At 57.0% G+C, this 106,141-nt stretch carries 117 protein-coding genes and 9 pseudogenes; 72 read left to right on the forward strand and 54 right to left on the reverse strand.

Annotation, left to right across the window (positions count from 1 at the left end; genetic code table 11):
* Nucleotides 1-603 precede the first annotated feature (603 nt).
* Nucleotides 604-1,518, reverse strand: coding sequence for a LysR family transcriptional regulator (locus tag MRBLMR1_RS10555; protein WP_183828899.1), 915 nt, complete (start codon nt 1,516-1,518; stop codon nt 604-606).
* A 99-nt stretch (nt 1,519-1,617) separates the two neighbouring features.
* Between MRBLMR1_RS10555 and MRBLMR1_RS10560 the strand changes: the two genes are divergently transcribed.
* The 7 genes from MRBLMR1_RS10560 to MRBLMR1_RS10590 all read left to right on the forward strand — a co-directional run bounded on the left by MRBLMR1_RS10560 (nt 1,618) and on the right by MRBLMR1_RS10590 (nt 6,621).
* Nucleotides 1,618-2,514, forward strand: coding sequence for a pirin family protein (locus tag MRBLMR1_RS10560; RefSeq protein WP_500064512.1), 897 nt, complete (start codon nt 1,618-1,620; stop codon nt 2,512-2,514).
* 27 nt (nt 2,515-2,541) lie between these two features.
* Nucleotides 2,542-3,138: an NADPH-dependent F420 reductase gene (locus MRBLMR1_RS10565; RefSeq protein WP_183688066.1), complete on the forward strand. Its 597-nt coding sequence runs from the start codon at nt 2,542-2,544 to the stop codon at nt 3,136-3,138.
* Nucleotides 3,139-3,288: 150 nt separating this feature from the next.
* Nucleotides 3,289-3,897: an NAD(P)H:quinone oxidoreductase gene (gene wrbA, locus MRBLMR1_RS10570; RefSeq protein ID WP_500064514.1), complete on the forward strand. Its 609-nt coding sequence runs from the start codon at nt 3,289-3,291 to the stop codon at nt 3,895-3,897.
* Between the two features lie 73 nt (nt 3,898-3,970).
* Nucleotides 3,971-4,744, forward strand: a complete 774-nt coding sequence (locus tag MRBLMR1_RS10575; RefSeq protein ID WP_404946534.1) for an SDR family NAD(P)-dependent oxidoreductase — start codon at nt 3,971-3,973, stop codon at nt 4,742-4,744.
* Between the two features lie 78 nt (nt 4,745-4,822).
* Nucleotides 4,823-5,215: an ester cyclase gene (locus MRBLMR1_RS10580; protein ID WP_500064516.1), complete on the forward strand. Its 393-nt coding sequence runs from the start codon at nt 4,823-4,825 to the stop codon at nt 5,213-5,215.
* An 11-nt stretch (nt 5,216-5,226) separates the two neighbouring features.
* Nucleotides 5,227-6,003 carry an SDR family oxidoreductase gene (locus MRBLMR1_RS10585; protein ID WP_062579293.1) on the forward strand — a complete coding sequence of 259 codons (777 nt, stop codon included), beginning with the start codon at nt 5,227-5,229 and terminating at the stop codon, nt 6,001-6,003.
* 183 nt (nt 6,004-6,186) lie between these two features.
* Nucleotides 6,187-6,621: a DoxX family protein gene (locus MRBLMR1_RS10590; protein WP_183688076.1), complete on the forward strand. Its 435-nt coding sequence runs from the start codon at nt 6,187-6,189 to the stop codon at nt 6,619-6,621.
* A 56-nt stretch (nt 6,622-6,677) separates the two neighbouring features.
* On the opposite strand, the gene MRBLMR1_RS10595 is transcribed toward MRBLMR1_RS10590, so the two are convergent.
* From MRBLMR1_RS10595 to MRBLMR1_RS10640, 10 genes are all read right to left on the reverse strand, one after another.
* Nucleotides 6,678-7,346 (reverse strand): SDR family NAD(P)-dependent oxidoreductase, encoded by a 669-nt coding sequence (locus MRBLMR1_RS10595; RefSeq protein WP_500064519.1) that lies wholly within the window; start codon nt 7,344-7,346, stop codon nt 6,678-6,680.
* A gap of 175 nt (nt 7,347-7,521) precedes the next feature.
* On the reverse strand, nt 7,522-8,361 hold the full coding sequence (locus MRBLMR1_RS10600; RefSeq protein ID WP_500064521.1) for an oxidoreductase: 840 nt from the start codon (nt 8,359-8,361) through the stop codon (nt 7,522-7,524).
* A gap of 20 nt (nt 8,362-8,381) precedes the next feature.
* Nucleotides 8,382-8,684, reverse strand: a complete 303-nt coding sequence (locus MRBLMR1_RS10605) for a putative quinol monooxygenase (RefSeq protein WP_500064523.1) — start codon at nt 8,682-8,684, stop codon at nt 8,382-8,384.
* 100 nt (nt 8,685-8,784) lie between these two features.
* Nucleotides 8,785-9,069 (reverse strand): DUF1330 domain-containing protein, encoded by a 285-nt coding sequence (locus MRBLMR1_RS10610; RefSeq protein ID WP_500064525.1) that lies wholly within the window; start codon nt 9,067-9,069, stop codon nt 8,785-8,787.
* A 52-nt stretch (nt 9,070-9,121) separates the two neighbouring features.
* Nucleotides 9,122-9,670 (reverse strand): flavin reductase family protein, encoded by a 549-nt coding sequence (locus MRBLMR1_RS10615; RefSeq protein ID WP_500064527.1) that lies wholly within the window; start codon nt 9,668-9,670, stop codon nt 9,122-9,124.
* A 57-nt stretch (nt 9,671-9,727) separates the two neighbouring features.
* Entirely contained in the window at nt 9,728-10,477 is a 750-nt protein-coding gene (locus tag MRBLMR1_RS10620; RefSeq protein ID WP_500064529.1) for an SDR family oxidoreductase, read from the reverse strand.
* Between the two features lie 145 nt (nt 10,478-10,622).
* The gene (locus MRBLMR1_RS10625) at nt 10,623-11,627 is read right to left on the reverse strand and encodes an AraC family transcriptional regulator (protein ID WP_183688086.1); all 1,005 of its coding nucleotides are present in this window, start codon (nt 11,625-11,627) and stop codon (nt 10,623-10,625) included.
* A 47-nt stretch (nt 11,628-11,674) separates the two neighbouring features.
* Nucleotides 11,675-11,947, reverse strand: a complete 273-nt coding sequence (locus MRBLMR1_RS10630; RefSeq protein ID WP_500064532.1) for a hypothetical protein — start codon at nt 11,945-11,947, stop codon at nt 11,675-11,677.
* Between the two features lie 64 nt (nt 11,948-12,011).
* Entirely contained in the window at nt 12,012-12,263 is a 252-nt protein-coding gene (locus tag MRBLMR1_RS10635) for an Atu4866 domain-containing protein (RefSeq protein ID WP_500064535.1), read from the reverse strand.
* Nucleotides 12,260-12,829: a hypothetical protein gene (locus MRBLMR1_RS10640; RefSeq protein WP_206827431.1), complete on the reverse strand. Its 570-nt coding sequence runs from the start codon at nt 12,827-12,829 to the stop codon at nt 12,260-12,262. The genes MRBLMR1_RS10635 and MRBLMR1_RS10640 overlap by 4 nt, the downstream gene beginning before the upstream one ends.
* 140 nt (nt 12,830-12,969) lie before the next feature.
* Between MRBLMR1_RS10640 and MRBLMR1_RS10645 the strand changes: the two genes are divergently transcribed.
* The gene (locus MRBLMR1_RS10645; protein ID WP_500064538.1) at nt 12,970-13,869 is read left to right on the forward strand and encodes a LysR family transcriptional regulator; all 900 of its coding nucleotides are present in this window, start codon (nt 12,970-12,972) and stop codon (nt 13,867-13,869) included.
* A 550-nt stretch (nt 13,870-14,419) separates the two neighbouring features.
* On the opposite strand, the gene MRBLMR1_RS10650 is transcribed toward MRBLMR1_RS10645, so the two are convergent.
* Nucleotides 14,420-15,034, reverse strand: a complete 615-nt coding sequence (locus MRBLMR1_RS10650; protein ID WP_500064541.1) for an alpha/beta hydrolase — start codon at nt 15,032-15,034, stop codon at nt 14,420-14,422.
* 243 nt (nt 15,035-15,277) lie between these two features.
* On the opposite strand from MRBLMR1_RS10650, the gene MRBLMR1_RS10655 reads away from it, so the two are divergent.
* From MRBLMR1_RS10655 to MRBLMR1_RS10665, 3 genes and pseudogenes are all read left to right on the forward strand, one after another.
* Nucleotides 15,278-15,832, forward strand: a complete 555-nt coding sequence (locus MRBLMR1_RS10655; RefSeq protein ID WP_500064543.1) for a hypothetical protein — start codon at nt 15,278-15,280, stop codon at nt 15,830-15,832.
* A 174-nt stretch (nt 15,833-16,006) separates the two neighbouring features.
* Nucleotides 16,007-16,285: a GNAT family N-acetyltransferase gene (locus MRBLMR1_RS10660; RefSeq protein WP_404946547.1), complete on the forward strand. Its 279-nt coding sequence runs from the start codon at nt 16,007-16,009 to the stop codon at nt 16,283-16,285.
* Nucleotides 16,252-16,446 (forward strand): annotated as a pseudogene (locus MRBLMR1_RS10665) (nucleotidyl transferase AbiEii/AbiGii toxin family protein); the annotation flags it as partial. The gene MRBLMR1_RS10660 and the pseudogene MRBLMR1_RS10665, both read left to right, overlap by 34 nt.
* A 460-nt stretch (nt 16,447-16,906) precedes the next feature.
* Here the strand turns inward: MRBLMR1_RS10665 and MRBLMR1_RS10670 are convergent.
* The 3 genes from MRBLMR1_RS10670 to MRBLMR1_RS10680 are packed head-to-tail and all read right to left on the reverse strand — an operon-like array spanning nt 16,907 to nt 18,936.
* Nucleotides 16,907-17,773 carry a type 1 glutamine amidotransferase domain-containing protein gene (locus tag MRBLMR1_RS10670; protein WP_500064545.1) on the reverse strand — a complete coding sequence of 289 codons (867 nt, stop codon included), beginning with the start codon at nt 17,771-17,773 and terminating at the stop codon, nt 16,907-16,909.
* Nucleotides 17,774-17,827: 54 nt separating this feature from the next.
* A complete protein-coding gene (locus tag MRBLMR1_RS10675) occupies nt 17,828-18,130 on the reverse strand; it encodes a putative quinol monooxygenase (protein ID WP_183688098.1) in 303 nt (100 codons plus the stop codon).
* Between the two features lie 14 nt (nt 18,131-18,144).
* Nucleotides 18,145-18,936, reverse strand: coding sequence for an SDR family NAD(P)-dependent oxidoreductase (locus MRBLMR1_RS10680; protein WP_183688100.1), 792 nt, complete (start codon nt 18,934-18,936; stop codon nt 18,145-18,147).
* 97 nt (nt 18,937-19,033) lie between these two features.
* Here MRBLMR1_RS10680 and MRBLMR1_RS10685 point away from each other — a divergent pair, with 97 nt between their 5' ends.
* Entirely contained in the window at nt 19,034-19,954 is a 921-nt protein-coding gene (locus MRBLMR1_RS10685) for a LysR family transcriptional regulator (RefSeq protein ID WP_500064549.1), read from the forward strand.
* Between the two features lie 62 nt (nt 19,955-20,016).
* Here the strand turns inward: MRBLMR1_RS10685 and MRBLMR1_RS10690 are convergent, their stop codons facing one another.
* Together MRBLMR1_RS10690 and MRBLMR1_RS10695 are read right to left on the reverse strand one after the other, a co-directional pair.
* Nucleotides 20,017-20,808 (reverse strand): aldolase, encoded by a 792-nt coding sequence (locus MRBLMR1_RS10690; RefSeq protein WP_500064551.1) that lies wholly within the window; start codon nt 20,806-20,808, stop codon nt 20,017-20,019.
* Between the two features lie 9 nt (nt 20,809-20,817).
* Complete coding sequence (locus tag MRBLMR1_RS10695) at nt 20,818-21,525, reverse strand: haloacid dehalogenase type II (RefSeq protein ID WP_183688106.1); 708 nt, start codon at nt 21,523-21,525, stop codon at nt 20,818-20,820.
* 87 nt (nt 21,526-21,612) lie between these two features.
* On the opposite strand from MRBLMR1_RS10695, the gene MRBLMR1_RS10700 reads away from it, so the two are divergent.
* Together MRBLMR1_RS10700 and MRBLMR1_RS10705 are read left to right on the forward strand one after the other, a co-directional pair.
* Entirely contained in the window at nt 21,613-22,470 is an 858-nt protein-coding gene (locus MRBLMR1_RS10700; protein WP_500064553.1) for a LysR substrate-binding domain-containing protein, read from the forward strand.
* 98 nt (nt 22,471-22,568) lie between these two features.
* A complete protein-coding gene (locus MRBLMR1_RS10705; protein WP_183688111.1) occupies nt 22,569-23,435 on the forward strand; it encodes an SDR family oxidoreductase in 867 nt (288 codons plus the stop codon).
* A 154-nt stretch (nt 23,436-23,589) separates the two neighbouring features.
* Here the strand turns inward: MRBLMR1_RS10705 and MRBLMR1_RS10710 are convergent, their stop codons facing one another.
* A complete protein-coding gene (locus MRBLMR1_RS10710) occupies nt 23,590-23,796 on the reverse strand; it encodes a hypothetical protein (protein WP_500064555.1) in 207 nt (68 codons plus the stop codon).
* 144 nt (nt 23,797-23,940) lie between these two features.
* Entirely contained in the window at nt 23,941-24,750 is an 810-nt protein-coding gene (locus MRBLMR1_RS10715) for an alcohol dehydrogenase catalytic domain-containing protein (protein ID WP_500064557.1), read from the reverse strand.
* A gap of 410 nt (nt 24,751-25,160) precedes the next feature.
* Here MRBLMR1_RS10715 and MRBLMR1_RS10720 point away from each other — a divergent pair, with 410 nt between their 5' ends.
* Nucleotides 25,161-25,397, forward strand: a complete 237-nt coding sequence (locus MRBLMR1_RS10720; protein WP_206827419.1) for a hypothetical protein — start codon at nt 25,161-25,163, stop codon at nt 25,395-25,397.
* A gap of 299 nt (nt 25,398-25,696) precedes the next feature.
* On the opposite strand, the gene MRBLMR1_RS10725 is transcribed toward MRBLMR1_RS10720, so the two are convergent.
* Nucleotides 25,697-26,980, reverse strand: coding sequence for a sensor domain-containing diguanylate cyclase (locus MRBLMR1_RS10725; protein ID WP_206827418.1), 1,284 nt, complete (start codon nt 26,978-26,980; stop codon nt 25,697-25,699).
* Between the two features lie 216 nt (nt 26,981-27,196).
* Here MRBLMR1_RS10725 and MRBLMR1_RS10730 point away from each other — a divergent pair, with 216 nt between their 5' ends.
* From MRBLMR1_RS10730 to MRBLMR1_RS10745, 4 genes are all read left to right on the forward strand, one after another.
* Complete coding sequence (locus tag MRBLMR1_RS10730; protein WP_148148672.1) at nt 27,197-27,415, forward strand: hypothetical protein; 219 nt, start codon at nt 27,197-27,199, stop codon at nt 27,413-27,415.
* Between the two features lie 513 nt (nt 27,416-27,928).
* Nucleotides 27,929-28,474 carry a TetR/AcrR family transcriptional regulator gene (locus MRBLMR1_RS10735; RefSeq protein WP_500064560.1) on the forward strand — a complete coding sequence of 182 codons (546 nt, stop codon included), beginning with the start codon at nt 27,929-27,931 and terminating at the stop codon, nt 28,472-28,474.
* Complete coding sequence (locus MRBLMR1_RS10740; protein ID WP_500064562.1) at nt 28,471-29,658, forward strand: MFS transporter; 1,188 nt, start codon at nt 28,471-28,473, stop codon at nt 29,656-29,658. The genes MRBLMR1_RS10735 and MRBLMR1_RS10740 overlap by 4 nt, the downstream gene beginning before the upstream one ends.
* Before the next feature lie 324 nt (nt 29,659-29,982).
* A complete protein-coding gene (locus MRBLMR1_RS10745) occupies nt 29,983-30,303 on the forward strand; it encodes an EAL domain-containing protein (RefSeq protein ID WP_206827415.1) in 321 nt (106 codons plus the stop codon).
* A gap of 146 nt (nt 30,304-30,449) precedes the next feature.
* On the opposite strand, the gene MRBLMR1_RS10750 is transcribed toward MRBLMR1_RS10745, so the two are convergent.
* The 5 genes from MRBLMR1_RS10750 to MRBLMR1_RS10770 all read right to left on the reverse strand — a co-directional run bounded on the left by MRBLMR1_RS10750 (nt 30,450) and on the right by MRBLMR1_RS10770 (nt 35,093).
* The gene (locus MRBLMR1_RS10750) at nt 30,450-30,935 is read right to left on the reverse strand and encodes a hypothetical protein (protein ID WP_500064666.1); all 486 of its coding nucleotides are present in this window, start codon (nt 30,933-30,935) and stop codon (nt 30,450-30,452) included.
* 114 nt (nt 30,936-31,049) lie between these two features.
* On the reverse strand, nt 31,050-32,033 hold the full coding sequence (locus MRBLMR1_RS10755; RefSeq protein ID WP_500064564.1) for an aldo/keto reductase: 984 nt from the start codon (nt 32,031-32,033) through the stop codon (nt 31,050-31,052).
* 63 nt (nt 32,034-32,096) lie between these two features.
* Nucleotides 32,097-32,852, reverse strand: a complete 756-nt coding sequence (locus MRBLMR1_RS10760; protein ID WP_148148676.1) for an SDR family NAD(P)-dependent oxidoreductase — start codon at nt 32,850-32,852, stop codon at nt 32,097-32,099.
* A gap of 128 nt (nt 32,853-32,980) precedes the next feature.
* Nucleotides 32,981-34,411, reverse strand: coding sequence for an MFS transporter (locus MRBLMR1_RS10765; RefSeq protein ID WP_500064567.1), 1,431 nt, complete (start codon nt 34,409-34,411; stop codon nt 32,981-32,983).
* 70 nt (nt 34,412-34,481) lie between these two features.
* On the reverse strand, nt 34,482-35,093 hold the full coding sequence (locus MRBLMR1_RS10770; RefSeq protein ID WP_500064569.1) for a TetR/AcrR family transcriptional regulator: 612 nt from the start codon (nt 35,091-35,093) through the stop codon (nt 34,482-34,484).
* A 126-nt stretch (nt 35,094-35,219) separates the two neighbouring features.
* Here MRBLMR1_RS10770 and MRBLMR1_RS10775 point away from each other — a divergent pair, with 126 nt between their 5' ends.
* Nucleotides 35,220-35,609: a RidA family protein gene (locus MRBLMR1_RS10775; protein ID WP_148148678.1), complete on the forward strand. Its 390-nt coding sequence runs from the start codon at nt 35,220-35,222 to the stop codon at nt 35,607-35,609.
* A 398-nt stretch (nt 35,610-36,007) separates the two neighbouring features.
* Nucleotides 36,008-37,150, forward strand: a complete 1,143-nt coding sequence (locus MRBLMR1_RS10780; protein WP_500064571.1) for a Fic family protein — start codon at nt 36,008-36,010, stop codon at nt 37,148-37,150.
* 342 nt (nt 37,151-37,492) lie between these two features.
* Here MRBLMR1_RS10780 and htpG read toward each other — a convergent pair whose 3' ends face one another.
* Entirely contained in the window at nt 37,493-39,385 is a 1,893-nt protein-coding gene (gene htpG, locus MRBLMR1_RS10785; protein WP_500064573.1) for a molecular chaperone HtpG, read from the reverse strand.
* Nucleotides 39,386-39,767: 382 nt separating this feature from the next.
* On the opposite strand from htpG, the gene MRBLMR1_RS10790 reads away from it, so the two are divergent.
* Both MRBLMR1_RS10790 and MRBLMR1_RS10795 read left to right on the forward strand, forming a co-directional pair.
* The gene (locus tag MRBLMR1_RS10790; RefSeq protein ID WP_148144983.1) at nt 39,768-39,995 is read left to right on the forward strand and encodes a hypothetical protein; all 228 of its coding nucleotides are present in this window, start codon (nt 39,768-39,770) and stop codon (nt 39,993-39,995) included.
* 77 nt (nt 39,996-40,072) lie between these two features.
* Nucleotides 40,073-40,258 carry a hypothetical protein gene (locus MRBLMR1_RS10795; protein ID WP_148144982.1) on the forward strand — a complete coding sequence of 62 codons (186 nt, stop codon included), beginning with the start codon at nt 40,073-40,075 and terminating at the stop codon, nt 40,256-40,258.
* A 143-nt stretch (nt 40,259-40,401) separates the two neighbouring features.
* Here the strand turns inward: MRBLMR1_RS10795 and MRBLMR1_RS10800 are convergent, their stop codons facing one another.
* The 4 genes and pseudogenes from MRBLMR1_RS10800 to MRBLMR1_RS10815 all read right to left on the reverse strand — a co-directional run bounded on the left by MRBLMR1_RS10800 (nt 40,402) and on the right by MRBLMR1_RS10815 (nt 43,193).
* Complete coding sequence (locus MRBLMR1_RS10800; RefSeq protein WP_500064574.1) at nt 40,402-40,800, reverse strand: hypothetical protein; 399 nt, start codon at nt 40,798-40,800, stop codon at nt 40,402-40,404.
* 235 nt (nt 40,801-41,035) lie between these two features.
* Nucleotides 41,036-41,203: a hypothetical protein gene (locus MRBLMR1_RS10805; protein WP_500064575.1), complete on the reverse strand. Its 168-nt coding sequence runs from the start codon at nt 41,201-41,203 to the stop codon at nt 41,036-41,038.
* Between the two features lie 1,079 nt (nt 41,204-42,282).
* Nucleotides 42,283-42,399 (reverse strand): annotated as a pseudogene (locus MRBLMR1_RS10810) (DUF1214 domain-containing protein); the annotation flags it as partial.
* 182 nt (nt 42,400-42,581) lie between these two features.
* Nucleotides 42,582-43,193: a TetR/AcrR family transcriptional regulator gene (locus tag MRBLMR1_RS10815; protein WP_500064576.1), complete on the reverse strand. Its 612-nt coding sequence runs from the start codon at nt 43,191-43,193 to the stop codon at nt 42,582-42,584.
* 92 nt (nt 43,194-43,285) lie between these two features.
* Here MRBLMR1_RS10815 and MRBLMR1_RS10820 point away from each other — a divergent pair, with 92 nt between their 5' ends.
* From MRBLMR1_RS10820 to MRBLMR1_RS10830, 3 genes and pseudogenes are all read left to right on the forward strand, one after another.
* A complete protein-coding gene (locus MRBLMR1_RS10820) occupies nt 43,286-44,293 on the forward strand; it encodes an NAD(P)-dependent oxidoreductase (RefSeq protein WP_500064577.1) in 1,008 nt (335 codons plus the stop codon).
* 445 nt (nt 44,294-44,738) lie between these two features.
* Nucleotides 44,739-45,238, forward strand: a pseudogene (locus tag MRBLMR1_RS10825) (YciE/YciF ferroxidase family protein).
* 64 nt (nt 45,239-45,302) lie between these two features.
* On the forward strand, nt 45,303-45,482 hold the full coding sequence (locus MRBLMR1_RS10830) for a DUF2934 domain-containing protein (RefSeq protein WP_206827388.1): 180 nt from the start codon (nt 45,303-45,305) through the stop codon (nt 45,480-45,482).
* Nucleotides 45,483-45,513: 31 nt separating this feature from the next.
* On the opposite strand, the gene MRBLMR1_RS10835 is transcribed toward MRBLMR1_RS10830, so the two are convergent.
* Nucleotides 45,514-46,095 (reverse strand): cysteine hydrolase family protein, encoded by a 582-nt coding sequence (locus MRBLMR1_RS10835; RefSeq protein ID WP_206827386.1) that lies wholly within the window; start codon nt 46,093-46,095, stop codon nt 45,514-45,516.
* Between the two features lie 76 nt (nt 46,096-46,171).
* Nucleotides 46,172-46,684 carry a ferritin-like domain-containing protein gene (locus tag MRBLMR1_RS10840; RefSeq protein ID WP_206827384.1) on the reverse strand — a complete coding sequence of 171 codons (513 nt, stop codon included), beginning with the start codon at nt 46,682-46,684 and terminating at the stop codon, nt 46,172-46,174.
* 585 nt (nt 46,685-47,269) lie between these two features.
* On the opposite strand from MRBLMR1_RS10840, the gene MRBLMR1_RS10845 reads away from it, so the two are divergent.
* Nucleotides 47,270-47,764, forward strand: coding sequence for a sigma-70 family RNA polymerase sigma factor (locus tag MRBLMR1_RS10845; protein ID WP_206827382.1), 495 nt, complete (start codon nt 47,270-47,272; stop codon nt 47,762-47,764).
* 257 nt (nt 47,765-48,021) lie between these two features.
* Here MRBLMR1_RS10845 and MRBLMR1_RS10850 read toward each other — a convergent pair whose 3' ends face one another.
* On the reverse strand, nt 48,022-48,258 hold the full coding sequence (locus MRBLMR1_RS10850) for a DUF6894 family protein (RefSeq protein ID WP_500064580.1): 237 nt from the start codon (nt 48,256-48,258) through the stop codon (nt 48,022-48,024).
* A 141-nt stretch (nt 48,259-48,399) separates the two neighbouring features.
* Here MRBLMR1_RS10850 and MRBLMR1_RS10855 point away from each other — a divergent pair, with 141 nt between their 5' ends.
* The gene (locus MRBLMR1_RS10855) at nt 48,400-49,107 is read left to right on the forward strand and encodes a Crp/Fnr family transcriptional regulator (RefSeq protein ID WP_206827378.1); all 708 of its coding nucleotides are present in this window, start codon (nt 48,400-48,402) and stop codon (nt 49,105-49,107) included.
* A gap of 212 nt (nt 49,108-49,319) precedes the next feature.
* Here the strand turns inward: MRBLMR1_RS10855 and MRBLMR1_RS10860 are convergent, their stop codons facing one another.
* Together MRBLMR1_RS10860 and MRBLMR1_RS10865 are read right to left on the reverse strand one after the other, a co-directional pair.
* Nucleotides 49,320-49,799 carry a DUF3833 family protein gene (locus MRBLMR1_RS10860; protein ID WP_206827376.1) on the reverse strand — a complete coding sequence of 160 codons (480 nt, stop codon included), beginning with the start codon at nt 49,797-49,799 and terminating at the stop codon, nt 49,320-49,322.
* 248 nt (nt 49,800-50,047) lie between these two features.
* Nucleotides 50,048-50,575, reverse strand: a complete 528-nt coding sequence (locus MRBLMR1_RS10865; RefSeq protein WP_404946210.1) for a DUF4142 domain-containing protein — start codon at nt 50,573-50,575, stop codon at nt 50,048-50,050.
* A 600-nt stretch (nt 50,576-51,175) separates the two neighbouring features.
* Between MRBLMR1_RS10865 and MRBLMR1_RS10870 the strand changes: the two genes are divergently transcribed.
* From MRBLMR1_RS10870 to MRBLMR1_RS10895, 6 genes and pseudogenes are all read left to right on the forward strand, one after another.
* Nucleotides 51,176-52,792: a putative bifunctional diguanylate cyclase/phosphodiesterase gene (locus tag MRBLMR1_RS10870; protein ID WP_500064585.1), complete on the forward strand. Its 1,617-nt coding sequence runs from the start codon at nt 51,176-51,178 to the stop codon at nt 52,790-52,792.
* A gap of 14 nt (nt 52,793-52,806) precedes the next feature.
* Nucleotides 52,807-53,244, forward strand: a complete 438-nt coding sequence (locus MRBLMR1_RS10875) for a BLUF domain-containing protein (protein WP_148144977.1) — start codon at nt 52,807-52,809, stop codon at nt 53,242-53,244.
* Between the two features lie 501 nt (nt 53,245-53,745).
* Nucleotides 53,746-55,230: an alpha-amylase gene (gene amyA / locus MRBLMR1_RS10880; RefSeq protein ID WP_404946207.1), complete on the forward strand. Its 1,485-nt coding sequence runs from the start codon at nt 53,746-53,748 to the stop codon at nt 55,228-55,230.
* Nucleotides 55,231-55,279: 49 nt separating this feature from the next.
* A pseudogene (gene malQ / locus MRBLMR1_RS10885) lies at nt 55,280-57,112 on the forward strand (4-alpha-glucanotransferase); the annotation flags it as partial.
* Nucleotides 57,113-57,851: 739 nt separating this feature from the next.
* A complete protein-coding gene (locus tag MRBLMR1_RS10890; RefSeq protein ID WP_500064589.1) occupies nt 57,852-60,995 on the forward strand; it encodes a DEAD/DEAH box helicase in 3,144 nt (1,047 codons plus the stop codon).
* Nucleotides 60,996-61,341: 346 nt separating this feature from the next.
* Nucleotides 61,342-63,540, forward strand: a complete 2,199-nt coding sequence (locus tag MRBLMR1_RS10895; protein ID WP_500064591.1) for a putative bifunctional diguanylate cyclase/phosphodiesterase — start codon at nt 61,342-61,344, stop codon at nt 63,538-63,540.
* A 212-nt stretch (nt 63,541-63,752) separates the two neighbouring features.
* Here MRBLMR1_RS10895 and MRBLMR1_RS10900 read toward each other — a convergent pair.
* Nucleotides 63,753-63,974 (reverse strand): annotated as a pseudogene (locus tag MRBLMR1_RS10900) (transposase); the annotation flags it as partial.
* A gap of 379 nt (nt 63,975-64,353) precedes the next feature.
* On the opposite strand from MRBLMR1_RS10900, the gene MRBLMR1_RS10905 reads away from it, so the two are divergent.
* The 6 genes from MRBLMR1_RS10905 (at nt 64,354) to MRBLMR1_RS10930 (ending at nt 70,256) form a co-directional block, all read left to right on the forward strand.
* Nucleotides 64,354-64,476, forward strand: coding sequence for a hypothetical protein (locus MRBLMR1_RS10905; protein WP_500064592.1), 123 nt, complete (start codon nt 64,354-64,356; stop codon nt 64,474-64,476).
* A gap of 191 nt (nt 64,477-64,667) precedes the next feature.
* Nucleotides 64,668-65,975, forward strand: a complete 1,308-nt coding sequence (locus tag MRBLMR1_RS10910; RefSeq protein ID WP_500064595.1) for an HlyD family secretion protein — start codon at nt 64,668-64,670, stop codon at nt 65,973-65,975.
* Nucleotides 65,972-68,107, forward strand: a complete 2,136-nt coding sequence (locus MRBLMR1_RS10915; protein ID WP_500064597.1) for a peptidase domain-containing ABC transporter — start codon at nt 65,972-65,974, stop codon at nt 68,105-68,107. Before MRBLMR1_RS10910 ends, MRBLMR1_RS10915 begins: the two co-directional genes overlap by 4 nt.
* Before the next feature lie 147 nt (nt 68,108-68,254).
* Entirely contained in the window at nt 68,255-68,452 is a 198-nt protein-coding gene (locus MRBLMR1_RS10920) for a hypothetical protein (protein WP_148144970.1), read from the forward strand.
* 102 nt (nt 68,453-68,554) lie between these two features.
* Entirely contained in the window at nt 68,555-69,457 is a 903-nt protein-coding gene (locus MRBLMR1_RS10925; protein ID WP_148144969.1) for an ATP-grasp domain-containing protein, read from the forward strand.
* Nucleotides 69,458-69,635: 178 nt separating this feature from the next.
* Complete coding sequence (locus MRBLMR1_RS10930) at nt 69,636-70,256, forward strand: response regulator transcription factor (RefSeq protein WP_210298164.1); 621 nt, start codon at nt 69,636-69,638, stop codon at nt 70,254-70,256.
* 18 nt (nt 70,257-70,274) lie between these two features.
* On the opposite strand, the gene MRBLMR1_RS10935 is transcribed toward MRBLMR1_RS10930, so the two are convergent.
* Together MRBLMR1_RS10935 and MRBLMR1_RS10940 are read right to left on the reverse strand one after the other, a co-directional pair.
* A complete protein-coding gene (locus tag MRBLMR1_RS10935; RefSeq protein WP_500064604.1) occupies nt 70,275-71,900 on the reverse strand; it encodes a hybrid sensor histidine kinase/response regulator in 1,626 nt (541 codons plus the stop codon).
* 267 nt (nt 71,901-72,167) lie between these two features.
* Complete coding sequence (locus MRBLMR1_RS10940) at nt 72,168-72,416, reverse strand: hypothetical protein (RefSeq protein ID WP_148144968.1); 249 nt, start codon at nt 72,414-72,416, stop codon at nt 72,168-72,170.
* 525 nt (nt 72,417-72,941) lie between these two features.
* Here MRBLMR1_RS10940 and MRBLMR1_RS10945 point away from each other — a divergent pair.
* On the forward strand, nt 72,942-73,445 hold the full coding sequence (locus MRBLMR1_RS10945) for a hypothetical protein (protein WP_500064607.1): 504 nt from the start codon (nt 72,942-72,944) through the stop codon (nt 73,443-73,445).
* 178 nt (nt 73,446-73,623) lie between these two features.
* Nucleotides 73,624-74,247, forward strand: coding sequence for a plasmid pRiA4b ORF-3 family protein (locus tag MRBLMR1_RS10950; RefSeq protein ID WP_500064609.1), 624 nt, complete (start codon nt 73,624-73,626; stop codon nt 74,245-74,247).
* A 339-nt stretch (nt 74,248-74,586) separates the two neighbouring features.
* Here MRBLMR1_RS10950 and MRBLMR1_RS10955 read toward each other — a convergent pair whose 3' ends face one another.
* A complete protein-coding gene (locus MRBLMR1_RS10955) occupies nt 74,587-75,255 on the reverse strand; it encodes a GntR family transcriptional regulator (RefSeq protein WP_148144965.1) in 669 nt (222 codons plus the stop codon).
* A gap of 240 nt (nt 75,256-75,495) precedes the next feature.
* On the opposite strand from MRBLMR1_RS10955, the gene MRBLMR1_RS10960 reads away from it, so the two are divergent.
* Genes MRBLMR1_RS10960 through MRBLMR1_RS10995 form a run of 8 tightly spaced genes read left to right on the forward strand, consistent with a single transcriptional unit; the run spans nt 75,496 to nt 81,709 of the window.
* Nucleotides 75,496-75,975 (forward strand): ureidoglycolate lyase, encoded by a 480-nt coding sequence (locus tag MRBLMR1_RS10960; protein WP_183688265.1) that lies wholly within the window; start codon nt 75,496-75,498, stop codon nt 75,973-75,975.
* Nucleotides 75,975-76,889: a polysaccharide deacetylase family protein gene (locus tag MRBLMR1_RS10965; RefSeq protein ID WP_148144963.1), complete on the forward strand. Its 915-nt coding sequence runs from the start codon at nt 75,975-75,977 to the stop codon at nt 76,887-76,889. Before MRBLMR1_RS10960 ends, MRBLMR1_RS10965 begins: the two co-directional genes overlap by 1 nt.
* 24 nt (nt 76,890-76,913) lie before the next feature.
* The gene (locus tag MRBLMR1_RS10970; protein WP_500064613.1) at nt 76,914-77,756 is read left to right on the forward strand and encodes a substrate-binding periplasmic protein; all 843 of its coding nucleotides are present in this window, start codon (nt 76,914-76,916) and stop codon (nt 77,754-77,756) included.
* A gap of 55 nt (nt 77,757-77,811) precedes the next feature.
* Nucleotides 77,812-78,477, forward strand: a complete 666-nt coding sequence (locus MRBLMR1_RS10975) for an amino acid ABC transporter permease (RefSeq protein ID WP_148144962.1) — start codon at nt 77,812-77,814, stop codon at nt 78,475-78,477.
* A gap of 12 nt (nt 78,478-78,489) precedes the next feature.
* Nucleotides 78,490-79,164: an amino acid ABC transporter permease gene (locus MRBLMR1_RS10980; protein WP_500064615.1), complete on the forward strand. Its 675-nt coding sequence runs from the start codon at nt 78,490-78,492 to the stop codon at nt 79,162-79,164.
* A 4-nt stretch (nt 79,165-79,168) separates the two neighbouring features.
* Entirely contained in the window at nt 79,169-80,164 is a 996-nt protein-coding gene (locus MRBLMR1_RS10985) for an NAD-dependent epimerase/dehydratase family protein (protein ID WP_500064617.1), read from the forward strand.
* A complete protein-coding gene (locus MRBLMR1_RS10990) occupies nt 80,161-80,916 on the forward strand; it encodes an amino acid ABC transporter ATP-binding protein (protein ID WP_500064619.1) in 756 nt (251 codons plus the stop codon). Before MRBLMR1_RS10985 ends, MRBLMR1_RS10990 begins: the two co-directional genes overlap by 4 nt.
* A 10-nt stretch (nt 80,917-80,926) precedes the next feature.
* Nucleotides 80,927-81,709 carry an SDR family NAD(P)-dependent oxidoreductase gene (locus tag MRBLMR1_RS10995; protein ID WP_500064622.1) on the forward strand — a complete coding sequence of 261 codons (783 nt, stop codon included), beginning with the start codon at nt 80,927-80,929 and terminating at the stop codon, nt 81,707-81,709.
* 14 nt (nt 81,710-81,723) lie between these two features.
* Here MRBLMR1_RS10995 and MRBLMR1_RS11000 read toward each other — a convergent pair whose 3' ends face one another.
* Nucleotides 81,724-82,584: a LysR substrate-binding domain-containing protein gene (locus MRBLMR1_RS11000; protein ID WP_500064624.1), complete on the reverse strand. Its 861-nt coding sequence runs from the start codon at nt 82,582-82,584 to the stop codon at nt 81,724-81,726.
* Between the two features lie 92 nt (nt 82,585-82,676).
* On the opposite strand from MRBLMR1_RS11000, the gene MRBLMR1_RS11005 reads away from it, so the two are divergent.
* Complete coding sequence (locus MRBLMR1_RS11005; protein ID WP_500064626.1) at nt 82,677-83,093, forward strand: VOC family protein; 417 nt, start codon at nt 82,677-82,679, stop codon at nt 83,091-83,093.
* 440 nt (nt 83,094-83,533) lie between these two features.
* Here MRBLMR1_RS11005 and MRBLMR1_RS11010 read toward each other — a convergent pair whose 3' ends face one another.
* Nucleotides 83,534-84,112 carry a nucleotidyl transferase AbiEii/AbiGii toxin family protein gene (locus MRBLMR1_RS11010; RefSeq protein WP_500064629.1) on the reverse strand — a complete coding sequence of 193 codons (579 nt, stop codon included), beginning with the start codon at nt 84,110-84,112 and terminating at the stop codon, nt 83,534-83,536.
* Nucleotides 84,113-84,123: 11 nt separating this feature from the next.
* Nucleotides 84,124-84,387, reverse strand: a complete 264-nt coding sequence (locus MRBLMR1_RS11015; RefSeq protein WP_500064668.1) for a hypothetical protein — start codon at nt 84,385-84,387, stop codon at nt 84,124-84,126.
* Between the two features lie 149 nt (nt 84,388-84,536).
* On the opposite strand from MRBLMR1_RS11015, the gene MRBLMR1_RS11020 reads away from it, so the two are divergent.
* Nucleotides 84,537-84,776 carry an IS1096 element passenger TnpR family protein gene (locus MRBLMR1_RS11020; RefSeq protein ID WP_183688250.1) on the forward strand — a complete coding sequence of 80 codons (240 nt, stop codon included), beginning with the start codon at nt 84,537-84,539 and terminating at the stop codon, nt 84,774-84,776.
* Between the two features lie 122 nt (nt 84,777-84,898).
* Nucleotides 84,899-85,930: an IS110 family RNA-guided transposase gene (locus MRBLMR1_RS11025; protein WP_336377190.1), complete on the forward strand. Its 1,032-nt coding sequence runs from the start codon at nt 84,899-84,901 to the stop codon at nt 85,928-85,930.
* Between the two features lie 460 nt (nt 85,931-86,390).
* Here the strand turns inward: MRBLMR1_RS11025 and MRBLMR1_RS11030 are convergent, their stop codons facing one another.
* Nucleotides 86,391-87,209 carry an MFS transporter gene (locus MRBLMR1_RS11030; RefSeq protein WP_500064633.1) on the reverse strand — a complete coding sequence of 273 codons (819 nt, stop codon included), beginning with the start codon at nt 87,207-87,209 and terminating at the stop codon, nt 86,391-86,393.
* A 33-nt stretch (nt 87,210-87,242) separates the two neighbouring features.
* Between MRBLMR1_RS11030 and MRBLMR1_RS11035 the strand changes: the two genes are divergently transcribed.
* Nucleotides 87,243-87,500, forward strand: a complete 258-nt coding sequence (locus MRBLMR1_RS11035) for a hypothetical protein (protein ID WP_500064635.1) — start codon at nt 87,243-87,245, stop codon at nt 87,498-87,500.
* A 331-nt stretch (nt 87,501-87,831) separates the two neighbouring features.
* Here MRBLMR1_RS11035 and MRBLMR1_RS11040 read toward each other — a convergent pair whose 3' ends face one another.
* A complete protein-coding gene (locus tag MRBLMR1_RS11040) occupies nt 87,832-88,320 on the reverse strand; it encodes a hypothetical protein (RefSeq protein WP_500064637.1) in 489 nt (162 codons plus the stop codon).
* 315 nt (nt 88,321-88,635) lie between these two features.
* Between MRBLMR1_RS11040 and MRBLMR1_RS11045 the strand changes: the two genes are divergently transcribed.
* Both MRBLMR1_RS11045 and xth read left to right on the forward strand, forming a co-directional pair.
* On the forward strand, nt 88,636-89,079 hold the full coding sequence (locus MRBLMR1_RS11045; RefSeq protein WP_500064639.1) for a PPC domain-containing DNA-binding protein: 444 nt from the start codon (nt 88,636-88,638) through the stop codon (nt 89,077-89,079).
* A gap of 11 nt (nt 89,080-89,090) precedes the next feature.
* Nucleotides 89,091-89,807 (forward strand): annotated as a pseudogene (gene xth / locus MRBLMR1_RS11050) (exodeoxyribonuclease III); the annotation flags it as partial.
* An 83-nt stretch (nt 89,808-89,890) separates the two neighbouring features.
* Here xth and MRBLMR1_RS11055 read toward each other — a convergent pair.
* Complete coding sequence (locus MRBLMR1_RS11055; RefSeq protein WP_500064641.1) at nt 89,891-90,718, reverse strand: alpha/beta hydrolase; 828 nt, start codon at nt 90,716-90,718, stop codon at nt 89,891-89,893.
* Nucleotides 90,719-90,976: 258 nt separating this feature from the next.
* Here MRBLMR1_RS11055 and MRBLMR1_RS11060 point away from each other — a divergent pair, with 258 nt between their 5' ends.
* Nucleotides 90,977-91,225 (forward strand): hypothetical protein, encoded by a 249-nt coding sequence (locus MRBLMR1_RS11060; RefSeq protein ID WP_183688525.1) that lies wholly within the window; start codon nt 90,977-90,979, stop codon nt 91,223-91,225.
* A 111-nt stretch (nt 91,226-91,336) separates the two neighbouring features.
* Here MRBLMR1_RS11060 and MRBLMR1_RS11065 read toward each other — a convergent pair whose 3' ends face one another.
* A complete protein-coding gene (locus MRBLMR1_RS11065; protein WP_183688527.1) occupies nt 91,337-91,717 on the reverse strand; it encodes a response regulator in 381 nt (126 codons plus the stop codon).
* Between the two features lie 409 nt (nt 91,718-92,126).
* Between MRBLMR1_RS11065 and MRBLMR1_RS11070 the strand changes: the two genes are divergently transcribed.
* Both MRBLMR1_RS11070 and MRBLMR1_RS11075 read left to right on the forward strand, forming a co-directional pair.
* Nucleotides 92,127-92,318 carry a CsbD family protein gene (locus tag MRBLMR1_RS11070; RefSeq protein ID WP_183688529.1) on the forward strand — a complete coding sequence of 64 codons (192 nt, stop codon included), beginning with the start codon at nt 92,127-92,129 and terminating at the stop codon, nt 92,316-92,318.
* 107 nt (nt 92,319-92,425) lie between these two features.
* Nucleotides 92,426-92,644 carry a DUF3253 domain-containing protein gene (locus MRBLMR1_RS11075; protein ID WP_500064644.1) on the forward strand — a complete coding sequence of 73 codons (219 nt, stop codon included), beginning with the start codon at nt 92,426-92,428 and terminating at the stop codon, nt 92,642-92,644.
* Nucleotides 92,645-92,716: 72 nt separating this feature from the next.
* Here the strand turns inward: MRBLMR1_RS11075 and MRBLMR1_RS11080 are convergent, their stop codons facing one another.
* The gene (locus MRBLMR1_RS11080; protein ID WP_500064646.1) at nt 92,717-93,367 is read right to left on the reverse strand and encodes a DUF2461 family protein; all 651 of its coding nucleotides are present in this window, start codon (nt 93,365-93,367) and stop codon (nt 92,717-92,719) included.
* A gap of 365 nt (nt 93,368-93,732) precedes the next feature.
* Between MRBLMR1_RS11080 and MRBLMR1_RS11085 the strand changes: the two are divergent.
* The 5 genes and pseudogenes from MRBLMR1_RS11085 (at nt 93,733) to MRBLMR1_RS11105 (ending at nt 96,617) form a co-directional block, all read left to right on the forward strand.
* Nucleotides 93,733-94,625, forward strand: a pseudogene (locus MRBLMR1_RS11085) (SDR family oxidoreductase).
* A gap of 289 nt (nt 94,626-94,914) precedes the next feature.
* Entirely contained in the window at nt 94,915-95,172 is a 258-nt protein-coding gene (locus MRBLMR1_RS11090) for a DUF982 domain-containing protein (protein WP_500064648.1), read from the forward strand.
* A gap of 201 nt (nt 95,173-95,373) precedes the next feature.
* On the forward strand, nt 95,374-95,775 hold the full coding sequence (locus MRBLMR1_RS11095; RefSeq protein ID WP_148144954.1) for a DUF2177 family protein: 402 nt from the start codon (nt 95,374-95,376) through the stop codon (nt 95,773-95,775).
* Nucleotides 95,776-95,781: 6 nt separating this feature from the next.
* Nucleotides 95,782-96,279 (forward strand): metallophosphoesterase family protein, encoded by a 498-nt coding sequence (locus MRBLMR1_RS11100; RefSeq protein WP_148144953.1) that lies wholly within the window; start codon nt 95,782-95,784, stop codon nt 96,277-96,279.
* 110 nt (nt 96,280-96,389) lie between these two features.
* Complete coding sequence (locus tag MRBLMR1_RS11105) at nt 96,390-96,617, forward strand: hypothetical protein (protein ID WP_500064650.1); 228 nt, start codon at nt 96,390-96,392, stop codon at nt 96,615-96,617.
* Here the strand turns inward: MRBLMR1_RS11105 and MRBLMR1_RS11110 are convergent.
* The gene (locus MRBLMR1_RS11110; protein ID WP_500064652.1) at nt 96,589-96,864 is read right to left on the reverse strand and encodes a hypervirulence associated TUDOR domain-containing protein; all 276 of its coding nucleotides are present in this window, start codon (nt 96,862-96,864) and stop codon (nt 96,589-96,591) included. The two genes, MRBLMR1_RS11105 and MRBLMR1_RS11110, sit on opposite strands and share 29 nt — an antisense overlap.
* Nucleotides 96,865-96,872: 8 nt before the next feature.
* The gene (locus MRBLMR1_RS11115; protein ID WP_500064654.1) at nt 96,873-97,115 is read right to left on the reverse strand and encodes a DUF2934 domain-containing protein; all 243 of its coding nucleotides are present in this window, start codon (nt 97,113-97,115) and stop codon (nt 96,873-96,875) included.
* A gap of 256 nt (nt 97,116-97,371) precedes the next feature.
* Here MRBLMR1_RS11115 and MRBLMR1_RS11120 point away from each other — a divergent pair, with 256 nt between their 5' ends.
* The 4 genes from MRBLMR1_RS11120 to MRBLMR1_RS11135 all read left to right on the forward strand — a co-directional run bounded on the left by MRBLMR1_RS11120 (nt 97,372) and on the right by MRBLMR1_RS11135 (nt 98,871).
* Entirely contained in the window at nt 97,372-97,845 is a 474-nt protein-coding gene (locus MRBLMR1_RS11120; RefSeq protein ID WP_148144949.1) for a pyridoxamine 5'-phosphate oxidase family protein, read from the forward strand.
* Nucleotides 97,842-98,186, forward strand: a complete 345-nt coding sequence (locus MRBLMR1_RS11125) for a DUF3140 domain-containing protein (protein WP_500064656.1) — start codon at nt 97,842-97,844, stop codon at nt 98,184-98,186. Before MRBLMR1_RS11120 ends, MRBLMR1_RS11125 begins: the two co-directional genes overlap by 4 nt.
* Nucleotides 98,187-98,394: 208 nt before the next feature.
* Nucleotides 98,395-98,631 (forward strand): hypothetical protein, encoded by a 237-nt coding sequence (locus tag MRBLMR1_RS11130; RefSeq protein ID WP_148144948.1) that lies wholly within the window; start codon nt 98,395-98,397, stop codon nt 98,629-98,631.
* Nucleotides 98,632-98,661: 30 nt separating this feature from the next.
* A complete protein-coding gene (locus MRBLMR1_RS11135) occupies nt 98,662-98,871 on the forward strand; it encodes a hypothetical protein (RefSeq protein WP_148144947.1) in 210 nt (69 codons plus the stop codon).
* 41 nt (nt 98,872-98,912) lie between these two features.
* On the opposite strand, the gene MRBLMR1_RS11140 is transcribed toward MRBLMR1_RS11135, so the two are convergent.
* The 3 genes from MRBLMR1_RS11140 to MRBLMR1_RS11150 form a co-directional block, all read right to left on the reverse strand.
* On the reverse strand, nt 98,913-100,076 hold the full coding sequence (locus MRBLMR1_RS11140) for a zinc-dependent alcohol dehydrogenase (protein ID WP_148144946.1): 1,164 nt from the start codon (nt 100,074-100,076) through the stop codon (nt 98,913-98,915).
* Between the two features lie 75 nt (nt 100,077-100,151).
* On the reverse strand, nt 100,152-100,679 hold the full coding sequence (locus tag MRBLMR1_RS11145) for a DUF4142 domain-containing protein (RefSeq protein WP_500064659.1): 528 nt from the start codon (nt 100,677-100,679) through the stop codon (nt 100,152-100,154).
* A 142-nt stretch (nt 100,680-100,821) separates the two neighbouring features.
* Complete coding sequence (locus MRBLMR1_RS11150) at nt 100,822-101,226, reverse strand: NUDIX domain-containing protein (RefSeq protein WP_500064661.1); 405 nt, start codon at nt 101,224-101,226, stop codon at nt 100,822-100,824.
* An 89-nt stretch (nt 101,227-101,315) separates the two neighbouring features.
* On the opposite strand from MRBLMR1_RS11150, the gene MRBLMR1_RS11155 reads away from it, so the two are divergent.
* Nucleotides 101,316-102,038 (forward strand): MOSC domain-containing protein, encoded by a 723-nt coding sequence (locus MRBLMR1_RS11155; protein WP_183688542.1) that lies wholly within the window; start codon nt 101,316-101,318, stop codon nt 102,036-102,038.
* Here the strand turns inward: MRBLMR1_RS11155 and MRBLMR1_RS11160 are convergent.
* Nucleotides 101,978-103,699 carry an FAD/NAD(P)-binding protein gene (locus tag MRBLMR1_RS11160; RefSeq protein ID WP_500064663.1) on the reverse strand — a complete coding sequence of 574 codons (1,722 nt, stop codon included), beginning with the start codon at nt 103,697-103,699 and terminating at the stop codon, nt 101,978-101,980. The two genes, MRBLMR1_RS11155 and MRBLMR1_RS11160, sit on opposite strands and share 61 nt — an antisense overlap.
* 353 nt (nt 103,700-104,052) lie before the next feature.
* Between MRBLMR1_RS11160 and MRBLMR1_RS11165 the strand changes: the two genes are divergently transcribed.
* From MRBLMR1_RS11165 to MRBLMR1_RS11175, 3 genes and pseudogenes are all read left to right on the forward strand, one after another.
* Nucleotides 104,053-104,622, forward strand: coding sequence for a type 1 glutamine amidotransferase domain-containing protein (locus MRBLMR1_RS11165; protein ID WP_148144941.1), 570 nt, complete (start codon nt 104,053-104,055; stop codon nt 104,620-104,622).
* Nucleotides 104,623-104,686: 64 nt separating this feature from the next.
* A pseudogene (locus MRBLMR1_RS11170) lies at nt 104,687-105,544 on the forward strand (SDR family oxidoreductase).
* A 30-nt stretch (nt 105,545-105,574) separates the two neighbouring features.
* Nucleotides 105,575-105,781: a hypothetical protein gene (locus MRBLMR1_RS11175; protein ID WP_500064670.1), complete on the forward strand. Its 207-nt coding sequence runs from the start codon at nt 105,575-105,577 to the stop codon at nt 105,779-105,781.
* Between the two features lie 60 nt (nt 105,782-105,841).
* On the opposite strand, the pseudogene MRBLMR1_RS11180 reads toward MRBLMR1_RS11175, so the two are convergent.
* Nucleotides 105,842-106,141, reverse strand: a pseudogene (locus MRBLMR1_RS11180) (response regulator); the annotation flags it as partial.

Genomic DNA, 106,141 nt, shown 5'->3' on the forward strand with positions numbered 1-106,141 from the left:
GAGACGCCGAAAATCTGCGCCACGCCGGGGTATGACTACGATCGGGCTACGCCCTCACTCCGTCACACCCCGGCGCGAGTCTCATCCTGATTGACGCTGAATCTCACCTAGATTGCCGCTACGCAGCAGTTTCACGACGGGTGCAGAGCTCGCTGTCGGCGAAGGCATAGCCCAGGTCTGACGGCAGCCTTACAACGGGCGGCGGACGCACCTAAGCTATACCATGGTCGTAAACCCGACCAGATTCTCGAGAGATGAACTATGCACCGCTTTTGGACAGACAACGCCTGAGTTCAAGCTGATGGCGCTGCACGACCAATTTCCGGCTAATGGATGCGAACCTTCGACCTTAAGACATATCGCTAAGCGCCTGAAAAAATGGGAATTTGCGCTGCGCGCTGAGCACCGCCCTCACTGTGGCAGTCCGGCGGGTCGCGACGATGAAAAGTATTGCGCTTTATCTCGCGGTCGCGAGTTGACCTACGACAGCCAAGCGGAAACGCCATCTCGTTGACGGCAACATTGCGTCCCCGGGCGATGCGGGCGGTAATCTGTAATTGCATCGACACGCCAAAACTGTTCGGTCGCGTCTTTTCCCAAAGTCTAACCAGCCGCTATCGGATCATCAATATCTTGGCTCTGGAAATGGTCGATCAGAAAGCGGGCGGCCGGTCCTGGAGGTGTGTCCGTTCGGTAAACAGCCTGAAGGCGGTAAGGACCGCCCTTGCAGTCAGGAAGATCAAGGTGCACCAAGCGCCCTGTCTCTATATCATCTCTCACCATTGGTTCAGGCATGTTGCCCCAGCCAATGCCTTCCTTGAGCAGCATATGCTTGGCGCCAAGGTCCGCGAGGCGCCAGGTATGGTTCCCGACAACAGCGAACTCGTGGCCCTGAGTGAGAGGCGATCTGTCGGTCAGGACCAATTGGATATGTCCTCGCGCCGCGCCCGGAGGGTGAGATCCGCCAGCTAACGGATGATCCGGTGAAGCGACCGGGATGAGTTTGACAAAACCTACACCGATGCGCTCGAGGCCCGCGATCTCGACATCGAGCGGGCCACTGATGCCGATCGCTGCTGTACGGTTGAGAACAATCTGCGTGACCGCACCCAAAGCTTCGACATAAAGACGAAGTGATACGCTCGGAAACTCTTTTCGAAAGGCTTTCAAGGCGTCCATGACTCGGGCGGCAGGTAGCATGACATCCAGCGCAAGGTGGACCTCCGGCTCCACGCCGCGAAGCATACTCTTCACCTTGGCTCGAAGATTATCGATGCCGTGGGCAACGCTCTTAGCTTCGGCGAGGACCGTCCGCCCCTCCAGTGTCAGCTGCGGCTTCTTCGTTGAGAGCCGGTCGAAGAGCGTGACACCCAATTGCGTTTCGAGATTGGCAATCGTGTAGCTGATCACAGACGTCGCGCGGTTGAGCTTCCTGGAAGCTGCCGCGAAGCTCCCCGTCTCTACAACGGTAATGAAGACTTTAAGCTGATCCAGCGTCGGCTGGCCTGGGTCTGACATTTCTAATTCCTCGAACGTTTTCGCCGAAATTATCTGAGTTTTCCGAAACGTCCAGTGGGCCTACCTTCACTCCATCGAATTCAACCGCCGGAGCTGACAATGTCCTATTTGTCGAACGCTGACATCGAGCAGGTTATCCTGCCCTCGACCCGTGATCTCGGAGGCTTCTCCGTTCGCCGGGCGCTGCCTGCGGCCATGCGCCAAATGGTCGGGCCATTCATATTCCTCGACAGTTTCGGACCCGTGCGGTTCGGTGCTGGTGAGGGAATTGATACCCGCCCTCACCCACATATCGGCCTTTCAACACTCACTTACCTTCTGGAAGGTGAGCTGCTGCATCGTGACAGCGAAAGCTACGTGCAGTCGATCAGCCCCGGGGAAGTCAATCTGATGGTCGCCGGTTCCGGCATTGTCCACTCGGAGAGGACGCCGGACCATATTCGCAAGGACGGGGGAAAACTCACGGGCCTGCAGAGCTGGATCGCTCTTCCCAAACAATCGGAAGAGACTGCACCACTCTTTCAGCACCTCGGCGCCCATGAACTGTCGACGATCAATGGTGAGGGCATCGATATGAAGCTTCTCGCCGGCACGCTGCACGGACGGCGCTCACCTGCCAGCACCTTCTCTGAACTCTTTTCTGCAGAAATCCAGCTTCAGGCTGGAGCACGCTACAGGATCGACGGTGAGCATATCGAGCGAGCGATCTTCGTCGTCAGCGGTACGATCGAGATCATCGGGCAGGACGGAACCTACGGCCCGGATCGTCTTATCGTGTTCAAGCCCGGCGCGGAGATCGTGGTGAAGGCGAACGAGCCAGCCCGGTTTCTCGCATTCGGAGGCGAGCCGCTTCCTGAAAAACGGTTCATCCGCTGGAATTTCGTGGCCACGGATCAACAGCGCATTCGCCATGCTGCCGACCAGTGGCGCGAACGACAATTCCCCGGCGTGCCGGGCGACGACGAGTTTATTCCCCTCCCCGACAACTTCAACTGAAACCCCATCTAATCAAGGAGCAATACAATGACTACCTATGCAATCATCGGTTCTGGTGCGATCGGCTCTGCACTTGCTGAACGCTTCCATGCTGCAGGCGTTGACGCCGTTATCGCCAACACACGCGGTCCGGCGTCGCTTCAGCCTGTCACGGACAAGTTTGGCGCTAAAGTGAAAGCGGTCGAGCTCGATCAGGCTCTTAACTCGGACGTCGTCATCCTGGCCGTGCCTTACGACGCCGTGCCGGAAGTCGCCAGCAGAAAGACTGCGTGGGATGGCCGCACGATCGTCGATGCGACAAATGCTATCGACTTTCCTGCTTTCAAACCGCGTGACCTTGGTGGCCGGCTGTCTTCGGAAATTGTCTCCGATCTCTTCCCTGGCGCTCAGCTCGTGAAAGCGTTCAACACCCTCCCGGCCGCTGTCCTGGCTGCCGATCCGGTGAAAGCGAGCGGAAGGCGCGTTCTCTTCCTATCAGGTAACTTTCCAGAGGCCAGTAAGAAGGTAGCGGACCTGATCGCTCGTTTGGGCTTTGCGCCGTCCGACCTTGGCAGTTTCAAAGCCTCCGGTTCACTCCAGCATTTCGGCCAGGCGCTGGTCGCGCTCAACTTGCTGAAAGACTGAACACTCCTCAGGGAAGGCAAAACTGATTTCGACAACGGAATCGCTCGATAAAATCGAACGTAATGGACAAAATTATGCAGCTTTTATCGAATGATGAAAAAGCAGATGTTGCCTCCATCGAATTCACCCACTCCAACGGAGCAAAGCAAAATGACCAAGGTTCTCGTTCTATACTACTCGTCCTACGGCCACATCGAGACAATGGCAGGCTCAATCGCTGAAGGCGCAAGAAGCGCCGGCGCCGACGTTACGATCAAACGTGTCCCGGAAACTGTCCCACTCGAAATTGCCGAAAAGGCTCATTTCAAGATCAGCCAGGACGCCCCGATTGCGACAGTCGCGGAACTAGCGGATTATGACGCGATCATCGTCGGTACCGGCACACGTTTCGGGCGGATGTCGTCGCAGATGGCGGCCTTCCTCGACCAGGCCGGTGGCCTGTGGGCACGGGGTGCTCTCAACGGCAAGGTGGGCGCTGCGTTCGCATCGACCGGCACCCAGCACGGCGGCCAGGAAACCACCCTTTTCTCGATCATCACCAACCTCATGCACTTTGGCATGATCATTGTCGGCCTGCCCTATAGCCATCAGGGCCAGATGAGCAGTGAAGAAATTGTTGGTGGCGCTCCTTACGGGGCAACGACAGTTGCCGGTGGCGACGGGTCGCGCCAGCCTTCGCAGATCGATCTCGCCGGTGCCTTCCATCAGGGCGAAATCGTCGCCCGCACAGCCGAAGCACTCGTCGCTGCCCGCAACTAAACCCGCCTAACTCACTCTTAAAACTCAGCTCCAACCAGACCAGCCGACTGCGATCGGCTGGCAAGGAGAAGTGATGTTCTCGCTTTTCTCAAACAGGGTCGTCGCGGTCACCGGTGCAGGCTCTGGGATCGGTCGAGCGATAGCACTTGGGCTCGCTCGCGACGGCGCGACAGTGCATCTGGCTGATCGCGATGCCGAGGGTCTCACCCAAACGGCAGAGCTCATCCGCGCCGAAGATGGCCGGGCATTCACAACCGAGCTCGATGTCGCGAGCGAACTTCAGGTCGTCGGATGGATTGAACAGATCGATGCCGCATCCGGTCGGCTCGACGCGGCCTTCAACAATGCCGGGATAACCGGCCCTGCAAAACGTATTGAAGATTATCCGTTGGAAGACTTTCAGCGGGTCATCGCAGTCAATCTCCAGAGTGTCTTTCTCGGGATGAAGTACCAGATCCCTCTGATCAGGCGCAGTGGCGGTGGTTCGGTCGTGAACACGGCTTCGGTTGCGGCTTTGACCGGACCCGGAGGCATGAGTGCCTACGCAGCTTCCAAGCACGGCGTGCATGGGCTGACCCGGGTTGCCGCAATGGAGAATGCAGCGCACGGCATCCGCGTCAACGCGATTGCGCCCGGCTGGACGGAAACGCCCATGGTCGCTGCGAACAGCCACCAGAACCCGGCGTTTGCGGCACTCGCTCAGAACGCCATTCCTGCCAAACGCGGCGGCAAGCCGGAGGAAATCGCGGCCGCAGCAATCTGGCTTGCCTCCGACGCTGCCTCCTATGTCACCGGACACATGTTGACCGTCGACGGCGGCATGACGATCGGTGGTTTTGAACTCTGACACCGAACCTTAAAAGGAAAATCCCATGTCAGACCAATCTGAAGCATTGAAAGCAGCGTCCGCCGCAACACACGCGAAGTGCAGTCTGGCGGCAACTTCGAGCTTTTTGACGAGCTTTTCGCCGACGACTTTTTGGACCACACGCCGCAGCCGGGCGGGACGCCAGACAAGGAAGGAGCGCGTCGCCTTTATCACGCGCTGCGGGAAGCCTTCCCGGACTTCCACGCCGAGATCCACTGGCAAGCGGTCGATGGCGATATCGTCACCACCTTCAAGACTTATCACGGGACATATAAGGGCGTCGTCCTTGGGATCGCGCCAACGGGCCGCCAGATCAAGTTCGAAACTGTCGATGCCATGCGCATTCGCAACGACCAGATCGTAGAACACTGGGGTGTCGCCAACCTCTATTATCTTCTGCAGCAACTCGACGCCCTGCCCTCCTCGGCCCCCAAAGTGCCGGAACATTAAGGATCACCACAATGAGCAACAGTAACATTCTCGACGGCAAGGTCGTGATTGTAACCGGCGCATCGAGCGGCATTGGGCGTGCAATCGCCATCCGGGCTGCCGAACATGGCGCCAAAGCAGTTATCGTCTCGGACGTGGTGGAAGCACCGCGCGAAGGCGGTGAACCAACTGCCTCCGAGATCAGAAAACTGGGGGCCAAATCCGTTTTCGTGAAAGCAGACGTCAGCCGCAAGGCTGACAACGACGCCCTCGTTGCGGCGGCAGAAGAATTCGGCGGCGTCGATGTCATGGTCGCAAATGCAGGCATTACGCTGAAGACAGACGGGGCGGAGGTTCCGGAAGACGATTACCGCCGCCTGATGTCTGTCAATCTCGATGGCCCGCTGTTTGGCGCGCAGGCAGCTGCGCGTCAGATGAAAGCACTCAACAAGCAGGGCAGCATTGTCCTCATGGCAAGCATGGGCGGGATCTCTGGCGCCGGCATCACCGTCGCCTACTCGACCAGCAAGGGCGGCGTTGTGCTGATGGCCAAATCACTGGCCGACGCTCTTGGCCCCGACGGTATCCGCGTCAATGCAGTCGCACCCGGCACCATCGACACCGAGCTTCTTCGCACGAGCCCCGGTATCGCCCAGGCCTCCGAGGGCTTTCGCCAGAGGACGCCGCTTCGCCGGCTTGGCAAACCGGCGGAAGTCGGAGATGCTGTGGCCTTCCTTGGCTCTGATCTGTCGAGCTATGTGTCGGGCACCGCGCTCCTGGTGGATGGAGGGCTGCTCTCCGTCATCTGATTTCTCGACCCTCCAGTCGGACCCGCGCCCTCAAAAGCGCGGGTTTTTCTTTGCCTCCATCGTTCGATTTTTTCGACGATAATCTGCGATATTATCCAGCTTTTTCGTTCGCTCGGATGGTGGCAATTTCTCCTCACGACGCAGCCACGGTGGCTACGCCCCACAACTCAAGGAGATATGTCAATGTCTTATTCCGAAGTAATCGCTCAGCGCGCTGAAACCCTTTCCAAGTCTGCCCTAGTTCACGGTGTAACACCCCTTGTTGGCCGTGTCCTTTTGGCGGCAATCTTCCTTCTGTCCGGTATCAGTAAGATCTCTGATCCAGCTGGAACGATCGGCTATATCAATATGGTCGGCCTGCCATTCCCGCCCCTGTCCTACGGCGCAGCCGTTGTGACCGAAATCCTGGGCAGCATCGCCTTGATCCTCGGCTTCCAGACCCGCATCGTCGCCCTGATCCTTGCCCTATTCAGCGTTGCCACGGCGCTAACGTTCCACAACAACCTCAGCGACCTCAACCAGTTCATCCACTTCTTTAAGAACATCGCAATGGCCGGCGGCCTGCTGCAGGTCGTCGCGTTCGGCGCGGGCCGTTACAGCCTCGACGCCCGCCGCTGAATGAAGCAGCCGATCAAAGGAAAAAGCCCGGACCATCGTCCGGGCTTCTCGCACTTTTACTTACTCCATTCCGGACCGCCGTCGGTGCAGGTCTGACCCCCATCGACAGGCAAGACAATTCCGGTTATCCAGGCAGCTTCATCACTGGCAAGAAAAGCAACCGCCGAGGCAATCTCTTCAGGTTGGCCTGCCCGCCTCAACGGAATTCGATCCCAGGCTTTCTCCAGTAGCCCATCATCGTCCATGATGGCATCCACCATTCCCGTAACAGTAAGTCCCGGTGCCACTGTGTTGGCTCTGACGCCGAACTTGCCCAGGTCACAGGCTGCTGAGCGCGTCAGGTTTGCCACGCCACCCTTTGCAGCATTATAGGCCGCATGGCTCCAGCCACCACCAAGGGATGACACGGAGCCGATGTTGACGATCGAACCCTTGGTCTCCTTAAGATGCGGAACCGCTGCACGGCTCATGTAGAAGACACCGGAGAGGTCCGAGGCAATGCACTCGTCCCAATCCTGATCGCTGGTCTCCTCAATGGTGCCGACAAGATTCATGCCGGCTGCATTGACGACAGTGTCGATGCGGCCGAAGCGCTCCACGGTCGCGGCAACAAGGGCGTCGCAGTCCGGCCGTGAAGAAACATTGGCGACAAAGGTGCCGCTGCGCTCAGTCGGCATCTTACAGGCAGCTTCCGATAATCGCTTCTCGGTTCTGCCGGAGATCATCACGGACGCTCCTTCCTTAAGAAGCCGGTTGGCAATAGCGGCGCCGATACCGGAACCACGCCGGTCACAATTGCTACTCTTCCTTCAAATCGCTTTGACATGACACACTCCTTCAATCTCCGTGGCGATGGCCGCGGTAGTTTTGGTTTCGTGTTGGTTTTTTGACTTGATTGGTTCAGGTTGCCGGGAAGTCGGCTGAACGAGACAAGGCCTCCCAGGCAACAACGTTTGCCTTCAGGTCTTCCGCCTTCTTCAGGGCAGCGTCTGCGGCGTCATTGCCGAGCGGAAGGTGGTGCGGAGGCTGCTCAGCCAGCACGGCTTCCCGGATGGCCTTCGCCGCACGTGCCGGGTCGCCAGCTTGCTCTCCCACCGATGCGTGGTAAGCGCGACGTGCCTCGCCCGCTGTCGCCTCGTAATCCTCAATGGACGCAGAGACCTCGTTCGACGAGCCTGCCCATTCCGTCCGGAAGGCGCTGGGCTCGACGGTCATGACATTGATCCCGAGAGGGGCGACTTCTTTCCGAAGCGTATCCGACAGGCCTTCCACGGCAAATTTCGTGGCGCAGTAGTAGCCCACGCCTGTGTAGCCGACCAGGCCGCCGATTGATGTCAGATTGACGATCGTACCACTGCGGCGGGCTCGCATATGCGGAAGCACCGAATGGATCGTGTTGGCGACACCAAAGAAATTGACATCAAACAGGCGACGGGCGTCGGCGTCGGCGGTTTCTTCAATAGCACCGAAGAAACCGATCCCGGCGTTGTTGATCAGAACGTCGATGCGTCCGAAGTGCGCTTCTGCAGCGTCAACAACCTTTTGGCACTGATCCCGATCGATGACGTCGAGCGGGAGGATCAGGGCATCGCCCTTATGCTCAAGATCCGCGATCTTGTCGGTTTTGCGGGCGGTGACGACAACCTGTTCACCCGCCTCAAGCAAGTGTTCCGCGATGTAGCGACCGAAGCCCGTAGAGCATCCGGTGACGAGCCAGACTTTAGGGTTTTGCGTGCTCATTTCATATACTCCTTTCTGTTTCAGGCCTGCGGGGACCGTTGCTGGTAGCCGCAGATTTCCACGTCTTCGACGCACAGGTCCGGGACCTTCGCCATGAAGGCTTCGACGTAAGGTGTGCTCATATGCAGTTTGAAGTCGGAGGCGTGCCGCCAGTCTTCGAGCACTATCCACACGTCGGGAACGCCATTGGACTGGTGGATCTCGTAACGGAGGCAGCCTTCCTCGTTTCGGGACGGAGCGACGAGCTGAAGCAGTTCGTCACCCAGATCTCCTGAGCGGCCCGGCTTTGCGGTGAAGTAGGCCACATTGGTGAGTTCAGCCATTTCAGGTCTCCTTCTCGGTTAGGGCAACACCCGCATAGTGACGGCATGCCTGGAAAAGATCTGCCGCGTCTTTGCGGGAGCTGTCGTGACCTTGCTCTTTTCAGACTCCGTTGATCGCGATGATGCGCGATGCGGCCGCAGCCTGCCGCTGAGCGGCCAAGGGCGCGTATTCGGGGGATGCGAAGAGCTGGCGGATGGCATCCTTGTCCGGAAATTCGATGATAAGCATGTTGGTGGCGGTCCAGCCCTCCAGCTCCAGTGGTGTTTCGTCGATTGCGATCAGCTTGCCACCAGCTTTAGCAACGAGCGGCAAGGCCTTCGACCGGTAGTCTTCGATCGCCTTCATGTCGTGGATGTCGAGATCAACGATGAGATAAGCAGACATAGTTTTCTTCCTTTCTAAATGGGGTGCTGGTGCATTTTGGGCCCGGCGCCTCTCAGGGGAGATGGCGCCATTTGACCATCCGATCTCGAAGGTCGAGTGTGCCGCCATCGACGGTGAACGTTCCGTCACCGCGGTGATGCATCATTCGACGCTCTTTTCGGTTCTCGTTGATCCAGATCCTCGTCGCCTCGAAGATGAAGAGGTTGTAAGAATCCGAGAGCCGCGTATCGACGACCCGGCATTCTATGTTGGCCAGGCAATCTGAGAGGAGTGGGGCTGATACGTCCTTGGCAGGTCGCGTTTTGAGGCCATATCTCTGGAATTTATCTACCCGATCGCCTGAGCAGTTCCCGACGTCGACAACGGTCTCGGCGAGATCAAGACCGGGAACAGCGATGACACATTCTCCGGTTTTCCGGAGAGCATGATAGCTGTGATCCCATGGCCCGATCACACAACCGATCAGCGGCGGGTCGTGCTGGATCATCATATGGAAGCCCATCGTCATCACGTTGGGCTTGCCATTTTCGCTCGTCGAGACCATGACGATCGGGCCAGGTTCCAGGACGCGATATGCTTGAGATGCGGGTAATTCCTTCATGACAATCTCCCTTGAGAGGTCCCTGCAACAATGCAGGGACCCTTCAGGACCGGTCTGTTACCAACCCTGTTCTACTGGCAGAACGAACAGTTCGGCGACGTCCACATGGGCCGGGGCCTGGGCTGCGAAGACGATGGTGTCGCCGATATCCTCGCCCTGAAGGAAGGTCATCTGGCCGGCCAGCTCATCCATCTGCTTGCGGTAGCCCGGATCGGTGATGTGGTCGTAGAGCTCGGTGGCAACTGCGCCTGGCTGGATGCAGGTCACGCGAATGCCATGCTTCTGACCGACTTCCATACGCAGGCCATCAGAGAAAGCCGTGACCGCATGTTTTGTGGCGCAGTAGACCGACAGGCCCTTGAACACCTTGCGACCGGCGATAGACGACATGTTGAACACGTGGCCGGAATGCTGCTTGATCATTTGGGGCAAAACGGCGGCCGTCGTGTTGAGCAGGCCCTTCACGTTCACGTCTACCATCCGCTGCCACTCGTCGACCTTGAACTGATCGATATCGGAGAGGGGCATAAGACCGGCATTGTTGACGAGGATGTCGATCGAACCATAGGCATCGATCAGCTTCTTCACGCCCGCATCGACCGAGGTCGTGTCGACCACGTCCATCTCGATCACAAGGGCTTCTCCGCCCTTGGCTTCGATCTGTTTCTTGAGATCTTCGAGCTTGTCGGTGCGCCGTGCAGCGATACCAACTTTTGCACCGGCTTCAGCAATCTTTGCAGCGGTCGCAGCGCCAATGCCACTCGATGCGCCGGTGACCAATGCGATCTTTCCGTTGAGGTTGGTCATTGTCTTCACTCCTTGTCTCAAAGCCCACCACCGCGGTGGGCGTTTCGTTTTGACAAGGAGGAATTTAAGCCGATCGTCGGCATCCTTCTCTCGGGACCTTGCTCGACCTGTTGCGATCTTGCTCGAAATCGCGACGGGTCAAAAACTAACCTCGCCGGTAGTGGCTCGGCGGCAGGCCGGTTTCGCGACGGAAGACCTGGGCGAAGTGACTTGGGCTCGAATAGCCGACGGACATGCCAATCTCGATGATGCTGGTATCCGTCTCCTGCAGAAGAAGCTGTGCCCGGGCAACGCGCTGGCGAATGAAGTAGCGCGAGGGCGAGAGCCCGGTCGCCTTCTTGAACAAACGACTAAAATGAAATTCGCTCATGCCGACCGTCTCAGCCAACTGGGCGAGATTGAACGGCTCGGCTAGATGTTCCTCCAGGTGGGCCAAGGCCCGACGGAGCTTAAAGCCGGGGAGCGCATTCTGCCGATCGTCGGGAGCTTCACTGGCGGCGTAATTCCGGATGAGATGCACGGCAAGGGTCTGGGCGAGGCCCTGAATGAACAGCTGGCTTCCCTTCCCCTCAGACGTGAGCTCTTGGTGGATCACGGAAAGAAGGAGCGACAGCTGCGTGTCCTTGCCCCCGGAAATGTCGCGAAGTGCAGGAGGGGCGGCGCAGCCCAGCACGTCGTAGGCGACGCGCTCGAACAGCGGAACGGAGAGATAAAGATGCATAACCTGGAAAGGCGCGTCGCCGATAGCGCGCCAGCGCATCTCATATGGGGTGGGAGAGCGGGTCAGGAAAAAATCGCCAACTGTGACCGTATTAGCGACCCATTCCCCGTCAAGGTCACGCTCCTCAACTACCGCTTCGCCTGACATCACCCAGACGATCAGGGGCTCAGCGACTGCGGGAACAAGAAATGGCTCCTGCTTGTTCAGGCGGGAATAGACCTGCACGAACATGTCATTCCACGCCGGACTATCGCCACTGACAAGCGTGCGACCGGCTATATATTGTTCAAGCCCGAGCGGGGACGTCCGCTCGGGCCTTGCAATAACCTCCTCCAGTTCAGGCACGAGTACCGCTGGATAAATGGGCTTCCCGGTAACGGCCGGGATCGGCGGCAAATCGATTTGACGGGATGGTTCGATGGTTTCCAATGCGGACCCTCTCTTAAAACGAGCAGCTGCGAAGGTTGCCTAAGGGCTCAATGGAACCTGTCCTGGTTCACATCTCCGCCCACCACCACCATTAATGATGCGATGCAGCATTTGGTTTCGTCCGATAGGAAGATAAAACCGGTCTCATCCGACTCTTTGAGACAAATGAAGTCCACATCGACGTCGCAAGTGAGTATCTCGGGCTTCGTGGCACTATTCGGAAAGCCTCCAAGAGCATCTTTTTCAAGGAGCGAACGCAAGGCTGCTCCCTCTCCCGGCAGTGCTCGAATGAATGTAACTGCTGCTGTATAGCCACACATGGTCTACTCCATTGAAAAAAGATCGAGCACGCCGGCAGGGTCTGCCGGCGATATCATGACCTGACTACCGCCTGCGATAGAGAACCATGCCGGCGTGGTACAGGACGCCATCAACAAAGTCGCCGTTGGCAGTAAAGCCGGTATCGTCCCAGTACTCGATGTGGTCTCTCGACACCTCGTATCGTCCTTGATAGGCACTTTCGCGTCGGCCACGCGCCTCGTCGTAGCGGCCGTTCGGGAGCAAATGGTGCCGTATGCGGCCGTCTGCGGTCTCCCACATGCCGACATAAGGGTGTGAAGGCGTTGCGGCGGTCATTGGGCCACCTCCGTCTTGCCCAGGAAAGACTGAATGGTCTCGGGCTCGACGACCCAAGCGTAGTTCAGTTCATGGCGGATTTTCCATTTGCCAGCGGTACATTCCCAGCCCAACTGCGAGCGGCCATCGAAAGCGATCACCTTGCCGTCAAGGCGATCGATGCGGCCAACGAAGCCGAGTGTCGTCGAAGCGACTGTCTCGCCGACGATCGCGTCATGACCTCCAGTCAATCCGTGGCGGACAGATCGAGCGGCGTTCTGCAACGCCTCCCAGTTGGCGCCGTAGCGAGCCGAGTTATCAAAGAGCTGTGTGCTGCCGGGCGCAAAATTGTCGTAGAAAACACCTTTCGTATTTTCCAGATCGTAATACGTGTTCAGCTTTTCTGCGAACACGAATTTGCCATCGCCTTCATGTCGCTCCCAACCCTTCATGATCCAGTCCGCATGAAGTGCGAGAGGAGCCTCGGAGCCTTCCCGAGGGCACGCGCTATCTTGTGCAGCGACAGGTCCGGCGCAGAACCCAAGAGCCAAAGCTGCTGCTGCGAGTCTGATCTTGATATGTGTCATGAGAATATCTCCTTCGATGATCGGTTGTTCATGCCTGCCCTGCCGCGATGGCGACCGTTGGACACGGACAATAGGTAGACAAATTCGATTGTCGTCTGTATCCCCTTTCCGCTAACGAGATTGGTTAGCGAGATACGACAATGAATATCGATCTTAACTTGGTGCCTATGTTTCTGGCCGTCGCCGAAGAAGGAAATTTTAGGTCCGCGGCCGACCGGTTGGGTGTTACTCGCTCCGCCGTGAGCCAAGCGATCAGACGTCTCGAGGATATCTGCGGCATCGCGCTCGTCAGCCGCACGACCCGTAGCGTGCGGCTCACCGAAGCGGGCAACCGCTTCCGCGAAACACTGTCCCAACCAATGGCAGAGGTCAGATCTGCGTTCGAGAATGTAGCGGGCGACGCAAGGCCGAGCGGGTTGCTGCGGATCGCGGTGACATCGATTGCCGAACAGTTTTTGTCCGGCCCATTGATCGCGTCCTTCGCTGAAGCCCATCCCGGCATCACGATCGACGTCACGGTGACGGACGACGTCTTTGACATCGTAGACGCCGGCTTCGATGCGGGCGTCCGGCTGGGTGATGTGATCGAGCAGGATATGGTCGCGGTTCCACTGACCAAAGAAGAGAGAGAAGTGGTCGTCGCGACACCGCGATATTTCGAAGTCCACGGAGCGCCCCGGCATCCTCGGGAGCTGGTGCGTCATCGTTGTATCGGTTGGCGTCCCTCTCCAAGTGCTGCGCCTTACCGATGGGAGTTCGAGGAAGATGGAATTCCTATCGACGTTGCCGTTGAGCCGCAGATCACCACCAACGATCTGTATCTGATGGTCCGGACCGCACTCGCTGGTGGCGGTATTACATTTGCGTTGGAGGAGACCTTTCGCTCATACATCGATCGCGGCGAGTTGATCACGGTGTTGGACGACTATCTGCCGCCCTTTCCAGGGTTCTTCCTATACTTCCCCAATCGCCGAAATATGGCGCCCAAGCTGCGCGCGCTCATCGAGCATGTTCGTGCCTACCGAGCGGCCCAACTATAGCCGTCAGCGGCTGGAGTTGGATCAGTTTCGCCGTTTTCCAATCGCTACATCCTGCAATTCGATGAAACTCAGCCTCATGTGTAAATTCGATATCGATCGAAAGCCGTATAGCAGTCCGCGCGGGCAATGCTGACGAATAACATGAGAAGCAGCGCGGGCGTGCCCGCTCTTGAAAGGACCCGAAATAATGGCGCACGTTATGTGGGAGACAGTCTTCCCGGAAGTGTTGAAATTGCGACGTTTTCTATCGATATCCCTCATTTATTTCAGTTGGTCATCCCGATTTTGACCTGCGGCTCTGTGGAGTTAGAGAGATTTTGAAAATGGCAGCGTCTATCACTTGTCCTGCATGACCATCCTCTTTGCGATGTCGGGATCTCGATGCGTCGCACCAGATCGGCACAAAACGGGTTCCACGCTTCGTCCCTATTAACTGCCCTCCGCACACATTCTATGATCACATATCGCAATATTAGCGCTTTCTGTCTAAGCGTATCTTTAATAAACCGGCGGAGGGGAAACTATGCCAGTAACCGGAGAAGTTGCAAAGTCATCGATAGGCCCCAGGTCCCATTCGGAGAACCAATGGACGCATCAGCGCCGCAGGTGTAGATTGGCGCAACACACGCAAACGATGTTTCGTTTGCCAGTTCCCCATGGAATGAGCAAGGATCGAGACTTCCTTCACCTGCGCGTCCTTGGCGAGATATTGGAAGAGCAACTCCAAGGCATTGCGCGTGTAGTTGGTACTCTCCCGATCGTAGCCATACGCGAGCAAAGTTCCCCGGGACGGCCATGTGACCAGCACCGGCGCGATTGCTACGCCAGAATCGTGAACGATCTGGGCAAAGCGATAGACCGAGTCTTCGAACCGATTGTTGAAGCCGTGAATGAAGACCAGCACACTACCGTCCCGGCTCCTCTTGACGGAAGCACTCAGCCATTTTCTGGCATCATCTCGGCTGATTTCCTCCGCCTTCAAAGTCGCAAAGTCCGTGGCTGGAATGGATGGGAGTCTTTTCGGCCATGCCACCTCACCAACTTTGCGCACATTTGCCGGTGGGATGGAGACAGTGATTTCGGCAAAGGCCGCGTCCCTGGCTCGTTCACCGGAAAACATTTCGCCGTTGATCATCGAGCGACTGCGTGTGGTGGTGACTAGCATGTCAACCTTGGTGGATGTGGGGACGCTGCCGGCAACGGGAATGAGAACGGTCGCCGTTCTGATCCTGATTGCCGGTGCCTTTGACTCATCGTATTCACTAATACCGAAAAGATATCCAAACACATGAAACCGCGAGCATGGTCGTTTCCGAGGTCGTCTTCGGGATCTTGCTAACTGCTGTCGCAATTCAGCTGATTGTCAATGCGCTGGGCGGCTAGGGATTATAGCACCCGTGGCTGATCATTGACCCAGAAGGACGTCAGTTTTTCCAGAGGGCTGGCCAAGCGGAACATGACTGATCGACAAAAAAATACTATCGCCTACGCGGCACTTATGGTGCTCCAGTCTCTGGCAGTGGCATATCTACTCTGGGTGATCTTTCCGATCTTCTACGCCGTCGTCACCCATCTCGGCGAACGCCAACAAGTGCCATCGTCTACGTTCATTGCGATTCTCATAACGGCTTTGGTTCAGCAGGCGAGCTACTGGGCGAGAATGCGTTGGGTCGAGGTCCGTGCCCCGTTCCGCTCTATCCTCGTATCTCATCTGTTTTCCTTCGCCGCGCGCATGGCCTTCCTGTTCGGTGGTGTCCTGTTCTCAACCATCTTTTTTCGGCACTTGCCGGAAATCAACGCGCTGCCCCACTCGGTCAAGCGGTGCTGCTTGGCACGCTGGTCTTGTTGGTGCTGTTCGGGTTCTTTTGCTACTCCGTCGAACTTGAGCGCCTCGCTAAGACCCTCGAGGTTCCGCCTCAAACCTGATCGCGTGTCCTACTATCTGAAAGATCGGCGTGTGTGATCCTGGCACCTTATCGCCATCGAAATTGCGATCGGCGACTAAGCAAAGTAGGGCTTGCGTTATTTCGCTTGGAAGGATGAGAAGAGCCCTTCAAAGAACGAATCTCGCCTGATCGAGTCTCCGCGCCTGTCCCTTCGGTTACCGATCTTCGCGGATTTCCACCCAATGGTTGAGATGTTCTCGGAAGAGCCGGTGTCGCGCCACCTGGGGAAGCTTAACCGCAGTGAAATATGGACTCGGCTCTTACGCGACGCCGGGCACCGGCAGTTGATGGATTTTGGCCAATTTTCCATTATTGAAAGGGCGCAAAACACTTACATCGGAAAGGTCGGGTTTGCTGTGTTCGAACGCCCGCTGGGCCGGGCGGACACAAATATCGAAATGTCTTGGACTCTTCGGAGCCAGTTCCATAGGCTCGGGTATGCGAAGCGTGCCGGCAGCATAAGGAACTGATGTTCCGTGCACCGGACCATCGCTATGATCGGGCAGTACCCGGTAGTTTCCGGCTGGTGCCGACGGCCGATATGCGGAAGAAACTCGCGACCGAGTACGGGAGAATGTCGGCGATGATCTTTGCGATGCCGCCTGATTTCGAGGCCATCATGAAAAGCATCTCGCCTGGGTCTTCCGTTCAGACGTCCGGTGCGGCTGGAGATCACCTTTTCGTCGCTCAACAGCGAAAAAAGGGCAAGGACAGCAGCTCGATCCCGGGTTCTCATCAGCCAGTCCCCAAGACGAAAAAGCCTGCCGCGGGAGGAGGTGCGGCAGGCTTTCGAAAAGAACCGAACAACGGCTGGGAGGAGGAGTGCCGCAGTTCTGACAGACGCCCCTTGGGAGGAGGAGTGGGCCGTCTGAAATCGAAGCTCTGCGGGAGGAGATGCATTGCGTCGATGAGAACCACAATACCAATTTTCGCTGCACACGAAATAGACTTTGCTGCAGTGCAACTATGCGCAGAATGCAGAGCCTGATTTCGAGGGAGGACAATGGTGACATAATTGTGCGACCATTGTAATCCAGAACTAATCCAGCGAACACGGCAATTAACCACATTGCAGTGAAACCGTTCCCCGCCTATTGAGGCGACATCGGCAGATGCTGCTTCAATCTGCTCAGCAGTTCCTGGGCCACAGCCGGGGCTGATGCGGGATTCTGGCCGGTGATCAGCTCGCGATCCGTTACGACATGCGCGGAGAAAGCTGCATCAGCCTGACTAAATTGACCGCCCGCCTGTGTGAGCGCATCCTGCGGATAGAATTTCATCTCGCCGCCACCCAGCAGTCCCTTGGCCATTTCCTCTTCCTGGTTGCTGAAGACCGTGAACTTGTAGCCGGCATAGATCCAGCCAGTTTGCGCCTTTGCGGTTCCCGCCGTCTCGAACTTTGTCACGAACTCTTGTGCGTCCGGCAGCGTAGACAGCAGTGCGATGGGACCATGGCAGGCGAGCGCCGTCGTCTTGCCATTCTCATGGAACCAGGTGAGCAGCTTGCCGAGTTCGGAACTCACCAGAAGATCCTGCATCGGTGCGTGACCGCCGGGCACGTAGACCGCGTCGAAATGGTCGTAGCCGATCTGCTCGACCCGCGCGAGGCTGATGACCGGCGACTTGTCGCTCGACATCAGGCCCAGTTCCGACAGCTGCGCTTCGCTGGCTTTCGTCGCCGCTTCGTCACCGCCGAAATACATCTTGTCGATGGATGTCCGGTCGACGGAAGGCGCCATACCTTTGGGTGTGGCGAAGGTGACCTCATGGCCTGCGTCGAGCAAGGCCTTCACCGGCTGCATCAATTCATTGAGGTAGAATCCGGTTTTGAATACCTTGCCGTCCTTCAGATCGAGACGATCGTAATCGGACAGCACGATCAGGACGTTTCCGGCATGGGCGCTTAAGGTGCTGGCGCCGAGCGCAAGAGCGACGGCGAGGCTGCGCAGAAGTTTCATGGGTCTAGCTCCGAAAGTTAGAAATATGGTGGGGAAGGGAACGGCGGTTGCTTCTCAGCCAGCGACCTTGGTGAGCCGGTGCAGCGCAAAGTCGGCGAAATAGTCGCCAACGCCGCTCGCCTGAAAGCGCTGCAGGACGGCGCCCTGCATATGGGCGCGCCATTGGTCTTCACTTTGCCAGGTTTCGACAAAGATGCGCACGCGTCCATCATCGAGCGACTGGTGCAACTCGTACCGGAGGCAGCCGTCTTCGGCCAAAGTCTCGGCGACCAGCTTTTCCTGGGCAGCGCCAAGCGCCGCCTCCTTGCCGGGCTTGGCGGTGGTGATGGCGATGATGGTCAGAGGCGTGTTTGACATGGGTAGTGCCTTTCTCAGGCGATGGTGTTGACGAGACCGCCTTCGGCACGAAGGGCTGCACCGTTCGTGGCCGATGAACGGGGGCTGGCGAGATAGGCAACGAGGTTTGCCACCTCTTCCGCCTCCACCATGCGCTGGAGGATCGAAGCCGCGCGGGCGGTGGCGAAGAATTCGGCCTCGATCTCTTTGATCGGTGCGGAAGGATCGCTTGCCTGGCTGCGCAGGAAGGCTTCGATGCCTTCCGAGCGGGTCGGTCCCGGAAGCACGGAATTGACCGTGACATTGGTGCCGCGGGTCAGTTGCGCCAATCCGCGCGAGATCGACAGCTGAGCCGTCTTGCTCGTTGCGTAGTGGATCATGTCCTCAGGGATGGCGAGACCCGACTCACTGGAAATGAAGATGATCCGGCCCCAATTGCGCTCCAGCATGCCGGGCAGATAGGTGCGCGACAGGCGCACGCCGCTCATGACATTGACGTCGAACAGATGGCTCCAGTCGGCGTCGGTGATGTCGCCGAAGGCCTTGCTCTCGTAGATGCCGATATTGTTGACGAGGATATCGACCAACGGTTCGGCCTTGGCGATGATCGCGGCACCCTCGGCGCTGGCCGCGTCTGCCAGAATGCCTGTGATCTCAGATCCGCCGGAAGTTTTGACAGCAGCGATCGCGCTGTCGAGCTTGACGCGGTCGCGGCCCGTGATGACAACCCTCGCGCCTTCGATCGCGAGAGAGCGGGCGATTTCGAGGCCGATGCCGGCGGTGGCGCCGGTTACAAGGGCGGTCTTTCCGTTGATTTGCAGATCCATGACGTGTCTCCAGATTGTTGCTGGAGACAATTTATGATTTAAGCCTCGGAGATACTATTGCCTGTAAAAGACGTGCACCTGTGAATGAGGATCATCAATGCCGCGCATTCTGATGGAACGTTCCGGCGAAATGGAGGTGTTTGCCCGCGTTGTTCAGGATGGGGGATTCTCCGCCGCCGCCCGTAACCTGGACATCACACCATCAGCGGTTAGCAAGTTGATCGCCCGTCTGGAAACAAGGCTCGGCACGCGCCTGCTGGTGCGAACGACCCGCGCTCTGACGCTGACCGAGGAAGGCGAAGCCTATCACCATGCGGCGCTTCGGATTCTGCAGGAACTGAACGATGCGGATCAGGAGGCAACGGGCGGTGCGGTCCGTGGACGGCTGAGGATCAATACCACAATACCGTTCGGAACGATGTTCGTCGCACCGGCCATTCCGGAGTTCATCGCCCGCAATCCCGACCTGATCGTCGACCTCTCCTTCACCGACGGGATTGTCGACCTGGTAGCGGAAAAGACCGACGTCGCTATCCGCATGGGAAACCTGCCGGACAGCGGCCTGATCGCCCGCAAGCTCGGACAGAGCCGGCGCGTGGTCTGTGCTTCACCTGACTATCTGGCGCGCCGACGTTCGCCGGAAACGCCTATGGACCTCGCGCAGCACGACTGCCTGACCTTCAATTTTCGGCGAGCAAGACCGACCTGGCCGTTTCGTGACCGCGACCGGGACATCGCACAACCAGTCAAAGGCAGCATCGTCGTCAACAACGGCGAGACGATGAAGCAAATGGCGTTGGCCGGCGCTGGCATTGCCCGCGTCGGCCTGTTTCATGTGGCCGACGACATCGCCGCTGGGCGTTTGATTCCACTGCTCGAAGACTTCAATCCACGCGATCTTGAACTGGTGCATGCCGTCTATGTCGGTGGTGGTCCCCTGCCCCACCGCGTCCGTGCCTTCATCGACCATATGGTCGTGACACTGGGTGATTCACCGCTGCTGAAAGGGACGCCCTGACCCGGAGAAAAATAAGGAAATGCGCACTTCAAGATGCTTGATGCTTCGCCTTTCTTATCCGATCAATCGCGATATTCCGGCGCTTGCCGGTCCAGCACCCGACGGATGCTTTCCAGATGCATTCTGGCACTTTCCGGGTCCCCTTCGCGCATCTGCCGCGCCGCATCAGCCGCGACAGCAGGCACGACCGGCAGAAGTTTGCGGCCTGAACCCATTGCCTTCAACTGAACTTCGGCAGCACGTTCGAGATAGTAGAGATCATCCCAGGCTTCGGCGATGTTCGGCGCGCAGACCATCACGCCATGGTTTTTCATGAACAGGATATCCTTGTCTCCAAGGACGGCGGCGATCCTGTCGCCTTCGCTTTCGTCCAGAGCAAGGCCATTATAGTTCTCGTCAACCGCCACACGGCCGTAGAACTTGAGCGCCGTCTGGCCTGCCCAGACCAATGGCTCACCCTCGACCATGCTGAGCGCGGTCGCATTCGGCATATGGGTGTGAAACGCAGCACCGACCCGCGGCGCCATCTTGTGCAACCGCGCATGGATATAGAACGCGGTTGCCTCCGGTACGCCATCCCCGGCAACCACATTGCCTTCGAAATCGCAGATCAGCAATGACGAGGCAGTCGCCTCCTGAAACGCCCAACCCAGGCGGTTGACGATGAAGAGGTCGGGATGACCGGGCACAACAGCCGAGAAGTGGTTACAGATCCCGTCTTCAAGGCCGAGCCGCGCTGCCATGCGAAGGCAAGCGGCGAGGTCGCCCCGTGCTTGCCAAATCTCTTCGGTGTCCAGCAAACGATTGTGCCGTAGTGCAGGATTTGTCTTCGAAACATTCAGCTCATGCGCCATGTTAGTCTCCTATCGTTCCATCCAGCCCGCTGCGGCAAGGATGGCAGGCACCTTGTCGAGCGTCGGGACGATTTCGTCCGGGCGGTAATCTTCCAGGGGTTTGCGGCCGGTGCCACGATCGACCCAAACGGTACGAAAGCCAAGCTCGCGCGCCGCTGCAAGATCCAGATGCGGACTGGCGCAAATATGCACCAGATCCTCCATGCTGGTGCCGAGGCTTTTCCAGGCATGATGGAAGATCTGGCTGCATGGCTTGTAGGCACCGGCCTGTTCCGCAGTGATGACGCGGTCGATGTGGCCACCAAGTTGGGCCACGTTTCCAGCAATGATGGCATCATCAGTATTGGAGATGATCGCCAGGCGGAAACCTGCATCTTTTAACTTTCCAAGGGTTGCCACAATCTCCGGAAACGGCGGCATCTTGCCGATCGACGAGGTCAGGATATTGGCATCCGCTACCTCAAACGGAAGGCCGAATTCGGCCATCGCCCGTTCCAGGGCAAGGGCGCAGACCTCGGCAAACGTGCGGTGAGGACGCCCCTCCTCCAGCGAATGTTCATGGTGATCGTAGATCGAGATAAATGCCTTCTGATCGATATCGCCACCTTTTGCGGACAGTATTCTGCCCATTGCAGCAAGCAGCCCTTCGTCCCATTGAATCAGGGTTCCATAGCAATCAAAGGTCAGCCAGGTCGGCTTGGGGCCAGTCAGGGTCATACGTTTTCTCCTTGATTTTCCCGAGATTGACAAAACCTGCGTGGATTGAGAAATTAAATCTCATCATCATCTTCATTGGGAAATCAAATGAGCTTCGGGTTCGATCTGGATCTTCTGAAAACCTTTGCTGCCGTCGTCGATTGCAGCGGCTTCACCAAGGCGGCCGAACGGGTGCGCTTGACGCAGTCGACGGTGAGCCAGCAGATCAAGAAGCTGGAGGTCAATTTAGGCACCTCACTGCTGCGGCGGGACAAATCGACCGGAACTGTTGAAACTACGGAAGCCGGCGAGTTACTGCTGAGCTATGCGCGCAGAATACTCGCCATCGCAGATGAGGCCGCCGAGGTCATGCGAAAACCTCTGGCGCCGCGGTCCGTTCGCCTCGGCGTTCCGGAAGATTTTGCCGGGCGGCGCCTCATCGATCTGCTGTCGGGATTTTCAATCGCATCGCCTCACATAAGGCTCGACACGGTTAGTGGCTGGAGCACTGAGCTCCGGCGCCTGCTGGATGCGGGCGAAATTGACCTCGCGCTGATCAAGCGCGAGCCTGGAGATGGGGCCTGTCTCGCGAGTTGGAAAGAAGAGTTGGTCTGGGTGGAGAGCGCCACCCGTTCGGTCGAGACGGACCCGGTTCCACTCGCGGTGTTTCCCGTCGGCTGCATATACCGGGATCGCGCCATCCGCGCGATCGAGCGCAGCGGTCGTCGCTGGCGGATCGCCTATACCAGCCAGGGACTGATGGGTGTGCAGGCGGCGGTTGCCTCCGGCCTCGGAATCAGTCTGCTACCTTCCGACGCGGTGCTAACCGAACACCGGCAACTTGGGCCATCTGACGGCTTCGACGGTCAGCCAGCGTCCGAGATTGCATTGGTAAAAGGACGGACAAGTCTGTCCAATGAAGCAAAGTTTGTCGGCAGCTTCCTAACGGATATTCTGGAGCCTTAATGTCCTGGACAAAGATGTGCGGGTGACCGGCGCGGATAGATCACGGAACAGTTACCGATCCCAACGGTTAAGCCTCCTCATTCAACTGGAGGAAGATCATGACCGAAGAACGCCGACGCCCGAACCCACCCTATCCGGAACAGCAGCAAGAGCCGCCGGGCAAAACCGCTTCAATGAAACCCGTCCCGGATCACGGCGAGAAATCCTATCGCGGCAATGGAAGACTTGAGGGCAAGGTGGCGCTGATCACCGGCGCCGATTCCGGGATTGGCAAGGCCGTCGCCATTGCTTTCGCGCGTGAAGGCGCCGATGTCCTGATCTCCTATCTCAACGAAGACGACGATGCGGCCGACACCGCCAAATGGGTCGAGGACGCCGGCCGTAAGGCGCTTGTCATCGCCGGGGACATCACATCGGAAGACCATTGCCAGGAGCTCGTCGCGCGCGCGGTCGATGAGCTCGGCGGGATCGACATCCTGGTCAACAACGCTGCTTTTCAGCGCACCTACGGTGATATCGCCGATATATCTGCTGATGAGTGGGACACGACCTTCCGAACGAATATCTATGCGCCGTTCTTTCTAGCTAAGGCCGCCGCTTCGCATATGAAACCTGGAAGTGCGATCATCAACACGACCTCCATCCAGTCGCGACAGCCATCGCCGCAGCTTCTGGCATACGCATCCACCAAGGGCGCCGTTTCCAACTTCACGGCCGGCCTTGCCGAAATGCTCGCTGAAAAAGGCATCCGCGTAAATGCCGTCGCTCCTGGCCCAATCTGGACGCCCCTTATTCCGTCAACCATGCCAGCTGAAAAAGCCGCCAAGTTCGGGCAACAGACCTTGATCGGCCGCGCCGGCCAACCCGCCGAACTGGCTGGCGCCTATGTCCTCCTAGCTTCCGAGCTTGGGAGCTATATGACCGGCGCCGTCATTCCGGTCACCGGCGGCGAGATCATGATTTAATACTTCAGACTCCGAGGCCGGGCGGAAACATGTTTCCTCCGGCCCGGGTGGTTCTTTGCATAGGCAGCATTTCACCGATGCTAGAAAAATCCCAGCTCTCCAGATGGCGTCAAATACGCGTGCACAAACTGAATGGAAGACGCCATGCCGCGAGCTATCCATTCGGCCGGGTGACAACTTTGACGCAGCCGTCCGCCTTGTCCCGAAAAGTCTTGTATGCCTCCGGTCCCTCTTCGAGGCCTATGCGGTGGGTGATGAGGAAAGACGGATCGATTTTGCCCTCCACAATCGGGTTCAACAGCGGCTCGAGATACCGTTGCACATGGGTCTGGCCTGTCTTCAGCGTTAGACCTTTGCCCACGACGGCTCCAAGAGGTACTGGAACTGCTGGACCCACGAATACACCGGGGACCGAAACCGTCCCGCCAGGCCGGCAGGCGAGGACCGCTTGGCTGAGGGCGTAAGGCCGTTCGGTTTGACGTCAGCTTTGTCTGGAGGGTCTCCATCACGCCACCCGCCTCATGGCTTTCCATCCCGACTGCCTCACGGCATCCGGTCCAAGCCCATTGATGATCACGAGAATACGCTCCTGCAAATCTTCAGCGGTATAATCGAGCGTTTCCGCACCGGAGGCTCGGGCAAGGGCTAGTCGTTCCGGCACGGTGTCAATGGCAATGACCCGTTCAGCGCCAAGCAGAAAAGCCGATCTGATTGCAAACAGGCCGACCGGCCCGCAGCCGAATACGGCAACCGTCTGCCCTTGCTTGATGTCGCAGTTTTCGGCGGCCATGTAGCCGGTTGGAAAAATGTCGGAGAGGAACAGGACCTGTTCGTCGATCAGGCCGTTAGGACAACAATCGGGCCAACACCGGCATAAGGAACGCGAAGATACTGCGCTTGTCCGCCCCGGAAGCGGCCGTACATTTTCGGAATAACCGAACAGCCCAGCCGTTGGATAACCGATTTGCTTGGCCTGCATCGCGCCGGATGGATTCGAACGCTCGCAAAGCGAAAACTGACCCCATTTACACTGCCGACATTCTCCACAGGCAATGGTGAAGGGCACAACCACACCTTCACCGACCTTGAGCCTGGAAGCCTCCCCGCCCGACCTCGACCACCTCACCCATGGGTCGTGGCCCATCACGTCCCCCGCATGCATCCCGGGGACGAAACCGCCGTAGAGGTGAAGAACCGACCCGCAGATCGCGCAGCTGGTCACCTTGATGATCGCGTCGCGATCGTCTTGGGTGACCGGATCGTCTACCGCTTCGCAGCGTATGTCGCCGCTGCCATGCCAAGTAAGACCTTTCATCTGCGGTCTCTCCCAATTTGCGGTCGGTCGTAGCCCTGATCTCGTCAGAGCAATCATCCGCCGTCAGCCCGTCAGGAACTCGCGGCATGGTCAACTGTTCCAGCTCTGTTGCTCAGACGCTTCCCGCATTCAGCCGCACAGGAAATGTGGGAGCGAACAGTCTGACCGGAAGTCACACCTGATATCGAGTTCGACGTTGCATCGAGGCTTCTGCCTCGTGCCGCTCCCACTTATGAACACCTCCAAGGATCCCTGGGGCAGCCACCTCATTTGTCTTGAACGGATCCGGGTCCGCGAGACGTTCACAACGGCCACACTGAGACGGGAGAGCTCAGCTGAGTTCTCTTTCGTCTTACAAGCTCGTAGGCAAAACATATTATCGGCCATGCGCCAATATCTTCAGTGACACAATGAACCAACATCAGCCGCTATCCAAATGCTCAGAGCTCTCCGGCCGTTACACTGAAGGCGGCATCACCGTCGTTGTGGAAATCTTCCGCCCTTCAGGCAGTGATGATTGGCGGATGGAGGTAACCAGCCTAGAAGACCAGATCACCGAATGGAATGAATCTTTCGCTTCTGCCCATGAGGCATGGGAAGAGTTCATCTATGTCGTCAGTACGGAAGGTCTCTCGGTCTTCCTCTAGACGCTCTCAACACCACCGGAGATGTAGGTTGGCGACCGACAGGGACAGACGGCGAACGATTTTTGATCGGGTGCGCACCAAGGCACTATTGCGGGGAATGCCTATCGACAGTGACCCCGAATTTCTGGCCTTAGTCGATCTTTGGATCAGCGGCGAGTACGAGATGTCAGAGCTCAGGTCTCGATACAACGACCTTACAGCCCGCCGAGCACAGCGATCAAGGTCTGGCCCTCCCGCACCGGAACCGACGCCCAATCAAGCGGATACGTTTGGAGGTGTGGGCGAAGATGCTGATCACGTCAACGCATCGCCCCGGAAGCCGACTGAAATCTGACGACATCCTTGCCGGCCGCCTTCGCATCGTAAAGGAGCGCATCGGCCTCCCTAAGAAGCTCGGAAATGTCACGCTTTTCACCCGCCCAAATTCCCCCAATGCTCGCGCGGACATCGGCGATTTCATCGGAAATCGCAATAGGCTCCCTCATCCGCGCGAGAATTCGCTCCGCCGCAGCCTCTCCTACGGAACGATCGCCCGCGACGACCACGACAAATTCATCCCCACCTGTCCGTGCCACGAGATCATGGTCCCTGACGGCTGAGGTCAAGCGCGCAGCTGCAGTCTGCAGGACGATATCTCCCATCGCATGACCATGAGCATCGTTCACCTCCTTGAACCCATCGAGGTCGAGCGCAAGGACAGCAAAGCCTTCGGCAGACTGCAAAGCCGCGAACTCGATCGACAGCCCACGACGGTTCAGCAGCCCAGTCAACGCGTCCGTGCGCGCCGTCTCCTCCAGCATCTCGATCCGGCGTCGATCTTCGGTAAAGTCGATTGCCATTCCGACGATCTTGACCGGACGCCCGTCGCTATCACGCAACAGCCGCCGATCACAACGCATCCAACGTTCGCCATGAACGGTGTCGAGACGATACTCGGCAACATTCTGATCGAGCTTTCCGGCAATTAGCGGCGTCAGATCGGCCTGGGCGCCGTCGTTCACGTTGACTCTGTTGACGTAGCGCTCAAGGTCGAGCCGCGCAGCAGTGGGCCCACCGATGAATTGAGCCAGTCGATCCGAGGTCTCGAATTTGCCTGTGAGGATATCCATTTGCCAGAAGCCGCCACGGACGGCTTCAAGCGCGAGCTCAAGCTGCGCTGCGCGCTCGGCGAGCTGACGCTCATGGTCCTTGTGTCGGGTGATATCCTCGATCTGCGAAATGAAGCGTACGACACGCCCTTCAGCATCGCGCATCGCGGCCACGTGGATCAGGACGTGGACAATCTCTCCGAAAGGCCGCAGGTAACGCTTCTCGATCGTGTAGCCGTCCCGCCTTCCTTGCAGGACCTGCTTAAATAGGATCAGATCTGCCTCGATATCCTCTGGATGGGTAAAGTCCCTGAAATGCGTCCCGAGCACCTTCTCTAAAGGCAGTGACAGAAGCTTGGCGAAAGCGGCATTGCCGCGAATGATGCGTCCCTCCAGATCGACCAGGGCGATCCCTATGGGGGCGTTCTCGAAGGCAAAGTCGAACAGCGCCAGGCGGGTTTCGGGATCGTCGGCCGTATAGGGTTCCGCTACCATCTTTCCTCCAAAGACAAGAGCTCCAAGCCGATAGGTGTGTTTTAGAGGATGATAATCAAGGTGCCGACCCGCTAAGGCGCGATGTGACATGCCGCAGTTGAAGCGGCTCCTTGATGTCAAAGACCCTCGAAATTATCTCTCCGAGTTAAGCACTGACACATTCAAGAAAGCAGATACGGGCCGGCATCCACAAACGGTGAAATCAGGGAGGAAGACATGGATGGAAGAAGCCGGGATCTTTCCGAAAGCGACATGCGGATATTGCGAACGCTACTTGGCCGCTACGCGGCACGTTACCATCTCACTGGCCCCGAAAAAGACGACTTGATCGAGCGAACGTTCCGGGCCTTGGCGAGCAATCCGGACATATTTTTCGAAATCCCTGTCGAGAAAGCCGCCGCGGAGACAATGCACCGGATCTATACCGACGATTAGATTTGAGGCGAATTGCATGGCGAGAAGTGGGGCTGGCTCAGGATGTTGATTGGTCGCGAACGTCACCTAATGGGGGCGGGAGACGCAGCAGTATTCGGCTACAAGTTCGCTGGCCACTGAGCCGGCCGGCGATCAAGCCCCTCCTGATAAGATTAACCTAAGAGAGCTCTTGAACTATAATAGCACTTTCGACCCAGTCATTCAAATGACAGTCATTCCAGATCTTCAACAGCGACCCCGGCTCTGAAGGCCGTGCGTGAACGAAATATCACAGCGCACGATAGACTATCGGCGCGGCGCCTTCGGTTCAGCCGTCACCTGTCACGGAGTGTGGCCTCAACCTCCGTACCCACATATGCCTAACCGCAATAGATCAATCGAAGTCTTCGATCTTGGCCCGATCTCCCGGTCCCTAATGCCGCCAACTTTTCTAGTTGCAGCGATGGAGGTCAAAATAATACCTCGCTGTTAACCATTACTTGACATGTAAAACGATCGCTTTACATCAACGTCATGAAAAAGCAGCAAGCGATTATAGGAGGCGCGGAGCGAGCGTTCGAAGCCGAAGGGTTTCGAGGAATTGGGGTCGACAAAATCCTCGCCCAATCGGGAGCATCGACACGAACCCTTTATAAGCATTTCGGGTCTCGGGATGGTCTCGTGGTTGAGGTCCTAAAGCACAGGCATCTCGCCTTCATGGCATTGTTGAGGGAGGCGGATCCTTCCGACCCTGTAGGGCAGCTTTTCGATATCCAGCGTAGGTGGACAGATGATCATATTAATTCCGGCTGTATGTTTTTGCGCGCCCACGGCGAATACGCCGCCGTAAACGCGGAGATCACCGCCGTCGTCCACGATCATAAACAACAATTTGAAACTGAAATCGGACGGCGTGTGGAGATAGCACTCGGTAGTCCTGACGCGGATCTAGCAATGCAGATCTCGCTTTTGTTTGAAGGCGCGACGGCGTTGTTAAGCTTGAGAGGACCAATCACTCTTGAGACCGCGAAAGAGGCAGCGGCGCTTTTGGTACGAGCACGTCTGGAGCATAGGCCATGATCGGACGCGCAAACATGGTGGCTGCGGCCTTCGCCCTCACAGCCCTCACCTACGGGTTGACGAGGTTTGCGTATGGCCTTCTGCTGCCTTCGATCCGGGCTGACCTTGATTTGAGTGCAATGGCAGGTGGCTGGATCGGCGGGTTGGCCTTTGCATCGTATTGCCTCGGGGTTGTTTTGGCGTTCACCTTAGTCGACCGGTTCGGCGAGCGATACATCACCGTATTGGCAGGCTCGTGCGCGACTGTCGCAATGGCAATAATCGCCGTGTCGTGGTCAGTTTGGAGCCTAGGCTTCGGCATGGCACTTGGGGGCCTTAGCACCGGATTGACGTCACCTCCGCTCGCATCAGCGGTGGCAATAACTCTTTCCCATCCTGATCAGCACAAGGCCAATGGCCTCATCAATTCGGGGACTGCAGTAGGGATAGTAATTTCAGGCGCAGCGGCGCTCGCATTTTATGGTAGCTGGCGCGCGCTTTATGCGGCGTTTGCTGGTCTCGGATTAATAATAACTTTCTGGCTTTCCTGGACGATCCCGCCTCGAAACAGCAAAAACGTCGCAGAAAAATTGCATTGGGGTGACGCTCAGGTTCCGGGCGCACACAATCTCACGGCTGGCTCGTTCATCGTCGGCTTTGCTAGCACCGCAGTATGGACATTCGGCGCAAACGTAATGCAGGATGAAGTGGACTTCTCCAGGTATCAAATCGCTTTAAGCTGGATTGTACTCGGAGTGGTCGGCATAGGAGGATCATCAACGGGGTCACTTGTGCAGCATCTCGGACTTCCTTTTGTTTACCGCCTTGCGGTCGCAGTGATGGGTTTAGCCATCGCGATCCTTGCAGCAGCGATTGGTTACTCCCCCCTCGCCTTCATCGCTCTCGGTTTGTTCGGCTTAGGCTACATCGTCGCAACGGGTGCCCTTCTCATCTGGGGTGTATCGATCTACAGCAGACACCCTGCACTAGGGCTGAGTGTGCCGTTTCTCATTGTTGCTATCGGTCAAACCGTTGGAGCGCCGATCTTCGGGCTGCTATGGGATGTCGGTGGAAGCGTCTCGGCTCTCGCAATCTTCGCTATGGTCATGGCAGCTGCCGCAAGCTTCACCGCTGCAAAGAACGCACCTTCTGAAGAAAGTCACCAATCAGACCGAATTGGTGGCGCGGTCAGTGATAAGTCCTGAGGGACTATGCTGGTGAGAGGTGCGTGATGAGGACCAACTCCATCTAACCAACATTCTAAGCGACATGGCCAGAAGAGGTCGACGAGAGGAGCGCCCCGATCCTTCTTGCATCACGAAAAGCCAATCGGCGTCTGCGCCGCCCATGCGGGCAATCGGGGCGGAGCAGCCACCTCCTGCGCTTCGGCACTGACGAAATCTTTTCGCGCTCTTGATGGGAGGTGGACCGCCGTCACCCAGGACAGGCGAAGCTAAGGCCATTTCCGCCTCTTTCGAGAGCCGACATGCACCGGCGCCGAACCGAGGGCATCATAAGCGATAACTGCAATGGTCACGTTGTTTACTCCGGCAAGGCGCTCATTGCAGCGCTATCCGCTCACCACGTTGAAAATTGACCGGGGATTTATTCAGCACATTCTAGATAAGCCTCGTGACGCCGCGATCGCAAAAGCGTTGATCGGTCTGGGTTGCGACCTAGGCCTTGAGACGGTCGCGGAAGGCATCGAAACGAGTGCTCAGGAAGATGCTCTACTTGCACTCGGATGCCGGACAGCCCAAGGCTACCTTTACGGCCGGCCCATGCCCTACGCTGCCGTCCTTAAGTTTATCGAAAAAAACTGTCTTCCCCTATCTTCGATGGCTGGTTGAAGGCTCGCTCCGCAGTTTTTTTGCGTAATGAAGGATCTGAGATGGACGAGCGGGATGTGACATGAAGTGGCTGAGGCGACCTGCAGATCTTCGCGCGACGCGTTTCCTGATGTAGCGAGGACTATGGCATGCGCGCAAACCCTATCTCACCGGGCACGATCGCCGAGACGGGCAAAATTATAGATCTGAACCGCAAGACCCAATACAAAAATGGCCGCTATGGTCCCGACGGCACCCTTTAACACAACCGAATTTGGGTCCGCGACAAACGGATGACCGTCGGGCACGCGTCTCAAGGTCTCGGAAACAGATGGGACCATCAGCAAGAAGACAGTCAGGCTCAAGAGTATCGTCTCGATATAATTCCGAAGGCGCCCCAGAAAGACGAGCTTGTTGGCTGCGTAGCCACCAAGCAGACACAGCAAGGTAACAAGCGCGATCGCAGGGCTGACAGGTGCCTTAGCCACGAGGAAAATTGTCAAGCTGCCGACCAGCATGCATACGAAATATATGTATCCTGGCACGCTGTCCGGCTTGATACGTCCAAATCGAAAAATCATGTAGGCGGCTGCGGGTATTGCAGGAAGGCTTCCTAACGTGTGAAGCCAGCCGAGCGGTGTTATTCCGAACATATTCATTCCTTCTCTGCGTAAGCTGGATTCAAAGACCAGCGAATATTTGATGGTTAGGAAGCGTCTCAGTCGTGGGTAAACGCTCCCGGCGACCCGGGCGAAAACGCCAAGCGATCAGAAAAACCCCACCACAGAGTGGGGAATGTAGTTGACCTCAAGGGTTTGTATTTCTTCAGCGGTGAGCCTGAAGCCCAGCGCAGCGGCAGCGTCATCCAGGTGATGCAATTTGGTCGCCCCGATTATGGGCGCCGAGATTTCGGATTTCGATAGGAGCCATGCGAGTGCAATCTGTGCCCGTGGTACCTCCCTCTTCTGCGCGATCTTTGCTACCGCCTCGACCACGCGTCGGTCGGCGTCCGCTGTCGTGCGAGTGTAAAGGCCGTTACCCAACTCATCGGTTTGGGAGCGCTCGCTTTGCTCCCTGCAGTCGCGGGTCAGGCGGCCGCGCGCAAGCGGGCTCCAAGGAATGACGCCGATACCCTCCGATTTGCAGAGCGGAAGCATTTCCCTTTCTTCCTCGCGGTAAAGCAGATTCAGGTGGTTCTGCATTGAGACGAACTTTGTCCATCCGTTCGCCTGTGAGACAGAAAGCATTTTGGAGAATTGCCACGCGTACATGGAGGAAGCGCCGATGTAACGGGCTTTGCCTGCCTTGACGACGTCATGCAGGGCTTCCAGGGTTTCCTCGATCGGGGTTTGATGGTCGAACCGATGGATTTGGTAAAGGTCGACATAGTCGGTGCCCAGCCGCTTCAGGCTTGCGTCGATCTCCGAAAAAATTGCTTTTCGGGAGAGGCCGGCGCCATTTGGTCCAGGCTTCATTCGGCCGTTGACTTTGGTGGCGATGACGACGTCGTCTCTGGCTACGTAGTCTCTGATCGCACGGCCGAGAATTTCCTCGCTCGTCCCGTCCGAGTAGACATTGGCGGTATCGAAGAAGTTGATCCCGAGTTCGATCGCCCTGCGGATAAATGGCCGGCTCTGCTCTTCTGGCAACGTCCAGGCGTGGCTGCCGCGATCGGGCTCCCCGTAGCTCATGCATCCAAGGCCGAGGCGCGAAACCTCAAGGCCGGTATTTCCAAGGCGCGTATAGTTCATGTATATCTCCAATTTCGCTATGAGACGAACTTCACAGGCGACAGGTCTCGCGTCGCCTGACGCTCAGGCGCTTATGCCGCCGTCGACAAGAATGCCCGAGCCGGTGATATAGCCTGCGCCCGGCCCAGCGAGGAAAGCCACGACCTCTGCGACTTCTCTGGTCCGACCGTAGCGGGCAATCGACAGGCTTGGCAGGATAGCAGGTGCCAGTGCGCCATCGGCAGGGTTCATGTCGGTGTCAATTGGGCCCGGCCTAACCAGATTGACGGTTATTTCCCGCGGCCCCAGTTCGCGAGCGAGACCGCGCGTAAAGCTCTCAAGTGCCGATTTGGTCGCTGCATAGACCGCGATCCCCGCAAACGGGACAGCCAGGCCCGCGTTACTGCCGGTACTGATGATGCGGCCACCATTTGGGATGTGTTTGAGCGCCGCCTGTGTCGTCAAAAAGACGCCGCGAACATTGACGTCCAGCTGCCGTTGGATCTCTTCGAACGGTTGTGTGGCAAAATCACCAGCGAACAGAACGCCGGCATTGTTGACCAGGATGTCGAGGCCGCCGAGTTCTGTGACAGTCCGGTCGATAGTGGCGGTCGCGGTATCGGGCCTGGCCGCGTCGGCCTGGATGGCAACCGCTTTGCGACCCAGAGCCCGGATCTCTTCGGCGAGAGCTTGCGCTTTTTCGGCCGACTTCTCGTAGGTAATCGCAACGTGAGCGCCGTCTTCCGCCAGCTTCAGCGCGATGGCAGCACCGATGCTGCGTGCCGCACCGGTCACAAGCGCTCGTTTGCCGGCAAGAGGAAGGTTGGGGGTGATGTCCATGGGAGGTTACCTTGATGTGTTATGGTTCAATTTGTGAGGAAATGATTGTGCGGTAGTGGCAGCTGAGCCGTCGGAAACGTTCGCTCCCTCAACGACAAAGCGGGTGATCAAACCGCCAAGGCTCGCGCTCATCGGACGACCTCTTTCTTCGGTCCAAGCCCTGCAGAGAGCCAGCCTGCGACGAGTAGACAAAGACCGATCGCCACTGCTGCAATGCTGTAGGCATGACCAATGGATCGCTCATCGGTTGATGAGCCCAGGGTCGAAAAGAACAATCCGCCGATTAGGGCTGTGGCTAAAGCGCCCCCAATCTGAAGCATCGAATTGACCAGGCCGGAAGCCAGACCAGACTGCGTCGGGTCCACCCGCTGGACGACTGCTCTTACGAGATTTGGAAGCGCAATTCCTTGTCCGGCACCAACGATGAACAATGCAACGAAGAGGAACTCCGGCGCCCCAAACGAAATGAGAGCTGCTGTGCCAAATAATCCGGCGGCTTCCAGAGACATGCCCGCGGCGGTGGAGTACCTGCCGAAAATGCGAAAGACGTGGCCACTTACGAATGGCCCCAGAACGAAGCCGACAGCAGCAGGAAGGATTGCAACCCCTGCCTCGAAAGGGGTGCGACCAAGGCCGCCTTGTTGATAGACCGAAAATGTCAGCCAGAAGGCCGCGAAGGCATAGAAGAAAAATGCTGAGAGCAGCCCACGCTTCAGTCCCGGCACCTGAAGCAGGCGCGGAGCGATAATGGGATCTCTTCCAGCCGCCTCTACCCTCCTCTCGTGATGCCAGAACAGGAAAATAAGCGGAAGGGAGGCGGCAAGCATCAGGATTGCCGAAGTGGGCCAGCCATGCTCGCGGCCCTCGATGAGCGGCCAGATCAGCGCACAGAGCGCGAGTGCAATCAGCACTGCTCCGCCAAGATCCAGTTTGCTTGCGTGCTCTGCTCGCGTCTCTCGCAACATCATCATCGCCGACGGTGCGGCGATGGCGATCACCGGAAGGTTGATAAGGAAAATGGCCCTCCATCCCAACCCAAAAATATCGAGCGCAATGAGAGCCCCACCAAGAAACAGCCCGGCCATCGATGCGACACCGAATGTCAGCGCGTAAAAACTGAGAGCCCGTGATTTCTCTTGCTCTGGAAAAATTGCATTGATGGATGCCAAAGCCTGCGGCGCCATGATCGCCGCGGCAAATCCCTGAAGGATCCGACCGACAACAAGCACCGATGGAGACCAGGCAAAACCGCATAAGGCGGAGGCGGCCGCGAAAGCGACCATTCCTACCAGGAAGACATTCCGGCGACCGTAGAGGTCGCCTAGCCTGCCACCCGTGATCAGCATCACGGCATAGGTTGTGGCATAGCCCGAGATAATCAGTTGCATTGTCGATGCGGTGGCATGGAAATCCTGACGGATCGAAGGCAGCGCAACATTGACGATGAAGAAGTCGAGCGGTGGCAGGAAAGCTCCAGTTAAAAGGATGACCAACGCCGTCCATCTGCGCGGATCAGGGGGGAGCTCAAGATTACGGACATGTTCCACAAGTCTCTCCATGTTGAATGCAGACCGATCAGTCGGACCTTACAAATTCGCTATTTTGGAACCTTTTGGTTCCTAATTAAAGTCAGCCAAGCGGTCTCAGCGCGAAGTCGACCATCGCTTTAGTGGTGTCGCGATCCGCGCCGGCTTTTCCCAACACTCTCATTCCTTGGATTTGACACACGAGGAACCTTGCGAGTGTCCGCTCGTCCAGTTCAGCACTGATCTCGCCCAGCGCTTGACCTCTTATGATGGCGGCCGCATAGAGATCTTGCAGTCGCCGAAACAGCCGAGCGATCCGAGCGGAAACCTCTTCATCCGCCGGAAGCATTTCCACAGCCGACAACACGACAAAGCAGCCTCGCAGCCCCTCCTTGCCGGAGGATTCTTCGACCTGTCGCGAGAATGCATCCTTTATTGCTGCTTTAGGAGACGGGTTGGAATGTAGGATTTCGCCAACCTTGCGAATGGCTTCGTCGATGTAAAGGTCAAGGGCGCGCAGATAGATGCCCCGTTTGTCCACGAAAGCCTTGTAGAAGCTCCCTCGTGATAGCTCCATGCCTTCGAGCAGGTCGGGCAACGAAGCATCGTGATAACCTCGATCCCAGAACACGCTCATTGCCTTGCGAACTGCGTCATCGAGTTCGAATTCGCGAGGGCGTCCGACGGACGGGGATGTTTCAGTGCTTTTCACCATGAGAACCACATGGAACCATTCAGTTCCTATTGCAAGTGATTTTTCTCGGCGCTACCTAGAGAATCTGATTTCAAGGCGCCGCTCATCTATAACGGGGCGCCACTCTCTAATAGGAAGCGCAGAACAATGGATCGCGAAATCATCATACCGGAGGAAATGCGTGAGATCGTTGCAAGAGCGGGATATGCGCCGGCGGTTAAGGTCGGCGATACGATCTACGTCGTCGGGCAAGTCGGCCGCACCATAGACCTTCAGGTGATTGAGGACCCGCATGATCAGTTTCGCGCCATGTGGGAAAATCTCCGTATCGTTCTTGAGGCCGCAAACTGCACCTTCAATGACGTTGTGGAGATGACGAGCTATCACGTGGAGATGTCAAAGCACATGGATATCTTCCGGACGGCAAAGAACGAAGTCTTCCCTAAAGGGACATACGCGTGGACCCGCATTGGCGTATCAGAACTCGCCCATCCAGGCTTGCTTGCGGAGGTGAAATGCGTCGCAGTGAAGCGGTAGCAGATCCAGCCAGCCACACCTCTCTCAAGAAGAGGTGGGCGCTCGTCGGCGCCTAAGAGCGGTACCGGCATTAAAAGGCGGCCTCATTCATCTTGAACGGGTACGAACTTGCGACATACGAATGGAAACGTGCATTATCTCAGAAGCTTAGGCTCATCGATCTTCTTAGATCCCTGATCCGATTGCATTTTCCTATGCAGACTGTTTGCTGACTGCCTCAACGAGGATTTGATCAGCGAATATCAGTCCTCTTAGCCAGAGTCGTTAAACTAGCGCGGCGTAAACAGGACTGTTTTCGCGTGCCGAGCTTCAGCAGTGCGGAGATTACGGCCGATAATCTCCGCTTTTTTGCGGAGATAAATCTTGCTATTCTCCGTAGATAGGCTTTATCGTGGGTTATGACTTACATCTGGCAGTCCGCCCTATGGCCGAAATTTGAGTGGCGGATTGATCGCCTTACATCAAACATTGCGGCTGTCCGCCTTGACCAAGGGCGTCTTATTGGCCGCGTCGAGAGCCTTGGTTTTCGTACACGGGAGGCAACATTTCTACGCGCGCTAACGGACGACGTCGTCAAGTCGTCGGCGATCGAGGGAGAACAGCTGGATGAGCAACAGGTTCGATCCTCGCTCGCCAGACGACTCGGTATCAATATCGATGGGTTTGTGACGCCAAATCGGTCGGTTGAAGGAATCGTCCATATCACGCTCGATGCCACGATCAATTGCGCTAAGCCACTGACGGCAGAGCGACTGTTTCAATGGCATGCCGCCCTTTTTCCGACCGGCCGCAACGAATGGGGCCATAAACTTCGCGTCGGCGATTGGCGGGACGATTCTGGCGGCCATATGGAAATTGTTTCCGGTGCATTCGGACACGAGAAAGTCCACTATGTTGCTCCGCCAGCGGATCGCGTGGAAGCTGAGATGTCAGCCTTCCTTCAGTGGTTTAACGGAGCGCATGATGTGGATCCCCTCATCAAAGCAGCCATCGCCCATCTCTGGTTCGTCGCCATCCATCCTTTTGGCGATGGCAACGGCCGCATAACTCGCGCAATCGCCGACATGACGCTTGCACGCAGTGGCGGAGGCGCCCAGCGGCTTTATTCCATGTCTGCAGCAATTGAGCGATCCCGCGCCGGGTATTATGAAGCCCTGCAATCAATTACCAGCAAAGATAGCCTCAACATCACGAGCTGGATCGAGTGGTTCATAGATCGTCTAGGCGATGCTGTTGGCCAGGCTATCCTGACACTCGACAACGTGATGCCGAAAAATGATTTCTGGCAGATGCATGCTGAAAGCGATCTCAATCCGCGGCAAGCCAAGGTCCTAAACCGGCTGTTAGAGGGGAATTTCCAGGGCAAGCTCACATCGACAAAGTGGGCGAAATTAACGAACGCATCCCAAGACACTGCATCTCGCGACATCGCAGACCTGATGACGAAAGGCATCCTGCGAAAAGGAGAGGCTGGAGGACGAAGCACGGCCTACGAGCTGGTTTTAAACTTCACTATGAACCACCTTCCCTCATCTAAATAAAATCCGGCCGCCGATGATGACCCGAGACCACTTAATCGCGCCTTTCGCTACACAAGTTGATCAAGAGGACCATGGCCCTTCAAAAACGTAGCCAGATTTTCGATCGGCGGTTAAGCTCTTGAAGGGAGCCGAACCACCGGCCCTTAATTCTCGAACAATCAAAGACTAAGTATTCTCTGAAAATCAGATGCTAGTGCATCGATTGCGGACGGCGATGAACTAGGGTCTTAGACCAAGAACCCAGTCTATTCCCGAAGATTGCGAACATCGGCGGTCACGCACACGATCTTATCTTCTGAGGCTTTTGGCGAGGCAGCCAACGACCACCTCGCCTGGAACCATTTAATTGCCGTGCCCGATCGCACGCCCGAACAACCTGGCCTGCCGATCGGCAAACGCGCGGGGATTGGCCGGTTTATCCCCGTCGAGGATGCGGGCCTCGTCAAGCAACAACCACGCCGCATCCTCGCGGAAAGACTGATCGTTGATCGATGCGATGCTTGCAACACGCTCGCTCGTTGCATTTATCTCCAGGATTGGCTTCGATGCTGTCTGCAACCGCCCTGCCCCTTGGAGGAGCTTTTCGAGCTGGCGATCGGGCCCATGTTCCGACGCGACGAGGCACACCGCGCTTTCGGTCAACCGATCGGAAACGCGCACATCATCGACCTCGTCACCAAGGACACTTCGAGCGAAATCGATAAATGCCCCGACTTCGGGAGAAGCTTGCCGACCAGCTTCATCAGTGCCGCCATCGCCGGTCACAGCGTTCAGATCGGCAAGACCCTGGGTAACCGATTTAAACGGCTTGCCCTCGAAATCGGGGGCGCTGGGTGGCCAGAAACTGTCTACGCCATCGGTAAGCAGAAGGACTTCGATACCTTTGGCTCGGAACCCTTCAAGGTGCGGCGACGACTTGAGTTGATCCAGGTTGGAGCCGCTAATGTAATAGATCGCCGACTGGCCCTCCTTCATTGAAGTCAGATAGTCGGCCAGGCTCCGAGTTGCCTCGCTGGACGCCGTACTACGGAAGCGCGACAGTTTCAGCAACTGCGAGCGCCGCTCGAAGTCGTCGTAAATACCTTCCTTGAGAATGGGTCCGAACAGGTCCCATACCTTGGAAAACGTCTCGGCTTCGCCTTCGGCCATCTTCTCCAGAGCGGACAGTATCCGGCTCGTTACGCCCTTTTTGATAGCGGCAAGCACGGGACTTTCCTGGATCATCTCACGGGAAATGTTGAGTGGCAGATCCGAGGTGTCGACGATGCCACGCACGAACCGCAGGTAACGTGGTAACAACTCGGCTTCGTCGGTTATGAAGACGCGCTTCACGTAAAGCTTCATCCGGCCCTGTCGGTCCGGATCGAACAGGTCAAATGGTTGGGAGCCGGGGATGAAGGCAAGCGTTGTATATTCGTGGCGTCCCTCAGCGCGGAAATGCACGTTTGCAAGCGGCTCATCGTACTGGCCCGAGACGCTCCGATAGAAATCGTCGTAATCCTGCTTGGATATCTCGCTCTTTTGCTTTACCCAGAGCGCTGCACCATCGGACACCTGTGACGGCTCCGCGCCCTCTTTTTCTACGAGACGTATAGGAACAGGCACGTGGCCGGATTGTTCACGGATAATCTTCTCGACGGTCCATTTGCTGGCGTATTTCTTCGCATCTTCCATGAGATGTAGCACGACACGCGTACCGCGCGCTGGCGCTTGCCCGACATCGACACCGACGATGTCATAGCTTCCCTTACCGTCGGATGACCATTTCCAGGCTTCGCCCTCGCCGGCACGGCGGGAGATTACATCAACCCGATCAGCAACCATGAACGAGGAATAGAACCCGACGCCGAACTGTCCGATCAGTTCAGCCTTCTCCCCAGCTTTGGCCGCCTCAAGCCGCTCTATGAACGCTTTTGTCCCCGAGCGCGCGATCGTGCCAAGCGCGTCGATCATCTCGTCGCGGTTCATGCCGATGCCGTTGTCCTCGATAACGAGCGTCTGCGCCTCCTCATTAAGCGTCACCAGAATTCCCGGCTGGATCCCATCGGAAGAAAGCTGCGGCTTCGAGATCGACTCATACCGCAGCTTTTCGCAGGCATCCGCCGCGTTCGAGATCAATTCTCGGAGGAACACGTCTTTGTCCGAGTAAACTGAATGCACCATCATGTGCAGGAGCCGGCTCACGTCGGCTTCAAATACGTGTTGCTCGGGCTGCCGCTCTTCTGCTGTCGTCATTGATATCTCCATCCTACTGAAATCGCCGGACAAATGGTCTCTATTGCATCAGAATTCAAGAGCTGACTGCCGCGTGGCGCCGACAGGAATGACGTCCTGAACAGCTTCCTCAGATGAACCGGGCAGAACTCTATCTTTCTGCAAACATCGCAGTAAGCCTCTCAAGCGGTGTTGCTACATGACAGGCTCGACAAAGCAGACGCGGAGACGGCCATTCTTCCCGACGGCATAAAAGAAGACAAGCCGCATATGACGCTATATGGCAGTGGTCGCGGATGGTCTGTAAGCAGTAGGGGGCGAACATTTCAGGATTGCACTTGTGCTGATTTCCGATAATCGGAGGAGCGTTTTTTTCAGCCCTAATGCCCGAATCGAGTGACGTTTGGACTATTCTCTGCAGACCGAAGTTATACTCTCAGTCACGCCCGCCCTCGGCCATTGGGCTACCGACAGACCAAGGAGGCGCTATCTTCCGCATGCATTGCGAGCTGTCATTCAAGATATGGAAAGCGGTTGGATTACGGCCTTCAAAATCACTCTGCCGGATGAAGGCGTCATTAGCGATGTCGCAGAAGCAAAACAAATATTGGCTCGCTTGCAGCAGCTCTGAAAAAAGCGCTATCGAACCGGCTTGAGGGATTCCTCAACTTCAATGGATTGTCTTCTCAACCTTGTAAGGAGAAGACGATGTCGATTGAGCAGCCCACCGTTGAGCAGTTGACCGAAGTTCTGGACCTGATCCACGATATCGCAGCAAAAGCGTCGTCGGAAGACGACATTCCGCCTGTCGTCGAGGCCGCTCTCGATAAGATTACCGCTTTGGCTCGGTACAAGTTCAATGTGACGGATGATAAACCTTCTTCGAGCTCGTGATTCCTCACTGGTGCCGAGACAACCTTAGAATTTGACCCCTATCGCGAGACCGGCGTGGGTTATGCCATCATTTGGTCCATCGCAGATGTTGGCGTGGGACGAGTGATCCGCGGTCGCCATAAGGCTGACTTTTTCCTTGACTTTCACACCACGCGGAACAGAAGCCGGCAGCCGAGCCGAGGGCCGTCTCCGCTGTCCAAACTGCCATTGTGGACAGTCCCTCCGATCCCAGCCTCCGCGAAGAATGTCTCGCCGATCGGCAGATGCCAATTGACGCCTACATAGATCTGATCAGTTGCGGAGGCTCCACCAGAGAAACCAACCTGCGCCCTTGGCGAAAGCACTTTGTTTAGACCGTCGTCTGAACTATCGAATGGAGCAAAGAAGACTCCCGCAGAGCCGACAAATCCTCGATCCTTTGAGGAGTCGCTGTCAATAGGACCGCTTCCCCCAAATCTTATCTCGTCAAAGATTTCGCCAGCCTGGCCATCAATCGACGAAAAAAGGAGCGGAACAATTGCCGCCGCAAATATAAGTCTCATCCTGCAATCCCTTGAATCACCCGCGCCGAGTATTTCCGAGCCGTTTAGGTTTGTCACGAAGCGGGGACTGGGGCGGTGCTCTTTATCTTGCGCTGCAACTGACCAATCGATCTTCAGAAGGTAAGAGGTACTCCTTCAGCCCGTATGTTTGTTAGCTTCTAATGGCTGCCGCCGTGAGGTGCAGCATCATTTGGTTTAACCAAAGCGATGCGGCCGTAGGAACCGGATGACGTCTCTAGTCTAAAAAACCAACATGCGAGGTGGCTTTGTCGAGCAAAGCGACGCTGATCGCACTCGCCGCGTTCTTTGGAACGGTAACGGCGACGTGGCGCGTGCTTTCGATCTGCGTCAGGCCGGGTCCGTAGGGCGCGACAGGACGGACGGGCTGATGGTGGAGCAACATGTCGGTCTCCTCGCTTGGAGCCGGGGACGTACACTCGCGTCGGCCTCCGGTCATAGTGTTTCATTACGGCAAAATTCTAGACCTGGAATAGAAGCTTGGCGCGACCAAGACCTTCAGTACCGAACTCATTCGCTCTGCGAACGAAATTGAAAAGATCGGCACCTTGAGCAGCGCCGCTTTTTACAGAGGGCGATCATGCGCTTTTGCGGGCCGCAGCCGTGACCCGCGATCTACATATTCTCATTAATACAGGTACAGTTTTCCGTTACCTTCGAAGCTCTTTCAGCGGAGCGTTGGTACGTGAATGCGACATCTGCGCCGTTTAGCTCGCAATTTGGCGGATTTGGGGGCGGAAATTGTGGTTGCGCCCCTCAGCCTCGGCCACGAGAAGGAACTCGCGCCGTCGGCGCATACCTGATGACGCCCCAGCTCGAACCGCAAGGCAATGCCGAATTCACGCTTGGCAAGCTGCTTGCAGATTCGGCCGTGGAGGCCAGCGTAGGCCACATTGTTTTTTCTACTCCTCAAAAGCAATCAGTATCGGGTCCGCGCTCTGACCAGAAACCGCGATGCAGTGGCAACCTTCGACACAGGAAGTTGCAGACCCCGATTCCCGAAGCAGGTTTTGGCGGCTAGTCTTGTTAGCTCGACCTCGGACAAGCGAGCCACGTCTCACTGAGGGGCCATGATTCGCGAGCTTGTCGCTGTGCGTTCACCCCCAAGCCGTGGGCGTACGCTTTGCCAGTCCTCCGACTTGATGTTGGAGTGGACGGCCCCTGAACGGCATCGAAATGTGCCAGAATGAGCTGTTAAGATCTCAATCGAAGGGGCCGCCCATGGACAAGATTCTCGCCTTACCATCGATCCAACCTGATGCCATCCTCGTTATCTCCTAACCGACGGCGGCGTCCAGCTACGGTCAGCAATTTCAGTCTTCGGCCAGTACGTCCGAGATAGAGAGAAAAAGCGCCTGCGGGTGCTGGAAGCCAATTGGTCTCGAGATACTTCCCTGGTGACTTCTTCTTGGTACCCAGCGAGTAGCGACCGAGCTCTTTAGGCGAGAAAAAGTGCTGGGCATCTTACACCGTCAGCAACCAAGACCCATCGACAGGCGGCGTATCGGCCTTAGGGAAAGTCACCTTGTAGCTGCTCGCTCCATTCAGCCGGCGGCCATTCGCATCTAGGTCCTGATAAAAGTATTTCGTTTCGGTCGGCGATCTACTACCCCGCCGAAGCTTTGCCTCGCAAGGCTGGTGCCAGTAGCTATTTCTACAAGCCCGTCGTTACCAGCGGACTCAAATCATCGGCAAAGACGGCTTCTCTTTCCTAGAAACGCGCGTTGTAGACCCCTTCTAGGTTCGCTGTCTGTAGACTGTGGCTATGCTTTCGTGAAGGCGCCACCGATAATGGCGCTGAACGTGGCGATTGCTTCACTCTCGTCGCAATCGCCACGCAACCGGGCTGCCGCGATTGCTTCACCAGCGCCAACCATGCCTATGCAGCGTCTTGTCAATTCATCGGGCGCTAGCGTGCTGTGCGGCGCCAGCACTGAGACTAACATCGCGACATTGTTTGCCAGCAGTTCTTGGAACACGGCCGCCTTCTCCTCGCTGCCAGTCAGCGCTGCTCCGACCGCATGGAATTCGCCGTCTATGTCGGCGGCACATTGAATATAGGCTGCGGCGAGCAGATCGACCGTTTCCGCCGCGCGGCGCCCGCTTCCGGTCACCGCCTCGCGAAAGGCATTGACCTTCTCCGTGTCGATCCAGCGATAGAGAGCGATCAGAAGCTCGGACTTGGTCTCGAAATGATCGTAGGCAACGGGCTTGGACACCCCGGCGCGGGCTGCAAGATGTCCCAGTGTCAGCCGGTCGGCGCCTTCTTCGCGGACAATCAAAAGGGCGGTGTCGAGCAACTGCCGGCGCCGGTCGGCGCGCGGCAGCCTTTTCGCCGCCGTTGCGTGATCCGTCATATCGTCGCTTCGCTTCATTGAAACCTCGTCTGTTGCCAATACAACTAAAGGTAGGTTATGAACGTTCTGCCTACTAATAGTAACTTACGAAATAGTAGAAGGAAAAACCTATGTCCGTAAATCCTATCCTGATGATGGGTGGCTCCGGCGCAATCGGCCGCCTGAGCGCTCAAATGCTACGCAACCTGCATCAGGACGCACCATTTTTGATTGCCGGCCGGAACATCGAAAAGGCACAAGCGGTGGCCAAGGAGCTTGGCAATGCCGAAGCCGTGCAACTGGACCTCGGCGCGGACGATCTCGGATTGGGCAGTCGCCAGGTTGGCGCCGTCGCTGTCTTCTATTCGGACGAAAGCCTCGCCGGACTTCGCTATGCCAATTCACGTGCTCTGCCCCATCTCGGCATTTCGTCCGGCGTCTTCGAGATCGCACCCGAAATTGCAATATTCATGCACAAGCCGGACGCGGGGGCCGTCGTTCTCGGCTACGAATGGCTCGTCGGCGCCACAACGGTTCCCACACTCCAACTCGCGAAAAAATTCGATCGCATCGACGAGATCAAGATCGGAGCCTTGGTGGATGAAGAGGATGGCGGCGGACCCGCCGTGGCGGAAGATTTCGAACGCCTGTCCAAGATGATGTCCGCAGCACTGACGCGTCGCGATGGCGCCTATATCTGGCGTGACGGCGACGATGCCCAGGCGCTGTTTCATGCGATTGACGGCACCGAGATCAAAGCCTCCGGCTTTTCTTCGATCGACGTCGCGGGTTTGGCAACGGCCACCGGCGCGAAGAACGTCCAGTTCGATCTTGCAACGGGCGTCAGTTCGGCCCGTCGCCGTGGCGAACCGAAATCGACAGAGATCATCATCGAACTCTCCGGCAAGGATCATGATCGTCAGCCGCTACGGACACGACATGCGGTCTTTCACCCAGGGGGAGCGGCACCTCTTACCGCGATGGGCGTGACGATGATCCTCGAGCGCCTGACCGGGCTCGACGGTCGAGCGCCTGCACCGCCCGGTCTCTATTTTCCGTATCAGTTGATCGGGCCCGACACGTATCTGCATCGGTTGGAAGCAGCCGGGGGCAGCGTACTGACACTGAACCCCCCTTGAGGGTCGTCATCAAAATGTGGCTGCCAATAGAGTCAATCTTTGTCAGCGCTCAGCCACGAAATCGAACAGCCCGTCGCCATATTTGCCCGGACTGCGGGCACCCGACAGAAAACTAGCGGCCAAGCGGATATCTGCCATACCCGAGGCACCTCCTGCTTGACGAGCACCGATAATACGAAGCTATTTCAGCGCGGGTGTACTGCCCACCGTCACAGGTTTCGCGCTGTGGACAGCATTCGGCGTCACGCGAATGGAATGGCCCACTATACTGACCAACTCGGCATGTTTCATCTCGTCAGCGTTTATTCTGTTCAAAAAAAACTGAGCACCAAAAAAGCAACTGCAAAATAGCTTTCGCCTTGGCTTCCAATGGCACGGCGAAGACAGGAACTTTCCAAGCTCCGCGCGGTTTATGTGGCCAATTTCAACCGAGGAGGAAGCAAATATGGCTGAGAAAACACTGAACGATCTTTTCTGGATACGCTCAAGGACATTCACTTTGCCGAAAAGCAGATCCTGAAGGCGCTCCCGAAGATGGCACGTGCGTCGCAATCGGAAGAAGGCAAAGCAGCGTTCCTGAAGCACCGGGATCAGACAGAAGGTCAAATTGACCGTCTCCAGCAAGTGTTCGAGCTGATTGGAAAACCGGCTCGCGGCAAGACCTGTGAAGCAATCCAGGGCATCATCGCCGAAGGCGAGGAAATCATCGAGGAGTACAAAGGCTCGATCGCTCTCGACGCAGGCCTGATGTCTTCTGCGCAGGCGGTAGAGCATTACGAAATTGCACGATATGGGACGCTCAAGAGCTGGGCTGGCCAGTTGGGCCTTGAAGAAGCGATCCCGCTTATCGATGCCAATCTCCAGGAAGAGCTCGAAACCGACGAGCTGCTTACGCAGCTTGGGGAAGCGTCAGCAAACTCCAAGGGTGCTAAAAACACGGCCTGAAGTGAAGATCGGGGGCGCGCATATAGGTGCTCGCCGACAATTTCATATTCGTGTGGAGGAAATTATGCGTACCGAACGCGAGGAATGGATCTCAAAGCGCGCGTACGAACTCTGGGAGCAAGCTGGCCGGCCTGAAGGGCAGGACAGCGAGCAGTGGGCACAGGCAAGTGCGGAATGGGAATCAAAATCCGGAAAGGACGGAGGAAAAGCCGCTAACACTGTTTGGGACGATGAAGAATCCTGATCAGAACCTGCCCACAATCCTTCGCACCGCATTACTCCGCGGTGCGAAGGAACTGTTCAACAGTCTGCACGTCAAGCTGCATGGAAAACCGGTCTCGTAGCAAAGTGATCGCCGCGTCGTGGGTGGCATTTGCCCCGCTGCAGACGGCATCCGACAACACGGTCACGTGGTAGCCGAGATCGACCGCGCCCAAGACCGTCGCCAGGACGCAGACATCGGTTTCGCCACCTGACACCGCGATTGACGATATTTCTTCCTGGCTGAATACGGAATGTAGGCGACCATCGGTCCAGGGACTGTAGGTAGACTTGTCGAATACCCGCGCCGGGGGAATGTGCCGCCTCAAGGGTTCGACAATTTCGACCATCTCGGGCGGAAGCTTCGCGAGGGTCATGGCCTCCCACCGCTCATAGTAGCCGCGCCAGTTGCCGCTGGCTTGTGAGGATTTTTCCGGGGGAACAAACCGTGTGAATACCGTCTTGTCCGGGAAGCGCCCGACGACCTCGCAGACGACAGGTAGGACGGCCCCCATCCACTCGACTTGCCACGGCGTGTCCTCACTGAACATCCGCTGCATATCGATACAGAGGTGACGCCAGTTTCGAGACGACATCTTGCCCTTCCTCAACCAATTTAACGTAAGGCTGATGCGAACAGGCGCGATGAATAGGTCACGCTCCATTCGAACCTTAGACTTTCGCCGTTTGACCGGCCTCTTTAAGATTTGCAAACTTGATCGTCGTCGGCCGCAAATTCTCTTCCAGCCAGGCGGCCATGGCAACTTCCTGGTCAAGGCTCATTTGCAATGGGCTCACCAGACCTGCGTAGCCTCCAAGCTCGGCGATCGTAATCAGCGACTTATACGCCGCAATTTCGAAATTCTCGAAGGCGAAATTCGCCATGCTATTTTTAAGGATCTCGTCGCCGGCAACCGAATGCCCTAACGCCGCAAGCGATCCAGTGAGAGACAATGCCAAATCCTTCAACGTCGAATGGTCCTCGGCAAGCGAAGTGAGGATTTCCTCGATCCGATCAATCTGACCCTGAGTTTCGTTAATGTGCTGCTGCAGCATGGCGGCCATTTCGGGATAGTTCTCAATTCGCTTCACCTGCGGCTTCATGATCGACAGGGCCTGGTTTTCCATGGCGTGAGCGTTTCTCAAGCCAGTCACAAAAATTTCGCGGGTCTTATCATCAGACATTAGCTTCTCCTTTGGGGCTTTGCGAACCGCTTAAGCGGGCGAAAGTTCCATTCTAGGATTGCGGCTTCGCGTCTCACATTGAGGCTGCAATGACGGCTTTAGCGACTCTGAGGCCCCGATGTCCTCTCCTGTGGGCGTTGGATCGTTGCGCTGTTCGGATCGCCGGGTGTCAACACGAAGTAATACAGCTCTGCCAAAAGAAGCGCCGAGATAAGAATAATTGCCGCAAACAGCATCATCCCATGTGCCGCCTTGTCGCCTGAGCCATAGCCTCATCTCCTTCACGCTCTCCTATCCCGCGTCATTGGTTGGTAGTTGAAACATCGGGTGGGTCTGCGGGGCCTTCGTGGCTGCCATTTTAAAAATAATAACCGACATCAAAAGCGCCGACCACCGTCAGCGCAATGCCTAACTCAGTCACCTTTTTCGAGGCAACGCACGACCGAACGGCAATCCGTCGGGTTCAGCGAATGGCTCATGAGTTCTTACGTGAGACCTTACGCCGGTCTGATATCGTACGAACGAATTTAGGGTCGGAACGTAATTCAACAGGGAAGGTTGTGTCGACTAACGGGGAATGAGGCAATGAACCAGTTCGATTCCATTGGCTTCACTGAGGCGCAACTTCTTGAGCATACCCAAGCGTTGAGAAACTTCGCGAGGCGATTTCATCCTTCATCCAGCGACATTGACGATCTTGTGCAGGAGACGATGGTAAAAGCAATCGCTAACGCGGATAAGTTTCAGCGTGGCACTCAGTTACGGTCCTGGCTGTTCACAATTATGCGTAACACCTTCTGCACGAAATTCGGGATCGTCAAGCGAGAGCAAGTAGGGAACGTGGAAGACGCAGCCTTGCGGGTGTCTACCCCAGCGAACCAGGAATGGACTGTTCGGGGCCATGAACTCGAAGTCGCGATAGCGGGACTATCGAAAGATCATCGGATGGCAATCGAACTTATTTTTATCGAATGCTTGAGTTACGAGGATGCCGCAGGCCGATGCGGCTGCGCGCTGGGTACAATAAAAAGCAGGGTTAACCGAGCTCGGCTCCACTTGTCGGCGATGATAAATCAATAGAAGTGTCATTTGAGATCAATGGGCTCGATGCGAACCTAGCTCCGCTAGCGCGGCATAAGCTGACAGTCCCCCGTCCGGCCTATAAGCACTTGTCGGGGAGCATTCGGGTCCGCGGTTTTCGGCGCGGGCAGCTCCGCCTGGAGCTGGTCTTTTCTCATTAACATGTGATATCCTTTCGGTTCGAGACGAACGTCGAACCGAACGATATCGCCAACGTTTCTTCGTAATAATTGGTTCCGAAAGCGTACCGCCACCGTCTATGTGAGCCGCAGGACATCCTTGAACTTTACCACAGCGGCGATGGACCCGTTTTCATCTGTCAGCTCGAAAGCCTGGCCATCAACGAGCACCCCGTCAAACACGCGCTGCGAGAGCAGCTCACGAGCTGATTTGACGGCTTCGGCTTCAGCGCTTGCCAGGTCAACGAAATCAGCGCCTTCAGGGTCGTGTGCGATCTTATCGCCGTCCCGAATGTGGAAGTAGTACCTTGGCATGACTCACTCCTGCTATGTTGCGTGCTCAACAGCAAAGTTGCAGATAAGTTTCCTCGCTCCGCGCGTAAGTTGCTTTTTCTGCTAGGAATCGTTCATCTCAGCCATATGTGGAGTTTTATGTGCATTAAGATGGATTCTGAAATGTCCTGGACCACAAATAAGCTACTTTCATTACTGCCGCCGATCGAGACAGAGTTCATACGCCAGCACCTAGTGCCGGTCAGGTTGACGCTTGGTGAGCGACTGTTTGAGGCCAACGATCCCATCGGGCATGTCTTTTTTTTCGAAGGCGGATTGTCTTCCGAGATTGCCGGAGGACGGTCCGGGAAGGAAATCGAAGTCGGATGCATAGGCCGTGAAGGTTTCTCCGCTGTGCCCATCGTCCTCGGCGTGGAAACGACCCCTCACTATGCGTTTATGCAGTGCGGAGGCCCAGCATTGCGAATTGAAGTTGGCAGACTTCGAGAAGCGATGTCGAGGTCCATACCGTTGCGAGACCTCTTACTGAAGTACGCGCATGTATTCATGATCCAGATTGCAGCAACCGCACTTTCTGACGGTCGGTATAACGTTCAGCAGCGCTTGGCACGTTGGATACTTATGAGCCAGGACAGGATCGGAGACGAACTTCCCCTCACCCACGATTTCCTTGCGCTGATGCTCGGTGTACGACGGCCGAGTGTCACAGACGCCCTTCACAAGCTTGAAGGTGATCTTGCGATCAAAGCCGAACGCTCGATGATAAGAGTCACGGACAGGCTGGAACTGGAGACGATAGCCGGTCAAGCTTATGGGATCGCCGAAATGGAGTATGTACGACATCTCGGAACCGATTGGCGCCGTGATTGAAAGGCAGCCGATATTTGATCAGCAGCCAAACGGAACGAAGGCGGTTCGGGATTCTTGCATGGGTCATCGATGACTTCGTCCAGACCCGTTGCAGCGCGTGTTCGATGCGCATCAGGGTTAAGCAGCCTTCGTCAGCCCGTTGGAGCTTGCCCGGCGAGCAGGCGAGGTTCCCGCGACATCGGGCATGATCATCGCGGCCCACCCTACATGGTTCAAATCAGTCGTTCATAGAACGCTGTGAGCGTCGCAAATTCTATGCCAACCTTGGTCATCGAGGCATGTGCCGTCATGTGGTCCTTGTCATGCAGATAGAACCAGTCGTCAAAGCCGAACTTCGTTTTCGTGCCGTCTGCAGCGGGCACCTCGCGGGTATACTTCCAGCGAAAGGTATTGCCGAACTGCTCGCCATCTGCGGTGCCGTCGATGAGCGTCTCCCGTCCTTCGTAAGCGCCCTCGCCCCGATTGATGATTGTCCAGGTCAGGAAATCATGGTGGCCATCATCGAAGCTGTATACTTCCTTAAGAGACAAGGTATTGGCCTGGGCATCCCACCGACCCTCCGCCTCGATGGAGAATCGGTTCTTAAGACCGCCCATTCGGCCGAGCGAAACACCCCATCCTCGAAGCGAGCCCGAGAAGAACTCTTCCAGCACAAAGGCAGGGGCCGTTTCTGAATTGTTGTCAATGGTCACATTCCAGCTCCTTGATCGCAGATTCCACATGCAGCTGATATCTCAACACCAGCGGCGATATGTCATCGCTCGCCTCAACTTCCCGCCCTCCATCAGGGAGTGTCGGGCATTTATCACGTCCATGATGGCGGTCATGGACTCCACCCTATGCCAACGAGTCAGCTTCCTGAACGAAGAGCTTAACGCCATGGCTGCCGATGACCAGAGCTCAACGCGGGAAGGCGACAGCTGCCTTCCCGCCAAAGACGTTACTTGTCGAGATCCTGAGCCATCTTGTAGTGGTGCTCCAATGCAGGAAGCGTCTTTGCCGCCCAAGCCTTCAGGTCAGCGTTTTCCCCTTCGGTTGCATAGCGCTTGAAGAGATCAACAGCGTCTTCGTGAGCTTCGACCTGATCATCGATGTATTCTTCATTGAACTCGGCACCGTTAAGCTTGCCTAGCTCATCTACCTCTTCCTTGTGATCCTCAATCAGAGCAGTCACAGCATTACCTTGGACCTTGCCACCCGTAAGAAGTGCTTTGAGTTCGACGGTCGTCTTCTCGTGATCGGTGATCATCTTCTGCGCGAATGCCTTGATGGTCTCGTCACCCTTCTGAAGCGCGAGCTTGCTCGATTCGATCTCAAACACATCGCTGGCGGAAGCCTGCAGGATGAAGTCTTCTGTCTTTGGGGCCACGCCGAGAGCTGAATTCACTCCGGTCGATTCCGTGGCGGACTGCGCCAAGGCACCTGTGGCAGCCAAAGCGAACGCTGAAGCGAGTAGGATCTTTTTCACGATGTCTCTCCTGTTGTTGTGCGGCTACAACTGGGCGAACTGCCATCGGTTCCCGTTAAATGTCTGTGTTTGAAGAGAAATTATGGGCTAAAAGGTCACGTTAGAGGCGGCTTGACGTTTCTTAGAGAGTTACAAACCCACCAACCTCTAGTGCTACAATTAGCACCACACTCGTATTCTCCCGGCTTCCTCGCGCGGACGTCATGTGAAAATTTCACCAACTATAACAACGTTCAGCCGATGAGGAGAAGCAGCCCCGCGACGTTCGATCACCGACGATTGAGGTCCCTACCTCCGCTCTCGCTTGGCAGCACTGCAAGGCGTTGAGCGTTCTTGATCGGAAGCCGTCGCAATCGTTGTTGAATAGAACCATGATGTAGATTTTTCTCGAAAGCGCGCTGGGGGCGGAAGATGATGCCTGACTATCAAGCGCCGACTTGCTAATCGTGTCCTCTGTAGTGGCGCCAACCCTCATGCAACCTTGTCGATGTTCAGCAATTGGTAACCGTCTGGCATGAAACATCCACGTTTACCGGGCCGATCCGTTGTTGGGTAACTTCCGAGGCTTACCTTGTGGCCAACTCGCATTGGTAGGCCCCCATGAACGTCGCAACGCCGTTTCCGCAAATAACCCAAGCTCATCCAGCTGGCATCCCCAGTGCCGAGCAGATCCTCGAGCTATTGCCGCGTCCAGTCTTGGTCGTCGGTTCGGACGGGCTCGTCACATATGCGAACACGGCCAGCATGACATCATTGGCAGCGGTCGTCGGGAGCGAAATTCACGACCTTTTTCCAGGATGCGCGTTGAACCTTGCCACCATGACCGGCGCACCCTCCTCTCTCCTAGTATCCAGGGACAGCGAGAATTTCGATGCCGCCATTGCAGCATTGGGTGCAGGACAGTTCCTCATCGATTTGCGGCCCTCCCTACATGCACAATGCGCCGACAAACCAAGCGGTTTGGATGAACTGACCGGTCTAACCAAACGCAATGCCTTGCTCGCGTGCCTTTCTTCGGCCTTGTGCACTGGACCGGCGTCTTCGGTCGCAGTTCACTGCCTCGATCTCGATCGTTTCAAGATGATCAACGACACGCTCGGACATGCGGTCGGCGACCTTCTTCTAAAAAAGGTTGCAGACCGGCTCACAGCTGCCTGCCACAAGGATGATATCGTCGCTCGTATCGGTGGGGATGAATTTGTCGTCATGCAGCGGCACGTTGAGGAGGAGGGCGCAGCAGAGACCTTGGCTTCTCGTATTGTCGACCTCATCGGCCGCACATATGTCATCCATGGTCACACCGTCAATATCGGCGTCAGCGTCGGCGTAGCGATCGGCAAAGATGCCGTTCAGGCGCGCGACCTCCTCCGCAACGGTGACCTCGCCTTGTATGAGGCAAAGAAGGCCGGAAGAGGCCGTTACAGCATGTTCAAGAACGGCATGGACGCGCTTCTCTTCGCGCGCCGGGAGATGGAAATCGATCTGCGCCGTGCGCTGGCGCTGAAGCAGTTCAAGCTGAACTACCAGCCGTTTATCAATGTCACCAGCAACAGAGTAGACGGGTTTGAGGCGCTCCTGCGCTGGGAACACCCGGTCAAGGGCAATATCCCGCCTCTCTCCTTCATCTCACTTGCCGAGGAGAACGGCTTAATCGTGAAGATCGGCGAGTGGGTAATGAGAACTGCGTGTGTTGAAGCCATGTCATGGCCTGGCGAGATGATCGTGGCTGTTAACGTTTCGCCGCTGCAGTTCAAAGCCGACACGTTGCTCGACACGGTAGCTACCGCGCTCAAACGGTCCGGACTGCCAGCCCAACGGCTGGAAATCGAGATCACCGAAGGCGCGCTTCTCGACGATACCGACAACGTCATTCAGACGCTCAATTCCCTGCGCGAGCTCGGCGTTAAGATCTCGATGGACGACTTTGGAACCGGCTATTCGTCACTGAGCTATCTGCAGAAGTTTCCCTTCAACAAGATCAAGATCGATCGGTCCTTTGTTGCCAGTGACGACGCCGACAGCGAAGCCATTCTGCGCTCCATCGCAGGTCTCGGCGCCAGCCTTGGCATGGCCATTACAGCCGAAGGCGTCGAGACCGCCGAACAATTGTCTCGGATCCGCGGAGAGCGTTGCACGCATGTGCAGGGATACCTTACCGGCCGGCCGATCGGCATGGATCAGATCCCTGCCTTCCTCGCGCAAAATGATGTAGAATGACAAAGGGTTTAACCATGGCTTCTGGCATGTACCGGCTCGTTTATTACAGTCGCAATCATATTGCCCACAATGAAGCGACCTTTGGCTCACATGTGGAGGAAATCCTCGAAAAGAGCCGGATAAACAATCAACGCGACGAGATTACCGGAGCGCTGCTATTCAATGCCGGGTGCTTTGCCCAAGTTTTGGAAGGCCCCCTCGATAAAGTCGAGGCAGCCTTTGAGCGCATCCAGCAAGATGAACGGCACGGAGATGTGTCGCTGCTCGCCTTGGATCCAATCGATCGCCGGTCTTTTCCGAACTGGGCAATGGGCTTCATCGGCACGTCGGACATACACGCCAAGCGCTTTGCTGGCATCGGCCTCTCCAGTGGTTTTGACCCTTCCCGCCTGAGTGGCGACGAAATCCATGCCCTGCTGAGAGACCTCGCGATTGAGGAGGAGGCAGCCTGACTCGATGGCTATAGATGATGGAGTGCTATCGGGCGCGTCGATGGGATCGGCCTTGCGGCCCGTCGCTCGCACCCACATTCCTCTTCCTTCCTCGGCGGTGAAAAGGTCGTTGTCATCGGCGGTACCCGGCGTGATCGCCGTCGGCGACACAGCTTACAGAATTGCGGCAGACATTGCCCATCAGGCGACTGACAGGACCGGCGGGGCTTCCGTTTCCAGTATCGCCTTCAATATCGTCTCAGCGATGTCTCTGACGCTCTTGGCGTCTTCGACGATGGAAGCTTGCGCAGCAGGAAGGCAATCGAGCAGCAATAGAGCTTGTTCGACAGATCGTGTTCGAACACTGGCCTGAACTGGTAAAGGCGGCCTAAGTTCCGTCGCCGTCTTAGTACACTTAATTTTTCTGACAGAGCTGGCCCAAAGAATCTGTGCGTGGCGACGGACCCCGCGAAACCAAATCTTCTCACGCCCGTTGAATGGCGCCACTCAACGAGGTTCGCAATGATGCAACGCACACTCCTGCAATTCTTCCACTGGTACACGCAAGACGGAGGCGGACTTTGGAAAGAAGTCGTGGAGAAGGCGGAAAGTTTGGCGGCAATCGGCATCACGGATATCTGGTTGCCCCCAGCCTACAAGGGTTCTGCCGGGGGATTTTCCGTTGGTTACGACACCTACGACCTGTTCGATCTCGGTGAATTCGATCAGAAAGGAACGGTCGCGACCAAATATGGCGACAAGGCTGCGCTCGAACATGCATGCCGGATCCTGAACGAAAACAGCATCGGTGTGATCCACGACGTGGTATTCAATCACAAGATGGGCGCCGACGAGAAAGAGACTGTCCGTGTCAGGCGGGTCAATCCCGACGACCGCACCCAGATCGAGGACGAGGAGTTCAAGGCGCTCGCTCATACACGCTTCAACTTTCCCGGGCGCGGCGGCGCGCACTCGAAATTCGTCTGGGATCAAAAGTGCTTCAGCGGTGTCGACCGCATCGAAAATCCGGACGAAAGCGGTGTCTTCCGGCTCGTCAACGAATATGGCGAAGGCGAATGGAATGACGAGGTCGACGACGAGCTTGGCAATTTCGACTACCTGATGGGCGCCGATGTCGAGTTTCGCAACAAGGCCGTCTATGAGGAACTGAAATATTGGGGGCGATGGCTGTCCGAGCAGGTTCGTGTCGACGGTTTCCGGCTCGATGCGGCAAAGCACATTCCCGCCTGGTTCTTCCGCGATTGGGTCGGCCATATGCGCCAGACCGTCAAGCAGGACTTGTTCGTGGTTGCCGAATACTGGCACCCGAACATGGGAACGCTGAAGAGCTACCTCGATCTCGTCGATCACCAACTGACCGTGTTCGACGTGGCGCTCCACCACCGTTTCCATGAGGCGTCGAAGTCCGGCGGCGATTTCGACATGCGGACTATCTTCGACGGATCGCTCGTGTCGGTGCATCCCGACCATTCTGTGACCATCGTCGACAATCACGATACCCAGCCGCTTCAATCCCTAGAAGCCGCCGTTGACCCATGGTTCAAGCCGCTTGCATATGCGCTGATCCTGTTGCGCGAACAGGGCGCACCATGCGTCTTCTATCCCGATCTCTATGGCGCAAGCTATACGGAGAGCAAGGACGGCGAACATCGCTCGGTCGACATGCCGGCGATCGAATGCCTGCCAAAACTGGTCGAGGCGCGCAGACGCTTCGCGCACGGACCGCAGACGGATTACTTCGATCATCATTCATGCGTCGCATTCGTGAGACATGGAACCGCCAACATGCCCGGCTGCGTCACCGTCTTGTCCAATAGTGACGCGGGCGAGAAATCAGTTGATCTCGGCATGGAGGTAGCGGGCGCCAATTTCCGGGATTACCTCGGCCACCGCGATGACGAGATCGTCGTCGGCGATGATGGCAAGGCAAGTTTCCCGGTTCACGGCGGCAGCGTCAGCGTTTGGGTTCGCGCCGATGTTGCGTAGTAGGTCAGATTACCGTGCGGGAGTAGAGCATGGATTGCAGCTTGATGGTATCAGGGGAAGCGCACTTGATCGGCTGGCGCTTGGGCATGGTATCGATCTGAAACGTCCGACGCCCAGCGGAGAGGCGGTGGAAATTTCCGATGACACCAAGCGAAGGCTTCTCCAGGCGCTGAATGTGGAACTGATCGATGATCATCCTGCCGGATCCGGTGGCCGGAATGCCGGATCGCACATGCTCGAAAATGCGGCTTCATGCTTCGTTCCAGACTTCCTGTCCGCAGAGCGCGTCTGGGGCCTTAGCCTCCAGCTATACGAGCTGCGCTCTGAGAGGAACTGGGGCATCGGCGATCTTGAAGACCTGCGTGTCATGATCGATATGGTCGCGTCGCTTGGTGGCGATTTCATCGGGCTGAACCCGCTGCACGCTCCCTTTCTCGCTGACGCAGGGCGATGCAGTCCCTATGAACCTTCCAACCGGCTCTTCCTCAACCCGCTCTATATCGCTGTCGACAAGCTGCCCGGTTTCCAGCCGGATGCCGAACAACAAGCAGCGATCAGCGCATTGCGCGCCACCGATCTCGTCGCATACGGGGCAGTGACTGATGTGAAGCTTTCAGCCCTACGATCAATCTGGGAGCGGTGGAAAACCACAAATGCGGCCGATGACGGACACACGGACTTCGAAGCCTTCGTCGGTTACGGCGGCGAGGCTCTTCGACGTCACGCCCTATTCGAAACCCTGTCGGAGTATATGGTACAGAGCGGCTTTGCGGCTGGCTGGCACTCCTGGCCAGATGAGTTTCAGGATCCAGACGCGCCATCGGTTGTTTCATTTGCCGCCGCGCATAGCGATGAAATCCGGTTTCATTCCTGGCTGCAATGGATCACCCACCGACAGCTTTCGGACGCCGCGGCATATGCCGGCACTTGCGGCCTGCGAATCGGACTTTATCTCGACCTTGCCGTCGGCGAGGCTCTCGACGGCTCCGCGACGTGGAGCGAAGGCGATAACTACCTGACAGAAGCGACAATCGGCAGCCCGCCCGATCCGTTCGCACCAGATGGTCAGGACTGGCACCTTGCAGGGTTCCAGCCGTCACGGATCGCCTCGGGTGAGGCTTCGCCATTCGAGCGAATGGTGACCGCGGCCATGCAGTATGCCGGCGCCATCCGGATCGACCACGCGGCAGCGCTTCGTAGACTGTTCCTCGTCCCGATAGACAAAACGCCATCTGACGGCGCCTATGTCAGCTATCCGCAGGAAGACCTGATACGGATCCTAGCAGATACGTCCGGGCGGCATCGTTGCCTCGTCATCGGCGAGGATCTGGGATTGCTCCCCGACGGACTTCAGGACGATCTGACGGCCGCCAGCATCCTGTCTTACCGCATCCTCTCCTACGAGCGCGATGACGAGGGCTTCAAACCCGCGACAGAATATCCGGCTCTCGCACTGGCCTGTATATCGACACATGACCATCAGACGCTAACGGGATGGTGGCGCGGTGCGGATATCGATCTTCGTGCCGAACACGGCATTGTTTCGCCAGACCTGACACGCCAGCATGAGGCCGAGCGCAAGCAGGAACGGCGGCAACTGATCCAGGCGGTTGGCAGTCCTGATGCAGGCGATCTGATCGAGACCCTGTCGCAATCCACCCTGCAAGACCTAACCATCCGAGCACATCGATTTATCGCCGGCACGCCGAGCATACTGGTCGTTATCCGTCTGGCAGACCTGACAGATGAAATGCGACCGACTAACGTTCCAGGCACCAGCAGCAGCTATCCCAATTGGCAACCCAAACTTTCGGTGGCGATCGAGACGCTGTCCGACTTGCCTCTGGTCAAGGCGGTAGCCGACGCAATTAACGAGGGACGGTCGTCAAGCCAGCCTGGCCGTGGCCCGAGTTCAGACTATCGAGACAAGAAACGCTCTCCGGAGATACTCGGCACTTCCAGGCAGGCGGCGACCAAAGAAACCGACAAGACAGACGCCCAGAAGCTCGATGCAATCGTCGAGAGATACGCCGACAAAATACCGAGACCCCTTGGCCGCTTCATCCGGTCGATGAGAAAGCCGGAACTGCGATGGCTCCGTCTCATCGTGGGTATCCTGTTCGTCATATTCGGATTTGTCGGGTTTCTGCCGATACTGGGTTTCTGGATGGTGCCGTTGGGATTGACTATTCTTGCACAGGACAGCAAGTGGCTACAGCGCCCGACGCTGAAAGCGATTACCTGGCTAGAAGGAAAACTGCTTAGATAGTTCAAGCAGCGGCAATCATTCGGCCGTTGCGACGATTACATTTGAAGGGCTTCGAGGATCGCTTCGACATTTCAGCGGCTTTGGCAGGTTACCTGTAACTATCGCTCTCAATAGAATTAGCCAACAGACCCGCTCGAATGGAACAGCCTGATTGAGAAGCCGTTTGGTTAAGCTGGTAAAGTCGCCGGCGATAAAATGGCAGGTTCATGTGAGTGTCGTTGAGTCCAGAGATGAAGATGCCCCCCCACCCGCTGCTACGGCCGATCACACCCAAGTCTCCAAGCCTCCGCCGGGTGTCGTAGCGACCAGGCTGGCCGCAGCTCTAAGAAGCTCCGAGAGTCCCCTGTGCTATGTGGCACAAAGCGAGGGCGCGGCTGCCAGAATCGCTGAGACTTTCAGTGCGCTGTTTCCTGAGATCGAGGTGATCGTTTTTCCGCCATGGGATTGCCTGCCCTATGACCGGGTGCCACCGTCGCGGCACTGCATGGGTGTGCGAATGGATGCATTACGGATCTGGAGCACGCCGAGCGGCGCGGCGCGGCTGTTTTTAACATCGCTGGATGCAACGCTTCAACGTATCCCGCCAGCGGCCGTTATTTCGGAAAGCCATATCGAGCTTGTAATGGGAGAGCCGTTCGATCGTGAAGCGTTTTCCGACTTCGTCCAGCGGACCGGCTATGAGGAAGAAGGCGTCGCGGACGATCCCGGCGAGCTGGCGGTTCGAGAAGGCTTGATCGACATCTACCCCGCCGGCGCACCGGGTCCAATGCGGATTGTTCTGTCGGAGAACGAGACGGTCAAGGAGCTCAGAGGTTTCGACCGCTCAACGCAGCGGACAGAAAGTAATCTCGACAACGTGACGTTCGGTCCGGCATCCGAAGCCATTTTTGTTGGCGATCTCGCAGAGCACCGTGCTCCACTGCCGGAAACGATGGAGCAATTGCTGCTGCGCCTTTATCAAGACATGCCGACCGTGTTTGACGTGCTCGGCGATACCACAGTCCTTCTGGCTCCCGGCGCGACCGAGCGTGTCGGACGCTATCTTGAGATTATCGAAGATGCACGTCAGTCACGAGCAGACTTCGGCGATAGTCAGCCTTCCTCCTCCCGGTCGCTCTATCTGGATAGAGCGGAGTGGGAACGGCTCTCTGGCAGCGTTCTCACAGGCGTTCTCGATCTCGAAAACGGAGGTGACATCCCAACAGATGTAACCGAGAGAGAGCAACGCAAAGCCTTGGTCGAATTCGTGCAAGATCACCTGCGCGAAGGAATGAAGGTTCTCATCACTGGAAAGGGAAAAACCGCCGAAGCGATGGGTCGGCGTTTGGCAAAAGCATCCAGGAAAGTGCCTCGGTCCGTCGATACATGGGAGGCCGTATTGAAAGCAGAGCCCGGCACCCTCCTAAGCTTGGCCTGCGACCTGGACCAAGGGTTTATCGACGCCGGACAGAACGTCGTTGTTATTGCCGCAACCGATAGAGCGGGCAAGGTTGCGAGTTCGAGTGCCGTTCTGGCGGAAGCAGAGCTTCGAATAGGCGATGTCGTCGTTCACGAAGATCATGGCGTCGGCGTCCTGAAAGATCTGGAAAGCATCACCGTGGACGATGTCACACGGGACGCTGCTCGCCTGGAATATCGCGATGGCGGCTCTCTCCTCGTACCGGTGGAAGAATTTGGAAAGCTATGGCGTTATGGCTCCGAGCCAGAAGCAATCACGCTCGATCGCCTTCACACCGATGCCTGGCAGAAGAAACGCGACAAGATTCACGCGAACATTCAATCCACCGCGCGCCATTTTATGAAGGTAGCGAAACAGAGGCAGGCGTCGCAAGCAGAGAGATTCGTCTCACCGCGTGCCGAATTTTCTGCCTTCGCGCGGCGTTTTCCATTTTCCGAAACTCCCGATCAAGCCGAAGCCATCCGGGCCGTCTTCTCCGATCTCGCCTCCGGACATACCATGAACCGTCTCGTCTGCGGAGATGTCGGCTTCGGCAAGACCGAAGTCGCCTTACGCGCCGCAGCAGCGGTTGCGCTTTCGGGCGGCCAGGTGGCTGTTATCGCACCGACCACAGTGCTCGCTCGACAACACTTTGCGACCTTTGAGCAGCGGTTCACGGGAACCGGCATCTCTGTCGGCATGCTGTCTCGCATGCTCAAGCCAAGTGAGGCGAAAAAGACGAAGACGGCGCTCGCTGAGGGCGAGATCGGCATCATTATCGCGACCCAGGCGATCCTTTCGAAAGACGTTCGCTTTGCGCGTCTTTCGCTGCTGATCGTGGACGAGGAACACCGATTTGGTCTGAAAGAAAAGCGGGCGATGAACAGCCTCGCGCCATCTCTTCACACGCTGTCCATGTCGGCCACGCCGATCCCGCGGACATTGCAATCGGCGATGGTGGGCGTTCAGGAGGTCAGCCTGCTGACCACGCCACCATCCAGGCGCCGGCCCGTCCGCACCTCACTTGCGTCATTCGATCCGGCGTCCTTGCGGACCGGCCTAATGCGGGAATACCGGCGCCGAGGCCAGAGCTTTATCGTAGTGCCGCGTATCGAGGATATAGAAAATGTCGAGACACTGCTGCAAAAGATCGTTCCGGAACTTGCGGTCAAGGTCGCTCATGGGAAGATGCCGCCTGCTGCGATCGATGAAGCAATCGTCGACTTTGCGAAAGGCGATGGCGACGTCCTTCTCGCCACAAACATCATTGAAAACGGCCTTGATGTCCCGCGCGCCAACACGATGTTCATCTGGCACGCTGATCGGTTCGGCCTAGCTCAGCTCCATCAGTTACGTGGACGCGTCGGGCGCGGAGCAGCCCAGGGCATCATTACCCTTTTAACCGAGCCGGACGCTGAGCTGGCTGAGGAAACGCGCTTGCGCCTTTCGACCCTGGTCGAGAACGACCGCCTTGGCGCTGGCCTCGCAATCAGCCTGCGAGATCTCGATCTGCGCGGCGGAGGCGATATCGCTGGCGAGGACCAGGCGGGCCATATGAAGGCGATTGGTATCGGGCTCTATCAAAAGCTGCTCGCAAGCGCCGTCGCAAGACTTCGCTGGCAACCGTCAGGCGTACAACAGCGCGCGGTCGTCAATCTCGGAGAAGTCGGGACAATACCGTCAAACTATGTGTCGGATCCAGCTGTCAGACTCAACCTTTACGCCAAACTGTTGCGGGCATCCGCGGTCGGTGACCTGAACGACCTGGAAAACGAGTTCGAGGACAGGTTCGGCGACCCGCCGCACGATCTACTGCTTCTCTTGAGAACGACCAAACTGCAGCTTATCGCGGGAGGGTTGGGTATTGCCAAGCTTGAAGCCGGGCCGAAAGCACTTGCAATAACGCTGACAAAGAACGCGTCGGCAAAGCTTGTGGCAGCATCGACGAAAGCCGGGGCGGTTCGGCGGGAAGACCGGCTGATATTCGAGGCCTCAAGTCTGGCCGGCGAGGATCCGTCCCATTTCTTTGACCGGGTTCTGTCGGCAGCCGCAGGATAAGATTTTTTGAGGAAGATCGAAACAGCCAGGAGACTGGATTAAGTAGAGCGGTCGCCCTTGAAGGAACGTGCTATGGGCGACTGTCCCTTTCATTCGCCAGGCGATCGACGGCAAATCAGATGGCTTGTGGCGACGCATTCAAAGTTATCGCATTGCTCAATGCCATTCGTGATGCTCAAGGCAGCTCGCCAGCAACAAGCGTCACTTGGTCGACAGTACTCGGCTCCAGTTCCGAATTGTACGAAATCGGACGCACGGTGCTTAAACCCTCCCGTAACCACTTTGCTTGCGATCGTTTTAAGAGCCGCTGTTTTATGATTGCGTGAAATACAGGAAAACATTCGCAATGAGCATACAGCTTCAGTCGCAATGGGTTTTACGGTGGGTGGTGCCAGCGTGCGCGTCCCTCTTGGTATGCGGCCTGCTTCTACTGGCGCTTGTTTGGGCGGCAGGGCGAACTGACGAAGTAGCCGCTGTTCGCCAGCGCGATCTCGTGACGCTGACAGTTTCAAAATTGAAGGCCGGATTGGCGCACGATCAAGAGAGCGCCACCGTCTGGGATGACGCCGTTAGAAACACCGCGAGCGGCAACCTCGAATGGGTCGAGGCGAACTTGGGCTCATGGATGCACAGCTATTTCGGACATGACGCCGCATTGGTGCTGCGGACAGATCTGTCGCCGCTTTATCAGTTTATGGCCGATGCGGAGTATGCTCCAGCGCCGGACGATCTTAAAAGAGCCTACCTGCCCCTGGCGATAAGACTCCAGGCTCGTCTGGCGGCTGGTGATACCGAAGGCACGAATGATAGAGTTCTTTCTATCGGAGAGTCGGACCTACGTTATGTTGGCTTCCGACCAGCTATCGTCAGCGTTAAGCCGATTGTCTCTGATTCAGGTGACATCGAGCAGGTTCCTGGGAAGGAAAGGATTCACGTCGCTGTCCGCTTCCTTGATGGAGACCTACCGCCAATTATTGGTAGTGAGTATGCCTTCGATGCTTTGGAATTCTCTGCGAAGCAGCCGCGAGGGCGCGATCTGGCATTTGTCCCATTGCGAGCGAAGGATGGCCAGGTGTTTGGGTATTTTCGCTGGAGACCGTTCCAGCCAGGCAAACAGGTTCTCAACAATACCGCTCCCGCTCTTCTCCTTGCATTTGTAGCCTTATTTTCTGGGACAAGCCTTGCTGGTGGAGCGTTTTGGCGGCGCTCCGAACGGCTGGCAACAAGTCGAGCAGAGCTGAAACATCAGGCATCACACGACGTGCTGACGGGGCTTGCAAACCGCGCCCATTTTGGCGAACAGCTGGACTTGCGGCTTCGCCGCGCCCAAGCTGACGAGCAGCATTGCCTTTTGTTTGTCGATCTTGATAGGTTCAAGGCAGTGAATGATACGTTCGGCCACCCTGTCGGTGACGAGTTGATCGGCATGGCTGCGGCGCGTATGCGCGCTCTCCTGCCCGAGGCGCTCATTGCCCGTATAGGAGGCGACGAGTTCACGATCTTGCTCCACGCCGGAGACGCTCGAAACGCTGAGGAGCTGTCGGACAACCTCGTGCGCAGGCTTAAAGTACCATTTGATGTCGGGGCGTCGCATATCACCATCGGAGCAAGTGTTGGCGCAGCTCACGCGGCCGGCGCCAGCGATCCCGCCGAACTTATGCGTCAAGCAGACATTGCGCTTTACCACGCAAAAGCCGCCGGTCGGAATACCTATGCGATATTCGGCGGTCATATGGACGAAGTTCTGCGCAAACGCCGCACTTTGGAAGACGACCTCCGTTCCGCGTTAGAGAACGGAAGCCAACTGGAAGTTTTCTATCAGCCTGTGTTCGCGGCTGATGAGGGAAACCTTTGCTCGCTCGAAGCGCTTGCGCGCTGGAAGCATCCCCTGATCGGTTACATCAGCCCTGAGGAATTCATCCCCCTGGCCGAGGAAATCGGGCTGATCAATGACATAGGCACTCTCGTCCTGGAGGATGCTTGCAAGACACTGGCGGAGTTTCCCGAGATCTCGATAGCAATCAACGCTTCCGCGCTTGAGCTCGCTGCGCCTGGGTATCCGCTCCGGGTCCTAACTACACTCGCGAAATGGCAGATCAGCCCATGCAGGCTGGAAATCGAAATGACCGAGAGCGCAACAACGGGCGACGGGGGCGAACTCGAAAGAACGATTTCTATGTTGCGAAAAGCAGGGGTGCAGTTTGCCATCGACGATTTCGGAACAGGCTACTCGTCGTTTTCTCGTGTTCAAAAGATTGAGGTCGATAGAATAAAAATCGATAAGTCTTTCATCGACGAGATGCATCGCAATGACAGCAAGGCACTTGTCGTCGCCATGATCGACATGGCACGAGCCAAAGGCCTTAAAATCACGGCTGAAGGTGTAGAAACGACAGAACAGCAATCCGTATTGAAGAGCCTTGGCTGTGACAGTCTACAGGGATTTCTACTCTCCCGTCCCATGCCCCGGCCTGCCGTGGTCGCGCTTATGTTAAAGATACGACAGGAATCGAGCGACGCGATTGCAGTCTTGCCAAGTCGTTGATGTGCGGCACTATTGAGAATGTATTACAATCCATATATAGTTTTGCAAATGCACGCAGATATCTGGATAAGGGCCGGCTGCCCAATTTTCAGCAGCGCCGCGACTACCTAAGCCCTTTCGCTTTTGCCGCGCGGATCGCTTCCATCTGCTTAGGTTATGTTGACAAAGTATGGCAGCCATATCTTCGCCGCGGCGATCGCCAGGAATGCGGCGACCCCTTGCTCAGCCCAACGGCGGAACCGGACATAGACCGAGTTCCACTTTCCATATCGCTCATGCATATCACGCCAAGGGCACCCCACCCGAAGTACGTGCAGCATGCCGTTCATGAACTGGCGGTTATCATGCGAAGGACGAGATTTTCGCCCCCGCTCCGCGGGAAGAAGCGGCTCCACGATCCGCAATTCTGCATCGGTAAGATCACCACGTGCCATCACTGTCTCCTGAAAGACAGCCTTGAACTCAGACCTAAGCTGATTTGAGAAGGCACTTTATCAACATGACCTAGGCGCGGAAAGCCGCAAACCGATCCCAGAGGTCCTCGGTTAAATTGCAATGAAAACATAGCACTAACTCGCAACGCCGATTTTCCAACGCGATCGTTGCCGTGACCGAAATCCATAATGCCGATTGCAGGCGACCCGCACCATAGACCATTCGCACTAATTGATCTTGTCCTGCAGGCACTCAAATATCGGCGTCTCGTCAATCGACCGCTGACGGATGAGGAGTGCGGAGCCGCGCCGACTAGCCGGACCGATCGACAAGACCAGAACGTCTATAAGATCACGTTGAAAAACACTGGAGCAAACGATGCAGAAAAGCACCGAAATAAGGAAATTGTGCGGAGCGGAAATCAAGGACGTGTCCGGCGGCGTTCATCTCGGTGGGCTCGTCGACCGGCTTGCCCAATACCTCTGGAGCCGAAGCCTGTAATTCGGGGTGACGAGTCAGCTCTTGAACGAAAACGCGTCGGTTGCCAACCATGATCTTGGGTCGGAGCTTGGCACGCCCGAACGCGCCTTCGACGCCGTCATCACGATCAGGCAGTGCGGAGATTTTCTAGGTTTCACCAGCGATCCCGCATCAGCCCTCCAATGCAAAAACATTAGACATGGTAGGCAATGATGAGTGAAGCCGCCCGCAAGCATGCGGAACCACAGGACGCCAAAGCCTCTCCCCCTCCACCGCACAACAACCTGTTTCGACAGGAAGCGTTGGCCAGCCAGAACGCCCGGCTGGAGGGTGAGGTGATCCTCACTCAGCCATTGGCGTCACGCGTACTCGGCTATGCGGGCATGGCGATCGTCGTAGCGGGCTTGCTTTTCCTTTCGACCGCAACCTATGCCAGGATGGAAAGTGTATCCGGCTGGGTCGTACCTGAGGGCGGTATTATCAGGATTGGCGCACGGCAAGGTGGTATCGTCGAGCGTATCAACGTCGTTGAGGGAGACGAGGTACAGGTAAATCAAACGCTTGCGCAGGTGCGTATATCCTCTGATTTCAACAGCGGTAATGCCGGCACGCTTCTGGAGAACCAACTGCGGACGGAAGCAGAGGCGGCAGCGGCTCAGGCCGCGGCAACAAAGAGGCAGTTGCAGGCCGAACGAGAGCAGGTCAGCTTGCGCAAAATCGCTCTTTTGCGCGAACTCGATGAAACCCGATCCGCCCTGACCGTGCTGGAAGAGAAGGCAGACCTTCTCAAACTGAACGTCGCACGCGCCACCCAGTTAGCCGCACAAGGTGCCTTTACCCAGAAAGGCCTTGAGGACGCTCGAATGGGAGAGCTGGTGGCGCGCCAGGATGTCTCCCAGGCAAAAGCGTCGATCCTCAACTATGAACGGCAGATCAGTGATCTTGACGCGCGCCACCGCACCCTGCCGCTGGAAATCGACGCAGCGCAGGCACAGGCGCGTGTGTCGCAAGCGGCGCTGGCCCAACGCCAGACCGAAGCGGCGGTCCGCCATAACTATATCGTCGGCGCAACGGTTTCCGGCCGCGTCGTGGCACTGCCCGTCAGTCAGGGCCAGGATGTTGCGGCAGGAACTATGATCGCAGCTATCACGCCCGCCGGTAGCAAGCTCGAGGCGGAGCTTTTCGTTCCTTCGCGCGCGGCCGGTTTTATCAAGCCAGGCCAGGACGTTCGGCTGATGTATCAGGCGTTTCCGTATCAGAAATTTGGCAGCGCCGAAGGCACGGTTGTGCAGGTATCGCGCACGGTGCTTGGCCCCGACGAAATTTCCGTACCTGGCCTGCAGCTGAATGAACCGGTTTTCCGGGTGAAGGTGAGGCTCGATCGTGAACTCGTCAGCGCCTACGGGCAGGACATGCCCGTTCAACCTGGCATGCTGCTCTCAGCCGATGTGATCATCGATCGCCGCACGCTTTTGGAGTGGCTGCTCGATCCTCTTTATGCAGTGGGGCGGATGGGATGAGCTTGCAGGACCTCAATTTTTCACGCAGCCGCAGGCTCCCTGTCGTGCTTGCAAGTGAGGGGGCGGAGTGCGGGCTTGCGTGTCTGACCATGGTTGGCAGCTATCACGGTCACGATATCGACCTCAACGGACTACGGCAGCGGTTTCCGCTTTCGATGAGTGGTGCAAACTTGCGCGGCCTAATGCAGATGGCGAGCAAGCTGTCGCTTGCGCCGCGCGCACTTCGTGTCGGCCTAGACGCTTTGTCGAAGGTAAGCCTGCCCGCCATCCTGCATTGGGATTTCAACCATTTCGTAGTTTTGAAATCTGTCTCGGGTAAGAAGGCGGTCATCCACGATCCGGCACTGGGCATGCGCGAACTGCCGCTGCAGGAGTTTTCCCGGCATTTCACCGGGGTGGTGCTGGAACTGGCACCGGCTCCGGTTTTTGAGAAGATCGAAGCGACGGAAACGCTGCAGCTGACCGATCTCTGGTCACGGCTTACCGGCATCTGGCCGGCGATTTTTCAGATTATGGGTTTGTCCCTTGCCTTCCAGATCGCGTCATTCGGCATTCCATTCCAGATTCAGTTGGTGGTTGACGAGGCGATTGGCCGTGCGGATAGAGACCTTCTGGCGGTGCTGGCGCTGGGTTTTGGCGCCTTATTCATCGTCCATGCTGGGCTGGAGGCCGTGAGGGCCTGGGTGGTCAGGATTCTCGGATCTATGATGCTGTTCCAGATCGTTGGCAATCTTGTTCGTCATCTCCTGCGACTGCCATCTTCATTCTTCGAAAAACGGCATGTTGGCGACATCATATCGCGGATCGAATCGACCAGTGCCATTCAGGATGCCGTAACGCGCGGCATGGCGGTGGCGCTGATCGACGGTCTGATGGCGCTTGTGGCGGCCTTCATCCTGTTCCTCTATTCGCCACTTCTGGCATTCGTCGTCTGCCTCTCGCTGCTCATGGTTCTAGCTGCGTCCTTTGCCTTTTATCCTGTCATGCGCTCCCGCACGCAGGAGCAATTAATTGCCTCGGCGAAGGAACAGTCACAGCTGATGGAGACGGTACGGGCAGCCACCACGATCAAGATCATGGGTGGAGAATCCGAACGGGAGAGCAACTGGCGCAATCGCTACGCCTCAGTCATAAACGCGTCGATTTCGCTCGGCAGATACGAGATCACGCTGAAGCTGGTTCACAGCATCATCATCGGGTTACAGACTGTTATTGTGATCTATCTCGGCGCGCGATCCATCCTCAATGCCGACGGCCTGTCGATTGGCATGCTGATGGCTTTCCTGTCCTTTCGCCAGACGTTCAGCGACCGAACGATGTCGCTGGTGGCCGAGATTATCCAGTTCCGGCTTCTCAAAGTGCATCTCGATCGCATCGCCGATATCGCGATGGCACAAGGTGCCATCCAGTCGAGTGCCGGCGCCGTCACCCACGAGGCTCGTGGCGCAATCGAGCTAAGCGACATTTCGTTTCGCTACGGCACCTCCGATCCGCTTGTGTTGGAAGACGTCAATCTGAAGATCGAGACGGGGGATTATGTGGCAATCACCGGCCAGTCGGGTGGAGGCAAGAGCACTCTGTTCAAGCTCATCCTAGGCCTGCATGAAGCGGAGACAGGTGAAATCCTTCTCGACGGGCGCAGGGCGACACCGGAATTGTGGCAGGCATGGCGCAGCCACATCGGCGTGGTAGCGCAGGACGACCGCCTCCTTTCCGGATCAATCGCCGACAACATCGCCTTCTTCGATCCCAATCTGGACATGGAGCGCGTTGTCATGGCCGCAGCGGCGGCCCGTGTTCACGACGACATTGTAAAAATGCCGATGCAGTACCTCTCTCTGATAGGAGATATGGGAGCGGCACTTTCCGGTGGTCAACGCCAGAGACTACTTCTGGCGCGGGCGCTCTATCGGCAACCGAAGCTATTGCTGCTTGATGAAGGGACAGCAAATCTTGACGAGCAAACGGAGGAAGAAATCGCCATGCTGGTTGCGTCGCTTCCGATCACCCGCATCGTCATCGCCCATCGTCCGGCCCTGATACGCAATGCTTCAAGAGTTTTTCGGGTACAGGACGGTCGGGTGCACGACGTACCTTTGTCGCCCAACGGATTGTCGCCAGTCACGTCATGAGGCGGCTTCGTGGGATGACGTCCCCCTTTCACGATGGCCTATAGCACATTCGCGCGAGTTGATGCCGCCCTGCCCGGCAGCCATGTTCGCAACCGGGAGAGGCACCGAAGTCTGTCCCCGCAATGTTTCAGGTAATAGGAGGCCTAGATGGAGAATGACAAGCGCGAGCACCGGGTGCTGAACGAAGAGGAAACCAATGCCGTTGCCGGCGCCGGCTTCGATCGCATAACGACTCTTGCAATCGGTGAAGAAGATGGCGGCGGCCGGGCAACGACCCTTGCTGTCGGTGAGGAAGACGGCGGCGTAATCCACTTCCCGGTGCTGGAAGCAAAGCTGCACGGTTGATTGTAGACTTGTTGCTATCCATCGGGTCGGTCCGGTTTGCCCGGACCGACCTTCCCGATCAGACAGGTTGCGGCTGAAAGGCCAAGCGAAGGCAGAACGATCATGATTTTAGTTTGCGGCGGCCAGAACGACCCCAATCTGCGGGTTCTCATTCACCGATTGAAAGCGCGGGACCTACCGTTTCGCACTTTGCTGGTCGGTCCGGATACGCCTCCACGGGTTCGGCTCGATATCCAAAACGATACATTCGAGCTTGAGGGCGAAACCTTGCGCCCAACGGCCTATTTCATTCGCCAGGACGTCTTTCTCTACGAGACCGCGGACTTCGCCTATGCCCATGCACAGGCTCATAACTGGTATTATACACTTCGGGGATGGGCCGAGAGCCGCACTGATGCCAAGTTGTGCAACCGCCGCACCGGACTGCGGGAGAACAACAAGATCCATAACCTGATCGAAGCGGCAAAAATCGGCCTCGTCATTCCCCGGACAATCGCGACGAACGCTTTCGAGGAATTTGCCGGCCGAGCCGAAGCGCTAATCCAGAAGCCGGTTGCGGGTGGAGACTATACTACGCTTCTGAGCGTATTGACCGGGCAGAAAGGCGGCCCGCGCTTTGTGCAACCTCGCCTCAACCGCCCCGAAATCCGTATCTACCGTATAGGGGCACGACTTCTGGCGTTTGAACTGCAATCGCCAGAACTCGACTACCGACAGACGCGCGATGTCGAAATCCGGCCGGTCGCCGTCCCGGATGCGGTCGGCGACAAGCTGCTTGCGCTTTGCGACCGGCTCGAGCTTGATTTCGCGGCGGCCGACTTCATGGTCGCTGATCATGGGAAATTGAATTTCCTCGAAGTCAACTCACAGCCGATGTTTGCCGCTTTCGATCGCATCGCCGATGGCGCAGTTTCCGATGCAATCATCGACCACCTTCTCGACACCGGCGAACAGGTCTGCGTGGATTGCGACAAGGATCGTCAACGCATCCTTGCTTTGGTCTAGAAACGCGCCGTACCGGCGAGATTCAGCTATTGAAATTTACCGTGCCCAGCCCATTTCGACCCCTCCGGAAGTCATGCTTTCTCAGGAAACGTCGACGAGCAAAATCCGGCGCTCTACCGGCATCCAATCCGCTTACATCGCCTGGTTTAGAGCAGGTGCGGCAGAGGAGAACTTAGCCTTGCGAGAAGACACAATCATTGTCGCGGACGATCACCCAGTGTTCCGAGACGGTCTAACGACGCTGCTGACGCGAATGATGCCGAACGCCGAGATTACCGCAACGGACACGTTCGATGACGCTCTCACGTTGGCCCGCTCGCGGCAGGAGCCGCCGTCAATGTTCATACTGGACCTGTTCTTCACCAGGCGCAGCATCAAGGATGACTTGCCTGCCCTCAGGCGTGAATTCGCAAGTTCGTCGATTGTCGTCGTCTCGATGGCAGACGACAGGCTCACCATCGATGACGTTCTTGCCTGCGGGGTCAACGGCTTCATCAACAAGGCCGTTCATCCCGAGGTTCTGACGGAAGCTCTGACGGCGATCCGCGAAGGCGATGTCATCACGAGAGTTCCGGAGGCGGATACGATCACCACCCCGCTTTTGACGGACAGGCAGTCCGATGTGCTTCGCTATATTGCCGAAGGCAAGAGCAACAAGGAGATCGCCATCGTGCTCGGCATATCGCCATTCACGGTGCGGATTCATGTATCCGCCCTGTTCAGGGCGCTCGGCGTCACAACTAGGGCCGCTGCTGTCTCGCAAGCCGTCAACGATGGCCTGCTACCCATGCGCGCCTGATTTCCAAGTACCGGACGTTCAGCTGCGGTCCGACGCGTCCATCGCGGCCGCCATGATGACGGACCTCAGCTCGGCCGGGCGTACCGGTTTTGACAAGATCGGGATCGTCTCGTCGCCAGTGTCTTCGCGTACACGAGCCGCATCATGCCCGCTCATCACGACAGCCGGCACATCCCAATCTGCCAATCGGCGGACCTCCGCAATGCAGTCCGAACCAGTGACATTGCCGCCGAGATCGAAATCAGTGATGAGAAGATCGCAAAAGATCGAGCGTACGGGGATCGCCTGCATGGCCTCTACCTCGCAGCCCCACCGGCGCAAAAGGCTTGCCGTCGCGTTTAACACCGCCTCATCATCCTCGACCAACAGGATCTGCAGCCCTTCGACGCTGGCGGTCGGGCGCGCCGGCGGACGCCCGACGGATGGTGTGGGAGCTGCCGCGACGGGAATGCCCGACAGGCTCACCATCGTTCCGCGCCCACGGTGAGAGGTAAGATGGACCTCCAAGGACAGAAGCTTGGCAAGCCGCGACACAATGGAGAGCCCAAGCCCGACGCCCTCGATGTCACGGTCACCGCGTTCGCGGACCTGGTAAAATTCGTCGAAGACCCTGGCCTGGTGGCTATCTTCAATCCCCGGCCCTTGATCAACGACGGATAAAGCCAGCGTCACGCCCTGACGCCGACAGCCGATAAGGATCGTTTTACCGGGGGCGTATTTGATTGCGTTGTTGACGATGTTCTGCAGCATCGTCGTCAACAAGGCGCGGTCGCTGATGACACGCTGGCCGCATTTTACAATCCGGATCTGACAGCCATTTCGCAACCCGTTTTCCGAGTTCTGCCGAACGACATCCTCCACAATATCGGCAATCGCGATGTTTTCGAACTTCGGCACAACACGTCCGCTGTCGAGCGTCGAGACATCCAGCAACGATTTGAACAGGCGGGAGACGCCCTGGAGCGAGCGGTCGATGTTATCGACCATCTCCAGTTCCTTTCGAGCAAGCCCCGCATCACGCAGACACGCCGTGAACAAGCTGATCGCGTGTATCGGTTGCCTGAGATCGTGGCTTGCCTGGGCAAGGAATTTCGATTTGGAAAGGCTGAGTTCCTTTTCCGCAATATAGGCCGTCTGCAGACGGCTCAGGAGAATGCCTACATAGATCGGCAGCATCAATGTCGTCACGATCATCGTAATGCCGAGATAGACATTTTTCTGCCAGTAGTCGCTAAAGCTCATGGTGACGAGAAGTGACCCCACCAGAAGAGCGGTTGCTCCCCAGAGCGCTTCACGTCCGTAGCGAAGCCCATGGCCGACGACAGTGCAAAGCGCAAATGCGTAGATCGGCATAAACGGGGCGCCCCCGAGCGCCATGGCAATTGTCATAGCCGAATAATCGTGGAGCATCGCGATCCAATGTCGCCAACCCTGGCCATAGCTGGACTTCACCACCCAGAGAAGGAAAAGAAGCGAGGTCATTAGGGTTGCTATGCCGAGATAGATCAGCCTCCCATCTTCCGGATCAGCAAGCCCCGTGCCGACGAGAATGGCGCCGTAAGTCGTCATGCAGACGATCGAGGTGACCCGTAGAACGGCGTGGGCCAGATCGGTATTGATGTCGTTTTTCAGATTGATTGCCAATTTGCCCCCCAGATTTGCCCTTGTGACTTTCTCACCGAAAAATGTTTCCAGCCATTAGTACTGGTGTTCTATCGGTGATCACATTGAGGTGAGCCATTGGCGACCCGTTTTGGCGGCATCCTCACGGAGCGGCGGCGAAATGTGTGCTGGAGTGTTGGCGACGGGTCCGCCATTGGCCGGGTAGGTGCCGCAGAGGCTCTCACATATAGACCTGTGCCGGTAGGTAACGACGGCGGTCTTCGTCCGCCGTCGCTGATTGTCGTCAGATCATTGTGCAGCGTAATACATTGCCATGCCGGAAGAGACGATCGATGCGCCGAGCATTACTCCCATACCGACCGGGGTCAGAGCCGCAGCGCCCAAAGCGCCCATCGCCAGGAATCCGCCGGCGGCCCCAAGCGCTGCGCCATAGCCCGTATCGCTAGAGATACCACCGCTGACGGCCTCGATTTCGCTCGGGTCGAGCTCAAACATCGCCATGTCTTTGTTTGCGTTTTCAACATGTGGATTGTTCATAATTTTTCCTTTCATGTGAACACGGGATCGACGTCAGTCCGAATTTTTCATAACACATTTACGCACACGCATTGCCCCCTAAACGAGGCGACGGAAACGTTCACTTGCCAATGAAAAATCCGCCCCGGACTAGGGTATGGATGCCGACGTGATCCCAATCACAAATTAGGCCAGTTAAGTCGCTGCTACTATTAGGGCACATGTACTAGGTCGGTTCAGTTTTCACCGCTTTGGACCATTCCTTACGATCCAATCTTTCAGCTTTGGACACTCAGCTCTCAAAGTCAGCGACACCGCGAAAAATCTCCACTGTGTCTCCGTGATCCCCGTCAAAATCGAAGCGATGCTGGTTAGAGTGCGTCGGGAAGCCGATTAAAGCCTCCTTTCTGGTTTGGGACTGGAAGAACCTCAGGATGCGCTAGACTAAATGTTCGCCTGGGACCGGGTGACCCGTCTCACAATATGCAGGTATCGAGGGTTGCGAGAGCGATGCCCTCGTAGAGCCTCATGCATAGGAGACGGGCCATGGACGAGACTATCACATCGGCTTGGATGTTCATAAAGAGACGATCGCGGTGTCGCTGGCTGACGGCGGTGGGCGTGGTGACGCGCGCGCGTTTGGCCAAATCGCCAATACACCAACGGCCCTGGCCCGCATGCTGGCCAAGCTTTCGCAGCCAGCGTCAACACCGGATCCTGTTTGTCGAGGATGAGGCACTGATCCGAATGGTCATGGCGGAAAACCTTGCAGACCAGGGTTTTCTGATTGAGGAGGCCGGGTCTGCGACCGAAGCGATGGAGCGCCTCCACGTCCTGGATGGTCAGATCGACGGTGTGTCCTCGACCTTGGACTTCCCGATCGTCCCTGCGATTTCTTGGCTAGCGAAATTTGCGATCTCAGACCGGATCTGCCGATCGTTGTTGCCTGCGGACATAGCGAAGAGCAGATGCGGTCACGGTGCCCAGATACAGAGCGGATGGCCTTCGTCGGAAAACCCTATGACACTGAAGCTTTGGTTCAGGCGCTGAAGACCTTGTGGGCAGAGGGCAACATCAGCTAGCCAATGCGGCGTATCCGCTTGTTTGAGGCGGCAGCTAGCCTATTGGTCTCGTGGTCAGCTGAGATCAGAGCTTTACAGCTATCGCTTGATAAGTCGCCACGAAGGACCTCTTGACGGGTCACTGTCATACTTGTTCACTCGGCACTATGTTCAAAACTCCGAATGCCGCGCTGATCAGAGTTTCCATCGACGAGATCAATCCGGACGTCTGGCGCCGCTTGATCCTGCCGATCCATTGGAACCTGGAACAGTTGCACCTTGGCATACAGGCCGCGTTCAATTGGTGGAATTATCACCTTTATGAATTTCGCATCGGCGGTCTACGCTATGGCGACGTCGAGATCCTGACCGAAGACGCGACTGACGAGGATCCTCGGGTCTTCGATCAAACAGAGGTTCGGCTGCTGGATTTCGAGGAAGGCGCAGTGTTGCGCTACCACTATGATTTCGGGGACGGCTGGCGGCACACGGTTGCGATCGAAGAGTTTTTGACGCTCGCCACTGCGCCGAAACAGGGCAGCTGTATCGCCGGCGAAAAAGCGCGTCCGCCTGAAGATGTTGGCGGCGTGTCTGGTTACGAGCGGTTCCTCGACATCATCGCCGACCCGGGTGATCCCGAGTTCGAAGAGACCATGCGCTGGTGCGGTGGTCATTTCGATCCGGAATGGTTCGACCTTGCGATGACCGACAAGGATCTCCGGAATGCTCTTCGGTCGAATGCCAAACGACGGCTGTATCAACCGAAGCCCAAAACGGCTCCGAAGAAATGAGTTAGCGAGCGATCGAGCCCTTCGGCAAGAGCCCCATGGATTGAAGCGATCTAGCCGAAGGAATGGCGACCAACTCACAGGATCAAATAGGCTGGCTGCAATTAGCCCGCCGCTATCGACGTCGGAGCCGCTCTCGAAGCCATGAGTTTTCCTGGCGCAGCTTTGCCGCCAGCATCGTCTTTAGAAGACGGTCCTCATATTATATTCAATAAAATCACTTGCGTTCAGGTTTAGAGCAATTGCGGCATCGGCCTCTGCGGCCTGGAGAAAACACTGGCGTTGAAGTGATATCACAACTCAATGCCGCGTATAAATCTGGAAGCAGTTGGGCCGACGTCGCTAAGCAAAATACCAGCGAACAAAACGGTCTTTTACCCCGTCGACATGCGCTTCCATCGCCGCGCGTGCACGAGGAGCATCGCCGGCGGCAATCGCCTCCAGAACGGCTATATGCTCGGCCGCCTGATGTTCAAAACTCTTTTCCATTCGCACGACATGGCACATGCGCGCCCGCTGACGGATGTTTTGGACATACTGTTTCAGCACCGGTCGGCCACTGGCTTCCGCGACAAACTCATGGAACTCGTCGTCGTATTTCCAGAACGGCTCCAGCTCCATTTGGGGATGGGCCACGACTTCCCGGCTCTTTAGAAGAATGGCATCAACACTTGCTGGCACATGGCGCTGTGCCGCCTGTGCGGCGGCCTCGCCTTCCAGCATTCGCCGAATGATGAGGATGTCCATCAGTTCCTCGATTGCCACTTGCTTGATCACGATCGTGCCATTGGACAGGCGTTCAACCAACCCCTCCCCCACAAGGCGATTGATCGCAGCCCGCATCGGCGTCCTCGACGCGTTCAACTGATCCGCCAGAGCGCGCTCGGTAAACACTTCGCCGGGCTTCAGTTCCTGTGCAAGGATGAGGCTGCGGACATACTGGTAGGCCTGTTCCGTTAAGTTGACGGACTTTTTGCCTGCGGTCCTGACGATTTCTGCGGCCTCGGCCATGTGATGTCTCCCAACTGGTAGCGTGTGCGGTCAAGCACTCCACAACTATCCTCGTTACTGCAGGCGCCCGCCGAACTCCAGCCGATTGACCGGCACCGCACCCTTTCGCAACAAATTATGCTGCAACGCAATGAAACTCTTTACATCGGACTTTTTCCCGATAAAAATCCCACGTGTATCCGCTTGGGATACCAAAGGTATTCAGACCTGGTAAAGCGCATCGTCAGACGGAGTTCCCTTGTGAAGTTGCATGCCCGCCCACTTTCCGCGGAAGCCTTTTCGGAGTTCGGTGAAGTGATCGCCCATCGGGGCAGTGATCGCCGCCACTACTTCCCGCTCAAAGGCCAGAAAGACCTAGGTCAAGCATTCTGGGTGACAAAGATCGCCGAAGCAATCTCGTTTCCTTTTGAAATTTCACAGATGGAGCGGCATCCCTATTCCGATCAGGCGTTCTTCCCGCTGTCATGCCAGCGCATGCTGATCGTCGTCTGCCCCACACTTGCAGATGGTGGGCCGGACCTGTCGGATCTTCGCGCCTTCGTTTCGGAACCCGGTCAGGGCATCCTTTATCGTCGCAATGTCTGGCACGCCGGCATGTCGGTCCTCGATCTTCCTGCGGAATTCGTGGTGACGATGGCGATGGAGCGCTCGGCCGCCGATACGGATATCTTTCTGCCCCTAGAAAAGCCCTTCCACGTCGATTTCAAGGAACTCGTCTGATGCAGGCAAAGCACCCGCAGCGCAACTTCGAGGGCTATGGCCCGACGCCGCCCGATCCTAAATGGCCGGGCGGCGCGAAGCTGGCACTAAATTTCGTCATCAATGTCGAGGAAGGCTCAGAGCCTTCGATCGAGGATGGTGACCCGGCCACCGAATCCGCGCTGACGGAAGGCGCTTCCGGCAGCTTTCCCGGCCGTGATCTGGCGGCGGAATCGATGTTCGAATATGGCAGTCGCGTCGGTTACTGGCGCATTGCCCGCCTGTTCGAAGAGCGCGAGATGCCGGCGACGATCATGGCGTGTGGCCTTGCACTGGAGCGCAACCCGAAAATTGCCGCCCATGTGCGCGACAGCGAACTCTTCGATATCTGTGCCCATGGCTGGCGTTGGGAACATCACCGCGCATTGACGCGCGACGAGGAGCGCGAGCGCATAGCCCGCACCGTCGCGTCGATCAAGCAGACGACGGGGCGTGCACCCGATGGCTGGTATTGCCGCTACGGACCGAGCACCAACACCCGTTTACTGCTTAGCGAAAACGGCAGTTTTCTTTATGACAGCGACGCCTACAATGATGAGCTGCCCTATTGGCTCGACGTTAACAGCAAGAGCCACCTCGTCGTCCCTTACAGCCTGACTAATAACGACGCAAAATTCATGCGCGGCGCAGTCGATAGCGGCGAGGCTTTCTTCCGTATGCTGCGCGAAAGCTTCGACATGCTGATCGCAGAAGGTACAACCGCACCGAAGATGATGTCTATCGGCCTGCACCTGCGCATTGCCGGTCATCCCGGTCGCGCCTCGGGCCTCAAGCTGTTTCTCGAATACGTTGCCCGTCACGGCGATGACGTGTGGGTCACTACCCGCTCCGATATCGCCCGCCACTGGCATCGCCACCATCAACCGCAAGCATAGTTCGACAAAAGGGGAACTTAAAAAATGAAGAAAATGCTTCTCTCTACCATCGCCGGCCTCATGGCACTGACAATGGCATCGGCCGCTACCGCCCAGGATGCGAAACCACTCGTCGTCGGTTCCGACTTCGGCGTTGCCCCGTGGATGGTGCGCGGCGCGAACGGCCCCGAAGGCTTCGGCGTCGACCTGATCAACGCCATTGGTGAAAAGATCGGCCGCCCGAAGGTCGAGATCACCGACGTCAACTTCTCGGGTCTGTTTGCGGCACTCTTCGCCAGCCGCATCGACATTACCGTCAACCCGCTCAACATCACCAAGGACCGCAGCGAGAAGATGCTCTTCGCCGAGCCGATCTTCGCAACCGGCAACGGTTTCATCGTCGCCAAGGGCAACAAGATTGCCGGCTTCGAGGATCTGAAGGGCAAGGCGATCGCCGTTAACCGCGGCACGCTGTCGGACACCTGGGCGACCGCCAACGCCGAAAAATACGGCTTTGAAGTCCAGCGTTACGATACATTCCCGGATTCCGTCCAGGCCGTTCTGACGCGCCGCGCCTTCAGCGCACTCAACGAAATCCCGACCACGGTCTATGCCGCGAGCAAGAACCCGATGATCGAAGTCGCCTTCAAGGATTTCGACGGCCGCAAGTTCGGCTATGCTTTCCGCAATGAAGACGTGGCGCTGCGCAATCAGGTGGAAGACGCGATCGAATGCCTGAAGCAGGAAGGCGTGCTCGTTGCCCTTTACGAAAAGTGGTACAACGAGAAGCCGGCTTCCGACAGCCCGCTCAGCACGGTCTATCCTGGCTATGGCGCTCCGGGCTTCACCGGCTACGACGCCACGCCGCATGAACTTGCCTGCAAATAAGTCCGGAAACCGAAGCCGCTGATCAATGATCGGCGGCCTCTTTCGGGAGCGCGCGATGCAGAAAATTATCGACAACTATCTCAATTGGGAAATCCTCAAAGAGGCGTTTCCCGAAGTGCTGGCGGGTTTCTGGGTCACGGTCCAGGCGTCGCTGGCCGTCATCGTCATCGGTCTTCTGACCGGTCTTGCACTTGCAGTGCTTCGCTGTTTGCGCAACCGTGTGATCGATGGGGTGATCACCACCTTTATCGAGATCTTCCGGACCCTGCCGCAGCTGGTCGTGCTCATATTCGTCTATTTCGGCCTGCCCTATCTCGGCATCACGCTGTCTCCCTTCCTGGCAACAGTCTTCGGCCTTTCCGCCGTGCTGTCAGCCTTCGCTGCGGAAATATTCTGGGCGTCGATCGTTGCCGTACCGAAAGGACAGTGGGAGGCCGCGACAGCGCTCGCCTTCAAGCCCTGGCGCACACTTGCTTTCATCATCCTGCCGCAGGCCGTCCGGCTTGCGCTGCCGCTCGTGACCAACCGGTCGATAGCGATTACCAAGGGCACCGCACTCGGCGTCGCCGTCTCGATGCAGGAAACCCTCGGCAGCGCCCAGAGCATCATGTCGATCAAGGCCAATCCCTCGCCGCTGACGCTCGCCGCCTTTTTCTATCTTCTGTTCTTCATCCCGCTGGTGGCCTTCAGCCGCTATGTGGAACGTCGATTTTCGCATTGAGGAGAAACGGACATGGAACTTCTTCTACTCAATTTTGCCAATATCGACTCCCTGAAACTCGTCTATCCGCTGCTGCTGCAGGGCCTGCAGCTTACATTTCTGTTGGCGATCGTCGCTCTGCCCCTGTCGCTGCTCTCCGGCCTGACCGTCGCCGTCACCTACAGTTTCGCCGGTGCGCGGGTTCGCAAGCTGATGGTTATCTTAATCGACCTGCTGCGCGCTTTCCCGGTCCTCGTGCTTCTGGTGCTGATCTATTATAGCCTGCCGTTTTTCGGCCTAACGCTCGGCAGCTTCACCGCCGTGGTCGTCGCGCTTGTCATCAACAACACCGGCTATTTCAGCGAAATCTTTCGCGCCGGCCTGGAGTCGATCCCAAAGGGTCAGCATGAAGCGGCGGCGGCGCTGGGCTTTCATAAGTTCCGCGGCATGATCTACATCATCCTGCCGCAGGCGGTCCGCAAAGTCGTAGCGCCCCTCGCCAGCAACTCGCTCGAACTGGTCAAGACAACGTCGATCGCTTCGCTTGTCGCCCTTCCGGAACTGCTGCGTTCAGCACGCGTTGCCCAGGAACAGACCTACAATCCGACGCCGTTGACCGCAGCCGCCGTCATCTTCTTCATCATGCTCTGGCCCTTCTCCCATTGGGTATCGCGCTTGGAGCGCAAAGCCATCATCGGAAAGGCGTGACCGCGTGCGCATTCTGATTACAGGCGGCACCGGCTTTGTCGGTCTTGCAGCGGCTGAAGCACTTCTCAAGGCCGGCCATGACGTGACGCTCTTCGCCACGGCCGGAATGCCGGATGCCTTCGTGCACGCGGAAGAACTTGCCGGCGTAGCCGTCATACTGGGCGATATCTGCTGCGAAGCGGATGTCGGAGCGGCGATTGCAAAGTCAAGGCCGCAGGCGGTCCTGCATCTGGCCGCCATGACGCCCAACCTGGAAGCCGAGCGGGAAATGGCGGCGCGGATCATAACCGTCAATGTCGGCGGCACCGCGACGCTCCTGAAGATGCTGCGTCACGCACCGGAGCTGACCCGTATCGTCGCGACGAGCAGCGTTGCCGTCTATGGTCATGTTGATGTCGAGGACGGCCCGATAGCCGAGGGCAGCTTTTCCCCCAATCCGGCAAGCCTATACGGCATCACCAAGGTCGCAGCGGAAGACACGGCGCTGCGCCTTGCATCGCTTTACGGCTTCGACCTGAGGATCGCGCGCATAGGCCCGCTTTTCGGCCCGTGGGAATATCACACCGGCGTTCGTCCGCTGCTGAGCCCGCATGCGCAGATCCTGTCGCAATGGCGCAAGGGTTCTGTCGCGACGCTGGCTCGCCCGCTGGCTGGCGACTGGCTCTACAGCCGCGACGCAGCGGCCGGTCTCGCCGGACTTCTCACCGGCAGTGGCTTGAAGCACACCACCTACAATATCGGTGCAGGTGCGTGCGAAACGGTCCTCGATTGGGCAAACGCCTTCTCGACGCTCGTCTGCGGGAATGGCGCGGCACTTGCTGCCGCGCACGAAGCGGCCAGCGTCACCGTGACGATGGCTCAGGATCGCGCGCCGCTCTCTATCGAGCGGCTCTCGTCCGACACCGGTTATCACATCCATTATCGCGGCGAGACCGCCGCCATCGACCATGCCGAATGGCTTACCCGTTTTGACCCGCTTCCGAAGAGGATCAGCGCATGAATACCGTCAACCTCGGCCGCACCGTGATCGAGATGCGCGCCGTCACCAAATCCTATTCGAACTTCAAGGCGCTGGACGGCATCGATCTCGATGTCGCGCGCGGCGAACGTATCGTCATCTGCGGTCCGTCCGGTTCCGGAAAGTCGACGCTCATCCGCTGCCTCAACGGGCTTGAGACCTTTGACACCGGCTCGATCACCGTCGATGGGATTTCGATCGGCGCAAGCGCCCGCAATCTGGACAAAGTGCGCCAAGAAGTCGGCATGGTGTTCCAGCACTTCAACCTCTTCCCGCATCTGACGGTCCTGCAGAACCTGATGATCGCGCCGATGAAGAACCGCGGCAAGACGCGCTCCGAGGCGGAAGCGCTTGCTCGCCATTACCTGGAGCGCGTTCGCATCGCCGATCATGCACACAAGATGCCGTCCCAGATTTCCGGCGGCCAGCAGCAGCGCGTCGCCATCGCCCGAGCGCTCTGCATGGAGCCGCAGATCATGCTGTTCGACGAGCCGACCTCGGCGCTTGACCCGGAAATGATCAAGGAAGTGCTTGACGTGATGGTGGAGCTTGCTCGCGAAGGCATGACCATGGTTTGCGTCACACACGAAATGGGCTTTGCCCGATCGGTCGCCGGCCAGGTCATCTTCATGGATCGCGGTACGATCGTCGAGCGCAACACGCCGGAACAATTTTTCTCCTCTCCGCAGCACGAGCGGACGAAGACCTTCCTGCAGCAGGTCATCAGGCACTAGGATCATGACAATGAGATTGACTGGGAGATTGACCGGCAAAACCGCGATCGTCACGGGCGCATCCTCGGGCATCGGGCGTGCGATATCACTCCTGTTTGCACAGGAAGGCGCAACTGTCATCGCAGCCGATGTAACGACCGACGTCGTCGAAGGCGGCACACCGGTGCTGGAAGAGCTGAACAAAGTCACCGACAAGGCGATCTTCGTCAAAACGGACATTTCCAAGGGCTCGGACGTCCAATTTCTGTTCGACGATGTCGCCGGTCGTTATGGCCGCGTCGATATCCTCGTCAACAATGCCGTCATTCGCGGCGGCTCCTCGCTCGTCGATACCGACGAGGCGGAGTGGGAACGCGTCACCGATGTGAACCTCAAGGGCGCCTATCTCTGCCTTCGCGCCGCCGTACGCCAGATGGTGACCCAGGAGATCATCGGCGAGGCGCGGGGCCGTATCGTCAACATCACCTCGCAGCACGGCATGATCGCCGCACCCGGCGATTTCGCCTACGGTGTCAGCAAGGCGGGCATGGTCTACATGACCAAGCAGGTGGCCTCCGACTACGGCCATGAAAGCATCATCTGCAATGCAGTCGCACCCGGCAAGATCCTCACCGGCAAGGGTGGCCGCGCCGTCGATCCCGATATGCTAGCCTATTCCGAAAGCCGCACGCCGCTGCCCCGCCTCGGCAAGCCGATCGACGTCGCCCGCGCCGCACTGTTTCTCGCCAGCGATGAGGCGACCTATCTGACCGGCCACAATCTCATGGTCGACGGCGGCTGGATGGCGCGCTGACCAAACTGGTCAATCTATCGTTTCGACCAGCGTCCTGTGAAAAAATCAAGCGCTTTCGGCCGCCGCGGCTGCGACGACCGAAGCAGGACGATCTCGCGGTCGTAGCGCCCATCGTCATCGACTTCGGTGACGAAAAGCCCCTGCGGCTGGAAGCCGGCCCATGCCGGCACCAGGGAGTTGCCGATACCGTTTGCTACAAGAATGGCGATTGCCTCCAGTCCGTCGAGGTCGCAGAAGATGTCCGGCTGAAGATTGCGTTCTTCGATGAACAGAGCCGCCATCCGGCCTCCCCATGAACCGGGATCGTAACGGAGATAGGGCTCGCCCATGAGTGTCATTCCTATTGCGTTCGGATCGACGGCATGTTTGGACAGAAGCATGAGGCGTTCCCGGCGCAACGCATGTATGCGCAACGACTTCGGGATCGCGAATGGCGGCTTCACCAAAATCGCGGCGTCAAGTTCACTGGACAGCACCGCTTCGTAAAGCATGTCCGACGTACCGGGACTGATCTTTAGCCGCAGATCCGGTGCCGTGCCCGCAAACTTTTTGAGCACCGCCGGCATCATTCCCGTCAGGGCCGTCGAGATCGCGCCGATGGCAAGTTCGCCACTTAATTCACCACCCGCCGCTTCGGCGATAAGCACCTTCGCTTCGGCGATCAGATGGCGCATTCGCGGCATCAGCGCCAGACAGGTCTCGGTCGGCCTTGCCGAATGAGCACCGCGGGCAAGCAACGCACTGCCGAGTAACGTTTCAAGCGTCTGCACCCTTTGGCTGACCGCAGCCGGTGTCAGGTTCTGGCGTCGCGCAGCCGCAGCGATCGAACCGGTTTCGATCACGGCAAGCAGGCTCTCGATAAACCGAATATCCAAAACATTTCCTTACGCTCGGAGAGAGAAAAAGGCATTAAATGTTTTTCTGAAAGCAGGCTTGAGCTTGGCCGTTAATCTTGAAGGGACACCCTATGCGCTCGCTTTTTCACCTCGCCTATCACGTCAAGAATCTCGATGACTGTCGCCGCTTCTACGGCGACGTGCTGGGCTGCACCGAAGGCCGCAGCACCGAGACCTGGGTCGACTTCGACTTCTACGGCCACCAGATATCGCTTCATCTCGGCAAGCCGTTCGAAACGACGCGCACCGGCAAGGTTGGCGACCACATGGTGATGATGCCCCATCTCGGCGTCATCCTGCCACTCGACGAGTGGTGGTTCACACTTGCCGAACGCCTCCAGAGTGGCGGAATCGCTTTCGAGATTCCGCCGGTCGTTCGCTTCGAAGGCGAGCCCGGTGAACAGCGCACCATGTTCTTCTTCGAACCAAGCGAAAACCCCATCGAGGTCAAAGGCTTCAAGGATTTTGGCAGCGTTTTCGCGCAGTAATGCAACTTTTGCATCGCATCGACGAGATCCGAGTGCTACGTTAGGATCTCGTCGCAGCAACCTTAATTCCCAAGTGTACAAGGTACTGTGCTCTTGAAAGGACTCGAACCGCCGACCACGTGCCTTGGATTTGCTAAGTATCTGAAAAACGACTTACTTACACGCGCAGACGCCTGCCATGATCACCGAGCCTCGCAGAAATGACCTCTGCTCTCGCTGACGCTGCCCTTAAGTGGCTTTGTTGGCTAACCCGAGATGATCCGCACCGAGAGGATAATCAACCGGACTGCGGTAGCTGAGATCGCCAGGTTGCTGAGAAATCAGCGCTGGGACTGAGACGAAGGTGCGGCGGATTCCGCTGGCTTGTACTCGCACACCGCTTTCAAAAGCGAGATCGTCGTCGCTTGTGCAGTTTTCGAAATATCCGCATATCCTTCTTTTTACTGAAGCTTCCCCATAACCGCGCTGGCGAGACCTGCATCCATTCTCTCGGCGACTGCCAATGCATCGGCGGCCTTGTTCTTGAATGGCAAGAGAGCTTCGACAACGTATTCATCGCCACGTACCTTGGCAATGCACGCGATGTCGAACATGTCGCGTGGTTGAAGAGAGGCTCCTCGATAGTGAACCTTCTTCGCTATGATTTCGCCCGGCGTCTCAAGGTCAACTTCGACCCCTCGCACTGTGACACGGGATGTGGGATAGTCGGTCAGGCTTGGAGCGCAAATGTAGTCGATTTCACCAATGCCCGCGAATACGATCTTGAGCGCGTGCGTCCCGTCCGAAACATATTCATCTGGGTTCACCTGCAGGGTATAGCCCTGCGTTGTCGGATTCAGATATGGGAGGACCTGCGGATCATCTATGAAAATGTCGATATCGAAGCTTTCACGATGGCTGATCTGGAGCATGAGAGCGGTGCCGCCGCCAAAAGTCCAGCTATCGAGGAGGGTAAAAGAAGAGTTCGCCTGATTGATAATCGACACCGACTGGTCGAACAGGCTTTCCCATTGGCTCATCAAGACGACCCTCAGGCGGCTAGAGCGAGCGGGTATCCGGCTAGCTGCGAGAACTTCTGGGCAATCGCGGATGCGGCTCCGTGGCCGATTTCCATCTCATCAAGAAACTGGTGCTGGAGGTCGGCTTTCACTTCGGAATAGAATGAGAATGCGGAAGCATCGAAATTCTCTACGCTCGCGAAATCGGAGATCTTCGAGGCGAGTTGCTCAGCCGAAAGGTTCGTCCCGTAGGGGGCGTTCACCGTCGACAGGACCTTAAACGCAACGCTAGACATCGTCATCACCACGAGTTTCCAATAAACTATCTAATACATACCCTTCAAAAGCGCAAGGAACACCGCAGGCGCCGGCTTTCAACTGCAATTAGACAAATAGGAAATGATATCGCGACGAGCAAGTGCTAGCCGTTACGTAAGTTGGTGGTGTGTCTGGATATGAGCAGTTCCTGGAGATCATCGCCGACCGGGACGTTCCAGAACATGCAGAAATCAGTTACTGGTGCGGTGGGTACTTTGATCCGGAATGGTTCGACCCTTTGATCGCGGACACGGATGTCCGCAATCCTCTGCGTACGAACGTCAAACGGCGCTTATATCAATCGAAACTGACGCGGTTAAAAAATAGATGGCAAGGGCGCGTGGCGAGCGCCTTGAACATGGGGTAATCGCGGGTCGGTTTCCCCAAAGGCATTGCCTCAGCAATATCTGACATGGGTGGTTGCCCCCGGTAAGATGGAAATACGGGCTCACGATTGGAACCGGGCCCAGCATCAAATGGGAGGCAACCATGGACCAATATATCGGGCTTGATGTTTCGCTGAAAGATACTGCGGTTTCGATCCGAGAGAATAGGAAGCGTATCTGGCGGGGGAAATGCCCTTCTGATCCGAAAGTTATATCGCAAATCATCCGCAAGCATGCTCCGCACGCAAAGCTAGTCGTCTTCGAGACAGGTCCACTGTCGACATGGTTCTATCATGCGCTGAACGCCGAAAGAATTCCCGCGATCTGCATTGAAGCACGGCATGCGCAAAAGGTTCTGAATGAAACCCTCAACAAGACTGATGCCAATGATGCGGATGGCTTAGCGCAGTTGGCAGAAGCCGGATTTTACAAAGTCGTGCGAGTAAAGACCTTCGACAACATGGTGACACGCACACTGGTGGCAGCGCGTAGCCAGCTCGTAAGCATTTCCAAGCAGCTCAGCAACCAAATACGTGGCCTCCTAAAAACGTTTGGTCTCATCGTACCCAAAGGGAAAGGCGGGGCATTTGATGCTAATGTGAGAGCGCTACTGGATGGAAATAGCGGCCTAGCAGGTGTGATATTGCCCCTGCTCGAGGCATGGCGCGACATACGTAAGCGCGCATCTAATCTTGATCACCAATTGCTCGTAGCTTCCAGACAGAGCCGGGCTACGAAGCTCCTGATGACGATTCCAGGCGTTGGTGCTGTCACGGCCGTCTCGTACATTGCCGCGATCGAAGATCCCGAAAACTTCCCCACCTCGCGCTCAGTCGGCGCTTGGCTAGGGCTGACGACGCGGCGCTATCAGTCTGGCGAAATAGATTATGATGGCCATATCTCGCGACGCGGTGACAGTCGGCTGCGGGGATTACTCTACGAGGCAGCTACCGTTCTCTTGACGAGAACCACTGCCAGGACCGAATGCAGTCTAAAGACCTGGGGGCTGAAGCTGCGTGAGCGGCTGGGCTTCAAACGTGCCGCGGTTGCTGTTGCGCGAAAACTTGCCGTCATAATGCATAGCATGCTCAAGGCCGGGCAAGCGTTCAATCCATTGGGCGGCGCAGCAGCTTAACCGAAGCGCCGGCCTACCTGCCTCAGCACCTCAATCAAACTGAGATGCTGGGCGTCCCTGCTGTGGACGTGGGTTGGGTCATTCCGTTGATTCCGTCGCAGCTCATTGAGACTGCGTCTTGAACATAGGAAGACCTGCCCTGCGAAAACCCATCATGCGGCGACTACATGTCGACCGCGGAGACAACAGTGCTCCCAGCACCGGACGAATTTGCAGGAATGAAAGATGTCGAAAGAAAATCTACAGAAGGTGCCGCGCTAGCAACACGGCAACGAAGTACCTCGTTTAAAATCCGCTTGACCCGATGCAGGCGATTAGACAACAACGGAATCGAACCGCTGACCCGTTGTTACTGCGCGCCAATGGGAGACATGGCTCCGCATTTCGGTCGCGGTCGTGTTTCGGCGTGTTTCGGCCCCATCGCTGCAACGATAGGACCGATCCATGTCTTCGTGAAGCGTCAGTGTCCCCCCACCTTTGCGTTGGAGGTGCGTGCACCCGAAGTAAATCCGCGCGCCCGTCCGGACCAGGCGATCAGAAGGGCGATGACGAGCAGGAAGGTTAGTGCCCAGGGAAACGCCGTGGGTCCATACGCATCCAAAAGAATACCGCCCATGATTCCGCCACCTGCGATGGCGCCATTCCAGGCGACGACGTTCATCGACAATGCAACGTCTGCACCATTACCCGCGGTGTCTGCCAGTGCGGTTTGCAAGAGCGTTGCAGCGCCGCCAAATGTCAGGCCCCAAATGGCAACGCCACCATAAATGACCCAAGGTGACAGAGAAACAATCGCGAAAAGCAGGGATACCAGCCCGAAGGCGGCTAGACTGGCCAGCACGGTTGCTCGCAGGTGACGGTCGACCAGCTTTCCCGCCATCCAGATGCCGATGAGCGCCGCCAATCCAAATACCAGGAGAACAAGGTCGACCCGATCCCGCATCCCGGCCGACTGAACGAAGGGTGCGATGTAAGTGTAGAGAATGTTGTGAGCGAGCATCCATGCGACGACAACGGAAAGAACCGGTCGAACGCCGGGGGTTGAAAATACCCGAAACAGGGGCAGTCGATCGCCCTTCTTCTGGCCTGGATAGTCCGGCACTTTCATCACGACCCAGCCGATCAGAAGCAACGTCAATATCGACATGATCCAAAAGGCGGTTCGCCAGCCGACCTGCGTACCAAGCCATGTCCCCAGCGGCACGCCGAGCGACAGCGCGATCGGCGTGCCTACCATAGCGATCGCCATCGCCTTCCCCTGTTGATGTGAAGGGACCATGCGTCGCGCATATCCCTTGCTCAGACGTGGACGATGAGCAACCCGAAGCTCAAGCAAGACGAACGACAGGCACTCGTCGCGAAGCTCATGAATCCTCGCAGAACGGTTAAAGCCGCAAAACACGATGAAGCGGCGAAAGCAGCTGCCCGTGGCCAAGTCGATGCCGCGAAAACAGCTTTAGGCGAGCGCGGCCCGGTGTGGTGGACGGATGGGGCACCCGACTACAATCGCAAACTCGCAAAGAACACGCCTTTCCGAGAGTGGTTCGAGGCATTGATGGTTACTCGTTAGGGATTCGAACCACCTGAGGGATTGGCTTGCGCGGCCAGGTTCTTCGGCTCACCTTATGCCGGCGCCGAAATGGACGATGTTGTGCGAGGGTTGGTCGCTGGCCCAATGATATAACTTCCCAAAATGGCCGCGATCGCAACAATCACGGCGATCGCATAGCCGCGCCCAAGACTGACAATCGCCCGGAGAATAGCGAACGTGGCCGTCCGGCAGAATTCGAAACGATGCTCCGTATCGGATAGACTTGGGCAAACCTGCGGGACTGCGGTCCACAACGTCCGTCACACCGGGGTCATTGATCAATTCGGCCCGAGTGATAACTCTCGATGCCCTACTTTTGATTGTCTCTCAGGCGATCCTCTCCGGCGCGTTCAGGCGAAGATAGTCCCAGTTCGGTCAAAAGGCTGCGTAACACGCCGGTTCGCTTAACCTGATTTGTTTCGACAGCACCGCGGTCTTCGGCGTCCGCCAGCATCGCAACTAAGGCCTCATGCTGAGGGCCTTTTGGGCCGGTATTGAGGAAAGCATTCACGGGCGTGACAGTCTCATGCCCGCCGGATGGCAGATTTCCACGGTGGAGCACCATCATCGAGCCCTGACGGTCCGCCCCGACCGACCAGGTATCGCCGTTCGAACTACGCGAGAACTCCCTGACGTCGGTGAAGTCATTCACATCGGACAACGATCGTTGGGTTTCCGCACCACAGTAATCAGCGCGATGCAGATTAGCGTCAGCATTTTGGGCAAGTGTTTCGCGGTTTGCATCAGCGTCTTCGCCAGTTCTCGCGGCGTCACTAGTCGGGTCGAGCTCTTGAGCCATGTCGTAATATCCTATCGCTTGGGTTGCGTTTGTCCGAAACGTCAAAGGCTAACCGTCCATAGGCGAGAACGGTTCCAACACGGTGCTATCGTTGCTCGACAGCTCCCGACGCGGCCTTTCGTGTCCGGCACGACATCTTTGATCTTACAAGCCAGGTAAAAGATCCTTCCCGCAGCGAACGGCTCAAAAGATACGGCTGTCAACGACGCAACTCTCTGGACGGATAGCAGTTACTCTGAAGGCATCGTCCGTGACGCTCGCCGATACGATCTGGATCAGTCGCGGCATATTACGAAGCAGATTGAGGAACAAGACATGAAGAGAAAGGAATTGGGCAACACAAACTTCTCGAGCGAGCGGACCTGGGTGCTGGTCCTCGACGAGGGCGAGGAAGCGTTCGACGCCATCACCCGCTTCGCGACTGAGCAGAAGATCATCGGCGCGTCCTTGACTGCGATCGGTGCATTCCAAAAGGCCACCTTGGGTTTCTTCGACTTTGCAACGAAGAAATACAAGGCAATCCCTGTGGACGGTCAGACGGAGGTCCTGAGTGCCATCGGAGATGTCGCCGTCGGAGACGACGGGAAGGCCAGTCTCCACATGCATGCGGTGCTCGGTTTCGAGGATGGCTCGACGAAAGGCGGCCATTTCATCAACGGCATCGTCCATCCCACACTGGAAATCATCATCCGCGAAAGTGCTGTCGGCTTCCGCCGTAAAAAGCGTCCTGATCTCGGTATAGCCCTGATCGATCTGTGACAGCAGCTCTGATGAGGATCGCGACCTATAACGTCAACGGTATCCGCAGCCGGTTGGATATCCTCCTGAGATGGCTGAAGGAGGACAAGCCCGACGTCGTCTGCATCCAGGAGCTCAAGACGATCGACTTTCCTTTGAAAGAGATCGAGCGCGACGGATATGGTGCCGTCTGGCAGGGCCAGAAGTCATGGAACGGGGTCGCGATCCTTGCTCGAGGACAGGAGCCGCTGATCACACGCAAAGGACTTCCGGGCGATCCGGACGACAGCCACTCCCGTTACATCGAGGCCGCGGTCGATGGCATCTTGATTGGATGCCTGTATCTGCCAAACGGAAACCCTGCACCGGGGCCGAAGTTTGATTACAAGCTCGCTTGGTTTCGCCGGCTTCAGAGATATGCGGCCGAACTACTGAAGCTTGAAATTCCTGTCGTCCTGGCGGGCGACTACAACGTGATGCCGACGGATCTCGACGTCTACAAGCCTGAGCGGTGGGAAGACGACGCTCTGTTCCGGCCGGAGGTAAAGAAGGCCTATGCGAAACTCGTTAAACAGGGTTGGATGGATGCCGCCCGGCACCTGCACCCGGACGAGCGCATCTATACCTTCTGGAAGTATTGGCGGAACTCGTTCGAACGCGATGCCGGCCTCAGGATCGACCACATCCTTCTATCGCCAGCGGCCGCTCCGTGGTTGAAAACAGCCTCTGTCCGGAGAAAGCCGAGAAGCTGAGACCATACGAGCGACCATGCACCGGTGATGATCAACCTCGATGTGCCGAGGACCGGAAGGGCCGGATAAACCATAGGTCGTTAACAAAGGCACGCCATGGGGTCGCCGCGAGAGCCGCGCCATGCGAGTGTCAATTCACCAATCGCTCCCGCAGAAAGGATACGGCCTGCTTCGCTTCTTCCGAAGAGATTGTGTGGCCGACCCCAGGGAAGAGCTTGTAGATCACGTCGTATCCCAGCCGCTTGTAGCTGCGCCTGCGCGGTGACTGACGCTATCGACGGAATTCTCCTATCTGCATCACCGTGCATCAACAGAATTGCGGTATCTTTCGAAATCGATGTCGGCGAAAATGGGAGCAAGCCCGCGAAGCTCACGAGCGCGCCGATCTTCCACCTCCCCGTGGCAACAGCATCGAGCGCCACAATGGCACCCTGTGAGACACCCACGAAAGCGACGTCCTTCAGATCGTTCTCGAAACCCTCACGTTTGACGATGCCGGAAATTAGATCGTCGAACGCGCGGCGGGCGGCCTCGATCCGATCAGGGCGCATGACTTGATCGTCGACGACAAACCACTCGCGCCCTCTGGAATTGCTGGCGAACGGCGCATCAGGAGAGACGAACTCGGTGTCCGGCAGAACCGGCGCCCAGGATTTTCCGATCGCCTCCATGACCGAACCATGGCTCCTGATGCCGTGAAAAAAGATGACGAGGCGCCGAGCCCGTTCCGCGCGATCCGGGCTGGCTGCCACCGCAGCCGAGCCTGCCTGGCTCTGCGCAACCACTATGTCCTCTCCTGATTTGAAAGCAGGTGACGTCGCCTCGGCCCGACTGGCGACCATTACAAGGACAAAGCATGCCAGCAGGAAAAGGACTGACGACAAGTTGGAAAAGGGCGACGTGATCATGGCATGTCCCGGTTGTTACCGCGAAACAGGTCCGGTCTCGAGTTCGTTCCACTGAGTCGACAGGGTCGCTCTGACAAATGCGTTATCAGCCGATATATGCCACCTGCCCGACCGTGCCCCGTGCTCCACGCAACCCTGCCACGCATATACTGATCTTCTAATGTTAGGAATTTCTCTTATCTGAGTGCTATTCGCCCGCGCAACCGGATACCTGCGGAGCCATACTCTAAAAAACGGAGAACGACTTTGCTGCCAGGAATGACAGAAGAAGAAGGCGTGCGTCTGTTTGAACGCATCGGCGCAACTGCCATCGCCAATCAGGCGATCCTCAAGTGTACAGTTGCCGGGTTCCCACTCACCGTGGACAACGTGATCTTGTTCGTCGGCGACTTTGTCGATCCTGCGCGGGGTTCGTGCGCGAACTTTGTCGAGATGATTGGTCTCGCCATCGAAGAGGTTATCGATTGCCGTGGCTTGGCTGCTCACTCGACGGACAAAGGACTATAATCGCAAAAATGCTAGGGGCACCGCCTGGCTGGTAATGCCGGGAATTCGGTATCACCATCGAAGAACAATAGAACCGATAAACGAGACCTGACGGCTGAGATGCGACGCCGATCAGCTTGCGAGCCGCCGCTCTTCATCTGATGTCATATCAGCCACGATTGTGGCGATAGCGTCCAAGCTATACGGCTTGGCGACGAAGACGGCGTCGCCCGGCAACTCGTCTGCCTTTGGGCGGTGTCTCCCTGATGCGATGATGACTGGAACATCCATGCGAGTATCGGAAATCATCCGAGCGAGATCGAAGCCGCTGAGGCCACCCGGCATGTCGACGTCGGTGACGACCGCGTCAATCTTCCGCTGGCCCAGGATCGCGACGGCTTCGAGAACGTTTCCGGCTTCGATCACATCATGACCTTCATCCAGTAGGGTGTCGGCCAGCAACATCCGGATAAGGATCTCGTCTTCGACGATGAGAACTGTACGCTGATACATGGCAGTCTCCGCTCCCTGGTCACGAGATCAACTCGCTTGCCCAGGTTTCGATCGCCCCTCGGCGAAGAATATTTGACAACATATTTAATAAAATCCGAATGAATTCGGCTGAGGCCGGAAAAGCGATGTGGCCACCGACACAGCTAATGAGCAATCGTCGCGAGCAAATAGTTTCCGATTTTAGGGTGATGCCCGTCGCAAGCGTCGGGGCCGGTCACTGCCAGACCCGACTTCCTTCGACATTGGGTAGTATGGCCAGAACCGATCGCCAGAGCGAAGGTTCCGTCGAGGTGACACAAGAGGATCTACCGGCGAGGTTACTAATTGACCCGACGCCACGATGGAACGGAACTGTGTCTTGCGCAGTTTGATCCTTGAACCCTCACGGTTCCCGAAAAGGAGTACGATCATGGGCAGCATGTCCGATAAGGTAGCAGGCAAAACCAACGAACTCGCAGGCAAGGCGCGTCAGGCCGCCGGTGATGCGACCGACAATCGCGAGATGAAGGCCAAGGGTGCAGCGCAGGAAGCCAAGGGCGATGCGCAGCAATTCAAAGGCAAAGCAAAAGACGCCGCTAAAGACGTTGTAGACCGCGCGTAAGCGTGCGTGCCCACAAATCAGCCCGCTGGCCGGCGGGCTTTTTTTGTGCTTTTGATCCGAGCCGCCGCCAATGATCGATCAAACTGACTCGACAATTTTAGCTATCGTTGCAAATCGACCTGCTGGCACACTGTCCGAGCGAAGTAGCGCGCAGGCTTGCGAAAAATCACAACGTCCCGCTCGAATGGCGTAAATTCATGCCAACCGTCCATGAAGCGGTAGATGAATTGCTGGCACGCGGCGAAGTAACTCTCTCATGGAAATCCATTGTCATGAAGGAGCGAGCGGGTCCTTACCGAATAAGCGCTCGCGATCAGAAGAATTGATGGGTGATGTGGCGAACAGATAGCCAATGATCAAAGCTTCAGATCGATAAGCATGCGTATAGAAGCGGTTGGTTAGCCAGCCTCCGGAAGGCGCGTCGTCGCCCGATTGATATAGTCGACCAAGGCACGGGCGGCTGCAAAGGATTTTACGGTTTCCGCTAGGAGACTGGGAGACATCAACATCTCGTCTGGGATGTTGCGACATGCGCCAAAGTTCTTGAGATTAAAGAAATCAAGCGCATCATGGTTTTTCACGTAACCCTTGCCACCGGCGTCATGCCCGCCCGTCAGACCATTCGGAAAGTATTTTTGAAAGAGCGGACCTTCAACGATCGCTCGCCATTTGCCGGTATGGCTCGCGATCGTCTGCCGCAAAATGCGCGCAAGACGTGGGGGCGGAAGCAATGCTCCCCCTCCGCTATAGGAACGCGAGGGCGAAATCTGCATAAAGTAAGTTGCAGCAGCATTTCTCGATAGTGACACGCGCAAAGCGATCGATCCCACGCCCTTCGCAATCGGCACTCTCGCCAAACATTTTCGTGGTTCGGGGTTAGCTTCGGCGATACGAGGATCTATCGATCCGGCGCTCGCAATCAGTTCCGATGTGAACTCCATCAAGTTGCGCCGCGCGTACTCAATGCACGCTTTGTTGTCGGTCAGCCAATCAGCATCATGATCGCTGGAAGCTTGCGATAGAAAGTTTATCGTCGACTGATCGATCATTCGTCGTTCCGTTGCCTAGCCGGCCGCATTACGCCTCGACAGAGAGATCGTTGGAACATAAAATGAACAGAAATATGTCCGCTTCTAGCGGTCAAGAGCCCGGAATTTGCAAGAATGCAGATTTATGTCCTCTCGGGGCCGACGCGTCGGTGCCAACAGGTCCTTAGTTCCAAATCCGGCGACGGCAGAGTCTGGGAGCCGGTGGGAGCCGTCGCAGTCGCTGCGACCTAACCCTATAAGCCCGGGCGCGGATGGGCCACGGCGGGCCAGAGAAATGGAACGAGCATCCCTGTCGCTCGTTGGGCAACCTGAACCGTTTCCACCGCGCACGGCGAAATTGGGAAACGGCAGCAGAAGGAGCCCATATGACCGATCGCCTAACCATGCAGGATCCCCGCAACCAGTACCCAAAGCCCCCCTTCCCGGAACAGCCCCAGCCGGTTCCCGGCATCGCAGGCGAGATGGATCCAAAAGCGGACCATGGCGAGACGAGTTACGAAGGTCCGGAAAGCTCGCTGGCAGGAAGGCGCTGATCACCGGCGGCGACAGCGGGATCGGCAGAGCAGCGGCAATCGCGTATGCCCGCGAAGGTGCCGATGTCGCGATCTCATATCTCGAGAGCGAGGAGGCCGACGCTCAAGAGGTCATCGAATCTATCAAGGCCGAGGGACGACAGGCGGTGGCATTGCCAGGCGATATCAAGGATGAGAACTGGTGCAGGAAACTGGTAGAAGAAGCCGTATCCGCGCTGGGTGGCCTGCACATCCTCGTCATCAACGCCGGACGTCAGCAGTTCCGCGAAGACGTGTCCAAGGTCACGTCCGAGGATTTTGACAAAACCCTTAAGACAAACCTTTACGCGTTGCATTGGACGATACAGACTGCAGTCCCGCATCTGCCCGCCGGCGCCTCCGTGATCACCACGGCCTCCGTGCAGGCCTACGATCCGTTGGCCATCCTTCTCGATTACGCGACAACGAAGGCTGGGATCGTCGCTTATACGAAGGCGCTCGCGGCGCAACTGATCGAAAAGGGCATCCGTGCGAACGTCGTCGCCCCCGGCCCGTTCTGGACCGTGCTTCAATCTTCCGGTGGCCAGCCACAAGAGAAGGTCACGACGTTCGGCGAACAGAGCAAGTTCGGACGGCCAGGCCAGCCTGTCGAGATCGCTCCGATCTATGTTCTGCTTGCCAGCCAGGAAGCTAGCTACATCACTGGCGAAGTTTACGGCGTTACCGGTGGAGCTGGGATCGCCTGACGATATAGCGGAGGCGGCAGATGGCCTTCTCCCTTTCCGCCTGGTAAGTTGGCAGCATCGCTTTAATCTTTTTGGCGGCCCTGGTTCAAAGAATCAGGCGACCTTCTTTCCGCGCTGCTCAAACCGCTTGCTTGCTTGTTAAAGCGACCGCTGAGCATCCAAGTAGTCATGCCATGCGGTCGTGGCATAATTGCTCGCTTTTATATCATTTGCCTAATATTCGCGCGGTGACGGGAACTTACCCGGTATTGCGACGTTTGTTGCGGCGAATCTATAGGGAGTTCAACACATGTCTGGTCCAAACGCACGATGGAATGAACCTGTCGAGCTCACCTCCCCGTCGGGCTCGCTGAAGGTCAGCGGTCCTTTCGAGGCACTCGCGCACATGACGGAGAACTGGCCGGCTCAGCAAGGGCTTGATTTCGTCCGCGCCCGCAGTGCTTGCCGCGGCGCGATTGCGGGTCACAGGACTGTCGATGAGGCGCGTATCGCCTTCGAAGCGGCGGCCAGCGAGGCCCGCAAGCAGTTCGACTTCCGCCGACATTAGCCGGCAAGAGAGCATTGGGCCGTATGGCCCAATACTTTACCGTATACTTCAATTGGCCCGGACCAGGTCGAGCGCATCTAGAGTGTTCCAAGCTACTGGGGCTCATCAAAGGACTCCTCGACGTTGATCCGCTCTATCGGAACAAGTTCCAACACTTCGATGTTCCTGATCTAAAGAGATCCAGCTTAGGACGCCCGCTCCATGAAGATTTTCGGCATAGCCTACGCCGGCACGCTCATCTCATTCCTGCTTATCGATGCCATCTGGCTCGGGCTTGTCGCCAAAAACTTCTACCGAAATCAGCTCGGCGACATGATGCTTCCATCTCCGAATTTTGCAGTCGCCGCGGTCTTTTATCTCTTCTTTGCCGCGGCGATTGTCATGCTCGCTGTCAGACCTGCCTTGGATTCCGGTTCGATCTGGACGGCAGTCGGCTACGGCGCGGTTTTAGGTCTCGCCGCCTACGGCACCTATGATATGACGAACTTGTCGACGCTCAAAGGGTGGCCCATCACACTGACCCTTGTCGATCTTGCTTGGGGCACGGTCTTAACGGCTGCGGCAAGCGCCTGCGGATATGCAGCGGCTCGAGCCTTCGGCTAGACCTTTATGATCTACTTCACTGGCGACACGCATTTCGGAGACCCGCGCGTCCTGCGCATCGACCGACGCCCGTTCTCCAGCATGGCCGAGCACGACGCGGCACTTATCTCTGACTGGAACGATATCGTGGGAGAGGATGACGATATTTGGCATCTTGGAGATTTCATGTCGGTCAGGGCCGGCCCCTGCGCCGATCTCCTCGCCAAATTGAACGGGCGCAAACATCTAATCATTGGCAACAACGATCCGGAGGAGACGACCGGCTCATATGGCTGGGCAAGTGTCCAGCACTACGCAGAACTCCTTGAGGCCGGACACCATCTCATCCTATGTCACTACGCCTTCCGGACCTGGAACCAAATGGGCAAAGGATCGATAAATCTCCACGGCCACTCGCACGGAAGATTGAAACCAATCCCAAGGCAATTCGACGTTGGCGTCGATGCGCAAGGGCTGCGCCCGGTATCGCTGGAGCAGGTGCTGTTATCGCGCCGGAAATCATAGCGTCACGAATAAACCAAGCCGGCCGGCAAATTTACAGCTGCTGGCAAGTCGCGACCTCTCATGTCATGAAGCGGCGTATTCGAGATCAACTGCGAAACATTGGAACATAGATGGATAGATTTGCAGAAACCGAAAACGCTCTTGTCGCGCGACTGCGCGTCCTCAAGGCATCTCCGGACATGTCGATCAACCTTCTCGACCTCCGTTTGCCCTTGGAAGCGGCAGGCTTCTCTCAAGACGAGGTGACCGCCGTTCTCAATGCTCTCGAGCAGGACAAGATCGCAACCGTCGTTCCGGGCGGGCGGCTGCTTATTTTGAAAAAGCTTCCGGAGGTCTAAAGCCACGCTCCGCTCCCGAGACATTCCCTTTGACCGCAGAAGCTTTCTTGAGCGATCCAGGCTTATCGGCCGCCCGCTTTCCGGATTTCTCGCTCTCGACGATCATCTGTCGATCATTCTCGGATGCCTTGACCTTGTGGCCTTTGATATGCGTGTCCGAGGATTGCTTCATGATGACCTTGCCCATCGTCTTTCCCTGGCTTGCCTCGCACGAGACCTTATCGCTCTTTTTCAGATTGTCGTTCATCGGTCTCCTCAATCCGGGCTGACTGTAGATGGTGGCCTGATGTCCGCCGCGTCAACGAGGTTCGTGTCGTCCTTCGCGAACTCGTCATCAGCTTGCTGGTTGACCTTTGTCACGTCATCGGATGACTGCTCAGCTACCTCGTGCGGTTCCTGCGCACGTCTCCAATGGTCCTCGTGCGCTCCCTCCGGGCGACCTTCGTCCTCCCAGATCTTGTAGGCCCGCTCTCGTTGCTGTTGTTCTTCTTCGTTCATGACGGCCTCCCTTTGTTGCGGAGAGATAACTTCCTTGCGCCGCTGTTGTTTCCGAAGAGCAGGAAGGAAATCAACCATACCGCCCGGCCCGACGTGTTATCCGCTTGATAAAGGCGGTTTTTCGCCGCGGGCCAAGTCCGATACCGTGACGGACGGGTAAGGCCCCTCGCCTGTCCTTTCGGTCTCAGCCCCGACGCCGATGAGGAACGAAGGCACTTGCAGAAGGTTTAGGCCAGACCAGTTCCAGGAGGGTCCAATGGCTTCGATGACGATGGAAGAGCTTTCGAAAAAGCTGAGCAAAATCGACTTTTGCATGTTCAACACAAATGGTCCCGAAAGCATTGTCAGCAGACCGATGAGCAACAACGGGGACGTGGAGTATGACGGCGACTCATGGTTCTTCTCGTACGTCGACACAAAGAAGGTCGCAGACATCAATCGTGACGCCAGGGTCACCCTGACCTTCACCGCTCCACCGAGCATTCTTGGTAAACCGGGCATTTTCGTTGCCATAAACGGAGAAGCTGACTTGATCCGTGACAAAGCCCAGTTTCAAGAGCATTGGACAAAAGATCTTGACCGCTGGTTCCCAGAAGGGACCGAGACTCCCGGAATCGTCCTGATTAAAGTGTCGGCACAAGCGATCGAATACTGGGATGGAGAGGAAAACGGACAACTGCAACCGGCGATCGTCGATGCCGTCGATGCCGTCGAGGCGGGTGCAGTATGACCATGAAGGTAACGCACAGAGACCAAATCTGGGACGATTTCCGGGAAGCGGTGAACACGGCGCCGGCTGAACTGGAGAAGTGGTTGAAGACCGACGAGAGTAAGTCACTTGGCTGGTCAGGTGATGGCGGCGGCGAGACAGTTGGACACCATCGGGTCGCAGGATCATCGATAATCAAAATGAAGAAGAAGGCCGATCTGACTGATGATGATTTTGCTCACATGAGGAGGATTGTCGGTTATGTGCATCGGCATATTGCGCAGGCAGGGCCCGAGAAAGATCGGAGAACATCGCCATGGCGTTACTCCTTGATGCACTGGGGGCATGATCCGCTCAGATAAGCAGACAGGCCTTTCGATTGCTTCGGGACTCGGATGATTTCCGACATCGCTGCTTGGCTCGACGTTTCTTGACCTACCGAACTGATCAGGGACTAGAAAGGGAGATCATTTGAGCCGCTAAGGTTCGATCAGATCCACTCACGTCAGTCTTGCAACCGAAAACTGCCTGCATATTATCGGCTAACTGCAGACAGTTTTAGTGACACAAATGGATCAGCATCTACCGCATCCCGAACGCTCAGAACTCTCCGGCCGCTACACTGAAGGCGGCATCACCGTCGTTGTGGAAATCTTTCGCCCCGCGGGAAAGGATGATTGGCAGATGGAAGTCACCAGCCTAGAAGAGCAGCTCACGGACTGGAATGAATCTTTCGCCTCAGCTCACGAGGCATGGGAGGAATTCATCTACGTCGTCAACACGGAGGGGATCGCAGTTTTCCTTTAGCGCCTCCCGACGTCATCGAGGATAAGCAGATTGGCGATCGACAGCGACAGACGGCGAATGATTTTCGATCAGGTTCGCACCAAGGCGATGTCCCGTCTGGAAGGCAAACACGCGATCAAGGCAGAGCGCGGTCTCATTCTCATCAAGGATATCGAAAAACTGAGAGAGCTTGCCGGCCCAATCTATGGCATCGCAGAGAAGGAATACGAGCAGCACATCCGGCAAGACTGGCGCTATTAGCTCGGCCCCAAAACAGGAGCCGAGCTCAACATCGCGATCGATTAGCCGTGGGGACGGATCACGACTTTCACGCATCCATCGGCTTTGTCCCGAAACGTCTTGTAGGCTTCTGGCCCTTCTTCGAGACCGATGCGATGCGTGATGAGGAACGTTGGGTCGATCTTGCCATCGATGATCAGATCCATCAGCGGCTCGAGGTATTTCTGAACGTGGGTTTGGCCGGTCTTGAGCGTCAGCCCTTTTCCGACAACCGCGCCGAGCGGCGCGGGGACGGCCGGCCCGATGAATACGCCAGGCAGTGAAACCGTTCCGCCCGGACGGCATGCCAGGATGGCCTGGCTTAGAGCGTAGGGACGTTCTGTTGCCGACAGCTTCGTTTGCATCGTCTCCATCAAACCGCCGGCACCATGGCTCTCCAGTCCGACGGCTTCGATCACAGCATCAGGTCCCTTTCCACCGGTCATGTCAACGATACGTTGCTGCAGGTCTTCATCCGCATACTCCAGCGTCTCCGCGCCCGCCCCTCGCGCAAGCGCTAAGCGTTCTGGCACGGTGTCGATCGCGATCACCCGCTCGGCGCCGAGCAGAAACGCCGACTTGATCGCAAACAAACCAACTGGCCCACAACCGAAAATGGCGACCGTTTGTCCCGGTTGGATATTGCAGTTTTCGGCGGCCATGTAACCTGTCGGGAAAATATCGGAAAGAAACAGGACCTGCTCGTCGCTCAGACCGTCCGGCACCTTGATCGGGCCGACGTCGGCATAGGGTACGCGCAGATATTCGGCTTGGCCGCCCGGAAAACGGCCGTACATTTCGGAGTAGCCAAACAAGCCGGCAGTCGGATAGCCGATCTGTTCTGCTTGCATTGCGCCGTTCGGATTGGATCGCTCGCAGAGCGAAAACTGGCCCCACTGGCACTGTCGGCATTCACCGCATGAAATTGTAAACGGGACGACGACCCGGTCTCCGATTTTTAACTTGGAGTTTCCGCGACCGACTTCGACGACCTCGCCCATCGTCTCGTGGCCCATGACATCGCCATGGTGCATGCCCGGCACGAAACCGCCGTAGAGATGGAGGTCCGAGCCGCAGATGGCACAGCTCGTCACCCTGATGATCGCATCGCGGTCATCCTGGATGACGGGGTCGTCTACCTGCTCGCAGCGAATGTCGCCGCTTCCATGCCAGGTCAGCGCTTTCATATCTGTTCCCTCCGAGTGATCGATGGCGGTCGAGAAAAAGAACCGGCCGCGTGACAGCGGCCGTATGAGACGAGGCTACTTATCGAGGTCCTGCGCCATTTGGTAATGATGCTCCAGGGCGGGCCGGGTCTTTGCCGCCCACGCCTTCAGCTCGGCATTCTCGCCCCCTTCGGCGTAACGCTTGAACAGATCGACGGCATCCTCGTGTGCTTCGACCTGGTCGTCGATATACTCCTCGCTGAAGTTGTCACCGTCGAGCTTGGCGAGCTCGTCCACCTCCTCCTTGAAATCCTCGGTCAGCGTTGCAACAGGGTTGCCCTGCACCTTGCCGGAAGCGAGCAGCGCCCTGAGCTCTGCGGTGGTCTTCTCGTGATCGGTGACCATCTGCTGTGCGAATCCCTTCGTCGCGTCATTTCCCTTTTGCAGCGCAAGCTTGCTGGACTCGATCTCGAAGACGTCGCTGGCGGAGGCCTCCATGATGAAGTCCTCGGTTTTCGGTGCGACACCGAGAGCTGAGTTCACGCCGGTTGACTCTGTTGCCGACTGCGCAAAAGCGCCGCCAGCGCAAAGGACGAGGCCTGCCGTGAGAAGGACATGTTTCATTTGCGTAATCCCTGGAACTTGGTCTTCCTGATTGAAGATCCCGGATCAGAACGACGCCTTTCGATCTCAGTTCCGAGGGAAACGAGTGATAGTCAGTTTCGTACGGCAACGTACAAATCGCCGGCGCCGATCAGCATAGGTCTTATCGGTGTACTTCCAGCAGAGGGCGCACCACGTCCCGATAGGCTTCGAACGCAAGCTCGGTTTCAAGGAAGTCGTCAATTGCAAACCAGCCAAGCTCGGAATGCTCGTGTCCCAACAATTGCGCAGTGCCGCCGTCCCACAGCGGCACCCTGAAAATATGGAAGGGCGACCTTTTCTTCCGATCGTCGTCTTCATATAGCGTGGCGACGTGATCAAAGGCGCGTGGCGTCAAGCCCACCTCCTCCTGGCATTCGCGAACCAGCGCGACATCGAGCCCCTCTTCCTTCTCGACATGACCGCCGACCAGATCCCACTTGTTCGCAGACCATTTTCGATGGGCTGCGCGCCTCACAAGCAGCACCCGTCCATTGTCGATAAACGCCGCGCAAATAATCTCCGCCATCCGAAAACCTTTCAACACATCATACCGATAGGGAACCCGGAGGCAGCAGGCGGTGTTCCACGCTGTCAATAACCGCGAGGGGCCTTTGGATGAGTGAGACCGTGGGCACAGTCAAAGAGATCTGGCGCTATCCCATATCCTCGATCGGTGGTGAGGGTCTGAATGCGGCTTCGGTCGGCGATGATGGGATCGACGGAGATCGCACGCACCTCCTGGTCGATCTCGATACCGGAGAGGTCGCTTCACCGGAAACGACACCACGTTGGCGCCCTGCCCTGATGCTGTCGGCACGTAGATCTGGCGATGAGGTGCTGGTCTCATCAAGTACGTGGAAAATGAAAACGATCGGCCCCAGCCTCGACGTTGCACTAAGCGAACTCATGGGATTTCGATGCGGCGTTCGGCCCAAAGGGTCTTCTCTCGAAAATGACGGGTCGACAGCCAATTTTTTGCAACCGAGGTATGACCTTGCGTCACTCCACTTCCTGACTACCAAAAGCCTTACAGATCTGGCATCGCTCACCCCAGGCAGCCAGATAGACCGCCGACGGTTCAGGCCTAACGTCGTATTAGAGACCGAAAGTTATGAGGAGGATTGGCTGGGTCGGAGCTGGGCCTGTGGCGGTGTCATGGGAAACATCACCGAAAGGACCAAGCGGTGCGGCATGACTATGGTGGCGCAGCCGGGATTGCCTGAAGAACCGGAAATTCTGCGGACAATCGTCAGGCAGCGCGGCCGATGCTTTGGAGTCTATGCCTCCATTGCACAGGCTGGCAGACTATCGGTCGGCGACGAGTTTGTATTTTCCTGATCCAACGCCGTAATCAGAGAGTTGTCTGCTTTTTGTGTTGCCGCAATGATCGCCTTTGAGACGATGTCTCCCATGTCACGTGCACTCGTAATGCCTTGAATGAAAGGGAGCTTGTGCAGCAAGAATGGAACCGAGACACAGTAGAGGTTTCTTGAGACAGGCTGATCGATGATGGGCCGAAATGCTTGGTCAACATCGATCCCACCGGTGCGTCTCAGATGTGCTGACATCTCCGCTGACGTTTCCGTCGCGGATTCTTTGACGAGGCCGGGATGTTTCAGGCTCGGAAACGGGAGATCGGAGGCGGAGGCCGCATGCTGCCCCGTCGCATCGATAAATGCCGCATAATGGGTCTGACGCCCTTCGACAGTGACCGTCACGCCTGGACTGTTCTCCGGCCGATCGATCTCATAGTCGGTGCCAAGCGTCATGATATCGAGCGCTCCGGCGTTGTGGAGCGCTAGCAGACGCTCGACGGATTCGTGGGGAACGGTCGCATAGTCATCGACAAACACCGTCTTGAAGTGCGTATGAAAGCGCTTCAGATCCTCGGCATCGAGATGTTGAACGGCGCTTGCTATCACTTCGTGCATGCGAAGGATCGTGTACCGCCACGGAACCGTGATCCTCTCCACCTTGTTCTTCTTCGCCTCGGCGAGATTTCGGGCCGCTGCGATGAACTGGTCCATTGCTTCCCGTTTGCGGAAGTATCGCGCAGCAATGTCTTCGATTGTTGCAAGTCCCAGGCCAATCGATGATGCGTAGTCCGAGTCAGCCGCCCCGAGCTCGGCTCTGAACAACTCGAATACATTGTCCAATAAACCTGCCGGTCCCCGCGAGATAGCAGCATCGACGGCCTCCGGCGTGCAAAACTGGAGAGGTTCGTAGGGTATCGGGCAGAAGAAGTCTGCTTCCGGCAAGAGCCCTTTCCGAGACATCATTGTCATGTGAAGGCCGTTGGTCGTGGGCTGATAAGCAAGCTGCCCTTGCTCATCACGCAGGAAGATCCCGTGAGCGGTGGCAACCGTGACAGCAGCATCGATGCCGCTCAGGGACGTTCCGAGAATGCCCACCTCCACCGGCCCGATGCGCTTGATGGCGCTGGCGGGCCAAGGCGAGATAAAGTAGCCCGGCGTTACCTCCGTGTTTTCCGGCCAATCATGACCAGTCGCCATGACGACATGGTCGAAGTTTTCCGTGGTTTCCGGTTCATCACCTTGGCGTGCAACCAGGGCGACATGAGATTTCTCCAGGCGAATATCGGTGATCTTGGTGCTCGCCCTGATGATCACGCTATGGCCGCGGGCTTTCGCCTGATCGACCAGCTTCCAGAACTGAGCTGCCAGAAACTCTCCAAGCACGACGCGGGGATAAAATTCGCGCTCACCGATCCGTGCCCGTTCAAGTCCGAGCTGCTGCAAGGCGGCATCAGAATGTCCACTCAGCCATTCGATAAGCGTATCGACGACGCGAGGGATTTCGATGCTCGCGATGTTGGCAAGCATCGCCTTATCATTGACCGCCGGATGATAGGGCGTGCCTTTCCCGGGATCTGGTAGCTCTTCGAACACAGTGATCGTAAGCGATTGCTGAGAGGCAACTAGGCCCATGAGGGTGTAGATGCCGGTGGGACCGGAACCAATGATGGCGATACGTGTCATGAGGCTCGACGAGCTTGTTGTGATGGAAGGCCGTACAAAACGGCTTAACGTCTGACAGGTTCCGCATCAGGCCATCAACCGTGCGGTATCGTACAGCCCCTGAAGACTCCGTGGTCAGGAGCGCCTCGTGATCTAACCATTCACTATCGATCGTCAGCTTCGACGTGAGCCGGCGAAAATACGTCGCACACCAATCCAGGAACCTTCCACCGGTGTGACGGTTCTCCTGAGGTCACACGACCCAACACCATACCTTCACTCAGACACGGCGGCCCGGATCAGAGTGCGCGTCACGCGTTTACGTATCTCAACCGGCCGAGCGCCGTGATTGCCTACAACAAACGGAGAATAGCATGACCCTGGAAGGCAAGAAGATCGCAATCCTGCTGGCGCCCCGAGGTACCGAAGAACCGGAATTTGTCGAGCCGAAGAACGCCGTCGAAGCGGCTGGCGCAACGGTCACTGTAGTCGGCGTAGAAGCGGGCGAGGTCCAGACGGTCAACAACGATCTTGACCCGGGTTCGAGCTTCACGATCGACAAGACCGTCGCCGAAGTCTCGGCATCTGATTTCGATGGCTTGGTCATCCCGGGCGGCAGCGTCGGAGCAGATACATTGCGCGGCAACGCGCAGATAGTGTCTTTTGTCCACGACTTCTTTGTCCAGCAAAAGCCAGTCGGCGTCATCTGCCATGGTCCGTGGATTCTTGTAGAGGCCGGCGTGGTGAAACGGCGCACGCTGACCTCCTATCCGACGGTGTCGACCGACATCCGAAATGCCGGCGGCACCTGGATCGACCAGGAAGTTGTAACGGACAAAGGACTGGTCACCAGCCGGACCCCGGATGACCTCCCGGCATTCTGCGCCAAGATCATCGAGGAATTTGCCGAAGGCCGTCATCCGGCGCAGGCGCGCAGCGCATAATTGTGACAATTGCGGGCATCGCGAGATGCCCGCCTTTCCCATTTTCTAAATGCAAAGAGTGAAAATGACCAACTATCCAACACCGCCTTTTGACACTCCACGACAGGACATGCCCGGCACGACTGAAGCGATGTCCCCCCTGCCCGATCATGGTGAAGTGAGCTATCGAGGCTCCGGCCGCCTGTCGGGAAAAAGGGCCGTGATTACTGGCGGGGACAGTGGCATAGGGCGCGCCGTCGCGATCGCCTTCGCTCGGGAAGGCGCCGATGTCCTGATCTCATATCTGGACGAAGACAAGGATGCTGAGGAGACAAAATCCTGGGTCGAGAAGGCCGGACGCAAGGCGATCTTAGTGCCTGGCGACATTCAGTACGCTCCACACTGCGAACACATAATCGACACAGCGGTCTCGGAGCTCGGCGGCATCGATATCCTCGTCAACAACGCCGCCCACTAGGCGAGCTTCAGCGAAATCGGGGACATTTCAGACGAAGAGTGGGAAGTGACGTTCCGCACCAACATCCATGCGATGTTTTACCTGACGAAGGCCGCCGTGCCACACATGCAGCCTGGCAGCGCCATCATCAACACCACGTCGATCAATGCCGATAGTCCGAGTCCACATCTGCTCGCGTATGCCACGACAAAGGGCGCTATTCAAAATTTTACAGCAGGTCTTGCTCAGATGCTGGCCAACAAAGGCATCCGAGCTAATTCCGTCGCGCCTGGGCCGATTTGGACACCGCTCATTCCGTCCACCATGCCCGATGAGAATGTCAGGAATTTCGGCAAGCAGGTACCGATGCAACGGCCCGGCCAGCCCGCCGAAGTCGCGACTGCTTACGTGATGCTGGCTGATCCGCTGTCGAGCTATGTGTCGGGAGCAACCATCGCAGTTACCGGCGGCAAACCGATCATCTGATGCGGAAATCTCAAACAATGGAGAAAGCAAATAGCAAAGCCACAGGATGATGCAAAGGGCCAGTCCGCACCTTCGCAGGCAGATCCCCACGCGACTGGCGTACACAGCGCTAAGCCGACAGTTGTGACGGGTTCCGAAGACGCGACCGTCAATCGGACGCCGCCGGGCCAGAAGAAGGAGAAGGACTTCGATATTAGTTACGATCCAACGGAACACAGTGGCAATCGCACGCCGTGACACTGACGTCTTCCAATCTCCGGCGTCGTCATAAGGTCGACTCAACCGCGTCCCCGACGTTCAGGCAGAACGTCGGCCAGCATTTGCATCCTCCGCCAGCACTAGGCTTGTTGGTGGGGCACCGCTATCGTCCCCCCTGGATGATTGCCGAGACATAGACCAGCGCATTCTTCATGCCGTTCATCGTGTAGGGCTTTTCGATTGCCCCGAGGGCGCCGGCAAAATCTTCCGGTATCCGTTTGATGTTTCCGCTGACGAATACATAGGGTATCCCGGCAGCCGCCAGCTCGCGCCCGACATCGATCCCGGTCGGGCCGTCCATCAAGTGGATATCGACGAACGCGAAGTCCGGCTTTGAAG

It is taken from the genome of Neorhizobium sp. LMR1-1-1.1 (genome assembly GCF_040675795.1).
GTDB lineage: Bacteria > Pseudomonadota > Alphaproteobacteria > Rhizobiales > Rhizobiaceae > Neorhizobium > Neorhizobium cellulosilyticum.

Coding starts and splice junctions, on each gene's coding strand:
- MRBLMR1_RS10555 (WP_183828899.1), bottom strand. CDS start 1,518: ATGTCAGACCCAGGCCAGCCGACGCTGGATCAGCTTAAAGTCTTCATT.
- MRBLMR1_RS10560 (WP_500064512.1), top strand. CDS start 1,618: ATGTCCTATTTGTCGAACGCTGACATCGAGCAGGTTATCCTGCCCTCG.
- MRBLMR1_RS10565 (WP_183688066.1), top strand. CDS start 2,542: ATGACTACCTATGCAATCATCGGTTCTGGTGCGATCGGCTCTGCACTT.
- wrbA (WP_500064514.1), top strand. CDS start 3,289: ATGACCAAGGTTCTCGTTCTATACTACTCGTCCTACGGCCACATCGAG.
- MRBLMR1_RS10575 (WP_404946534.1), top strand. CDS start 3,971: ATGTTCTCGCTTTTCTCAAACAGGGTCGTCGCGGTCACCGGTGCAGGC.
- MRBLMR1_RS10585 (WP_062579293.1), top strand. CDS start 5,227: ATGAGCAACAGTAACATTCTCGACGGCAAGGTCGTGATTGTAACCGGC.
- MRBLMR1_RS10590 (WP_183688076.1), top strand. CDS start 6,187: ATGTCTTATTCCGAAGTAATCGCTCAGCGCGCTGAAACCCTTTCCAAG.
- MRBLMR1_RS10595 (WP_500064519.1), bottom strand. CDS start 7,346: ATGATCTCCGGCAGAACCGAGAAGCGATTATCGGAAGCTGCCTGTAAG.
- MRBLMR1_RS10600 (WP_500064521.1), bottom strand. CDS start 8,361: ATGAGCACGCAAAACCCTAAAGTCTGGCTCGTCACCGGATGCTCTACG.
- MRBLMR1_RS10605 (WP_500064523.1), bottom strand. CDS start 8,684: ATGGCTGAACTCACCAATGTGGCCTACTTCACCGCAAAGCCGGGCCGC.
- MRBLMR1_RS10610 (WP_500064525.1), bottom strand. CDS start 9,069: ATGTCTGCTTATCTCATCGTTGATCTCGACATCCACGACATGAAGGCG.
- MRBLMR1_RS10615 (WP_500064527.1), bottom strand. CDS start 9,670: ATGAAGGAATTACCCGCATCTCAAGCATATCGCGTCCTGGAACCTGGC.
- MRBLMR1_RS10620 (WP_500064529.1), bottom strand. CDS start 10,477: ATGACCAACCTCAACGGAAAGATCGCATTGGTCACCGGCGCATCGAGT.
- MRBLMR1_RS10630 (WP_500064532.1), bottom strand. CDS start 11,947: ATGTGTGGCTATACAGCAGCAGTTACATTCATTCGAGCACTGCCGGGA.
- MRBLMR1_RS10635 (WP_500064535.1), bottom strand. CDS start 12,263: ATGACCGCCGCAACGCCTTCACACCCTTATGTCGGCATGTGGGAGACC.
- MRBLMR1_RS10640 (WP_206827431.1), bottom strand. CDS start 12,829: ATGACACATATCAAGATCAGACTCGCAGCAGCAGCTTTGGCTCTTGGG.
- MRBLMR1_RS10645 (WP_500064538.1), top strand. CDS start 12,970: ATGAATATCGATCTTAACTTGGTGCCTATGTTTCTGGCCGTCGCCGAA.
- MRBLMR1_RS10650 (WP_500064541.1), bottom strand. CDS start 15,034: ATGCTAGTCACCACCACACGCAGTCGCTCGATGATCAACGGCGAAATG.
- MRBLMR1_RS10660 (WP_404946547.1), top strand. CDS start 16,007: ATGTTCTCGGAAGAGCCGGTGTCGCGCCACCTGGGGAAGCTTAACCGC.
- MRBLMR1_RS10670 (WP_500064545.1), bottom strand. CDS start 17,773: ATGAAACTTCTGCGCAGCCTCGCCGTCGCTCTTGCGCTCGGCGCCAGC.
- MRBLMR1_RS10675 (WP_183688098.1), bottom strand. CDS start 18,130: ATGTCAAACACGCCTCTGACCATCATCGCCATCACCACCGCCAAGCCC.
- MRBLMR1_RS10680 (WP_183688100.1), bottom strand. CDS start 18,936: ATGGATCTGCAAATCAACGGAAAGACCGCCCTTGTAACCGGCGCCACC.
- MRBLMR1_RS10685 (WP_500064549.1), top strand. CDS start 19,034: ATGCCGCGCATTCTGATGGAACGTTCCGGCGAAATGGAGGTGTTTGCC.
- MRBLMR1_RS10690 (WP_500064551.1), bottom strand. CDS start 20,808: ATGGCGCATGAGCTGAATGTTTCGAAGACAAATCCTGCACTACGGCAC.
- MRBLMR1_RS10695 (WP_183688106.1), bottom strand. CDS start 21,525: ATGACCCTGACTGGCCCCAAGCCGACCTGGCTGACCTTTGATTGCTAT.
- MRBLMR1_RS10700 (WP_500064553.1), top strand. CDS start 21,613: ATGAGCTTCGGGTTCGATCTGGATCTTCTGAAAACCTTTGCTGCCGTC.
- MRBLMR1_RS10705 (WP_183688111.1), top strand. CDS start 22,569: ATGACCGAAGAACGCCGACGCCCGAACCCACCCTATCCGGAACAGCAG.
- MRBLMR1_RS10715 (WP_500064557.1), bottom strand. CDS start 24,750: ATGAAAGGTCTTACTTGGCATGGCAGCGGCGACATACGCTGCGAAGCG.
- MRBLMR1_RS10720 (WP_206827419.1), top strand. CDS start 25,161: ATGAACCAACATCAGCCGCTATCCAAATGCTCAGAGCTCTCCGGCCGT.
- MRBLMR1_RS10725 (WP_206827418.1), bottom strand. CDS start 26,980: ATGGTAGCGGAACCCTATACGGCCGACGATCCCGAAACCCGCCTGGCG.
- MRBLMR1_RS10730 (WP_148148672.1), top strand. CDS start 27,197: ATGGATGGAAGAAGCCGGGATCTTTCCGAAAGCGACATGCGGATATTG.
- MRBLMR1_RS10735 (WP_500064560.1), top strand. CDS start 27,929: ATGAAAAAGCAGCAAGCGATTATAGGAGGCGCGGAGCGAGCGTTCGAA.
- MRBLMR1_RS10740 (WP_500064562.1), top strand. CDS start 28,471: ATGATCGGACGCGCAAACATGGTGGCTGCGGCCTTCGCCCTCACAGCC.
- MRBLMR1_RS10745 (WP_206827415.1), top strand. CDS start 29,983: ATGGTCACGTTGTTTACTCCGGCAAGGCGCTCATTGCAGCGCTATCCG.
- MRBLMR1_RS10750 (WP_500064666.1), bottom strand. CDS start 30,935: ATGTTCGGAATAACACCGCTCGGCTGGCTTCACACGTTAGGAAGCCTT.
- MRBLMR1_RS10755 (WP_500064564.1), bottom strand. CDS start 32,033: ATGAACTATACGCGCCTTGGAAATACCGGCCTTGAGGTTTCGCGCCTC.
- MRBLMR1_RS10760 (WP_148148676.1), bottom strand. CDS start 32,852: ATGGACATCACCCCCAACCTTCCTCTTGCCGGCAAACGAGCGCTTGTG.
- MRBLMR1_RS10765 (WP_500064567.1), bottom strand. CDS start 34,411: ATGGAGAGACTTGTGGAACATGTCCGTAATCTTGAGCTCCCCCCTGAT.
- MRBLMR1_RS10770 (WP_500064569.1), bottom strand. CDS start 35,093: ATGGTGAAAAGCACTGAAACATCCCCGTCCGTCGGACGCCCTCGCGAA.
- MRBLMR1_RS10775 (WP_148148678.1), top strand. CDS start 35,220: ATGGATCGCGAAATCATCATACCGGAGGAAATGCGTGAGATCGTTGCA.
- MRBLMR1_RS10780 (WP_500064571.1), top strand. CDS start 36,008: ATGACTTACATCTGGCAGTCCGCCCTATGGCCGAAATTTGAGTGGCGG.
- htpG (WP_500064573.1), bottom strand. CDS start 39,385: ATGACGACAGCAGAAGAGCGGCAGCCCGAGCAACACGTATTTGAAGCC.
- MRBLMR1_RS10795 (WP_148144982.1), top strand. CDS start 40,073: ATGTCGATTGAGCAGCCCACCGTTGAGCAGTTGACCGAAGTTCTGGAC.
- MRBLMR1_RS10800 (WP_500064574.1), bottom strand. CDS start 40,800: ATGAGACTTATATTTGCGGCGGCAATTGTTCCGCTCCTTTTTTCGTCG.
- MRBLMR1_RS10805 (WP_500064575.1), bottom strand. CDS start 41,203: ATGTTGCTCCACCATCAGCCCGTCCGTCCTGTCGCGCCCTACGGACCC.
- MRBLMR1_RS10815 (WP_500064576.1), bottom strand. CDS start 43,193: ATGAAGCGAAGCGACGATATGACGGATCACGCAACGGCGGCGAAAAGG.
- MRBLMR1_RS10820 (WP_500064577.1), top strand. CDS start 43,286: ATGTCCGTAAATCCTATCCTGATGATGGGTGGCTCCGGCGCAATCGGC.
- MRBLMR1_RS10830 (WP_206827388.1), top strand. CDS start 45,303: ATGCGTACCGAACGCGAGGAATGGATCTCAAAGCGCGCGTACGAACTC.
- MRBLMR1_RS10835 (WP_206827386.1), bottom strand. CDS start 46,095: ATGTCGTCTCGAAACTGGCGTCACCTCTGTATCGATATGCAGCGGATG.
- MRBLMR1_RS10840 (WP_206827384.1), bottom strand. CDS start 46,684: ATGTCTGATGATAAGACCCGCGAAATTTTTGTGACTGGCTTGAGAAAC.
- MRBLMR1_RS10845 (WP_206827382.1), top strand. CDS start 47,270: ATGAACCAGTTCGATTCCATTGGCTTCACTGAGGCGCAACTTCTTGAG.
- MRBLMR1_RS10850 (WP_500064580.1), bottom strand. CDS start 48,258: ATGCCAAGGTACTACTTCCACATTCGGGACGGCGATAAGATCGCACAC.
- MRBLMR1_RS10855 (WP_206827378.1), top strand. CDS start 48,400: ATGTCCTGGACCACAAATAAGCTACTTTCATTACTGCCGCCGATCGAG.
- MRBLMR1_RS10870 (WP_500064585.1), top strand. CDS start 51,176: ATGAACGTCGCAACGCCGTTTCCGCAAATAACCCAAGCTCATCCAGCT.
- MRBLMR1_RS10875 (WP_148144977.1), top strand. CDS start 52,807: ATGGCTTCTGGCATGTACCGGCTCGTTTATTACAGTCGCAATCATATT.
- amyA (WP_404946207.1), top strand. CDS start 53,746: ATGATGCAACGCACACTCCTGCAATTCTTCCACTGGTACACGCAAGAC.
- MRBLMR1_RS10895 (WP_500064591.1), top strand. CDS start 61,342: ATGAGCATACAGCTTCAGTCGCAATGGGTTTTACGGTGGGTGGTGCCA.
- MRBLMR1_RS10905 (WP_500064592.1), top strand. CDS start 64,354: ATGCAGAAAAGCACCGAAATAAGGAAATTGTGCGGAGCGGAAATCAAG.
- MRBLMR1_RS10910 (WP_500064595.1), top strand. CDS start 64,668: ATGAGTGAAGCCGCCCGCAAGCATGCGGAACCACAGGACGCCAAAGCC.
- MRBLMR1_RS10915 (WP_500064597.1), top strand. CDS start 65,972: ATGAGCTTGCAGGACCTCAATTTTTCACGCAGCCGCAGGCTCCCTGTC.
- MRBLMR1_RS10920 (WP_148144970.1), top strand. CDS start 68,255: ATGGAGAATGACAAGCGCGAGCACCGGGTGCTGAACGAAGAGGAAACC.
- MRBLMR1_RS10925 (WP_148144969.1), top strand. CDS start 68,555: ATGATTTTAGTTTGCGGCGGCCAGAACGACCCCAATCTGCGGGTTCTC.
- MRBLMR1_RS10940 (WP_148144968.1), bottom strand. CDS start 72,416: ATGAACAATCCACATGTTGAAAACGCAAACAAAGACATGGCGATGTTT.
- MRBLMR1_RS10945 (WP_500064607.1), top strand. CDS start 72,942: ATGGACGAGACTATCACATCGGCTTGGATGTTCATAAAGAGACGATCG.
- MRBLMR1_RS10950 (WP_500064609.1), top strand. CDS start 73,624: ATGTTCAAAACTCCGAATGCCGCGCTGATCAGAGTTTCCATCGACGAG.
- MRBLMR1_RS10955 (WP_148144965.1), bottom strand. CDS start 75,255: ATGGCCGAGGCCGCAGAAATCGTCAGGACCGCAGGCAAAAAGTCCGTC.
- MRBLMR1_RS10965 (WP_148144963.1), top strand. CDS start 75,975: ATGCAGGCAAAGCACCCGCAGCGCAACTTCGAGGGCTATGGCCCGACG.
- MRBLMR1_RS10970 (WP_500064613.1), top strand. CDS start 76,914: ATGAAGAAAATGCTTCTCTCTACCATCGCCGGCCTCATGGCACTGACA.
- MRBLMR1_RS10975 (WP_148144962.1), top strand. CDS start 77,812: ATGCAGAAAATTATCGACAACTATCTCAATTGGGAAATCCTCAAAGAG.
- MRBLMR1_RS10980 (WP_500064615.1), top strand. CDS start 78,490: ATGGAACTTCTTCTACTCAATTTTGCCAATATCGACTCCCTGAAACTC.
- MRBLMR1_RS10990 (WP_500064619.1), top strand. CDS start 80,161: ATGAATACCGTCAACCTCGGCCGCACCGTGATCGAGATGCGCGCCGTC.
- MRBLMR1_RS10995 (WP_500064622.1), top strand. CDS start 80,927: ATGAGATTGACTGGGAGATTGACCGGCAAAACCGCGATCGTCACGGGC.
- MRBLMR1_RS11005 (WP_500064626.1), top strand. CDS start 82,677: ATGCGCTCGCTTTTTCACCTCGCCTATCACGTCAAGAATCTCGATGAC.
- MRBLMR1_RS11010 (WP_500064629.1), bottom strand. CDS start 84,112: ATGAGCCAATGGGAAAGCCTGTTCGACCAGTCGGTGTCGATTATCAAT.
- MRBLMR1_RS11015 (WP_500064668.1), bottom strand. CDS start 84,387: ATGTCTAGCGTTGCGTTTAAGGTCCTGTCGACGGTGAACGCCCCCTAC.
- MRBLMR1_RS11025 (WP_336377190.1), top strand. CDS start 84,899: ATGGACCAATATATCGGGCTTGATGTTTCGCTGAAAGATACTGCGGTT.
- MRBLMR1_RS11030 (WP_500064633.1), bottom strand. CDS start 87,209: ATGGTCCCTTCACATCAACAGGGGAAGGCGATGGCGATCGCTATGGTA.
- MRBLMR1_RS11035 (WP_500064635.1), top strand. CDS start 87,243: ATGAGCAACCCGAAGCTCAAGCAAGACGAACGACAGGCACTCGTCGCG.
- MRBLMR1_RS11040 (WP_500064637.1), bottom strand. CDS start 88,320: ATGGCTCAAGAGCTCGACCCGACTAGTGACGCCGCGAGAACTGGCGAA.
- MRBLMR1_RS11045 (WP_500064639.1), top strand. CDS start 88,636: ATGAAGAGAAAGGAATTGGGCAACACAAACTTCTCGAGCGAGCGGACC.
- MRBLMR1_RS11055 (WP_500064641.1), bottom strand. CDS start 90,718: ATGATCACGTCGCCCTTTTCCAACTTGTCGTCAGTCCTTTTCCTGCTG.
- MRBLMR1_RS11060 (WP_183688525.1), top strand. CDS start 90,977: ATGACAGAAGAAGAAGGCGTGCGTCTGTTTGAACGCATCGGCGCAACT.
- MRBLMR1_RS11065 (WP_183688527.1), bottom strand. CDS start 91,717: ATGTATCAGCGTACAGTTCTCATCGTCGAAGACGAGATCCTTATCCGG.
- MRBLMR1_RS11070 (WP_183688529.1), top strand. CDS start 92,127: ATGGGCAGCATGTCCGATAAGGTAGCAGGCAAAACCAACGAACTCGCA.
- MRBLMR1_RS11080 (WP_500064646.1), bottom strand. CDS start 93,367: ATGATCGATCAGTCGACGATAAACTTTCTATCGCAAGCTTCCAGCGAT.
- MRBLMR1_RS11090 (WP_500064648.1), top strand. CDS start 94,915: ATGTCTGGTCCAAACGCACGATGGAATGAACCTGTCGAGCTCACCTCC.
- MRBLMR1_RS11095 (WP_148144954.1), top strand. CDS start 95,374: ATGAAGATTTTCGGCATAGCCTACGCCGGCACGCTCATCTCATTCCTG.
- MRBLMR1_RS11100 (WP_148144953.1), top strand. CDS start 95,782: ATGATCTACTTCACTGGCGACACGCATTTCGGAGACCCGCGCGTCCTG.
- MRBLMR1_RS11105 (WP_500064650.1), top strand. CDS start 96,390: ATGGATAGATTTGCAGAAACCGAAAACGCTCTTGTCGCGCGACTGCGC.
- MRBLMR1_RS11110 (WP_500064652.1), bottom strand. CDS start 96,864: ATGAACGACAATCTGAAAAAGAGCGATAAGGTCTCGTGCGAGGCAAGC.
- MRBLMR1_RS11115 (WP_500064654.1), bottom strand. CDS start 97,115: ATGAACGAAGAAGAACAACAGCAACGAGAGCGGGCCTACAAGATCTGG.
- MRBLMR1_RS11120 (WP_148144949.1), top strand. CDS start 97,372: ATGGCTTCGATGACGATGGAAGAGCTTTCGAAAAAGCTGAGCAAAATC.
- MRBLMR1_RS11125 (WP_500064656.1), top strand. CDS start 97,842: ATGACCATGAAGGTAACGCACAGAGACCAAATCTGGGACGATTTCCGG.
- MRBLMR1_RS11130 (WP_148144948.1), top strand. CDS start 98,395: ATGGATCAGCATCTACCGCATCCCGAACGCTCAGAACTCTCCGGCCGC.
- MRBLMR1_RS11140 (WP_148144946.1), bottom strand. CDS start 100,076: ATGAAAGCGCTGACCTGGCATGGAAGCGGCGACATTCGCTGCGAGCAG.
- MRBLMR1_RS11145 (WP_500064659.1), bottom strand. CDS start 100,679: ATGAAACATGTCCTTCTCACGGCAGGCCTCGTCCTTTGCGCTGGCGGC.
- MRBLMR1_RS11150 (WP_500064661.1), bottom strand. CDS start 101,226: ATGGCGGAGATTATTTGCGCGGCGTTTATCGACAATGGACGGGTGCTG.
- MRBLMR1_RS11155 (WP_183688542.1), top strand. CDS start 101,316: ATGAGTGAGACCGTGGGCACAGTCAAAGAGATCTGGCGCTATCCCATA.
- MRBLMR1_RS11160 (WP_500064663.1), bottom strand. CDS start 103,699: ATGACACGTATCGCCATCATTGGTTCCGGTCCCACCGGCATCTACACC.
- MRBLMR1_RS11165 (WP_148144941.1), top strand. CDS start 104,053: ATGACCCTGGAAGGCAAGAAGATCGCAATCCTGCTGGCGCCCCGAGGT.